Genomic DNA, 86,820 nt, shown 5'->3' with positions numbered 1-86,820 from the left:
CCCCCCCCCCCGCCCCGCGCCACCCCCCCCCGCCCGCCCCCCCCCCCCCCCCCCCCCCCCCCCCCCCCCCGCCCCCCCCCCGCCCCGGTCCCCGCGCCCCCCCCCCCCCCCCCCACCGGCCCCGCCCCCCCCCCGCCGCCCGTCGGTGTTCGTCCGTCTCCCGCACTACTGATCCGGGGTGTTCCAGCCCACCCGGTCGACCTGCGACTGCGACAGGCGCGTTCCGCCGTCCGGCTCGACGTAGGTCTGATCGCCGCGCACCGTCAGTTCCCCGCCGACGGGCAGGGGGAGCGACGCGTCGATCGTCATCGACCCCTCACCGGCCATCGTGTACTGCTCGATGTCGAGACGGCCCTGCCCGTTCGGCAGCACCCAGGTGGACTCGCGCGGTGTCTGTTCAACCTTCACGTCGACCGTGATGCGGTCGTCCTCCCGCTCGACGAGCGTCGCCGTCCCGACCTGGTCGAGGGTGATGCCCGCGCTCATCACCTGCTGGTGGATCTCCCACACCGCGCCCACCCCGACGGCTTCCTCCGGGAACGAGACGATGCGATAGACGGCCTGGTAGAAGGCCTGCTCGATCGCCGACCGTGCGATATTCGCCGCATCGGGAGTGGGCTCGAGGCGCAGCGCACTGATCGCGCCGGTGGGGCCGATCGTCAGTCCGGCTCCGGAACCCTCGGCATCGGACAGTGCCGATCCGAGCGTCTCGTCCGGCGACGTCGCCGATCCGACGGTGATGTCGACCACGGTGCTCGGGTCCTCGTCGGAGACCGCCCGCTCGACCGTCGCCGAGAGCGGAAGGGTCAGCTCGGGAGTGGAGAAGTCCTGCTGCGGGTCGTCGCCGACGCGCTGGAAGACCTCGGACCGGGTGGTGAGGACGACGCCCTGCTGCACCCCGGCCTCCGGTACGAGCCGCACCACCGATCGGGGTTCGGCACCGGGGTCGAGCACTGTCGTGGTCACCGCCGACACCGGCACCGTCACCTCCGTCGATGTCGCTGCCGTGACGGCGGGCGCGCCATCCGAAGGACCACCGCAACCGGCGACGAGAGCGGAGAGGGACAGCACAGCCGCGAGGGCACACGGCCCCGAGCGGGGGAATCTGGACAGCGCAGGCACGCCACCCAGGGTAGCCACGACGGGAGGGGGAACCGCCGCGGTCGTCCGGTAGGGGATGATGGAGCGGTGACGAACGAAGCTTCCCGACCCGACCGCGACGCGGAGACGCCGGTTCCCGGTCGTGCCGACGAGCCGTCCCCCTCCGTCGGCCGCCGCATGCTGCGGCCGCTGCTGCTCGTGGCGCTCGTCGTCTACGTCGCGGATCTGGTGACGAAGGTGCTCGCCGTCCACTACATCGACCCAGTCGATCCGATCTCGATCGTCGGCGACACGGTCACCCTGACACTCGTCCGCAATCCCGGTGCCGCGTTCTCCATGGCCACGGGCATGACCTGGTTGCTCACGCTGGTCGCGATCGCCGTCGTCGTCGGCGTCGTGAAGATCGGCCGGACCCTGAGATCGAGGTGGTGGGCGCTCGGCCTCGCCCTCGTCCTCGGGGGAGCGCTCGGCAATCTCACCGACCGTCTGTTCCGCTCGCCCGGACCGCTGCAGGGCCACGTCGTCGACTTCGTGTCGGTCGGATGGTGGCCGGTGTTCAACGTCGCCGACTCGGCCATCGTGTGCGGAGCAATCCTGCTCGTGGCCCTGACCGTCTTCGGCGTCGAACCCGACGGCGGTGCCTCGAAGGGCCGGGACGCAGCGCCGGGTGCGGACGAAACGAGAAAGGAATCACACCAGTGAGGGAAACCCGCGCGATGCCCGTACCCGACGGGCTCGACGGGATGCGTGTCGATGCAGGCCTCGCGCGCCTGCTCGGTCTGTCCCGGACCGTGGTCGCCACGCTCACCGAGGAGGGCGCCGTCGTGGTCGACGGCGCTGCGGTGGGCAAGTCCGACCGACTGTCCGCAGGCTCCTGGCTCGAGGTGGAACTGCCCGAGCCGCCCCGCCCCCTGACCATCGAGGCCCAGCCCGTCGAGGGCATGGAGATCCTCTACGCCGACGACGACATCGTCGCGGTCGACAAGCCCGTGGGTGTCGCCGCCCACGCGAGCGTCGGCTGGACCGGACCGACTGTGATCGGCGGCCTCGCCGCCGCCGGCTACCGGATCTCCACGTCCGGCGCCCACGAACGCCAGGGCATCGTGCACCGGCTCGACGTGGGCACCTCCGGCGTCATGGTGGTCGCGACGTCCGAACGCGCCTACACCGTCCTCAAGCGCGCCTTCAAGGAACGCACGGTCGACAAGCGGTACCACGCGCTCGTCCAGGGGCATCCCGACCCGAGCAGCGGCACCATCGACGCACCGATCGGCCGCCACCGCAGCAGCGACTGGAAGTTCACGGTCACCGCCGACGGCAAACCCAGCGTGACGCACTACGACACGATCGAGGCGTTCCAGGCCGCGAGCCTGCTCGACATCCACCTCGAGACCGGTCGGACCCATCAGATCCGGGTGCACTTCTCGGCACTGCGTCACCCCTGCTGCGGCGACCTCACCTACGGAGCCGACCCACGTCTCGCGGCGCGTCTCGGTCTCGAACGGCAGTGGCTGCACGCGTGCACCCTCGGGTTCTCGCACCCGACGCGCGGGCACTGGGTCGAGATCACCAGCAAGTACCCTCCGGATCTCGAACACGCGCTCGCCGTGTTGCGCAACGCCTGACCGATGGGACGTGTCCTGCCCTGGGCGTCGGTCGTCGTTCTCGTCGTCGCGGTGCTCGTCGCCGGGTGGACCTCACCGCCGCGGACGGCCCCCGTGGGGAGCGACACCCTCGGCCCCGACAACGGGGAAGCGGTCGCCGACTATCTGGCACGGGCCGCGGACAGCCTGAGCGAGGCGGCAACGGACGGAGACCTCGAGCACTGGGGACTGGTGTCCTTCACCGACGCCGTCGGCATCGACCGGGTAGTCGAACGCACCGACGAGGTGCGCGTGGCGCAGGTGCTGTTCCGCGTCCCGATCGACCGCGTCCAGACACCACTGGTGCCGGTCGCGGTGCCGGAGAACCCGGAGGCGGTGCGTCGTGCCCCCTCGGTCGCCGCGGGCCGGCTGAGCCTGGTGGAGTTCGGGACCGAACGCGCCGCGCGGGTCGGGGCGGTCTCCGCGCAGCGGCTCGCCGACGGCTGCGACTGCGTCGTCGCGGCGGTGCTCCGGGGTACTCCCTCACAGTTCCGGGCCGTCGCCGACGCCCCGGACGTGCGGGCCGTGGAGGTCCTGCCCGCAGACGCGATCGCGGGACGCTTCGCGGTGACCCCGCTGCTGCCCACCCACGTCGAGACGGTCGTGCCCGGCCCGGACGACGGGGAAGTGTGACGGTGCGGTGGATCCCGTCTCGGAACGACAGTGTCTCGGAAAGACAGTGTCTCGGAAAGACAGTGTCTCGGAACGACAGCGCACCGGCGGAGCCGTAGGGTGAGCCGGTGAGCGACTCGGAGGATCGGAACGACTCGGGGCAGCGGAACATCGTGCGCACCGGGGTGCTGTGCGGTCTGGGTGCCTACGGTTTGTCGGGACTGTTCCCCGCCTACTTCGGTCTGCTCGAACCCGCCGGCGCCGTCGAGATCCTCGCGCACCGCGTGCTGTGGACCCTCGTGCTCATGCTGATCGTACTGGGCGTCATGGGACGCCTCCGCACCCTGCGCGGCCTGTCGGCCCGCACCTGGGGCCTGGTCGCCGCGGCGTCCACCGCGATCGCGGTCAACTGGGGCGTCTACATCTACGGCGTCGTCTCGGGCCGGGTCGTGGAGACCGCACTCGGCTACTTCATCAACCCGCTCGTCAGCGTGGTGTTCGGTGTCCTGTTCTTCCGGGAACGATTGCGGCCGGCGCAGATCGCGGCGCTGGTGCTCGCGGTGTGCGCGGTGGTGGTCATCACCGTCGACTACGGCAGACCGCCGATCATCGCCCTGACCCTGGCGCTGTCCTTCGCGTCCTACGGGGTGATCAAGAAGATCGTGCCGCTCGATCCGCGCACGTCCCTGACAGGGGAGGGGATCGTCGCGGCCCCGTTTGCGCTCGGGTACGTGATCTTCCTCGCGGTGACCGGCACCGGCACCTTCCTCGGGCACGGCGTGGATCACACGGCCCTGCTCGTATCGGCGGGGCTGGTGACCGCAGTGCCGCTGCTGCTCTTCGGCGCGGCCGCACAACGGGTCCCGCTCGCGACACTCGGCATGCTGCAGTACCTCACGCCGAGCCTGCAGATGATGTGGGGTGTGGTGGTGCTCGGGGAGGACATGCCCGCCTCGCGGTGGATCGGTTTCGTCCTGATCTGGATCGCCCTGGCGGTGTACAGCACGGACGCGCTCGTGCGGGCCCGTCGTCAGCGTGCCGTGGTCACTGCGGAGCCTCGCGCGGCTTAGACTCGTCTCTGCCCACAGACATCCCGGGAGAGGCACGCGTGGCTGACTCGTTCGTTCATCTGCACACCCACACCGAGTACTCGATGCTCGACGGTGCCGCGAAGGTCGGACCGTTGTTCAAGGAGGCCGAACGGCTGGGGATGCCGGCCGTGGGCATGACCGACCACGGAAACATGTACGGCGCCAGCGAGTTCTACAACGTCGCCAAGAAGTTCGGCATCAAGCCGATCATCGGCATCGAGGCGTACGTCGCGCCGGAGTCGCGCTTTTCCACCAAGCGTGTGCAGTGGGGTGATCCCGGCCAGAAGTCCGACGACGTCTCCGGCTCGGGTGCCTACACCCACATGACGATGGTCGCCGAGAACTCGACGGGCCTGCGGAACCTGTTCAAGCTGTCCTCCCTCGCATCGATCGAGGGTCAGCTCGGCAAGTGGGCCCGTATGGACGAAGAGCTCATCGCCCACCATCACGAGGGCATCATCGCCACGACCGGCTGCCCGTCGGGCGAGATCCAGACGCGCCTGCGCCTCGGCCACGAGCGCGAAGCGCTCGAAGCCGCCGCGAAGTGGCAGGAGATCTGGGGCAAGGACAACTTCTTCCTCGAGCTGATGGACCACGGCCTGTCCATCGAGCGTCGTGTGCGCGAGGGTCTGATCGAGATCGGCCGCAAGCTCGACATCCCGCCGCTGGTGACCAACGACTGCCACTACGTCACCAAGGATGCGGCCGCGAACCACGAGGCGCTGCTGTGCATCCAGACCGGTAAGACCCTCTCCGATCCCACCCGGTTCAAGTTCGACGGCGACGGCTATTACCTCAAGTCGGCGCAGGAGATGCGCGAGCAGTGGGACCGCGAGGTGCCGGGTGCGTGCGACAACACGCTGCTCATCGCCGAGCGCGTGCAGTCCTACGAGGACGTGTGGACCCACCGCGACCGGATGCCGATCTTCCCGGTGCCGGAAGGGGAGACGCAGGCGAGCTGGTTGCACAAGGAGGTCATGCGCGGCCTCGACCGTCGCTTCCCCGCCGGCCCGCCCCGCGAGTACGTCGAGCGCGCCGAGTACGAGATCAGCGTCATCAACCAGATGGGCTTCCCCGCCTACTTCCTCGTCGTCGGCGACCTCATCAACCACGCCCGCGAGGTCGGCATCCGCGTCGGCCCCGGCCGTGGTTCGGCCGCCGGTTCGCTCGTCGCCTACGCGATGGGCATCACCAACATCGACCCGATCCCGCACGGTCTGCTGTTCGAGCGGTTTCTCAACCCCGAGCGCGTGTCGATGCCCGATATCGATATCGACTTCGACGATCGTCGCCGCGGTGAGATGGTGCGCTACGCCACCGAGCGGTGGGGAAACGACAAGGTCGCCCAGGTCATCACGTTCGGCACCATCAAGACGAAGGCCGCGATCAAGGACTCCGCGCGAGTGCAGTTCGGCCAGCCCGGATTCGCGATCGCCGACCAGATCACCAAGGCACTTCCGCCGCCGATCATGGCGAAGGACATCCCGGTCTCGGGTATCACCGATCCGAGTCACGAGCGGTACAAGGAAGCCGCCGAGGTTCGTCAGCTGATCGAGTCCAACCCGGACATCAAGAAGATCTACGACACTGCGCTCGGGCTCGAGGGCCTGATCCGCAACGCCGGCGTCCACGCCTGCGCGGTGATCATGTCGTCCGAGCCGCTCATGGACGCGATCCCGCTGTGGAAGCGCGCGCAGGACGGCGCGATCATCACCGGCTGGGATTATCCGTCCTGCGAGGCCATCGGCCTGCTGAAGATGGACTTCCTCGGTCTGCGCAACCTCACCGTCATCGGCGACGCGATCGAGAACATCAAGGTCAACCGCGGGATCGATCTCGACCTCGACACCCTCCCGCTGGAGGATCCGGCGACCTACGAACTGCTCGCGCGTGGCGACACGCTCGGCGTGTTCCAGCTCGACGGCAGCGCCATGCGCGACCTGCTGCGCCGCATGCAGCCCACCGGCTTCGAGGACATCGTCGCGGTGCTCGCACTGTACCGCCCCGGCCCGATGGGCATGAACGCGCACAACGACTACGCCGACCGCAAGAACGGGCGGCAAGAGGTCAAGCCGATCCACCCCGAGCTCGAGGAACCGCTGAAGGAGATCCTCGCCGACACCTACGGCCTGATCGTCTACCAGGAGCAGATCATGCAGATCGCTCAGAAGGTGGCCGGTTACTCGCTCGGACAGGCAGACCTGCTGCGTCGCGCGATGGGTAAGAAAAAGAAGGAGATCCTCGACGAGGCCTACGACGGCTTCGCGCAGGGCATGAAGGACAACGGCTTCTCGCAGGCGGCGATCACCGCGCTGTGGGACACCGTTCTGCCCTTCGCCGGTTACGCGTTCAACAAGTCGCACGCCGCCGGCTACGGCCTGGTCTCGTTCTGGACCGCCTACCTCAAGGCGAACTACCCGGCCGAGTACATGGCCGGTCTGCTCACCTCCGTCGGCGACGACAAGGACAAGGCCGCGGTCTATCTGTCCGACTGCCGCAAGATGGGCATCACGGTGCTGCCGCCGGACGTCAACGAGTCGCACACCAACTTCATGTCGGTGGGTGAGGACATCCGGTTCGGCCTCGGCGCCGTCCGCAACGTCGGCACGAACGTGGTCGCCTCGATCATCAAGGGGCGGGAGGAGAAGGGCCGCTACACCGACTTCTCCGACTATCTCAACAAGATCGACACCGTCGCGTGTTCGAAGAAGGTCACCGAATCCCTCATCAAGGCAGGTGCATTCGACTCGCTCGGACACCCGCGCAAGGGATTGATGCTCGTCCACGCCGACGCGATCGACGCGGTGATGAGCACGAAGAAGGCCGAGGCCATCGGCCAGTTCGACCTGTTCGGCGGCGACGACGCCGACGAGTCCGTCGCCGCGGTGTTCAACGTCCGCATCCCCGAGGAGGAATGGGACACCAAGCACCGCCTCGCCCTCGAACGGGAGATGCTCGGCCTGTACGTCTCCGGGCACCCGCTCAACGGCGTCGAGCACGTCCTCGCGTCCCAGGCCGACACCCAGATCCCCGCGATCCTCGAAGGCGCGCTCAAGGACGGCAGCCAGGTCACCGTCGGCGGCATCCTCGCCTCGGTGAACCGACGCATCAACAAGAACGGTCTCGCCTGGGCGTCCGCGCAGCTCGAGGACCTCACCGGTGGCATCGAGGTGCTGTTCTTCCCGCAGTCCTACGCCGTCTACGGCATGGACGTCGTGGAGGACTCGGTGGTGCTGGTCAAGGCCCGGGTGTCGATCCGTGACGACCGGATCTCCCTGATCGCCAACGATCTCGCTGTCCCCGACCTGTCGCAGATCGGGGTCGCGAAGCCGGTCTCGGTGTCGATGCCCACCCGGTTGTGCACCCCCGACAAGGTCGGTGCCCTCAAGAATGTGCTCACGCGCCATCCCGGTTCGTCCGACGTGCACGTGCGGCTCATCACCGGCAGCAAGGTCACCGTCCTCAAGCTCGACGACAGCCTGCGGGTCGAAGCGTCGTCGGCGCTCATGGGCGACCTCAAGGCCCTGCTCGGGCCGGGCTGCCTGGCCACCTAGCGGTCCGCCGCGCGGCGCGAGCCCTTCGGTGAGCGCCGCGCGGGAAGCCGGGGTCGGCCGGTGCGTCTAGGAACGGAGTGCGTGCTGCTGGATCCTGCGGACCCACCACACGACGACGGTGACCGCAGCGGCACCGATGACGGCGCTCTGGGCGCTGGTGGTGACGACGAGGACCACGAGCAGGGTCAGGAGACCGGCCGCGAGTGCTTCGAGCTTGTACAGGGGCCAGATCGTGCCGGCGATGTCCACACCGTCGGTGCGCTCACGGTGTATCCGGGGGTCGAGCACGGACATCGCGGTGCACCTCCTGTAGGCCGAGCGACTGTAGGCCGGGCGGAATTCTTTCTTCAGGATAGGCGCAGGGAAGAGTTCGGGCCACCGAACTCGACGATCGGGCGGCGACTGCTACAACGATTGTGTTGACTGGTCCGTATGCCACTGCACGGACAATACGAACCGAGTCCCGTCGAATGGAGCGCCAAGCAGGTCGAGGAGTACGAGTCGTCGGGCGGAACCCGCGGCACCACCCTCCAGGGTCGACCGGTCATCATCCTGACCACGGTCGGCGCCAAGTCCGGCAAGCTCCGCAAGATCCCTCTCATGCGGGTCGAGCACGAGGGTAGGTACGCCGCTGTCGCCTCGCTCGGCGGTGCACCGAAGCATCCCGTTTGGTACCACAACATCGTCGCGAACCCGCACGTCGAGGTCAGGGACCGCACCGAGGTGTGGGACATGACCGCCCGCGAGGTCCACGGCGAGGAGAAGGCGCAGTGGTGGGAACGTGCCGTCGAGGCGTTCCCGCCCTACGCGGAGTACCAGGAGAAGACCGACCGCGAGATCCCCGTCTTCGTTCTCGAACCGGTCGAAGGCCCGTAGACCGAGCACGCTCGGACGGACTGTGCTGCTACCCCCTCGATGCGGATCCCGCCGTGGTGGTCGAATCGGGGGAGTGGCAGCATTGACGGGTGACCTCCACTTCGCGAACAGCAGAACCGATGACTCTGACCGCCGTGCCCTGCGCGGCCGACATCGATGCGGCTGCCGAGCGAATTTCGGAGGCGGTCGACCCAACGCCGCTCGAGCGCAGCCCTCGACTCTCGGCGCTCGTAGGCGCCAACGTCTACCTCAAGCGGGAGGACCTCACCCGGGTGCGGTCCTTCAAGCTCCGTGGGGCGTACAACGCCATGGCGCAGCTCGACGCGGCCGAGCGCGCCGCGGGCGTCGTCACGGCCAGCGCCGGTAATCACGCGCAGGGTGTCGCCTACGCGTGCCGGGTGATGGGAATCCAGGGCCGGATCTACGTGCCCACCCGCACTCCCAAGCAGAAGCGCGATCGGATCCGTGTCCACGGCGGCGACAGCGTCGAACTCATCGGTGTCGGCGACACCTTCGACGCCGCGGCCGCAGCGGCAGCCGACGATGCGATCCGCACCGGTGCGACGATGATCCCGCCCTTCGACGACGCCCGCACCGCTGCCGGGCAGGGCACCATCGCGCGCGAGGTCCTCGAACAGCTCGACGGCGATCTCGACGTCGTGCTCGTCCCCGTGGGCGGGGGCGGCCTCATCGCCGGTGTCGCCGCCTATCTGCGCGAGCGGTCCCCACGCACGTCGATCGTCGGCGTCGAGCCGGCGGGTGCAGCGTCGATGACCGCCGCGCTGGTCGCGAGCGGTCCCGTCACGCTGCCGGAGGTCGAGCCGTTCGTCGACGGCGCTGCGGTCAAGCGGATCGGCGACGTCCCCTACGCCGTGGTCTCCGAACTCGGTGCCGAGGTCGTGTCCCATTCGAGCCTGCCGCTCGTGGCTACGCTGCGCCGGGAGGGGCTCGGCCGGGCCCCGTTCGGGATGACCCAGATCGACGAGGGTGCGCTGTGCACCACGATGCTCGATCTGTACCAGAACGAGGGCATCATCGCCGAGCCCGCCGGCGCCCTGTCGGTCGCTGCCCTCGAGTCGATCTCGGTGCAGCCCGGAGCGAACGTGGTGTGCCTGGTGTCGGGCGGCAACAATGACGTCTCACGCTACGGCGAGATCATCGAGCGGTCGCTCGTCCACCGCGGGCTCAAACACTATTTCCTCGTGGACTTCCCCCAGGAGCCCGGCGCACTGCGGCGGTTCCTGGACGAAGTCCTCGGACCGGACGACGACATCACCCTGTTCGAGTACGTCAAGCGCAACAACCGGGAGACCGGCGCTGCCCTCGTCGGTATCGAACTGGGTGCCGCGGAAGACCTTTCGGCTCTGCTCAATCGCATGGACGCGTCGCCGATCGACGCGCAGCGACTCGAGCCGGGGTCGCCGGCCTACCGTTATCTGACGTAACCGGGTGGCCCGGTCACGTCACGGTTGGTGTGCGGTCACCAGCGATTGCACACCAGCCATGGGCCCCACCAATAGCAGTCGGGCCGCCAGTAGTGGTTCCGGTGATGGTCGCGGTCGTACTTCTTGTCGTGATGGTTGTAGTTCTTGTCGTGATCGTGGTGGTCGTACTTTCCGTGGTCGTCGTGTCCTCCGCTGACATTCACGATCCCGGGTGCTGTGTCGACGGTGGGGGTCGCCGATGCGACTCCGGCGGGAGCGAGGACGAGGGCGGTGCTGAGGAATACACTCGCCAGAATCTTCTTGGGTTGCATGGTGATTCACCTCGAGAATTCGACGGTACTTGAGACGGTACTCGCCCACTCGTGGCATAATCAACGACTTTTTTCGCCTGACGAACGTTATCGGCGGGGCATCTCGGGAGCCTCCAGGATCGCGAAGGACCAGCCCGGGATCAACACTGCGGACTCGGTACGGTTGACCACCGGTTCGTCCCACCAGAGCAGTGGTTTCCCGCCGACCGGCACGGTGACGGGGTCGGGTCCGAGATTGCACGCCACGCGCAGCGCCCCGCGGTGCACGACGAGCCATTTCTCGTCCTCGTCGTACGTCACGTGCACGTGCTCGAGCCAGGGATCGGTGAGCTCGGCACGGTCCCGCCGGAGCGCGATGAGCGCGCGGTAGCACTCCAGCAACCGGGCGTGCCCGCCCTCGTCGCGTTCGTCCCAGCGCAGCTTCGAGCCGATGAAGGTCTCCGGAGCCTGCGGGTCGGGTACGTCGGCGGCGTCCCAGCCGTGTTCGGCGAACTCGCGCCGGCGACCCTCGACCACGGCCGCGGCGAGTTCCGGTTCGGGATGCGACGTGAAGTACCGGAAGGGTGTGCTCGCACCCCACTCCTCGCCCATGAACAACATCGGCGTGAACGGGGACGTGAGCACGAGCGCCGCCTTGAGGGCGAGCTGACCGGGCTCGAGATAGGCACCCGGCCGGTCGCCGAGCGCCCGGTTGCCGACCTGATCGTGCGTGCAGGTGTAGGCGACCAGACCGCTCGCCGGCGTGCGCCGGGTGTCGAGCGGGCGCCCGTGGACCCGGCCGCGGAAGCTCGAATACGTCCCGGCGTGGAAGAAGCCGTGCCCGAGCGTGTACGCGAGGCAGTCCAGCGAACCGAAGTCGCCGTAGTAGCCCTGCCGTTCACCGGACACCGCCGCGTGGATCGCGTGGTGGACGTCGTCGGCCCACTGCGCGTGCAGTCCGTATCCACCGCCGGGCCGGGGAGTGATCAGCTTCGGATCGTTGAGGTCCGATTCGGCGATCAACGACAGGGGGCGGCCGAGATGGGCGGACAGGCGGAACGTCTCGACCGACAGTTCCTCGAGGAGGTGTGTGGCGGTGTGGTCGATCAGCGCGTGCACGGCGTCGAGCCGGAGGGCGTCGATGTGGAAGTCGCGGAACCAGCGCAGCGCATTGTCGAGGATGTACCGGCGCACCTCCCCGGATCCGGGACCGTCGAGGTTGATGTTGTCGCCCCAGATTCCCGGGGCCGCGGAGAGATAGGGACCGAAGCGGCCCAGATAGTTCCCCGACGGACCGAGATGGTTGTAGACGACGTCGAGTGCCACCGCCAGTCCGCGCGCGTGGGCGGCGTCGACGAAACGCTGCAGGGCATCGGGGCCACCGTAGGGTTCGTGCACCGCGTACCAGAGCACGCCGTCGTAGCCCCATCCGTGGGTGCCGTTGAACGCGTTGAGCGGCATGAGTTCGACGAACTCGACACCGAGGTCCACGAGTTCGTCGAGACGGTCGATCGCCGAGTCGAGTGTGCCCTCGGGGGTGAAGGTCCCCACGTGCATCTCGTAGACGATGCTTCCTGTCAGTTGCCGGCCGGTCCAGCCGTGGTCGGTCCACTTCGTCTCGTCGAGCACGTGGAGCTGCGACGGCTCGTGCACGCCCTCCGGCTGCCGCGGAGATCGCGGGTCGGGAAGGACCGTCCCGGTGTCGTCGTCGAGCACGAAACCGTATCGGGTGTCGGGAGCGACGCCGACGGTGGTGCGCCACCAGCCGTCGTCGCCGCGTTGCATGTCGTGGAACCGTCCGTCGGCGAACAGTCGGACGGACGACGGGATCGGAGCCCAGACCTCGAAGGTGTGCACTCGACCAGCATGCCGTGTCGGAGGCGTCGGTGCAGGGGATGGCGCCACCGGCGTACCACCCTACCGCGCGTCAATTTTGTTGCAGCTGCAATGCACTCGATACTGGGGGAGTGAACCCGAATCCCGAGCGAGCCCGCCGACGGTACACCTCGCCGTTGCGGGAGGAAGCGGCCCGCCGAACCCGCGAGACGATCCGCGACGCCGCGGCGCGGCTGTTCGTTCGCGACGGCTACGTCAGCACCACCGTCAAGAACATCGCGGACGAAGCGGGTGTGGCGGTGCGGACGGTGTTCACCGCCTTCCCCGGCGGCAAGGCGGAGATCTTCCGCGAGGCGCTCGATCACGCGGTGGCCGGCGACGGCGATCCGCGCGCGAGCGAGGCGACAGATCCGGAACCGTCCCATGCCGGCGGCGTGGTCTCGCACGTCGACCTCGTGGTCGAGCAGGTGGTCCGCTACGGCACCGCGATGCTCGAACGCGCGGGCGGGCTGCTCATGACCTCCGTGGAATCATCGGGGGCGGACCCCGACATGCGTCGTTTCGCCGCGGACGACGCGAAGGCGACGGCCGAGAACGCCCGCACCCTCGCGGAAGGACTCGAACATGCCGGCTGGCTGCGCGAGGACGTCACCGTCGAGCACGCGGCCGATGTCCTGTTCACCCTGAGTTCCCCACAGGTGCACGCGCTGCTGAGGCGAGACCGCGGATGGGACGTCGACCAGTACCGTCAGTGGCTCTCGGGAACGCTGCGCGCGACGCTGTTGCGACGAACGGCGCCGTGACGGAGTCGGTTCAGTCGTCGCCGCAGTCGTCGAGGTAGAGCCACTCGCCGTCCTCCCGCACGAACCGGCTGTGCTCGCGCATCGAGTCGGGCACCCCGTCCGCCGTCCAGTGCGCGCGGAAGTCCACCGTGCCGGTCGTATGCAGGAATCCGCCTCCGGTGATGTGCAGGACCTCGAGCCCCGTCCAGCGCTGACCGGGGTCGAACTCGATCGAGCGCGGACGGGTGGACGGGTGCCAGGTGCGCAGCAGGTGCGCCGCATCGCGCGTCGCGAATGCCGTGTACCGCGCACGCATCAGCCGTTCGGCGGTGGGCGCGCTCGCACCTGCCAGCAGCGGCCCGCAGCATTCGGACAGGGGAACGCCGCGACCGCACGGGCACGGGGAATCCGGGCGGGTGTCGGTGCTGCGGTCGGCTCTGCTCATGGCCACAGTCTCCCCCGATGGGCTCGATCGCCCGGCCTCGGGGCGGTCAGAGCGGGAGCGGACGATGCCGGGCGTGAATGATGTTCTCGGACCGCGCGCTCCGGAGCGCTCCGTGATGCAGAATGCCGGACATGAATGCGCAGCGCTATGTCGGGGTCGTGGGGCCGGGTGAAGCCACGCCCGAACAGCGACGCCTCGCCCGCCAGGTCGGGGGACTCCTCGCCGGACGCCGGGCCGTCGTGGTCACCGGCGGTCTCGGTGGGGTGATGGCGGCAGCCTGCCGTGGCGCTGTGGAAGCCGGTGGGACGACCCTCGGCCTGCTGCCCGGAGACGACCGTGCCGAGGGCAATCCCTATCTGACGGTGGCCGTTCCCACGGGCCTCGGAGAGATGCGCAACGCGCTGCTCGTGCGCAGCAGCGACGCGTTGATCGCGGTGGGTGGAAGCTGGGGCACCATGAGCGAGATCGCGCTCGCGGTCCGCATCGGTGTCCCGGTGATCGCGATCGGCGGTTGGCGGATGCCCGCCGCCGGAGTGCTCGACGTCGAATCGCCCGCCGAGGCCGTCGAGTGCCTGCACGCACTGTTGTGGCGCAAGGACCCGATGTGAGCCGACCGTGACGACGCAGTAAGCACGACGCAGTAGGCACGACACCGTAGACGCGACGATGCCCGCCGATCCGGATCGGCGGGCATCGTCTGTTGTGGGCTCCTGTGGAGCAGGAATCTACGAGCCGGAGTTGGTGAGCTCGTAACGGCGGCGGTACTCCTCCTGGGACGTCTCGCTGATGTCGACGTCGGTGGCGCGGGCGCGCAGGGCGTCGACGGTGGCCTCCTCACACGGGATGTGCTCGAAGGGATCCCAGTCGAAGAACTTCGCGGTGTTGGCGAAGGTGATCTTGTCGATCTCCTCGTCGGTGCATTCGCATGCGTCGAGTTCCTCCTCGAGCATCTCGGGGGAGTTCGGCCACGTCGAGTCGGAGTGCGGGTAGTCGCATTCCCACGCGATGGTGTCGACGCCGAGCCGGTGACGGTTGTTCAGTCCGCTCGGTTCGGTGATGTAGCAGGCGAGGAAGTTCTTGCGCCACACGTCCGTCGGGCTCATGCCGGCCGGCAGGAAGCTGGTGCCGGTCCGGGACTGGTTGACGACGTGGTCGTCGATGCTGATCATCACCATGTCTTCGGCCTTCATCGAAACCTCTCCCTGACTGCGCAAAGTCCTGCCGGCGACGGCGCTCGCGATGAGGACTAGATTTTCCGTGCTCGAGAACGTAAACCAAGGACCTTCGACCGTGAGAATGTAATTCTCTACTTCGTGATCGACTACGCCGAGGGGTGATTGCATGTCCGGCCCGACGGGTGTGCCGGGGTGGTTCGGGAATCGAAAATGACAAGAATGCTTGACATTGAATGACAAGCAGAGTTTACTTTTGGTGTGACCGACACACCGAGGAGCAACCGGGTCCGCGAATTCCGCAAGAAAGCGGGACTCACCCAGGCCGCGCTCGGCGACGCGGTCGGCGTCAGCAGACAGAGCATCGTCTCGACGGAGAAGGGTGACTACGCGCCCAGCGTGTACCTCGCCCTGCGTCTCGCCCTCACACTCGACAGCACGGTCGAGGAACTGTTCCCGCTCACCACCTAGGAGCCCTCATGACGGTCTTCGTGAAAACCGCGCGCTTCATCGGCGATCTGGACGACGAATTCTACCGCGACGAACGTCAGCGAGACGTCTGGAACGAAGCATCGGCGGTGGGATTCCAGTTGTCCCTGTGGATCGCGCTGGTGGCGGCGGCGCTGCTCCCGTGGCTCGCCGGCCGGCCCGGGGCGTGGACGGCACTGGGCATCCTCGTGGCCTGGTTCGTCGTGTCAATCGTGACCCAGTTGTACGCGCGGCAACGCGACGTCGACCTGTACGCCACCGCGAAACTGTGGCGACCCCGCAGTGCCGCCGCCGCCGCGCTCTATCTCGTCGGCGTCGCCGGCATCTTCCTCCGCCTGCGTTACGAGAGCCATCCTTTCGAGAACGACGCCGCGACCTGGGCGGGACGGGTCGTCGGCGCGGCGGTCGTCATCGTCCTCGCAGGACTGGTTCTCGCCTGGAGTCGGCGACGCACCCAGCGCCGGCTCGACGCGGAGGAAGCGCTCGACGCGCTCGAGGACTAACGCGCGCGGACGAGTGCTGCGACCGGCTGGGAGTCGAGCAGATCGGCGACCCGCACCCGACCGGTGAAGGAGCGTCCGGTCAGGGCATCCGACCAGTCGCCGTCCGGCAGGTCGACGGTCGTGTCCTTCCACCCCGAACGCGACAGCGCCACGGTGCGGCGGGAGGCCACCGCGAGGACATCGAGGTCGTCCGGCGCCGGACCGCGGCCGAACGCGAGCAGGTGCTCGGCGGCCGGGCCGGTGGCGAGGACCGGAACGTACGCCCCGCCGACGAAGCTCGCCGGTCGTTCGCGGCGCAACCGGAGCGCGGTGCGCACGATCGTGAACTTCGCCGGCGCCGAATCAGGGGCATCGAGCAGCCGCCGTCGGACGTCGAACTCCACCGCCCGCCGGTTGTCCGGATCGACGAGCGAGTCGTCCCACAGTTCGGTGCCCTGATAGACGTCGGGGACGCCGGGGCCGAGCAGTTGCAACAGTTTCTGGCCGCACGAGACGGCCGCGACGTGCGGTTCGACCTCGGTCACGAAAGCGGTGAGCTCACCCGCGACCGGTCCGTCGATCACCGCGTCCAGCCAGCTGCCCACCGCGGTCTCGAATTCCTCGTCGACCTCGGTCCACGTGGTGCGGGTTCCGTTCTCGCGCAGCGCCTTCTGCGCGTAGGCATGTACCCGTTCGCGCAGTTCGTCGGTCACCACTCCGTCGAGCGGCCAGACTCCGAACAGGGTCTGCCACAGGAACAGTCCGATCGCCGGATCCGGTGCGGGCGCCGACTCGTTCCACTGCCCGAGCCGACGGGACCACACGTCGGCGACCTGCGAGAGCACACCGATCCGCGCCCGGACGTCCTCGCTGCGTTTGGTGTCGTGGGTCGACAGGGTGGTCATCGCCCGCGGCCAGTGCCGTGCCCGCTGGGTCCACGCGAGGTGGAACTCGGCCGGGGTGGCCGAGAAACGGCCGGGTTGCCCGCCCACCTCCTGCAGCGAGATCAGCCGCGCCGCCCGATAGAACAGGCAGTCCTCGACCGCCTTGGCCGTCGCGGCACCGCACACCTGGCCGAAGCGGGACGCGGCCTCACCGCCGAGGGCCATCGCCCGGGCGAACACCGCGAGCGCAGGATCGAGCGCGGGTTGCGTCCGCGCGAGGTCGCCGACGATGCGCGGCACCAGGGTCGCGAGCGGCGCGTAGTCGGCGCGGTAGACGGGAAGCTGTGCGGCGACTGCCATCACGGCCTCGCGCAGCGCCGCGTCGTCGCAGCCGGTGTCGCCGGTCTCGCGTCGGATCGCCCGCACGAGGCGGCGCACCTCCGGCGCGAGCCCGCTGCCGAGCACCGATCGTTTGAGGTCGTGTTCGCGGGCGTGCAGCCACGGCGCGTCGCCTTCGGCGCCGGTGAACCTGCGCGACAGGGCGTTCAGCTCCGACTCGCCGGCCGGATCGACGAACACCGTCGACAGTTCGCCGAGTGCGTCGTAGCCGGTGGTGCCGTCCACCGGCAGCGTCGCATCCAGCGGTTCGGCATCGCCGAGGATCTTCTCGATCACGAGCCACCGCTCGGGGCCGATCACCTCGCGCAGGCGCGCGAGATAACCGGCCGGATCGGCGAGACCGTCCGGATGGTCGACGCGGATCCCGTCGACCAGATCGTCGGCGATCCACGACGCGACCTGCTCGTGCGTCGCGTCGAACACCGCGGGATCCTCCACCCGCACCGCGGCGAGATCGTCGACGGTGAAGAAGCGGCGGTATCCGATCAACCCCGAGTTCCACGCCACGAGCCGGTAGGCCTGCCGCGCGTGGACCTCCTCACCGGTGCCCTCGTCGGTCCCGGGAGCGATCGGGAATCGCTTGCCGTAGTAGGCGAGCATCGGCTCGTCGCCGGAGCGGTCGACGGTCAGCTCCTGCACCGCGTCGTCCGATCCGAGCACCGGCAGAGCGATCCGACCGTCCACACCGTTGTCACCAGCGAGGTCGAGATCGAAGAACGACGCGTAGCGCGATCCGGAGCCGTGCTTCAGGACGTCCCACCACCACGCGTTCTGACGTGGGTCGGCCACCCCGACATGGTTGGGGACGATGTCGACGACCAGCCCCATGCCCCGTGCGCGTGCCTCCCGCGACAACCGTTCCAGACCCTCGCGTCCCCCGAGCGACTCGGAGACCGTGCCGGGATCGACCACGTCGTATCCGTGGGTGGATCCGATCGTCGCGCTGAGGACGGGGGAGAGGTAGACGTGCGAGACACCCAGGGCGTCGAGGTAGTCGAGCAGGGCGACGGCGTCGGCGAAGGTGCACTCGTCGCCGCGCATCTGGAGTCGGTAGGTGGACAACACCGGCGCAGTATTCCCCGCGCCGGCGCCGTTCACACCTGCCGACTCCGTACCGCCGGTGGTCACCGGGTCTTCCGGAGCACCAGAACCGAGCGTGCCTGCACCCGGACCGGCTTACCGGCGACGACCGTCTCCTCGCGCAGACCGTCGGGAACGTCGGTGTCGAGCGCGACCGTCCATTCCTCGGCGTGCGGGCCGTCGGGGGTGACGAACTCGATCGGTTCGTGATGGGCGTTGAAGCACATCAGGAACGAGTCGTCGACGACGCGCTGCCCCCGCTGATCGGGTTCGGGGATGCCCTCGCCGTTGAGGAAGACCGCGAGCGACTTGCCGAAACCGCTGTCCCAGTCCTCGGGCATCATCTCGTCGCCGGCCGGCGTGAGCCACGCGATGTCGCGGGACTGATCACCGCTGCGGATGGGTCGGCCCTCGAAGAACCTGCGACGCCGGAAGACAGGGTGGTCGGTGCGCAGCGCGATCACGTTGCGGGTGAACGCGACCAGGTCGGCGTTGGACTCGGCGAGCGACCAGTCCACCCACGAGAGTTCGTTGTCCTGGCAGTACACGTTGTTGTTGCCCTGCTGGGTGCGACCGAACTCGTCGCCGTGGGCGAGCATCGGCGTGCCCTGCGACAGGATCAGCGTCGCGAGCATGTTGCGCTGCTGGCGCCCGCGCAGCGCGAGGACCTCGGGATCGTCCGTGGGGCCTTCCACACCGCAGTTCCACGACCGGTTGTGCGACTCACCGTCGCGATTGCCCTCGCCGTTGGCATCATTGTGTTTCTCGTTGTACGACACCAGATCCGCAAGGGTGAACCCGTCGTGGGCGGTGACGAAGTTGACCGACGCGCCGGGACGGCGGCCGGTGTCCTCGTACAGATCCGACGAGCCGGTCAGGCGCGACGCGAACTCGCCGAGGGTGGCCGGTTCGCCGCGCCAGTAGTCGCGGACCGTGTCGCGGTACTTGCCGTTCCACTCCGTCCACTGACCTGGGAAGTTGCCCACCTGGTAACCGCCCTCACCGATATCCCACGGCTCGGCGATGAGCTTGACCTGCGAGACCACCGGATCCTGCTGGACGAGATCGAAGAAGGCCGACAGCCGGTCGACGTCGTGCAGCTCGCGCGCCAGGGTCGACGCGAGATCGAACCGGAAGCCGTCGACGTGCATCTCGGTCACCCAGTAGCGCAGCGAGTCCATGATCAGCTGCAGGGTGTGCGGGTGACGGGCGTTGAGGCTGTTGCCCGTTCCCGTGTAGTCCATGTAGTAGGCCTTGTCGTCGTCGACGAGGCGGTAGTAGGCGGCGTTGTCGATGCCGCGGAAGCAGATGGTGGGACCGAGATGGTTCCCCTCGGCGGTGTGGTTGTAGACCACGTCGAGGATCACCTCGATGCCCGCCTCGTGGAAGGCCCGCACCATCGCCTTGAACTCGGCGACCACGGCGCTCGGCTTGGTCGACGACGAGTACTCGGCGTGCGGCGCGAAGAACCCGAAGGTGTTGTACCCCCAGTAGTTCCGCAGCCCCTGGTCGAGCAGCACCTGGTCGTGCATGAACTGGTGCACGGGCATCAGTTCGATCGCGGTGACGCCGAGATCGAGGAGATGGTCGATGAGCGCCGGGTGCGCGAGACCGGCGTAGGTGCCCCGCATGTGTTCGGGGACGTCCGGATGCGTGGCCGTCATGCCTTTGACGTGGGCCTCGTAGATGACCGTCTCGTTGTAGGGGCGGCGGGGATGACGATCCGTCGCCCAATCGAAGAACGGGTTGATCACCACGGTCGTCATGGTGTGGCCCAGCGAATCCAGGCCGGGAAGCTCTGCGGCGGCGTCGGAGGTCTGCCCCGTCGCGATCGCCTCGGGCTCGGCGTCGTCGGTGGACACGGCGTCGCCGGTGTCGGTGTCCTCGGTGTCCTCGGTGTCGGTGTCCTCGGTGTCGTCCGTGCTCTCGTCCGAGGCGCTGTCGGCCACGGGCTCGGAACCGGGCAGCGGGTACGAGAACAGCGACGGGTCGCCGTCGAACGACCCGTCGAACGCCTTCCCGTACGGGTCGAGGAGCAGCTTGCTCGGATCGCACCGGTGACCGTTCTCCGGATCGAACGGACCGTGCACGCGGTAGCCGTAACGCTGGCCGGGGGAGACCGTCGGAAGGTAGGCGTGCCAGACGTAACCGTCCACCTCCTCGAGCGGGATGCGGGTCTCGGTCCCGTCACGGGAGATCAGGCACAGCTCGACCTTCTCGGCGATCTCGGAGAACAGTGCAAAGTTCGTGCCCGCCCCGTCGTAGGTCGCGCCGAGGGGATAAGGGGATCCCGGCCACACTTCCAGGGGCTCGGGCATCTCGTCGCTGGCGCTCGCTTCGGTGGTCTCCATGCCCGCCAACAGTAGTCTTCCGGCGGTCCCGGCACCGGGTGAGCGCGTCACCACCAGCCGGTGGCGGGACCGAGTTGTCGGCCGAGCTCGGGCGTCAGCGTCCGGACGTAGGTCGTGGTGAGGTGGTTCTCGTCACGATAGATGAGGATGTTTCCCTCCACCGCCCGGCACAGATCCTGCCGGCAGAACTTGTCGGACAGGTCGAGCAGCGACACGGTGGGCAGGTGCGCGGATGCGGCGACGGCCGGGTCGATCGGGTCCAGCGCCTCCTCGCGCGGCACCCCGCACGTCTCCGCGGTGCCGCCTCCCGCAAGGCAGTCGGCGGCCCGATAGGCGAGATCGCCGCGGAACAGCCACGGGTTGTCGCGGATCGCCACCACCGGGATGCCGTAGTCGGCGAGCGTCTCCCACAGATCGACGTACCAGAACGGAACGAAGTCGCCCGGCCCTTCGCCCTGGTCCTTGGTGCGCGTCGACGTGGTGAACACGTAGTCGGGCGGATCCGCGCGCAGTTCGGCGAGCACGGCGGTCGACCATGTGTCGCACTCGACCGTCGGGGACTCCTCGACGAGCGGGGCGAGGGGATCGGAGAGCGGGCACCCGACCTTGAGATAGGTGTCGAGGCGGAAACCGTGTTCGATGCCGAGCGCGTCGAGCGCAGCGAGCCAGTGCTCCGAGTGCGACCCCCCGACGATCACCATGCGGCGGGTCGCGAGCGGGTCGCCGTAGGTACAGGTCAACGGTGCGCGATTGGTGTGCTGGGCGATGCAGTTGTCGAGCGTCGCGGGAGGCAGGTCGCGATGGGCGACGAGCAGCGGCGGTTGCACCGGTTGCGGCTCGGTGGAGACGGCGGGATCGAACACCGCAGCGCCGGGGTACAGCTCCGTCGGCAGGGCGGCGACGCCCTCGAGGGCCTCCGTCGAACGGTCGACGTGGGTGTGCCAGAGGTTCGCGGCCCCGACGAGGGTGACGGCCAGGACCGTCACGAGACCCACGAGCGCGGTGCGGGACGGCCGAGGGGGTTCGACGCGGCGGATGGGGTCCTCGAACCACCGGGTCGACGCCTCGGCGAGCAGCAGCGACAGGGCGATCACGATGAGCCCGCCCACCAGGCCGACCGACGGGTGCCCGAGCACGATCAGGTAACCGATGAGGATCGGCCAGTGCCACAGGTACAGCGCGTAGGCGATCGCCCCGAGGCGCACCATGGGCGCGGATGCCAGCAGTCGCGCCGACGGCGTGTCGTGCTCGGAGTCGGAGTCGGAGTCGGAGTCGGAGCCGGAGCCGGAGCGGATACCCGCGACGACGAGCGCCATGGCCGCACCGACGGGGACGAGCGCCCACGGCCCGGGGAAGAGGGAGTTGCCGTCGAGGACGAAGCCGCACGCGAGCAGCACCGCGAGTCCGAGCGCACCGAGCACGATCCGCAGCGCGCGCGGAACCCGCAGCCACGGCGACAGGCACATCAGCAGTCCGCCGAGAGTCAGCTCCCAGGCACGGGCGGCGCTGTCGTAGTACATCCACGACTGCGGCCGGTCGGCGAGCACCGCGTACGCCAGCGACGCCGCGGTGAGGGCGGCCAGCAGCACCGTCAGGGGCAGGCGGACAGGCACCGACATCCGCCGCAACAGCCACGCGAAGCCGAACACCACCACGAGCGCCGCGATGTAGAACTGGCCCTGCACGGCGATCGACCACAGGTGCTGGAGCGGGCTGACCATCGGATCCGCGGCCAGATAGTCGCTCGCCGTGCGGGCGAGATACCAGTTCTGGAAGAACAGCAGCGACGCCCCGGTCTGGTCGGCCACCTCGAGCCACTGCGTGAACGGCCGCAGCACCACCGTGGCGGCCGCGACAGCGGTGAGCACAACGACGAGCGGAGGCAGCAGACGCCGGCCGATCCGCCGCAGGACGGGACGCGGATCGAGCGGGGCCGAGGAGTCGGCGGTCCTCAGGAGCGTGCCCACGAAGAAGAAGCCGGAGAGCGCCAGGAAGACGTCGACACCACCGGAGACGCGACCGAACCAGACGTGGAAGATCACCACGAGCGCGATCGCGAGACCGCGCAATCCGTCGATGTCGGCACGACGCGCGGGGCGCCTGCCTGCTGTCCGCGCGCCACTCTCGAGTTCCGGTCCCGAGGTGTGGACGGACATGTGACGGATACCCCCGGTGTCTTACGTGTTCGGCTGTGCTGCGAACCGGGCGACGAACGCACCGGCCGATTGCCGTGAGCGTCGTTCACGGCAACTCGGGCAGACTACGCGGCTGCGGGCGGCGACCTCCAACCGCCTACAGTTTGGGCGTGGGCAACTCTCCTCTCCCGGTCGAGCGGATCCGCACCCTCGACGCTCGGCACCTCTGGCACCCCTACGGCGCGTTTCCGGCGACCACCGAATCGTTGGTGGTCGACCGTGCCCACGGTACCCGGATCGTCCTCGCCGACGGTCGTGAGCTGGTCGACGGCATGAGTTCGTGGTGGGCCGCGGTGCACGGATACGGGCATCCCGTGCTCGACGCGGCCGTCCGCGATCAGCTCGACCGGATGAGCCACGTGATGTTCGGCGGCCTCACCCACGAACCCGCCGCGCGGCTCGCGGAACTGCTCGTCGACATCACCCCCGCCGGTCTCGACACCGTCTTCCTCGCCGACTCGGGCTCGGTGTCGGTGGAGGTGGCCGTGAAGATGGCGGTGCAGTACCAGCGTGCCGTCGGCAGGCCGGGACGGCGTCGCCTGCTCACCTGGCGCGGCGGCTACCACGGCGACACCTTCGCCCCGATGAGCGTGTGCGATCCGGAGGGCGGCATGCACGCACTGTGGACCGACATGCTCGCGCGGCAGGTCTTCGCCCCCGCCCCACCGGCCCGTTTCGATCCCGACTACGTCGCGCACTTCGAGGCGATCCTGCTCGAGCACGTCGACGAGCTCGCCGCGATCGTGGTCGAGCCGGTCGTCCAGGGCGCCGGCGGCATGCGCTTCCACGACCCGCGGTATCTGCGCGAGCTGCGCAGGATGTGCGACGAGCACGGACTGGTACTGATCTTCGACGAGATCGCGACCGGTTTCGGGCGCACAGGCGAACTCTTCGCCGCCGACCACGCGCAAGTGAGCCCGGACGTGATGTGCGTGGGTAAGGCACTCACCGGCGGATACATGACCCTCGCGGCGACATTGTGCACGCGGGCCGTCGCCGAAGCGATCAGCGCGGGGGAGGGTGGCGGTGTGATGCACGGCCCGACCTTCATGGGCAACCCGCTCGCGTGCGCCGTCGCCGTCGCGGCGGTCGAACTGCTGCTCTCCCGCGACTGGCGGGCCGAGGTGGCGGCGGTGAACGCGGGACTGACGGAGGGACTCGCGCCGGCACGCGAGTTGCCGGGGGTCGCGGACGTCCGCGTCCTCGGAGGCATCGGCGTGATCGAACTCACCGATCCGGTGGACATGCGCGCGACGACCGACGCCGCCGTGGCGGCCGGGGTGTGGCTGCGGCCGTTCCGCAATCTCGTCTACACGATGCCGCCCTACATCTGCTCAGCCGACGATCTCGCGGCGATCACCTCGGGGATGATCGCCGCCGTCGGCGCGAATGCTCGGTGACCGAAGGGGTCAGCGGACGGCGGTGAGGAACCCCGCGATCGCGCCGGTCCACGAGATGGACGGTGAAGCGGTCCGCCAGGGCGGATGCCATACGCGACCATTCGTCCCCGGTCGCGATGCTGCTGTGCACGACGACGAGACCCGGACCCTGCCCGAGCTTGCGGAATCCGATCGTCGTTCCGTCCCGGGATTTGATGTGGACGACCACCTCCCATGCCGTTCGTCGGGGTCTGCCGAACCGTCCGAGCCTACGACCCGAGCCGACCGACGTGACGACTTGAACGGTGTTCAAGTATGGTCACCGCTCATGACCGCACATCCCGCCCTGGCGTGGCTCGACGACACCGCAGCGGCGCGACGCGCAGCGGGCCTGCACCGCGACCCCGTCGTCCGAACCCCCGGCACGACCGTCGTCGACCTCGCCTCCAACGACTATCTCGGCCTGACCCGCCATCCCGAGGTCCTCGCGGGAGCGACCGCTGCCCTGCGGCGATGGGGAGCCGGCGCCACCGGATCGCGGCTGGTCACCGGCACCACCGCCGAACACGAACTCCTCGAACGCGAACTCGCCGACTTCGTCGGGGCCGACAGCGGCCTGGTGTTCTCGAGCGGATACGCCGCGAACCTCGGTGCCGTCGCCGCCCTCGGTGGCAAGGACGCACTGATCGTCTCCGACGCCGGTGGTCACGCCTCGCTCGTCGATGCGTGCCGGCTGTCCCGCTCGAGGATCGTCGTCACCCCGCACAACGACGTCGACGCGGTCGCGCACGCCCTCGCGACCCGCACCGAGGCCCGCGCGCTCGTCCTGACCGACTCGGTGTTCAGCACCGACGGCGACCTCGCGCCGCTGCGGGAACTGCATCGCGTCTGCCGAGCGCACGGCGCGTTGCTCCTCGTCGACGAGGCCCACGGGGTAGGAGTCCGCGGCGCGGGGGGCCGCGGACTCGTCCACGAAGTGGGCCTCGCCGGCGAGCCCGATGTGGTCGTCACCGCGACGCTGTCGAAATCCCTTGCCTCCCAGGGCGGAGCCGTCCTCGCCGACGGGCGTGTGCGGGAACATCTCGTGGACACCGCGCGCACCTTCATCTTCGACACCGGACTCGCCCCGGCCGCCGTCGGTGCCGCCCGGGGTGCGCTGAAGGTGCTGCGCGCCGAACCCGCACGTGCCGCTGCCGTGCTCGAGCAGGCCGGGTGCTTGGCTCGTCTCACGGGCGTCGAGGCGCCGCCGTCCGCCGTGGTGTCGGTGATCCTCGGCGACCCGCGCGTCGCCGCCGACGCCGCGGCGCGGTGCCGCGACCGCGGCGTGCACGTCGGCTGCTTCCGGCCGCCCTCGGTTCCGGCCGGTACCTCGCGGCTGCGCCTGACGGCACGCGCGAACCTCACCGACGACGAACGCGCCCTCGTCGACGAGGTGCTCACCGACGTCCTCGCGGGAGCCCGGGCGTGAGCATCCTCGTCGTCACCGGCACGTCGACCGATGTGGGCAAGACCGTCGCGACCGCGGCACTCGCCGCGAACGCCGTGGCCGCGGGACTGCGGGTCGCGGTGTGCAAACCCGCCCAGACGGGCGTGACGGACGACGGGCCGGGCGACCTGCAGGAGATCCGGCGACTGGCCGGGGACCGTGTCCGGCTCGTCGAACTCGCGCGGTATCCCGATCCGCTCGCACCGGATACCGCCGCGCGGCGCAGCGGACGCCCGATGCTCACCCTCGAGGAGATCGTCGACACCGTCCGGATTCTCGACACCGAGTACGACCTCACCCTGGTCGAGGGGGCGGGAGGTCTGCTCGTCCGGCTCGGCGCGGGCGGTTTCACCCTCGCCGACGTCGCGGCCGCGCTCGGAGCGCCGGCGGTGATCGTCGCCGCCGCGGGACTGGGCACGCTCAACCACACCGCGCTCACCGTGGCCGCGCTCCGCTCGGCGGGGATCGAATGTCCGGGGGTCATCGTCGGATCCTGGCCTGCTGCACCGGATCTGGCGGAGCAGTGCAATCTCGACGACCTCCCCGACGTCACCGGCGTCCCCATCGTGGGCAGGATCCCGGCCGGCAGCGGCGCTCTCGACGCCCGCGTCTTCGCCACCCGTGCCTCTCGGTGGTCGGATCTGCCGCTCCCGACGAAACGGCGTGCGGGCGGATCTTCCGCTGTACTGTGATGGATGCCACATTGCAACTGGCCTGTTCCCATCGTGTCGGCCGGCGCGACATGCCGATACCCGCTACGGAAGGGACATGTCGACCGCTCGGCCCGGAGGTACGGATGTCCATCAGCGAATTGCAGGAACTTCAGCGCACCGCCGCCCACCTGCGCCAATGCCTCGGATCCCTACGATCGCGCTACGGGGACGCAGCCCCGGTGAAGAGGCTGTCGAACGACGTCGAACGTCTCGACATCGACATACGCGACTTCGCCGAACATCCTCCGCGCGAGGTCGTCAACGGCCTCGGTCAACGCATCCCGATTCCCGATACGCCGTACGACGACTCGTTGTTCCGCGGAACGGATACGGACGACGAAGGTCTCGGCGGGCTGCACGGCTCGCGGTGAGCACCTCCGAGGCGACGCCGGCGGCGCGCGGTGAGCCGGCCACCGGCGTCCGATCCGAGGGCCGCGCACGGATCACCGCGCGGACGCTGCGGACCGACCGCTGGTGGCAGACACCCGCACTCACCGTCCTCGGTCTCGGTGTGTTCGTGGTGTACGCGACGATCCGTTCGTTCGTGCGCAGCGCCTACTACGTCGAGGACTACCACTACCTCACGCCGTTCTATTCGCCGTGCGTGAGCGCGTCCTGCGTGGACGGCGCCCGCCATTTCGGCACGTGGGTCGGCGAACTCCCGATGTGGATCCCGCTCGCCTTCCTGTCGTTGCCGTTCCTCCTCGGCTTCCGGCTGACCTGCTACTACTACCGCAAGGCCTACTACCGATCGTTCTGGTTGTCGCCGCCCGCGTGTGCGGTCGCCGAACCGCACCGGCACTACACCGGGGAGACGCGGTTCCCGCTGATCCTGCAGAACTCGCACCGCTACTTCTTCTACGCCGGCTTCGTGGTGTCGCTGATCAACACCTACGACGTCGTCCTGTCCTTCCGCGGTCCGAGCGGGTTCGGCATCGGACTCGGCAACCTGATCCTGCTGATCAACGTCGTGCTGCTCTGGGGCTACACGTTGTCATGCCACTCTTGCCGGCACGTCACCGGAGGCAGGCTGCGGCACTTCTCGAAACACCCCGTGCGCTACCGGATCTGGACGTTCGTCTCGAAACTCAACACCAGGCACATGCAGTTCGCGTGGATCACGCTGGGAACCCTGATCCTCACGGACTTCTACATCATGCTCGTGGCGAGCGACACCATCGCCGATCTGCGGTTCATCGGCTGACGCGCACGGCACGACACCGGCCGCACCGGAGGAGGGGGAACACGGATGGTGGATGTCGAACGGCACAAGGTCGACGTCGTCGTGATCGGAGCAGGCGGCGCCGGGCTACGCGCGGTGATCGAGGCGCGGCAACGCGGCTTCTCCGTCGCCGTGGTGTGCAAGTCGCTGTTCGGCAAGGCCCACACCGTGATGGCCGAGGGCGGATGTGCCGCCGCGATGGGCAATGCCAACCCCCGCGACTCCTGGCAGGTGCACTTCCAGGACACGATGCGCGGCGGCAAGTTCCTCAACAACTGGCGGATGGCCGAACTGCACGCCCGCGAGGCCCCCGACCGCGTGTGGGAGCTGGAGACCTACGGAGCGCTGTTCGACCGCACCCCCGACGGACGGATCAGCCAGCGCAACTTCGGCGGCCACACCTATCCGCGACTCGCCCACGTCGGCGACCGCACCGGACTCGAACTCATCCGCACGATGCAGCAGAAGATCGTGTCGCTGCAGCAGGAGGACCACGCCGAGCACGGCGACTACGAGGCCCGGGTGCGGGTCTTCGCCGAATGCACCATCACCGAACTGCTGAAGGACGACGAGGGACGCATCGCCGGTGCGTTCGGATACTGGCGCGAGACCGGGCGTTTCGTGTTGTTCGAGGCGCCCGCGGTCGTCATCGCCACCGGTGGTATCGGCAAGTCGTGGAAGGTCACGTCGAACTCGTGGGAGTACACGGGCGACGGTCACGCCCTCGCCCTGCGTGCCGGCGCCACCCTGATCAACATGGAGTTCGTCCAGTTCCACCCGACAGGGATGATCTGGCCGCCGAGCGTGAAGGGCATCCTCGTCACCGAGGGTGTGCGAGGCGACGGCGGAGTGCTGAAGAACTCCGAGGGGGAGCGGTTCATGTTCTCCTATATCCCGCCGGTGTTCAAAGGCCAGTACGCGGAGACAGAGGAGGAGGCCGACCGCTGGTACGAGGACCAGGAGAACAATCGCCGCACGCCCGACCTGCTCCCGCGCGACGAGGTCGCCCGCGCCATCAACTCCGAGGTCAAGGACGGCCGGGGGACTCCGCACGGCGGAGTCTTCCTCGACATCGCCTCGCGGATGCCGGCCGACGAGATCATGCGCCGCCTGCCGTCGATGCATCACCAGTTCAAGGAACTCGCCGACGTCGACATCACCGCCGAGGCCATGGAGGTCGGCCCGACCTGCCACTACGTGATGGGCGGCATCGAGGTCGACCCCGACACCGCCGCTGCGGCAGTCCCGGGGCTGTTCGCCGCCGGGGAATGTTCCGGTGGCATGCACGGATCGAACCGGCTGGGCGGGAATTCGCTGTCCGATCTGCTGGTCTTCGGTCGCCGGGCAGGTCTCGGCGCCGCAGACTACGTGCAGAGCCTCACCTCGCGGCCGATCGTCGGCGACGCCGACATCGACGCCGCCGCCCGTGCGGCGCTCTCGCCCTTCGATCCGGCCGACACCGATCGCGCCGAGAACCCGTACACCCTGCACACCGACCTGCAGCAGGTCATGCAGGATCTCGTGGGCATCATCCGGCGCGCGGACGAGATCGAACGTGCCCTGCGCGAACTCGACACCCTGCGCACACGGATCCGCAACGTCGCGGTGGAGGGCCACCGCCAGTTCAACCCGGGCTGGCATCTCGCCCTGGACCTGCGGAACATGCTCCTCGTGTGCGAGTGCGTCGCGCGGGCCGCGTTGCAGCGCACCGAGAGCCGCGGGGGACATACCCGCGACGACCACCCGTCGATGGACTCCGAATGGCGTCGCACTCTGCTCGCCTGTCGCCTGGACGGCGGCGACCCGTTCGTCCCCGACGTGACGGTCACCGCCGAACGGCAGCAACCGATGCGTCCCGACCTGCTGGAGCTGTTCGACATCGACGAACTCGGGAAGTACTACACCGACGAGGAACTCGCGGATCATCCCGGACGGAGGGGTTGAGATGGGATACCAGGCGGCGTTCAGGATCTGGCGGGGCGACGCCGACGGCGGGGAACTGCGGGACTACACCGTCGAGGTCAACGAAGGGGAGGTCGTCCTCGACATCCTGCACCGTCTGCAGGCCACCCAGGCACCGGATCTCGCCGTGCGCTGGAACTGCAAGGCGGGCAAGTGCGGATCGTGTTCGGCGGAAGTCGACGGTCGCCCGCGCCTGACGTGCATGACCCGCATGTCGCTGTTCGATCCCGACGCGACGATCACCGTGACCCCGATGCGCACCTTCCCGATCATCCGAGATCTCGTCACCGATGTCTCGTTCAACTACCGCAAGGCACGCGAGATACCGGCTTTCGCGCCGCCTCCTGATCTGGCGCCGGGGGAGTACCGGATGCAGCAGGTCGACGTGCAGCGCTCCCAGGAGTTCCGCAAGTGCATCGAATGCTATCTGTGCCAGAACGTCTGCCATGTGGTGCGCGACCACGAGGAGAACAAGGAGGTCTTCGCCGGTCCTCGCTATCTCATGCGCATCGCGGAACTCGAGATGCACCCGCTCGACGTCGCCGACCGGCGCGACGTCGCGCAGGACGAGCACGGCCTGGGTATGTGCAACATCACCAAGTGCTGCACCGAGGTGTGCCCGGAGAACATTCACATCACCGACAACGCGCTGATCCCGATGAAGGAACGCGTCGCCGGCCGCCGCTACGACCCGATCGTGTGGCTCGGCAACAAGCTGTTCCGGCGCTGAGCAGGGAGCAGGGACCGGGGGCCGGACGCAGGGACCGGCTCAGTTCACGCGTTCGGCGACCATCGGAACCAGTTCGTCGAGCGCGAACGGCACCGACAGCACCGAGTTCGTCGAGAACGCCGCGGAGATGTCGGAATCGCTGTCGAGCACGAGGAACCGGCCGTCGCGCACCGCCGGGATCTGCTGGAAGACCGGATTGTCGGTCACCTCGGCGGCCGGCACGTAGATCGGCAGCACGATCAGCAGGTCGGAGTCGAGCATGCCCAGGTTCTCGTCGGAGACGGTGATGAAGAAATCGTCCGTCGCCGCGGCCTGCACCTGCGGATTGTTCACGAAGCCGAGCTCGGTCATGAAGTCGACGCGCGAGTCGCCGACGACGTAGGCGCCCCACCCCTCCGACGTGTAGGAGGCGACGGTGACGGTCTTGCCCGCGAACTCGGGATTGTCGGCGGCGGCCTGCGCGAAATCCGCGTCGATCTGCGACAGCAGTTCGGCACCCTTGTCCGGGACACCGAGCGCCGCTGCCACGGTGGCCACCTGGTCGTCGAGCGACGTGAGGTAGGCGTCGCTGCCTTCCGGGCCGCCGACGGTCGGGGCGATCCCCGACAGCGTCTCGTAGCGGGCCGGCTCACCGGAACTCTTGGTATCGAGGATCAGATCGGGCTCCTGCGCCGCGAGCATCTCGAAGGACGGCTCGATCGTGCCGATGAGCTCCGGCGGCGAGTCGTACAGCCCCTGCGCCCACGGCCCCACGCCGTCGCCGCCGAAGGCGAGCCAGTCACTCGCCGCCACCGGCTGAACGCCGAGTGCCAGTGCAGTTTCGGCGTCGCCCCAGCCCAGAGCCGCGACGCGTTCGGGGGCGGACTCGATGGTGACCTCCCCGAACTTCGTGTCGACCGTGACGGGGAAGGCGCCGTCGGCCGGTGCCGAACCGGAGTCGGACTCCGTGTCGGACGATCCGCACGCGGTCAGCGCGATCGCGGTGGCCGTGAACAGAGCGGCGGAACGGAGCAACGCAGCGGATCGGCGTGTCATGAGGGGCCTCGAGTCTGTCGAACAACAAGTGAGGCGATCCTAACCCGGCGGGGTGACCGAAGGTGAAAACCCGCCGGAAACCGCGCAGGACAGCCCCTCGAGCGCGCACTATGTGTCAGTGACCCCACCTGACGACGGTCGGCCGGCACGGGCGAAACCGGTGCTGGCCTCCTTGATCCTCGTCGCCGCCGTGGCGAACCTGAACCTCGCCGTCGCGAACGTGGCACTGCCCGAGATCGGGAAGGCGTTCGACGCGAGCCAGACCCAGCTCAACCTCGTCGCAGTCGGCTATTCCGTCGGTCTCGCCGCGTCCGTGCTCTACCTCGGTGCCGTCGGCGACCGTTACGGACGCAAGACGATGCTGCTGCTCGGCATGGCGTTGTCGGTTCCCGCCTCGGCGGTCGCCGGGTTCGCGCCGAGCACCGAGGTGCTGTTCGCGGCGCGGGTGCTCGGCGGTCTCTCCGCCGGTCTGGCGTTCCCCACCACCTTGGCCCTGATCACTGCACTGTGGTCGGGCGCAGCCCGCACGCGCGCGATCGCGTTGTGGTCGTCGATCGGTGGTGGCCTGACCGCACTCGGCCCGCTCGTCGCCGGCACCCTGCTCGAACAGTTCTTCTGGGGTTCGGTTTTCCTGGTGACGATTCCGCTCGCGCTGATCGCTTTCGCCCTGACCTGGATGTTCGTGCCCAGCCACGTCAACGAGTCGACCGATCCGGTCGATCATCTCGGCGGTGTGGTCTCGATCGTGTTGGTCGGCTCGCTCGTCCTCGGCATCAACTTCGTGCCCGTCGACGGGATGGAGACCATCGCGGTGTCCGCTCTCGTGATCGCTCTCGTCGCGGTGATCCTCTTCGTCATGCGCCAGCTGCGAGCGGCGAACCCCCTGTTCGACCTGCGGGTCGCCCGGCGTCGCGTGTTCTGGGTCGCGGCCGTCGCGGGCATCATCGTGTTCGGCACCCTGATGGGCACGATGTACATCAGTCAGCAGTACCTGCAGAACGTGCTCGGCTACTCGACTCTCGCAGCTGGATCGGCGGCGCTGCCCGCCGCTTTCGTGATGGTGCTGGTGGCGCCGCAGTCGGCGAAACTCGTCGGGTCGCGCGGCTCCCGTTTCACGCTGCTGTCCGGTTACGTGGCGATCGTGGCCGGACTCGTCGTCGCACTGATGCTCTGGGACGAGGACGCGCATTACTGGGTGATCGCCCTCGGATACATGTGTCTCGGAGCCGGTGTCGGTCTCGCCGGTACCCCGGCCTCGCATTCGCTCACCGGCTCGGTGCCGGTCGCCCGTGCCGGGATGGCCTCCGGCACGGCCGATCTGCAACGCGATCTCGGTGGCGCGATCGTCCAGTCGATCCTCGGCGCCCTGCTCACCGCCGGATACTCGGCCTCCCTCGCCGCGACGATCGCGGCGAGTCCTCAGGCCACGGCCGTCGACGAGCAGACCGAGACCGCGCTGGAGAAGTCGTTCGCGGGTGCCGTCGGGATCGCCGAGCACTATCCGCAGTACGCGCAGCAGATCATCGAGGCCGCGCGGTCGGCCTTCCTCGACGGCGACACCCGCGCCTACACGGCCGCGATCGCGATCGTGCTGGTCGGAGCGGCGCTGGTGGCCCTTGCGTTCCCCTCACGCTCGGCCGAGATCGCGCTGCTCGAACGGTACGCCGAGGAGGACGGTGACGCGGCGGTCGACTCGTCGGAAAAACCGGCCCACTGAACCCGGATCCTCACGCAGTTCGGGTCGGTCAGGCGGTCAGAACGACTGCGACCAGCGTCCGACGTCACCCCGCTCGAGCGCGACGGCGAGCAGTTCCGGGAAACGGTCGGGCGTGCACGCGAAGGCAGGAACTCCGAGTTCGGCGAGTGCCGCCGCGTTGTCGCGGTCGAAGGACGGCGCCCCGTCGTCGGACAGAGCCAGCAACACCACGACCTGCACACCCGCGGCGAGCATCTCCCGGATGCGCGAGAGCATCTCGGCGCGGATGCCGCCCTCGTACAGATCCGAGATGAGCACGAACAGCGAATCGGCCGGGCGCGTGATCAGCGACCTGCTGTAGGCGATCGCCCGATTGATGTCGGTGCCGCCGCCGAGCTGGGTGCCGAACAGCACGTCCACCGGGTCGGCGAGCTTATCGGTCAGGTCCACCACCGCGGTGTCGAAGACGACCAACGAGGTGCGCAGTGCCCGCATCGACGCCAGGACCGCCGCGAACACCGACGCGTACACCACGCTCGACGCCATCGACCCGGACTGGTCCACCGCGAGCACCACGTCGCGTTTCACCGCCTGGGAGCGGCGCCCGTAGCCCACCAGCTTCTCGGGCACCACCGTGCGATGCTCCGGCAGGTAGTGGGCCAGGTTCGCGCGGATCGTGCGATCCCAGTCGATGTCGCGGAGTTTCGGGTTCGACGTCCGCGACGACCGGTCGAGCGCACCCGTGACGGCGGCACGGGTGTGCTGCGCGATGCGAGCCTCGATCTCGCGCACGACCTTCTCGACGACCGTCCGTGCCGTCGCCTTGGTGGTCTCCGGCATCACGCGGTTCAGGCTCAGCAACGTGCCCACGAGATGCACGTCCGGTTCGACGGCTTCGAGCATCTCGGGTTCGAGGAGCAGCCGGGTCAACCCGAGCCGATCCACCGCGTCGCGCTGCATCACCTGGACGACGGATGTCGGGAAGTAGGTGCGGATGTCGCCGAGCCAGCGCGCCACCCGGGGCGCGGACGCGCCGAGACCTGCGGTGCGCGGTGCGGTGCCGTCGCCGGGCGCGGTGTCGTACAGCGCGGCGAGCGCGGCGTCCATGGCGCTGTCGTCGGCCGAGGACAGGGAGCCCGTCGAGTCCTCGGCGGCCTCGCCGAGTGCGAGCCGCCAGCGGCGCAAACGTTCGGTGTCTCCGGATTCGGTTGTCATGCCGACACTCCCAGGATCGACGCGGTGGCGGTCAGGGCGATCCGGCCGCGATCCACGGCGGGCGGTGCCTCCGTGCGGCGGGTGCGTTCGCCCCGCACCGTCTGCCCGAGCAGGCGTCGCTCACCGAAGGCGAACGACCCGAAGGTGCGCCGGAGGACGGGCAGGACGTCGACGAAATCGTCGTCGGTGAGACCGCTGATCCACTCGTCGACGAGATCGAACAGTGCGCTGTCGTGGACGAGCAGGAGTCCGCCCCCGCCGAGGAACCCGTCGATCCAGCGCGCCTTCGCGGGTGCCGATGACCCCACCGACAACGCTCGCGCGACCCGCACGGACGCCTCGTACTCGCCGAGTCGGCCGGTGTCGCGCAGCATCCGGGTGGTGCGGCCGACGAGCAGACCGTCGATGTCGTCACGCTCGCTCACCGACGTCAGTGTGTCGAGCCATCGGACGGTCGCGGTCGGGTCCTCACGCAGCGCGAGAGCGAGATGCACGTCGTCGATCGCGGTGCGCAGTGCATCGGCGGCGTCGTGGTCGAGACCGGTGACCGCCGCCGGGAGACCGGCGCACACACGCGCGAGCAGGGCGTCGCAGACATGTTCCAGGGAGGACAGATCGGTGCCCCGCACATCGCCGTAACGGACGGTGCGCACGAGGGTCGGCAGGGCGCTCATCAGGTGCAGCACATCGTGATCGAGTGCAGCCGCCGCGTCGATCGCCGTCACCAGCGACGGGATCGTGGTCCGCAGGTCGGCGAGCAACGCCCGTTCGAGCAGTTCGGTGAGGTCGGCGAGCGCGATCCCGGAACGAGTGGCACGGTCGGCCACTGTGGCGCCCGCTGCGGATTCCACCGTCGTGCCCCACCGCGACGCCTCGACGATCGCCACCGACAACTCCGGTTCCCACCGCAGCGTCCAGGTCTCGCGGAAGGTGCCGGTCGAGCGCACCTCGCTCTCCGCCGGTCTACCCCAGTCGATACCGAGCAGCGCCAGGCGGTGCAGCAGTCGCGACCGGGCGACGTCGATCTCCCGGCGCAGGTCCAGATCGAGATGCCTGGCTTCGGCGGACCGCTTGAGACGCAACGACTTCGCATTCCGCTGCAGGTCGGTGTCGAGCGGGACGGTGGGGGTGTCCTCGGAGACGGAACCGAGTGCCTCACCGACGACGAGCCGGCGGGAGACGAGACCGAGCAGGACGTCGTCGCCGTCGCACAGCACCGACCGCGTCGCCTCGACGACCTCGTCGAGTCCGGCCACCGCGCGACCGCGCAACGCCGCGAGCGTGTCGGCGAGACGTGTCGCCTCGATGATGTGGGCGCTCGAGACGGGTAGATCCTCCTCGCGCAGGACACGGGCCACGCGGGTGAACCAGCGCGCGGTCGTGTCCGCGGGCTGGGTGAACAGGTGGTGGTACCAGCCGGGTGAGGTGATGCCGGCGCCGTAGCCCGACGACAGCGACAACCGGGAGTGGCTCCACGGCACCCACGTGAGGGTGGTCTTGACCTTGGGCATGCCCTTGAGCAGGCGCGCGTCGGGCGCTGCCGGTCCGAGCCGGCCGGTCAGTGCGGGTGCGTGCATCGCTCCGCACACCACGGCGATCGCGCGGGCCCCGGCCTTGACCGTCGCGCGCAGCACCTGCCGCATGTGCGCCTCGCGTCGCGCGGTGTGGTCGTCGATCCCGACGTCCTCGCGCAGCGCGCGCATCGCGTCCGTGATCTCGTCGAAGGCCTGTGCGGTGCCGTGCTCTACCACCGCGTCCCACCACTGCTCGAAGTCGGAGTATCCGCCGGCGCGGGCGAGTATGCCGAGCAGGTTGTCGGTCGCGCGGTCGCCGACCTCGCGCTCCGCGCCGAGCGACATCGACGCTGGAAGGTCGCAGAACCGCACGTCGGCATCGTGCAGGTACGCCCAGCGCAGGGCCTGCCATTCGGGGGAGAAGGCCGCGAACGGCCAGAACGCCGCCCGCGCCGGTTCGTCGCGTGCGTAGGCCAGCAATGCCACCGGCGGCACCATGTCGTCGGCCACGGTGAGCGGGAGCACCGGATCGGCGTCCGACGGACCCTCGATGAGGACGGTGTCGGGTTCGAACTCCGCGAGTGCCTGCAGGACCGCACGCGCCGAACCCGGCCCGTGGTGCCGGATCCCGAAGACCCGGATCTCCGCGGGCGCATCCGCGCGGTCGAAGAGAGCGTCGGTCACCCGGTGATCTCCCGGCACGCCCGGTAGAAGTCGGTCCAGTCGCCGCGTTCTCGGACGACGGCCTCGAGATATTCGTTCCAGACCACCCGATCGGAGACAGGGTCCTTGACCACCGACCCCAGGATTCCGGCCGCAACGTCGGAGGGCCGAAGCACCCCGTCACCGAAGTGCGCCGACAACGCCAGGCCGCCCGTGACCACCGAGATCGCCTCGGCGGTGGACAGCGTGCCCGACGGGGACTTCAGCTTGGTCCGGCCGTCGGTGGTGACGCCGCTGCGCAACTCCCGGAACACCGTGACGACGCGGCGGATCTCCTCCGCGGCCGCAGGCACGGTGGGAAGTTCGAGTGCGGTGCCGAGCTGTTCGACGCGGCGGGTGACGATCGAGACCTCGTCCTCCTCGCTCGCCGGCAACGGCAACACGACGGTGTTGAACCGTCGACGCAGCGCGGACGACAGGTCGTTGACCCCGCGGTCGCGGTCGTTGGCGGTGGCGATGACGTTGAACCCCTTCGTCGCCTGCACCTCGATGCCGAGTTCGGGGACGGGAAGCGTCTTCTCCGACAGGACGGTGATCAGCGCATCCTGCACGTCGGCGGGGATGCGGGTGAGTTCCTCGATCCGTGCCACGGCGCCGTCGCGCATCGCGGTCATGACCGGGGAGGCGACCAGCGCGTCGGCGCTCGGCCCTTCGGCGAGCAACCGCGCGTAGTTCCAGCCGTACCGCACCGACTCCTCGGTCGTACCCGCCGTTCCCTGCACGAGCCGGGTCGACGAACCGCTGATCGCGGCGGCGAGATGCTCCGACACCCAGGTCTTCGCGGTACCCGGCACACCGAGCAGCAACAGTGCCCGGTCGGTCGCCAGGGTCGCCACGGCAACCTCGATCAACCGGCGCGGACCGACGTACTTCGGGGTGATCACGGTGCCGTCGGGCAGTTCGCCGCCGAGCAGATAGGTCACCACCGCCCACGGGGACAGTTGCCACGACGGCGGGCGCAGCCGGTCGTCGAGTCGCGCGAGCGCCGCGAGTTCGTGCGCGTACTGCTGCTCGGCGTGTGGGCGCAGCAGGTCGGTGCCGGACCCGGCGGTCTCGGACGTGCCCGTCTCGGGCATCGCGGCCTCGTCGGTGCCGACAACTGCAGGGGTCGACTCGAAGTCGGTCAACTCAGCTCCTCGTGGATCGTCTTGCGGAGGGTCAGGGTGTCGGCTGCGCTCGCGAACAGGTGCAGGCGACCGAGATCGTCGGTGCGGTTCGCGGCGTCGGCCAGCAGATCGGCCAGCTCGAACGGTGCCCGGTGGGCGAGCAGCGTCAGGACGTCGCGCACCAGACGGGTGGTCGTCAGCTTCGTGTACAGCGCGGTGAGCACCTTCTCGGCGACATCGCGCGGCCACGGCGCCGGGAGCGCGGCGAGCAACGCGTCGTCGAGAACCGCGGGCGGCGACGCCTCGCGCAGGTGCGTGAGCAGGATGTCGCGAGGTACGACCCGGGCGACCGATGTGTCGCCGGTGCCGTCGCGTCGCAGCAACGCCGCGGCCCATCCGCTGTCGCGTTGCCGGACCGCCGCGCGGCCCCACGCGTCCGTCAGTGCCGTGCGGAGGGCGTCGTCGACGTCGAACTCCGGCAGCACCCCGTCTCCGATGTGCTCGCGCCACACCGACAGCGGAGCGGCCGCGACTGCCGCCACCAGCAGATCGCGGGCCGGACCGTCGGAGAGACCGTCGCGGAGTGCGCTCTCGTCCGGCCGTTCGGGGACGGCGAGGGTGACGGTCGAGCCGTCGACGAGCAGCCATTGCCGCACTCGTTCGGCCATGCGTCGCGCGAACGCGGAGTCGGGGAGGCGGGGAAGAAGGTCGAGCGCGACGGCGCGAACCTTGCGGCTACGGTCGTCGAGGGCGCGCTCGAGCAGGTCTTCGTCGTGCGGGCCGAGACCGACCGCGAGCAGGGCGACGAGCTCGGCCCGCTGGGCGGCGGTCTGCGCACCCCATGACGCCGCGAGCGTGGCTGTCGCCGCGGCCGGATCGTGTGCGCGGAGCACCTCGAACCATCGGCGTCGCCGGGCGGGCGGACCGACGTGCCAGGGCGTGTCGTCGAGCGGGTCGGGTGGCAGCAGATCGGCCCATTCCGGGTGGCGCGCGGCCACCCAGCGCCCGCGGGCGCCGGTGAGAGCGATCAGCCGGTCGCGGTGCACCGCGTCGGTGGTCGCGACGATCAACAGGTCGACCACGATGTCGTGCGACGCGCGGAGCCGGGCCGCCACCTCGAACCATTCGTCGAGTAGCGGGGAGCGGACGGCGAGCAGCGCGCGCAGGCGTTCGGCAGCCGCGCCGGGCAGGACGGGACGGTCGTCGTCCGGGGCCGGCGACGGCAGCTCGCGGATCACCGGCACGGTCGCGGCGGTGAGGAAGGTCGCCTCCAGGGCGGCAGCGGCGAGCAGTGTCGCGGCGGGGTCTCCGGCGAGTTCGCCCGCGGCACCGGCCGTGTGCAGCGCGCCGAACTCCGGGGCGGAGCGTGCCGTTCCGAGAAGTGCTGCGGCCGTCAGCGATTCGGGCAAGGCGGTCACCAGGTCATCACCTGTCCTCCGGTGAACAGTGAGACGGGAGTGAGAGCGGTTCCGTCCCAGTCGCCGCAGACCGTCACGGGACGGCCTCCCGCGACGGCGTGCAGCCGCCAGCGGCTGTCGTCGTCACCGGCCAGCGGCAGTGCCCGTCCGGACGGGTCGACGACGTACCAGCCGTCCTCGCTGTCGGTGGGAGTGACCGCGTCGAGCAGGACGGGCCAGGTGCGCAACCACGGATCTGCTCCGCGCATGCGGGCGTATTCGTCCAGCGCGGCGTCGAGTCCGGTGGCGGGCAGGGTCGTGAACGGCTCCGTCTCCCCGTGCTGCCGGCCGAGTACGGCTCGCAGTGGGGCCGCGCCGGGGTAGAAGTGCAGATCGGCGTCGACCAGCGAACCGGGGAAGGGGAGGGGCGTGGCGAAACGCGCTGTGCCATGAGCGAAGTCGAGCAGGATCGCCCAGCGTCCGCTCGACCTCCCCCGAAGCCACGTCTTGCGGGCGAACATCCGGCTCTCCTCGGTGACGCGCACGGCGAGGACCTGCCAGCGGTCGCGCACAGCCGGTTCGGCGCGGACCTCCTCGCTGCGGGTGCCGAAACCGAGATGGGTCTGCAGCGCACGCAGGAGCGGCCTCGGCAGCTCGTCGCGCTGCCGGTACGCCACGGCCATGAGGTGCAGGCGCGCATACTCTTCGAGCAGCCTGGCGGGCCAATCGGTTTCGTCGTTCACGACGGCGGCCAGAGCGCGCAGTGCCGACGCCGCGCCGGGAGCCTGGGCATCCACCATGCGGGCAGCGATCGCCTCGTAGATGTCGTAGCCGTGATCCACCGCCCCGAGGCCGTGCCGGATGCGGTCGGTGAGCCAGCGGTCGAGGTCGTCGAGTCCTGCCGCGACCCGCTCGGCGCGACGCCGGGCGGTCGCAGGGTCGGGCGCCTTGACCGGCTCGTCCGCCGGTGCGGGAAGTGTGGTGGACGCGATGCGGGCGGCGAGCCATCCGGTCACGAAGTCGGGCGCCTGCGCGGCCGGCACGGCACCCTCGGACCAGCGCACGAGCAGTGACAGGGCGTGCTTGCAGGGCAGCTTCCGGCTCGGGCACGTGCACGCGTAGGCGGGAGCGCTCGGGTCGATCGCCGTACGGTACGGCGTGGTGCCGCGTCCGCGGCACAGTCCCCACAGGGCGGTGGTGTCGTGACCGGTCTCGAGCCATGCGGAGGCGACGCCGCGCGCAGCCGTCATCGAGGACGGATCGGGCGCGACGGCGTTGATCTGCTGGAGGGTCCAGGGGGCGGTCACGAGCGTCGAAGGTAGGAGACGGGTCCGACAGGAACGGCGGGATCAGGATGTCGCACGGGTCTCCAGACGTGCGCGGATGCCGTCGACGAACAACCGCAGACCGAATTCGAACCGGACGGCGGGGTCGCCGTCGAGCAGGTCGTCGTCGGCCTCGGCCGGCTGTTCGGTCGCGACATCGGGGGAGAGAGGTGCGCGCGTGAGCGCACCGAGTTGCTCGAGTTGCGCGCGGGACTGCTCGTCGACGGTGTGGCCGAGCACGTAGTGCAGCAGCGCGTAGCCGGTCAGTTCGGCGTACGCCCGGGACAGACCCGCACGTTCGGCGGTGGCCACGAAGGCGTCGCGGGCCCGGGAAGTGGTCAGCCGGGAGGCGTAGCTCGAGGCGACGAGTTCGGCGCCGTCGCGATGGGCGAGCAGCGCGGCGCGGAAACGGTGCGCCAGCTCGGAGAGGGCGTCGTCCCAGGCATCGCTCGCGGGCGGCTCGTCGACACCATCGAGGATGCGGTCCGCCATGGCGCCGAGCAGGGTCTGCTTGTTCGGGAAGTGCCAGTACAACGCGCCGGGCTGGACGCCGAGCGACGACGCGAGCTTGCGCATCGTCAGGTCGCCGAGCCCGTACTCGTCGAGGATCGCCATGGCGCCGTCGAGGACGTCGCCGCGTCGCAACTGCACTGCTCTTCTGCTCCCGCTTCTCCTGCTGCCCGCGGCGGTACCGCGCCACCGGGGATCCGAACCGAAGGATTCGTGCCTTTGACACTATCGGACGCTTCGCCCTAACCTGAACGCTGTTCAATTGAACGATGTTCAAGTTCTCGCCACCCCAGGAGACGGCAGTGACCCAGGCGCCCGCCCGCACCGACATCCTCGACATCGCTCGCGACCAGGTGCTCCGTCGCGGCATCGGTTTCGACCGCGACCAGACCCTCGAGGTCCTGCAGCTGCCGGACGATCGCATCGACGACCTGCTGGCGGTCGCCCACGACGTGCGCATGGCGTGGTGCGGACCGGAGGTGGAGGTCGAGGGGATCATCAGCCTCAAGACCGGTGGCTGCCCAGAGGACTGCCACTTCTGCTCGCAGTCCGGCCTGTTCGCCTCCCCGGTGCGGGCCGCCCGGCTCGACATCCCGTCGCTCGTCGAGGCCGCGAAGCAGACCGCCAAGACCGGGGCGACCGAGTTCTGCATCGTCGCGGCCGTACGCGGACCCGACGAACGCCTCCTCGCGCAGGTCGCGGCCGGTATCGAGGCGATCCGCAACGAGGTCGACATCCAGATCGCGTGCTCGCTCGGCATGCTCACCCAGGAACAGGTCGACCGACTCGTCGCGATGGGTGTGCACCGCTACAACCACAACCTCGAGACCGCCCGCTCGCACTTCCCGAATGTCGTCACCACCCACACCTGGGAGGAGCGCTTCGAGACGCTGCGCATGGTCCGCGAGGCGGGTATGGAGGTGTGCTGCGGAGGCATCCTCGGAATGGGTGAAACCGTCGAGCAGCGAGCCGAATTCGCAGCCGACCTCGCGGCGCTCGAACCCGACGAGGTACCGCTGAACTTCCTCAATCCGCGCCCCGGCACCCCTTTCGGCGATCTCGAGGTGCTGCCCGCCACCGAGGCGCTCAAGGCGGTGGCGGCCTTCCGATTGGCGTTGCCGCGCACCATCCTCCGGTTCGCCGGTGGCCGCGAGATCACGCTCGGCGACCTCGGCGCGCAGAAGGGGATCCTCGGCGGGATCAACGCCGTCATCGTCGGCAACTACCTCACCACGCTCGGCCGACCGGCAGAGACCGACCTCGATCTGCTCGGCGAACTCAAGATGCCGATCAAGGCCCTCGGCGAGACGATCTGATGTTCGATCCGTTCACCGGCGAAGCGATCGTCGACGGGACGATCCGAACCCGTTCCACAGCAGTGCAACTCGGGCTCGAACCGCCGCGCTTCTGCGCGCAGTGCGGTCGCCGGATGATCGTCCAGATCGCGCCGGACGGGTGGTGGGCACGGTGCTCGCGCCACGGGACCGTCGACTCGGTGATGAGCGAACAACGCTGACCTACCGTGGCGCGTCTCGGATCGTGCCGGGCCGACTGTGCGACCGATTCGCGAAAGTTACGGCGACCGAACGATGTAACTTCGTGTGCATGCTGAATACTCGACTGCTGCCGTTACGCAACGACCGAGCACAGCTGCGGGCGATGATCGGCGACGACGCGGCCGCCTACGCCGCCGGGACGGCAGATCCACTCGTGCGCCGGTACGCGCACCTGCCCGAACCGGCGTATACGGAAGCGTCCGTCGCAGCGTTGATAGACGGCGAGATTCGGCACGGGCTGGAGCGCGGAGATCTGGCCGTACTGACGATCGCCGATCCGGAGACCGATCGCTTTGCCGGCAGCCTGGTGTTGTTCGACATCGCCGACGAGGAGGCAGAAGTCGGATTCTGGTTGCATCCGCACGGTCGTGGGAAAGGGCTCGCTGCCGATGCACTCGAACTTGCGGCCGAGCTCGCGCGGCGCAGCGGTTTACTTCGCCTGACCGCGCGCACCCTCCCCGAGAACGAAGCATCACAGCGCGTCCTCGAGCGGTGTGGTTACATCCGCGGTGACCGAACCCGGACCGTCACTCCGTCGGGGGCGGAAGCCCTCGCCGTGCACTACTCACGGGATCTCGGATGATGCGTGTTGTCGCTGTCTCCCGGGCGGGGCGAGCACGCGGGCCTCTGCGAGGCTCGGAACGCTACGGGAGCTCACGTTCTTCGGCAGGATAGGTCACGATCCCGTCGGAACCCACCGACGGCGTCGCGCCCCACTGCCCCAGTTCGTGCTGTCGCGGCTTCGCGTTGTTGACGAGATGCACGACGGTCCATCCCCGTGCGGCGAGGGTGTTCGCGATCAACAGTCGGTGACAGCGCCACGGCATCGGCTCGCCGCACATGATCGCGACGTGCCGATGCTCGGCCAGTTCGGTAAGGCGCTCCAATCCGGCCTCGAAGTCGTCGGTGAGGGTGTAATCGGCGTAGTTCTTGAAACTCGCGTTCTTCCAGCCCGCGTTGACGGCCGGATCGATGCCCTTCTGCTTCGGCCGCCTGCCACCGAGTTCGGTGAGGTGCAGATAGCCGATCCCGGCGCTGTCGAGCCAGGAGGGCATCTCGTCGGCGTCGAACTGCGGGCTGCGGCGCGAACCGGGCATCTTCCGCACGTCGACGACGAGTTCGATGTCGGCCGAGGTCAGCGTGTCGAGCAGGACGGACTGCGAACACGTCCAGTGGCCGATGGTCCACAGGACGCGGGTGTCGGCACTCATGCCTCCATCGTGCCATCACGCGTGCGCCAGCCGGCGGCGCAGTTCCCCGGCGCCGTCGCCCTCCAATCGGGACAACCCCGCGCGACGGCCCGAGAGCAGCAGCAGGATCGCGGAGATCGGTCCCCGCACCTCGGGTCCGGAACCGGAGGACCACTCGGCATCGGTTGCGGTGAGACGGAATCCGTCGAGCGGGAGGTCGGCGAAGACACGGGCCTTCCCGGTGCCGCGGGTGGACCACAACCGAGTGGCGCCCGCTGTTGCGGCGTCCGGCGGCATCGGCAGGTCGCGATGCAGGGGTATCGCGATGTCCTGGCCGTGGACGAGCAGATCGACCATCGTCTCGAGCGGGGTGATGCCCACATTGTGCCGGCGGGAGCCGATCATTCCCCGGAGATCGGCGATCAACTCGGCCGTCGGCTGTCGGGCGCGGTGCCGGGAGGACTCACGGATGATCGTGTTCACGCCACCGGGATGACGCAGCGCCATCCGAACGAGGTCGACCACGGTGAGCTGCTGTAGCGTGAGGTGGGCCGCGACGTCGCGCACGGTCCAGCCCTCGCACAGCGACGGCCGGCTCCACTCGTCGTCGGTCAGTTGCTCCAGCAGATCGGCGGTGCGTACGCGCTGCTCGTCGATCGCGTTCCAGATGTCGTCGACGTTCATGGGATCACCCGACCTGTGCTCCGCCCGACACACGATCCACCCATTCTAGATCGCGGATCGTGCCCCACCCGAGGATTCCGGTGCCGGTACGGCGTCCTCCGCGGCACGGCTCACCGACTCCCACTCGAGCCAGGTGGCAATCTTCTCCCGGGTGGCGGCCACGGCCGCATCCAGGACGGCGCTGCCCAGGACGATGCGTCGCGGCGGTCGGTCGGCATCGACGACCTCGAGCAGTGCCCGCGCGGCCAGGGCGGGGTGGCTGTCGATGCTCGTGGACGCGCTCTGCTTTTCGATCTCGGCTCGCAGCGAGTCGTAGTCCGATCGCGGAGCGCTCACCGTCATGGTGGTATAGAGGTCGGTCCAGTAGCCGCCCGGCTCGACGATCGTGACGTCGATGCCGAAATGCGCGGCCTCGAGAGCCAGGGCTTCACTGAGTCCTTCGAGGGCGAACTTGCTCGCGCTGTACAGCCCTGTGCCGGGCCCGCTCAGTACGCCCCCGATGCTCGAGATCTGCACGAGATGCCCGCGCCCTCGGCTCCGGAAGGCCGCCATGGCGGCCTGGCTGACCCACATCGCTCCGAAGAAGTTCGTCTCGAACTGTGCACGCGCCTGCTCCTCGGTGAACTCCTCGACGAATCCGTAGGCCATGGTGCCCGCGTTGTCGACGACGATGTCGAGGCCTCCGAAATGCTCGCGGGCGGTGTCGAAAGCGGCGAACACCGCCGTGCGGTCGGTGACGTCGGCCGGGAGTCGGAGGAGACGTTCCGGATCCCGGGGGAGATCGGCCGATTCGATCGATCGGGAGACGGCCACGACGTTGTCGCCTCTCGACAGCGCCGCACGGGCGAACTCCCTGCCCAGGCCGCGGCTCGCGCCGGTGATCAACCAGGTGCGGGGACGGACGCCGGGGGTGGTGGGGGACGCGGTCGTCGGTTGGGCCTTCAATGCATATCTCCTGAGTGAGACGAGACGGTCCGTCTCGTTCATTCGAGGATGACCCTCCGGAGGGCGCCTGTCAAGACGCAACGTCTCGTCTCGATGAGATATCGTCGTCCCATGCCCCCACGCCCCGAAACCGGACACTCCCGGCGGAACCCCGCCTCGCGGAAAGCGATCCTCGATGCCGCTTTCGGCCTGGTCGCCGAGGTCGGCTACTCGAAACTCGGTATCGAGGCGATCGCCGCCCGGGCCGGCGTGGGAAAGCAGACGATCTATCGCTGGTGGCCGTCGAAGGGAGCCGTGCTCCTCGACGCGTATCTGGCACACACGCAGGGCGATGCCGGAGACGAGGCCGCGCTGCCCGACACCGGCGACCTCCGCGCGGACCTCGTCGCGGTGCTGCAGGCCACCGTGGCGGAGCTGCGTGATCCGACGTTCGCCGTCCCCCTGCGAGCGTTGACCGTGGCGGTACTCGAAGACCCCGAACTCGCAGCGGAATACGAACACCGCCTCGACGCGCCGATGCGGGAGATGAAGAAGGCCAGGCTCCGGGCCGCGCAGAGTGCGGGGCAACTGCCGGACGACCTCGATCTCGATGTCGCCGTGGACATGTTGTTCGCGCCTGTCGCTCAGAAGTGGTCGACCGCCGGCGAGCCCCCGTCGGACGGCTATGTCCGCACTCTGGTCGAGACCGTTCTCTCCGGCCTGACGCGTCCGTCCGAGGGCGACCGGTCCGCCGATCTGTAACGTACGACTCCTCTTGTCCGACACACACGTCGGAATCACATGACGATCAGGGGAGGGGCAGCATGGGTTCGGTCGATGTTCTGGAATGGATCCGCGAAGGTTATCTGGCGGGCGACCCGCTGCGCTCGGCGCTGTTCGTCGGGTCGGCCTTCCTGACGATGCCGCTGCAGTTGCTCGAGGTCATCATGGGACGGCCTTTCTGATCTCCTCCGGGAGGTTCACACCGGCGGTCGCAGGGCGGCGAATTCGTCCGTCACGCGCAGCCTGGAATCGGTGAAGCGGTAGAGCGCCGGGGGGCGACCTCCCGCTTTGCCGGACGGTGCGGTGTTGCCGGTGCGGGTGAGCACGTTCCGGCGCGCCAGCACCCGTTGGAGATTGGTGGCATCCACCTCGTAACCCAATGCAGCGCAATAGATGTCGCGCAGCGTGGACATCGAGAACTCCGCCGGTGCGAGGCCGAATGCGATGTTCGTGTACGACAGCTTCGCGGCAAGGCGCGCATGGGCGTTCGCCACCATCACCCCGTGGTCGAAGGACATCGCGGGAAGGTCCGAGACCGGATGCCAGGCCGTATCGGACGGCAGCTGGGGATCCGAGGTGAGGGGGATCAGACCGAGATAGGTCGACGCGATCGTGCGCGGTCCCGGCACCCGATCCGGGTCGGAGAAGACCGACAGCTGTTCGAGGTGCGCGACCTTGCGGACGTCGACCTTCTCCGCCAGTTGCCGCCTCGCCGACGTCGTGAGGTCCTCGTCGTTGCGTAGTTGGCCGCCGGGGAGCGACCACGTGCCGGCCTGCGGATCGAGGGCCCGCTGCCACAGCAGCACCCCGAGTTCGGGCTCCTCGCGGAGGGCTCCCGAGGCGTCCGGGAAGCGGCGAACCTGGAACACGGCGATGAGCACTTCGTGGCGGGTGTTACCATGTGTCATGTTTTCGATCCTAAGTCGAAAACCTCGAATACGGCAATTCCGGTAGAACCCGCCGGGATGACACCCTCGAAGGAGCTAGGCCATGACCACGACCGAGTGGGCGGGAGCCGCCACCATCGTCGACGGCCCCGGCGGATACACGGGCGTCGAGGCGACGCCGGAGTGGGCCGAGGAGGTCCGCCGGTTGGCCCGTGAGCGCAACGCCACGCTGCTCGCGCACAACTACCAGCTTCCCGCGATCCAGGACGTCGCCGACCACGTCGGCGACTCGCTCGCGCTCTCGCGTATCGCCGCCGAGGCCGAGGAGGACACCATCGTCTTCTGCGGCGTGCACTTCATGGCCGAGACCGCGAAGATCCTCAGCCCGAACAAGACGGTGCTCATCCCCGACGAGCGCGCCGGCTGCTCGCTCGCCGACTCGATCACCGCCGACCAGCTGCGCGAGTGGAAGGCCGACCACCCCGACGCCGTGGTGGTCTCGTACGTCAACACCACCGCCGAGGTCAAAGGCCTGACCGACATCTGCTGCACGTCCTCGAACGCCGTCGACGTCGTCGCGTCCATCGACCCCGACCGCGAGGTGCTGTTCCTGCCCGACCAGTTCCTCGGCGCCCATGTCAAGCGCGTCACCGGTCGCGAGAACATGCACATCTGGGCCGGGGAGTGCCACGTGCACGCCGGCATCAACGGCGACGAGCTCGCCGCGCAGGCCAAGGCGCACCCCGACGCCGACCTGTTCGTCCACCCCGAGTGCGGTTGCGCCACCTCGGCGCTGTATCTCGCCGGGGAGGGCTTCGTGCCCGACGACAAGGTCAGAATCCTGTCCACCGGCGGGATGATCGACGCCGCCCGGGAGACCGGCGCGAAGCAGGTCCTCGTCGCCACCGAGGTCGGCATGCTGCACCAGCTCCGCAAGGCCGCGCCCGGCATCGACTTCCAGGCGGTCAACGACCGGGCGTCGTGCCCCTACATGAAGATGATCACGCCCGCCGCGCTGCTGCGCTGCCTGCAGGAGGGACGCGACGAGGTCCACGTCGCAGCCGACGTCGCCGAGCGGGCCCGCCTGTCGGTGCAGCGCATGATCGCCATCGGCAACCCGGGCAGCGGCGAGTGACCACCGCCATCACGGTCGCGTGGGAGGACCACGCCGACCTGGTGGTCGTCGGGGGTGGCGTCGCCGGTCTCACGGCCGCGCGCGCCGCCTCCCGGCGCGGCGCGCGGGTGCTCACGGTGAGCAAAGGGGGCCCCACCGACACGGCCACCCAGTACGCCCAGGGCGGTATCGCCGTGGTGGCGCCGGTGGGCGACAGCGTCGACGCCCACGTCGCCGACACCCTCGCGGCGGGCGGGGGACTGTGCGACGAGGACGCGGTGCGCTCGATCGTCACCGCCGGCCCCGATGCCGTCACCGCTCTGCGCGATCTCGGCGCGGTGTTCGACACCGCCGGAGACGGCGACATCGCCCGCACCCGCGAGGGTGGGCACAGCACCCGCCGCATCATTCACGCCGGTGGCGACGCGACCGGCGCCGAAGTTCAGCGCGCCCTCGGCGAGGCGGGCTTGCCCGTCCTGTTCGGCGCCGCTGCCGCCCGGGTCCTCACCGACGCGCGGGGTGTCACCGGACTGCTCGTCCTCGACGAGCGCGGGTACGGCGTCGTCCACGCCCCGGCCGTGTTGCTCGCGACCGGTGGCCTCGGGCAGCTGTACGCGTGCAGCACGAATCCGCCCGGCGCCACGGCCGACGGCATCGCGCTGGCCCTGGCCGCCGGCGCCGGTGTCGCCGACCTCGAATTCGTCCAGTTCCACCCGACCGTGCTGTTCGCGGAAGGCGGCACCGGACGTCGGCCGCTCATCAGCGAAGCAGTGCGCGGGGAGGGAGCACGATTGGTCGACTCCCGCGGCCGATCGATCACCGAGGGTGTGCATCCGCTCGGCGACCTCGCACCCCGCGACGTCGTCTCGCGGGCCATCGCCGAGCGACTCACTGCACTCGGTGAGGATCACGTGTACCTCGACGCCCGTCACCTCGACGGCTTTGCCACGCGTTTTCCGACCATCACGGCGATGTGTGCCGACGCCGGTCTCGATCCGGCCCGTGATCTGCTGCCGGTCGCTCCCGCCGCGCACTATTCGTGCGGCGGTGTCGTCACCGATGTGCACGGCCGCACCCGCATTCCCGGTCTGTACGCGGCCGGTGAGGTGGCACGTACCGGCCTGCACGGCGCGAACCGGCTCGCCTCCAACAGCCTTCTCGAAGGGCTCGTCCTCGGCGAGCGCGCGGGGATGGCCGCGGCGATCGAACGGGCCGGAACGCGTGTCGAGACCGACGGCATTCCCGCCGTCGCCCCGCCCGTCTGTGATCGGACGGTGCTGCAGCAGCTCATGACCCGGCACGCGCTGGTCGTGCGCGACGCGAACGGACTGGCCGCTGCCGCAGTCGAACTCGACAGGATGAGCGTCGCTGCAAGCTGTACCGACGCCGATCGGCTCGAGGACTCGGCCCTCACCGTCACCGCGCGGGCCCTGCTGCTCGCGGCGCAGCGCCGCACCGAATCGCGGGGATGCCACACCCGCAGCGACCGTCCGGACACCGACCCGACGCAGGCACGCAGCCTCGAACTGCGCATCGACGATGACGGCGAGTTGTCCTTCACCACACCGGAACTGACAGGAGTCAACTGAGATGACCACCGCCCTGCCCGACGGACTCGACCTCGCCGAGACCCGCGAGCTGGTCCGGAAGGCGCTCGACGAGGACCTGCGCTACGGACCGGACGTCACCACCGACGCCACCGTGCCCGCCGACGCTGTCGCCACCGCCTCGGTGGTCGCGCGGCAGGCCGGCACCCTCGCCGGTCTGGACGTCGGTCTGCTCGTCCTCGACGAGGTCATCGGTGCCGATCATTACGGCGTGCTCGATCGCAGGTCCGACGGGGAGCGGGTGCTGCCCGGCGATTCGGTCCTGACCGTCGAGGCGCCGACCCGCGGCCTGCTCACCGCCGAGCGCACGATGCTCAATCTCCTGTGTCACCTGTCGGGCATCGCGACGGCGACCTCGCACTGGGTCGATGCGGTGACGGGCACCGAGGCGAAGATCCGCGACAGCCGCAAGACACTGCCGGGAATGCGCGCGCTGCAGAAGTACGCCGTGCGGAGGGGTGGCGGCGTCAACCACCGCATGGGGCTCGGCGACGAGGCGCTGATCAAGGACAACCATGTCGCGGCGGCCGGTTCGGTGGTCGCGGCGCTGCGAGCCGTCCGCGAGCATGCCCCCGACATCGCGTGCGAGGTGGAGGTCGACACCCTCGAACAGTTCGACGAGGTGCTCGCCGAGAACGTCGAGTTGATCCTGCTCGACAACTTCCCGCTGTGGCAGACGCAGATCGCGGTGCAGCGGCGCAACACCCACGCGCCGCAGACACGACTCGAATCCTCCGGCGGCCTGTCCCTCGACGTCGCCGCGGACTACGCGCGCACGGGCGTCGACTTCCTCGCGGTGGGTGCGCTCACCCACTCTGTGACCGTCCTGGACTTCGGCCTCGACATGTGAGCGTGCAGGTCGCAGGTCGCGGCACGGATGAATCGGATGCGCCACCGGAACATCCGTCGGTGAGACGGTCCCCGCACGTGCGCTTTCTGGGGTAGAACTGACAGCACATCGACGTGCCGGTACCGGTCACGTAGGGGCGGTGCTCCGGTTGTCGCCGGTGCCGGGTGGGGGAGGAAGACAGAACACGATGCGGTTACCGATGTCACCGACCGACTCGATGTTCCTGCTCGGCGAGTCGCGCGACCACCCGATGCATGTCGGCGGTCTCCTGCTGTTCCAGCCGCCGGAGGGCAAGGACGCGAGTGACCTGAAGTCGATGTTCGCCGAGGCGCTCGCCCGGGAGGAACCCGCCGGGCCGCTGTGGCGCAAGCGGCCCACCCGCTCGCTGTTCACCCTCGGGCAATGGGCCTGGGAGGACGATCCGCGTTTCTCGATCGACTACCACGTCCGGTTCAACGCGCTGCCGTCCCCGGGCACGATGGACGATCTGTGGGAACTCGTCTCCCGTCTGCACGCCTCGCTGCTCGACCGCACGCGCCCACTGTGGGAGATGCATCTGATCGAAGGGCTGGCAGACGGTCGCTACGCCCTGTACGTGAAGATCCACCACGCGCTCGCCGACGGGGTGGGGGCCATGCGTCTGATGCGCCGCGCGCTCAGCACCGACCCGGAACGCACCGACATGCCGGCGCCGTGGGCGGTCGACGACGCCCGGTCGCCGAGCCGCTCGGCGATGGGCACCGCGATCGGGTTCCCCGGTGCGGTCGTCCGTGCGGCGACCGGCGTGGTGAACGACGCGGTGAACGTCGTGTCCGAGGCGGTCGCTCTGGTTCCGGCGCTCGTCGGCACCGTCGACCGGGCACTGCACAATCGCGGGGGTTCGTTGTCGCTGGGCGCTCCGAACACCATCCTCAACCGTCAGATCTCCGGATCGCGCAGGTTCGCGGCCCGGTCGTGGCCGATCGAACGCCTGCGCATGGTGGCCAAGGCGGCCGACGCGACACTCAACGACGTCGTCCTGGAACTGTCGGGTGGGGCTCTACGGGCGTTCCTCACCGAACACGATGCGCTGCCGGACGATTCGCTGGTTGCCATGGTTCCGGTGTCGTTGCGCCAGAGCACGAACTCGTCGGGCAACGAGATCGGCATCCTCATGTGCACGCTCGGCACGCAGTGCGCCGACCCGGTGGAACGGCTTGCGCGCGTGCGGGGTTCGATGATCGAGGGCAAGCATGCGATGAATTCGATGTCGAAGCTCGGTCGTCTCGCGACGAGCGCGGTGGGCGTGGCACCCCTTGCGGTGGGGGTGCTCACCGGTAACCGGGCGCTCCCACGGCCGCCGTTCAACGTGATCGTCTCGAACGTGCCGGGACCCGATTCGCCGCTGTACTGGAACGGTGCGCGCGTCGACGCGTTGTATCCGCTGTCGGTGCCCGTCGACGGACAGGCGCTGAACATCACGTGCACGAGTACCGACGACGAGATCGCCTTCGGGCTGACGGCGTGCGGCCGCACGGTGCCGGACCTTGCCCGGCTGCTCGATCACCTCGACGACGAACTCGGCGCCCTGGAATCCGCTCTCGGAGTCCGGGTGGAGGTCGACGACGAGGGGAGCGGGGAGGGAGACGCCGGGAACGACTGACCGTGCCGTTTCGAGAATCGGCGCGCCGCATCGCCGAACGGCCCGGGATGAGTCAGGACGTCGCCGCCACACGGCGGGCGTGCGGCGTCCACACTTCGGTGAGGGTGCGGCGGCCGATGAACAGCCCGATGTGACCGGCGTCGGCGACGGTGCTGGTGATCCTCTGCGGCGGGGTCGATACGTACTCCGCGAGCGTGGTGACCTGCCGGGGAGTCGCGATCGGGTCGGCGGAGCCGGCGATCAGATGGACCGGGCAGTCGACGGCCGCGAGATCGACGACGCGTCCTTCGGCCTTCAGGCTGCCGGCGACGAGTTCGTTGCCCACGAACAGGTGGCGCATTATCCACGCGCGGAAGGCCGAAGGGATCTCCTGCTTCCACGTGAACCAGTGCCGTTCGGCCTCCCAGCGCGCCACTTCGTCGGGATCGTGGAGCAGGGCGAGCAGCGTCATCGCTCGTTCGATCTCACCGATCGGATCGGTGGTCGGCACTCCGACGGTCCGAGCCGCCCCGTACCAGAAGTCGATCGTTGTGGCCGCGGCACCGTGGGGCGCGCGGGCCAGCACCGACAACGCCGGCTGGTCGACGTGGAAGTCGATGGGTGCTCCCGCCACGGTCAGCGAGTGCACGCGCTCGGGATGCAATGCCGCGTAGACCGTGCCGAGCCACCCGCCCTGACTGTCGCCGATCAGGTTCACCCGGTCACCGAGATGGTCGACGGCCTCGGCGACGACCGCCAGGTGCTCGTCGATCGAGCAGCCGTCCGTCGCGAGGGTCGCGGGCGCCCAGTCGAGACAGTGCAGGCGGGTCAGGCCACCGGCTCGGAGGGCTTCGACCTGACTGCGGTCGGCGGAATGGTCGACGATGCACGAATGGGTGCCCGCCTGCGGCGGCAACAGCAGCGTCGGGATCTCGTCGCGTGCGGGGTCGGAGGTGCTGCAATCACGCAGGCCTCCGAGGGGCCACCGGCGCACGACCGGCCAGTCCGTGGTCCAGCGCGGCGGCGTGGCCGATGTCAGGGCGCGGCTGTACCGGTTCGCGTCGGAGATCAGCGTGCACGGCGTGGCGCCGCGTCGTACGAGGCCGGCGAGATAGCCGCTCCAGCCGGCGATCGCCGCGGTCCCGAGACGAAACGGGGCCGCGGCGATCCGGGCTGGTGTCAGGGTCAGCATGCACTGCACCGGAGAACGTCCGCTGATGCGGTGTTCGGTATCGACTGCATCGAGTGAGTCGACGATTACTTCAGCAGGTCGCGAGCAGTGCTCGTGACGGTGGTGGTGAGCTCGCGAGCGAAGGAGACCTGCGCCTTGGCGAGATCGGCGACCCACTCGACGGGGGTGGCGTCGGCGACCTTCTCCTGCAGATCCAGGAGGCTCGAGACGGCCTTCTCGTAGGTGTCGACACCGAGGTTTCCGCTCTGCTTCGCGGCGTCGACGAACTTCGCGTTGAACTCCTGGAAGCGCTCGGTGGCCTCGTCGACGGTCTTGGTGAACTCGGTCGCGGCCTTGTCGGCAACCGCAGCGGCCGTCGAGGTCAGCTTCTCGGCCGACTGCTGGGCCGTTGCGGTGGCCTCGGCGGCGGCCTTCGTGGCGGCTTCGGTCGCCTTGGCCGTGGCATCGGTGGCCTTGGCGGCGGTGGTCTTGGTCGGTGCGGTCATGGTGTGTACCTTCCGTGGGCGCTCGTGACAGGAGCGGGGCTTCCCCTGTGGGGGTGCGCTCGGATCAGCGCTGTTAGCAGGTTAGCAATATGATAGCTAACGCGCAACGTCACTCGAAGACATAGGTTCCCGGGGCATCGCACCGCGGCGGATGCTGCGCGCTGCCCATCGCCGGGGGAGCGACCAGCTCACCGGCGCGCTTCGTCGACCATGCGGTCCAGTCCTCCCACCACGACCCGGCGGTGCGAGTGGCCTTCTCCGACCACGCCTTCGGGTCCTCGGGCAGCGTCGGCAGCTTCTCGCCGTCGGGCGCGCCGACGGCCTCGAACCAGGCCTTCGGGTTGGGGGGATTGACCGCGCCGGCCACATGGCCGCCGCTGGTCAGGACGTACCGGACCGACCCGCCGAGCAGGCCCGTGGCCTTATACGATGACGTCCACGGCACGATGTGGTCGTTGATCGCGCCCACCACATAGGTGTCGCACGTGATGTCCGACAGGTCGAGGACCTCGCCGTCGAGCTCGTACACGCCGCGCGCGAGCTCGTTGCGGCCGTACAGCGACCGCAGGTAGTGCGAGTGCATCTTCGCCGGCATGCGGGTGCTGTCCTCGTTCCACGCGAGGATGTCGAAGGCGGCGGGCTTCTCGCCCTTCATCCACCGCGACACCCAGTAGTTGAAGATCAGATCGCGCGCGCGGATCATGTCGAAGCTGCCGGCCATCTCGTTGCCGGAGAGGAAGCCCTGCTTGCTCATCCGGAACTCGACGCGGTCGAGTGTGGCCGGGTCGGTCAGCAGTGCCAGCTCGCCGACCTCGCTGTAGTCCAGGAGTGTGTTGAGCATCGTGAACGCGCTGATCCGCTTGTCGCCCAGCCTGCCCATGCGGGCCGCGGCCATCGCCGCCATCGCGCCGCCCAGGCAGATCGACAGCACCTCGATACGCGAGGATCCGGTGATCTCCTCGACGGCGTCGAGAGCCGCCGCGACACCCTGCCGGTAGTAGTCGTCCATCGTGATCTCGTGCATCGACTCGTCCGGGTTGCGGTACGAGATCGCGAACACGGTGCGGTTGTGCTGCACGGCCCACTCGATGAGGCTGCGCTGCGGCGCGAGATCGAGGATGTAGTACTTGTTGATCCACGGTGGCGCCGCCAGGATCGGGATCTCGTGCACCTCACCGGTCTGGGGGGCGTACTGGATGACCTCGATGAGGTCGTTGCGGAAGACGACCTTGCCGGGGGTCGCGGCCATGTTCTCGCCGAGGGTGAACGCCTCGCGGTCGACCTTGAGCGGCAGGCCCTTCCGGTGCACGACATCCTCGATGGCGTACTTCGCGCCGCGGAACAGGCTTGCGCCACCGGTGTCGAGCGCGCGCACGAGCACACCCGGGTTGATGAGGAAGTTCGAGGGGGCGAGTGCGTCGAACATCAAGTTCGCGAACTGGCGGGCCTTGCCGTCCTGCACGGGATCGCCCGAGCCGGCGTCGGCGAGATCCTCGACGTACTCGCGGGTGGCGAGATAGCTCTGCAGCAGCGAGAAGTAGGCCGGGTTCTCCTTCCAGGCGGCATCGGAGAACCGGCGGTCCTTCGAATCCAGCGGCATCGGGGGCTGCGGATCGGCGGCGTTCCACACGCGTGTCGCCGCTGCCGGGATGTTCGCCAGGCGGGTGGCGTACTCCGTGGTCGCGCCGGCCACGGCCCGCGGATTCTTCACTGCACGGCCGGCGACGGATGCGACGGCCGGTCCCCACCCGATCGGGTCGAGGGAGGAGGTGAGCTTCTTCTGCAGATGGTTGAGCACCGAGCAACTCCAGAACTGGGTGAATGGTCCGGAGCCGATGGTGACGTCGCCGAGAAAGGTGCGCATCTTACCCCCAGGTACGTGCTACCTGCATGTTCGTCGATGAGGCGACGAAATCGGGCTGACCTCGGACGCTGGGTGGCGCACGAACGCACTCGGTACCGATTGTGAGAATGCTCACTTCTCGTCGGGTTCGCGTCCTCCACCACGCCGACGGCGCGCGACGGTGACCTCGCGGAACGCCTCGTACATCTCCTCGAGCGAACGCCGTTGGGGATTGGTCAGGTCGGGATCCTCGCGGATCGCCCGCAGGACCGCGGACTCCGCTCCGTCGTCGGCCTGCGCGTGGGTCGCGAGGGTGTCCGCTGACAGGTGCAACTGTTCGGCGATCGCTTGCAGCACACGCTCGCTCGGCGCCCGCAGGTTCCGCTCGATCTGCGACAGGTACGGATTCGAAATGCCCACCATCGCCGCGAGTTGACGCATGGGCAGTTCTGCGAGCTCACGCTGGCGGCGGATCAATTCGCCCAACGTGCTCGGGCGCGACTCGTCCTCGTCCATGCCGTCAGCATAAGCACGGTGATCTGTGTCGAGAGCATCCTCACGCGGGCGCGACTTCGAACGTCACCACTCGATGCGAGATAGTAGAAGGTGACCCCTGTTCGACGAGAGAGGACACCTCATGCTTGCCCGCACCGACCTGCGCGGTCGTACTCCCACCACTGCGGAGCTCAGGGGCGCACTGCCCCGCGGCGGAGTGGATGTGGACGCGGTGCTCCATCAGGTCCGTCCCGTCGTCGACGACATACGCGATCGCGGCGCCGAGGCCGCGCTCGACTACTGCGAGAAGTTCGACGGGGTCCGCCCCGCCTCGGTACGTGTTCCCGCCGCGGAACTCGGCCGCGCGCTGGCCGAACTCGCCCCCGCCGTCCGTGCCGCTCTCGAGGAGGCCATCGCGCGCACGCGCGTCGTGCACGCGGCCCAGCGCCGCACCGACGTCACCACCGAGGTCGTCCCCGGCGGTACCGTCACCGAACGCTGGGTGCCGGTCGAACGCGTCGGCCTCTACGTGCCGGGTGGCAACGCGGTCTACCCGTCGTCGGTCGTGATGAACGTCGTGCCGGCGCAGGCCGCCGGCGTCGAATCGCTCGTCATCGCCTCGCCGCCGCAGAAGAACTTCGGCGGACTGCCGCACCCGACGATCCTCGCCGCCGCGGCCCTGCTCGGCGTCGAGGAGGTGTGGGCCGTCGGCGGCGCACAGGGTGTCGCACTACTGTCCTACGGCGGCACCGACACCGACGGCGCCGAACTCGCCCCGGTCGACATGATCACCGGCCCCGGCAACATCTACGTCACCGCCGCCAAGCGGCTGTGCCGCGCGGTCGTCGGCATCGACGCCGAGGCCGGTCCCACCGAGATCGCGATCCTCGCCGACCACACCGCCGACGCGGTGCACGTCGCCGCCGACCTGATCAGTCAGGCCGAGCACGACGTCATGGCCGCCTCGGTGCTCGTCACCACCAGGACCGACCTCGCCGACGCCGTCGATACCGCGCTCGCCGCGCAGCTCGAGCTCACCGAGCACCGTGAGCGCGTCACCACCGCGCTGTCCGGCAGCCAGTCCGGCATCGTCCTCGTCGACGACATCGAGCAGGGCCTGAAGGTCGTCAACGCCTACGCCGCCGAGCACCTCGAGATCCAGACCGAGAACGCCTCCGAGGTCGCCGCGCGTGTCCGGTCGGCGGGCGCGATCTTCGTCGGGCCGTGGGCGCCGGTCTCCCTCGGCGACTACTGCGCCGGATCGAACCACGTGCTGCCCACCGCCGGCTGCGCCCGGCACTCGTCGGGCCTGAGCGTGCAGACCTTCCTGCGCGGCATCCACGTCGTCGAGTACACCGAGGCGGCCCTGAAGGACGTCTCCGGTCACGTCATCACCCTCGCGAACGCCGAGGACCTGCCCGCCCACGGTGAAGCCGTCCGTCTGCGATTCGAGGCGCTGAAGTGACCCAGATCCCCGGCTCCCGCATCACCCTCGCCGACCTGCCGTTGCGCGAGAATCTGCGCGGCAAGTCGCCCTACGGTGCACCGCAGCTGACGGTGCCCGTCCAGCTCAACACCAACGAGAACCCGCACCCGCCCACGCAGGCGCTCGTCGACGACGTCGCCGAGGCCGTGCGTGAGGCGGCGACGCAGCTGCACCGCTATCCCGACCGCGACGCGGTCGCGCTGCGCACCGACCTCGCCGCTTATCTGACGAAGGCGTCCGGTGTTCCCCTCGGCGTCGAGAACGTCTGGGCCGCGAACGGTTCCAACGAGATCCTGCAGCAGCTCCTGCAGGCCTTCGGTGGCCCCGGGCGCACGTCGATGGGCTTCGTGCCGTCGTACTCGATGCACCCGATCATCGCCGACGGCACCCAGACCGAGTGGCTGGCCACCTACCGGCGCGACGACTTCACCCTCGACGTCGACGCATCCGCCGCCGCCGTGCGCGAGCGGCGGCCCGACGTCGTCTTCGTCACCAGCCCCAACAACCCGACGGGACACAGCATCCCGCTCGACCAGTTGCGGGTGATCCTCGACGCCGCCCCCGGCATCGTGATCGTCGACGAGGCGTACGTCGAGTTCTCCTCGCAGCCGAGCGCTCTGTCGCTGATCGACGAGTACCCGACGAAGATCGTCGTCTCGCGGACGATGAGCAAGGCGTTCGCCTTCGCCGGTGGACGGCTCGGCTATCTCGCCGCAGCCCCCGCGATGATCGACGCGCTGCTGCTCGTGCGCCTGCCCTACCACCTGTCGGTCATCACCCAGGCCGCCGCGCGTGCGGCCCTGCGGCACGCCGCCGAAACTCTCGCGTCGGTTGCGGAACTGGCCGCCCAGCGCGACCGCGTCGCCGCCGAACTCGCCCGGTTCGGCTACGACGTGATCCCCTCCGACGCCAACTTCATCCTGTTCGGCCGCTTCGCGGACGCCCCTGCCACCTGGCAGCGGTATCTCGACGAGGGTGTACTCATCCGCGACGTCGGGATCCCCGGCTACCTGCGCACCACGATCGGCCTGACCCACGAGAACGACGAGTTGCTGCGAGTGAGCGAGAAGCTCGCGGCCACGGAAATCGAGGAAACCCGATGAGCGACCGCATCGCGCGCGTCGAACGCACCACCAAGGAATCGAGCATCACCGTCGAGATCGACCTCGACGGGACCGGCCGCACCGAGATCTCCACGGGGATCCCGTTCTACGACCACATGCTCACCGCGCTCGGCCAGCACGGTTCGTTCGATCTCACCGTGCAGGCGCAGGGCGACATCGAGATCGAGGCCCACCACACCGTCGAGGACACCGCCATCGTCCTCGGCCAGGCCTTCGGTCAGTCCCTCGGCGACAAGCGCGGCATCCGGCGCTTCGGCGACTGCTTCATCCCGATGGACGAGACCCTCGCGCACGCGTCGGTCGACGTCTCCGGCCGTCCCTACTGCGTGTTCACCGGTGAACCCGACTACATGGTGCACTCGGTGATCGGGGGATATCCCGGCGTGCCCTACTCGACGGTGATCAACCGGCACGTGTTCGAGTCGTTCGCCTTCCACGCCCGCATCGCCCTGCACGTGCGGGTGCTCTACGGCCGCGACCCGCACCACATCACCGAGGCCGAGTTCAAAGCGGTCGCCCGCGCGCTGCGCGAGGCCGTCGAACCCGACCCGCGTGTGACCGGCATCCCGTCGACGAAGGGCAGTCTCTGACATATGGATGTCGTCCTCACCTACCTGTGCTTCATCGTGGCCGGATTCGCGGCAGGCGGAACGTGGTCGATGTGGAAGGCGCGCAACACGTTGTTCGCGGGTGTGCTGCTGGCTCTGACCGTGCTGGCCGCCGCCGCGGGCGTCTTCCGGCTGCTCTGACGTGGCGGAACAACAAGGACTGTTCACCGTTCGTGGTCTGATCCCGGCGTGGTCGACGTCCGCTGCGGCCTTCGGCGGCTTCTCGCTGCTGCTGCCGGTCGTGCCGTGGGCGATCGCCGAGGCCGGCGGCGGCGACATGCTCGCCGGGTCGGTGACGGCGGTGTTCATGTTCACCACCGTCTTCACCCAGCTCGCGATGCCGCGACTGTTGCGCGCGTTCGGTCACCGCGCGACGCTCGTGGCCGGCTGCCTGTTCCTAGGGCCGCCGTCGCTGTTGTTCCTCGTGTCGATGGCCCCGGCGGCCGTGCTCGGGATCTCCGCGCTGCGCGGTATCGGCTTCGGCATGATCACCGTGGCGGCGGCCGCCCTCGTCGGCGAACTCGCGCCGCCGCGATTGCTCGGCCGGGCCACCGGCATGCTCGGCATCGCCATCGCCGCGTCCCAGACGATCGGCCTGCCCGCCGGGCTGGCGATCGCCGAGCGGTTCTCCACCACGCCGGTGTTCGTGCTCGGCGCGATCATCTCGTCCGCCGGTCTGCTCGCCGCGATCCGTCTGCCACGGCTGACCGCGAAACAATCCCGGACGGCGCGACGAGTGCCTCCGGTCGTGCTGTTGTTCCCGCTGGTCGCGGTCGGCGCGGGTGCGATCGCCTACGGCGGTCTCACCTCGCTGTTGCGCATCGCGGTCGCTGGCCTGCCCGTCGCGGCAGCGTTGGCCGTACTCAGCGCGTCCTCGCTGATCGGGCGGTACGCGGCAGGTTCCGTCGCGGACCGGGTCGGCGCCGGCAAGTTGCTGCCCGTCGGTCTCGGCCTGGCGGGCCTGGCGATGATTCCCTTCGCGCTCGTCGCCGACGACCGCGGGGGAGCGGTGCTGCTGATCGTCGCCGCGATCGCCTTCGGATTCGGCTTCGGTGTCGTGCAGAACGAGGCGCTGCTCGTCGCGTTCCGTCGCGCCGGGGCCGGTAACACCGGCTCGGCGAGCGCCGCCTGGAACATCGGCTTCGACGCCGGCACCGGCGCCGGTTCGTTCGCCCTCGGCGCGGTGGCAGCCGCGGCCGGATATCCCGCGGCGTTCGCCGCGGCCGCGGTCCTGGTCCCGGCCCTGCCGCTGCTGGCCCGACTGGCCGGGCCGTCGGAACGTCCCCGTCCCACCACCTAGAATCGACATCATGAGCGCAACCACGGTCGCCGTCCTCGACTACGGCTCGGGCAATCTCCACTCCGCCACGCGGGCAGTCGCCCGTACCGGCGTGCATGTGGAGGTCACCGCCGACCCGAAGATCGCGCTCGCCGCCGACGGCCTCGTCGTCCCCGGCGTCGGTGCCTTCGACGCGTGCATGAAGGGCCTGCGCAGCGTCGGTGGAGACAAGATCATCGGCACCCGCCTCGCCGGCGGACGCCCCGTGCTCGGCATCTGCGTCGGCATGCAGATCCTGTTCGAACGCGGCGTCGAGCACGGCATCGAGACCGAGGGCTGCGGCGAGTGGCCCGGTACGGTCGAGCGCTTGGACGCACCGGTGCTGCCGCACATGGGCTGGAACACCGTCGAGGCGCCCGCCGACTCGGTGCTCTTCGCCGGCATGGACGCCGACACCCGCTTCTACTTCGTCCACACCTACGCCGCCCGCAAGTGGGAACTCGACACTCCCGAGCGTCTCGCCCCGCCGAAGGTGACCTGGGCCGAGCACGGCAGCCGGTTCGTCGCCGCCGTCGAGAACGGTCCGCTCTCGGCCACCCAGTTCCACCCGGAGAAGTCCGGCGACGCCGGCGCACAGTTGCTGCAGAACTGGGTCAGCTCGTTGTGACCGGGCCGCGGCGCGGTCGGCCGGGCGGAGAGTTCTCCTTCGGCCGTCACGCGCTGATGTCTGTCGGCACAGCGACCGTCGTCCTGCTCGTCACCGCGATCGTCGTGGTGGCGGTCCGGCCCACGCCGGTCGTCGGTCTCGTCATCGCACTCGTCGGCATCGTGGCGGCCGTCGTTGCGATGGGTGTCGTGTCGACGCGGTCGGCCCGCCGCGCCTTCGGTCCCGCCGAGGACGACCGTCCCGGAACCTGACGCGCCGAACCGGATTTCGCCCGGCGTGTTGCGGTAGCGAAGCCCGGTTGGGCGCGCGAGGGGCTTCGTAACGCAGCTGTGCGGACTCGAAATCGATCTGCCGCGCCCTGATTCACCTCGCGCGCTCCTCGGAGGGGACGACGGCGCCCTGCGTCGCCGCGCGCAGACGATCGGCGAACACCGCGCAGGACCGCACGATCTCCGGGTCCGCGCGCATCCGGACGTCGGCGTCGAGGGTGGCGAGCGCGAGGACGAGCCACTGCCACGACTCGACGGCGAGGTGCACCTCGGTCCGGTCGTCACCCGTCGGCCGGATCTCGGCGTCCTGGTACTTCAGCGCGTCGGCGACGTGCGTGGCCGAGGCCGCCACGTCCAGGTGCACTGGTGTCCGCCCCTGCCGGAGTCCTTGCCGCAGGTATTCCGTGGCGGACCCGGCGGGAAGCGGGCGGGGTGCGAACCGGCGGCCGGTTCGGAGCAGGTCGCGCACACGATCGAGGCGGAAGACCCGCCAGTCCTCGCGGTCGACGTCCCATCCGAGGAGGTACCACCGCAGCAGGTGGTGGACCTGCCGGTACGGCTCGACCCGGCGCGAGGTCGGCGAGCCCTGCGCGTCGACGTAGTCGAAGGTGAGCGTGTCGCACCGCGCGACCGCCTCCGCCACGGTGCCGAGCAGCTCCGCCGACACGCTGGGCGCCTGCAGCGCACTCGTCTCCACCGTGCTGCGGACGGCCGCGACCCGCGGGCGCAACCGCGCGGGCAGGAACTGGTCGAGCTTGCCGTAGGCGCGGGTGGCAGCGTCGTCCAGTCCACCTTCGGCCGGCCCGGTCGCGGCGAGAGCGCCGAGCCCCAGCAGCACCGCGACGGCCTCGTCGTCGTCGAGTACCAGCGGCGGCATCGAGCGTCCCGACGCAAGACGGTAGAAACCGCCGGGCCCGGAACGGGTTTCGACGGGATATCCGTAGCCGCGCAGCCGGTCGACGTCGCGGCGGAGCGTCCGGCGGCTCACCTGCAGCCGCCGGGCCAGCTCGTCCCCGCCGATCGCGCGTCCGGTCTGCAGGATCGACAACAACGCGAGCATCCGCTCGGTGACGTCCGCCATGCCGTCATCCTCCCACCGGTTGCGGTCAGGATCCGGCCGCAACCGGTCGTAGCGTCGAATCCATGACCACCACCGTCACGACCACCGAGGCGGCAGTGCGAGGCCGCGCCATCACGATCCGTCGCGTCCGCACCCACAACCTGGCCGACGTCGATCTGACCGTTCCGCGCAACCGGCTCGTGGTGATCGTCGGGGTGTCCGGCTCCGGGAAGTCGTCGCTCGTCTTCGACACGATCGCCGCGGAGGCCGGCTACCAGCTCAACGAGACGTACCCGCCGTTCACGCGCAATCGGTTGCCGAAGTGGACACGACCCGACGTCGACCACATCGACGGTCTGACGCCGGTGATCGTCGTCGACCAGCGCCGCCTCGGCGGCAACGCCCGCTCGACGGTCGGCACCATCACCGACACCTGGACCTATCTGCGGCTGCTGTATTCCCGTGTGGGCACACCCGTCCTCGGGGAGTCGAACCGCTTCTCGTTCAACGACCCCACCGGGATGTGCCCGACCTGCTCCGGGCTCGGCGAGATCGTCGTCAGTGCCGTCGAGCGGTTCCTCGATCTCGACAGGTCCCTCGCCGAGGGCGCGATCCTGGTGCCCGGCTTCGGCAACGGTGGGTACTGGTACTCCCAGTACGCCGACATCGGTTCCTTCGACGCGGACACACCCCTGCGCGAGTGGAAGCCCGCCGAGCGGGAGGCACTGCTCTACGGCGGCGAGGCCGCAGCGGCGCTGGGCCACAAACCGCCGGACGGATACGAGGGCGTCGTCGAGAGGTTCGAGCGCATCCACCTGCACACCTCCGACAACCTCTCCGAACGCAAACAGGACGTCATCCGACGTTTCACCCGCGCCGAGACGTGCCCGGACTGCGCCGGAGAACGGCTGAACGCGGCCGCGCGGGCGGTCACCCTTCGCGGCCGCACGATCGGGGAGCTGTCCCGCCTCGAGATCATCGAGCTGCTCGAATTCGTGCGCACGATCGACGACTCGCGCGCCGCACCTGTGGTGTCCGCACTGGTGGGCCGTCTCGAGGCGATGGTGACGATCGGCCTCGGCTATCTCGCGCTCGCCCGGGCGACCACCACGCTCTCGGGCGGCGAATCGCAACGGATCAAGTTGGTCCGGCACCTCGGGTCGAGCCTGACGGAGATGACCTATGTCGTCGACGAACCAACGGTCGGTCTGCATCCCGCCGACGTGGAGACGATGATCGACCTCCTCGAACGGCTCCGCGACAGCGGCAACACCGTCCTCGTCGTCGAACACGACCCGAGCGTGATGGCCCGGGCCGACCAGGTGATCGAGATCGGTCCCGGTGCGGGCTCGTCCGGTGGTCGCCTCGTCTTCCAGGGCACTTTCGACCGGCTCCGAACGGCCGACACTCCCACCGGCCGATCGCTGCGGCGCGACATCGGCCGCGGTCACCCCGCCCGCGAGGCGACCGGTCGTCTCACGATCGCCGATGCGTGTCGCAACAACCTCCGCGACCTGACGGTGCGGATCCCCACCGGCGTGCTCACCGTGTTCACCGGGGTCGCTGGTTCGGGAAAGTCCAGTCTCGCAGCCGAACTCGTCGATCAGTACGACGCCACGGTGGTCGACCAGCGGCCGGTGAGCACCAATCGCCGCTCCACCCCGATCACCTACGCCGGCATCGCACCCACCCTGCGGCGGATGTTCGCCGAACACAACGGTGTGCCGGCGAGCCTGTTCAGCGCGAACTCGGCGGGTGCGTGCCCGACCTGCACGGGGGCCGGTGTCGTGTACATCGACCTCGCCTTCATGGACGGACGCGAGGTCGTCTGCGACACCTGCCACGGCCGCCGGTTCACCGCCGAGGTGCTCGGGCACACCGTGAACGGCCTGTCGATCGCCGATGTCGACGACCTCACCGTCGGTCGCGCCATCGAGGAACTGCCGCACGCGGAGATCGCGCACCGACTGAGTGCGCTCGCCGGGGTGGGCCTCGACTACCTCCGCCTCGGACAGTCGCTCGACACGCTCTCCGGTGGCGAGTGTCAACGGGTGAAGATCGCCAAGGAACTCGGACGAGCGAAGACGCCGACCCTCTACGTCCTCGACGAGCCGACCACCGGCCTGCACGCCGAGGACGTCGGCACCCTCCTGTGCGTCTTCGACGACCTCGTCGACCGAGGGCACACCGTCGTCGTCATCGAACACCACCTCGACGTGATCCGGCACGCCGACCACATCGTCGACCTCGGGCCGGGACCTGGACGGCACGGCGGAACCGTGCTGTACGAGGGGTCCGTCGACGAGTACACCGGCCGTCCGACCCCGACCTGCCGGGCCCTCGACGCAGCACGGTCGGCATGACGCACGGCGCTTTCCCGGCGCCCCGGCCACGCGTTTGGCGATGTCACAGGTACAGGCACTAATGTGTACGCAGTGAGCCTGGTCCTTTTGCCCGCAGTCGACGTCGTCAACGGTGAAGCAGTTCGCCTCGTTCAGGGAGAGGCGGGCAGCGAGACCGGCTACGGTTCGCCCCGCGACGCCGCCCTCGAATGGCAGAACGCCGGCGCCGAATGGGTGCACATGGTCGACCTCGACGCGGCGTTCGGTCGCGGCGACAACCGCGCCCTCCTCGCCGAGGTCATCGGCGAACTCGACGTGAAGGTCGAGCTGTCGGGCGGCATCCGCGACGACGAGACCCTCGCCGCCGCCCTCGCGACCGGCTGCGCCCGCGTCAACCTCGGCACCGCCGCGATCGAGAATCCCGAGTGGTGCTCGCGCGTCATCGGCGAGTTCGGCGACCGCATCGCCGTGGGCCTCGACGTCAAGCTCCTCGACGGCCAGTGGCGGCTGCGCGGCCGCGGCTGGGTCTCCGACGGCGGCGACCTGTGGGAGGTGCTCGAGCGCCTCGAACGCGACGGCTGCTCGCGCTACGTCGTCACCGACGTCACCAAGGACGGCACCCTCTCCGGCCCCAATCTCGACCTGCTCCGCGAGGTGTGCGCGGCCACCGAATCGCCGGTCGTCGCCTCCGGTGGCGTCTCGACCGTCGACGACCTGCGTGCCATCGCGACGCTCGTCGACGAGGGTGTCGAAGGTGCCATCATCGGAAAGGCGCTGTACGCGGGCCGATTCACGCTGACCGAGGCGCTCGACGCCGTCTCGCGCTGACCCATGGCCGATCCCGCAGACCTGAACCGGCTGCTCGCCGTCGCGAGCGGTGTACTCGACGAGGTCGCGGAACGATTCGTCGCCGGGCACGGTGCGCCGCGTTCCGTCGACAAGGGGCCGAACGACTTCGCGACCGACCTCGATCTCGAACTCGAGCGGCGGATCTCCGGTGCCCTCGCCGAGCGCACCGGTATCCCCGTGCACGGTGAGGAGTTCGGCGGCCCGTCCGCGGGGGAGGGCACCGTCTGGTTGCTCGACCCGATCGACGGCACCATCAACTACTCCGCCGGGCTGCCGATGGCCGGGATCCTCCTCGCTCTCGTCGAGGACGGCGAACCGGTCCTCGGCCTCACGTGGCTGCCGCTGACGAATCAGCGCTTCGCGGGAATCGCCGACGGGCCGCTGCTCGTGAACGGCGAGCCCACCGAACCGCTGCAACCGGCGCGGCTCGAGGACGTGATGATCGCGGTCGGCAGTTTCGACATCGACAGTCGCGGTCGGGTGCCCGGCACCCGGCGTCTCGCCGTCATCACCGAGCTGAGCCGGCGCGTCGCCCGGCTGCGGATGCACGGCTCCACCGGTGCCGACCTCGCGTTCACCGCGGGAGGCGCGATCGGCGGTGCCGTCGTGTTCGGCCACCACCCCTGGGACAACGCCGCTGGTGTCGCACTCGTGCGGGCCGCCGGTGGCATCGCCACCGACTTCGCGGGCCGGCCCTGGCGGATCGGGTCCGGATCGGTGGTCGCTGCAGCGCCCGGAGTGCACGGCGAGATACTGAAGATTGTGCAGTCGGCGACGGAACGGTCCGTGGCCGAGCAGTCGGGTTCCGAAGGAGATCGAACATGACACTGGCCGTGCGGGTCATCCCGTGCCTCGACGTGGACGCGGGGCGGGTGGTCAAGGGTGTCAACTTCGAGAACCTGCGCGATGCGGGTGACCCGGTCGAACTCGCCGCGCTCTACAACGAGCAGGGTGCCGACGAACTGACCTTCCTCGACGTCACCGCGTCGAGCGGCGACCGCGGCACCATGCTCGACGTCGTCACGCGCACCGCCGAGCAGGTGTTCATCCCGCTCACGGTCGGAGGCGGCGTCCGCACCGTCGAGGACGTCGACCGGCTGCTGCGTGCCGGCGCCGACAAGGTCTCGGTCAACACCGCGGCCATCGCCCGGCCCGAGGTGCTGCGCGAGATGTCCGAGCGCTTCGGCTCGCAGTGCATCGTGCTGTCGGTCGACGCGCGCACCGTGCCCGCCGGTCAGGAACCGACGCCGAGCGGCTGGGAGGTCACCACGCACGGCGGCCGCCGCGGTACGGGGATCGACGCGGTCGAGTGGGCCCGGCGCGGCGAGGAACTCGGCGTCGGCGAGATCCTGCTCAACTCGATGGACGCCGACGGCACGAAGAACGGATTCGACCTGAAGATGATCGAGGCCGTGCGCGGGGCCGTGCACGTGCCCGTCATAGCCTCCGGGGGCGCCGGAGCCGTCGAGCATTTCGCGCCCGCCGTGCAGGCCGGTGCCGACGCGGTGCTCGCCGCGAGCGTCTTCCACTTCCGGGAGCTGACGATCGGCGAGGTCAAGGACGCGATGCGTGCGGAAGGGATCACGGTTCGATGAGCAGCGACATCCTGAATCCGGCGATCGCCGCCCGGCTGAAGCGCAACGACGACGGTCTGTTCGCCGCCGTCGTGCAGGAGCGGGCCACCGGCGCCGTGCTGATGATGGCGTGGATGGACGACGAGGCGCTCGCCCGCACCCTCGCGACCCGCAAGGCCACCTACTACTCGCGGTCGCGGCAGCAGTACTGGGTCAAGGGCGAGACGTCCGGGCACACCCAGTACGTGCACGAGGTGCGTCTCGACTGCGACGGCGACACGGTGCTGCTCGTCGTCGACCAGGTCGGCGCCGCCTGCCACACCGGCACGCACACCTGCTTCGATACCGACGTCCTACTCGAGGCACCGCAGATCGCCGAGTAGCCGGTTGCCGAACTCCACCGGCAGGTCGTGCGGGCGCAGACGGAGTGCCCTGAGGCCGCGGTGCGCATCGTCGGTTTCTCGCAGGGCGCCGCTGTGGCCGGTGACGTCCTCGCGCACGCCTCCGACCGACCGGCCGATCTCTCCGGTCTGCTCATCGCCGATCCGCGGACGTCCGGGACCGGCGCGGAGGTCGTGGTGCCCGCCGCCCTGCCCGGTATCTCGCCGAGCGGGGCGCGAGCGGGCTTCGGGGACGTTCCGGTGGTCACCGTGTGCGCCGCCGGCGACGCCGTGTGCGACATGGTCGATCCGCTGTCGGATCCCACGGGCGCCGCGGGCCGCATCGAGGGCTATTGCGCTCTGCGCCAGCACTATTCGACGCCGGTGGTCGACGGTGTCCCGTTCGTCGATGCGATGGTTGCGCTCGTCGAGCATCCGCGGACGACGGAGGTCCGGATCGTACCGTGACGGACACGGCGCAGGACCGATCAGCGGGTCGTGCGACGGGCTGCAACAATGCCCGCATGCCTCTCATCCAGATCAGCCAGACGCCGGGCCTGTCCGACGAGCAGAAGGCCGAGGTGATCTCCGCAGTGACCCGCGCGTACGCCGAGGCCTCGGGCAAGAATCCGTCGTCGGTGTGGGTGACGATCACCGAGGTGCCCCGCGAGAACTGGGGCGTGGGCGGAACTCCGCTCGGCTGAACCGACTCGGTCCACCCGAGTCCGTCCTCGCGTACCCGTTTCTTATCCGATGAGACTAGTGTTCTCTGTATTGAGAGTGCTGTCTTCTGACGACGGGGTGAAGGGGCGTGCGGTCGCGACATCGAGCCCCGATGCGGACGAACTCTTCTGTGCCGCAAAGGCCTACATCGGGCAGTACGGCAGCGAGTTGGTGCAGGACTGCATCCGGATCCACGACGGGATCGGCGTGACCTACGAACACGCGCGGGAGGGTCGTCGAGCGGCGGCTCAGGCCTTGCCGATACCGCCGGCGATACCTTCGTCGATCTGCTCGACCAGGGCGGAGCCCAGGCGCGCGAGCGCGCGGACCTGGTTGTCGTCGAGGCCGTCGAACACGAGCCTGCGCACCGCCTTCACGTGGCTCGGTGCCGCTTCGACTACTGTGTCGTAGCCGGCATCGGTGAGCACTGCGTACGAACCGCGACTGCCCGGAACCGGTTCGCGTCGCACCCAGCCGCGCTTCTCGAGGCGGGTGACGACGTGCGAGAGCCGCGACAGCGACGCGTTGGCCTCGGCGGCGAGGGCGTTGAGACGGAGCCTGCGCTCGGGGTGCTCGGAGAGCAGCGCGAGGACGAAGTACTCGAAGTGCGTCATGTCGGAGTCGCGCTGCATCTGGGTGTCGAGCGCGGCCGGCAGTCGCGTGACGACGGAGACGAGCGCCCGCCAGGCGTTCTGCTGCGCCGGATCGAGCCACTGCGGGTCCTCGTTGCTCATGCCTGCTCCTCGCTCGTTCGGTTTCGCTGTCGCACCCGGTCGGGGAATGGGAATGGCCGCGCGACGGGTTCTCCTCTATGATACTTGAAGCTTCAACTTGAGGGGATGTCATGACCATCGATTCCGCGACCACGCCCGCCCTGTTCCTCAGTCACGGCGCCCCGCCGCTCGTCGACAGCGAACTGTGGGTCTCGCAGCTGCAGCGTTGGGCGGCCGACCTGCCGCGACCCACAGCGATCCTCGTGGTCTCGGCGCACTGGGAATCCGCTCCGCTGACCATCGGGTCGACGATCACCGGCACCCCGCTCGTGTACGACTTCGGCGGCTTCCCGCGCCGCTTCTACGAGGTGACCTACACCAGCCCCGGCGCGCCCGAACTGGCCCGGCAGGTCGCGGCACTGATGCCCGACGACGAACCGGTGGTGCAGCAGCCGAACCGAGGACTCGACCACGGTGCCTACGTACCGCTGACCGTCATGTACCCGGACGCCGACATCCCGGTGCTGCAGATCTCCCTGCCCACCCTCGACCCGGAACGGCTGTTGCACCTCGGCGCCCGGCTGCGTCCGCTGCGTGAGCAGGGCGTACTCATCATCGGGTCCGGGTTCACCACGCACGGTCTGCCCTTCCTGCGCGACCCGCGGCCCGAGGCCGCCGCGCCGGGCTGGTCGTCGGAGTTCGACCACTGGACCGCCGAGCAACTCGCGCGCGGCGACGTCGACGCTCTGCTGGACTTCCGGCACCGCGCACCGGGCATGCCCTACGCGCATCCGTCGGTCGAGCACTTCGCTCCGCTGTTCGTCACCCTCGGTGCCTCCGACGCCCCCGGCCACGGCATCGACCAGGTCGTCGACGGCTTCTGGATGGGCCTGGCCAAGCGCTCGTTCCAGGTCGCCTGACGGCGGCTGCAGAGCCGGACGAGGTCCCTGGGATGATGGGGCGCATGTCCGGCGAGCCCACCACCATTCCCGCAGCCACCACCGACTCCTCGGGTGGCGGCCGTTCCGATTCGACGACCACCCGCGAGCAGTTCCGCCAGCTGGCCGCCGAGCACCGCGTGGTCCCGGTGACCCGCAAGGTGCTCGCGGACGCGGAGACCCCGCTGTCGGCCTACCGCAAGCTCGCGGCCGACCGCCCCGGAACCTTCCTGCTCGAGTCGGCGGAGAACGGCCGGTCGTGGTCGCGGTGGTCGTTCATCGGCGCCGGGAGCCCGGCCGCGCTGACCGTCGTCGATGGCGACGCTGCCTGGTACGGCAACGTCCCGGCCGGCGCGCCCACGGGTGGCAACCCCGTCGACGTCCTCGGCGAGACCCTCCAGTTGCTCCACACCGACCGCATCCACGGACTGCCGCCCCTGACCAGCGGTATGGTCGGTTATCTCGGCTACGACGTCGTCCGCCATCTCGAGAAGCTGCCGACGCTCGCCGAGGACGATCTGCAGATCCCCGAAATGGTGATGCTGCTGGCCACCGACCTCGCGGCCGTCGACCACCACGAGGGCATGATCTGGCTCATCGCCAACGCCGTGAACTGGGACGGCTCCGACGAGCGCGTCGACGAAGCCTACGACGACGCCGTCGCCCGCCTCGACCGGATGACCGCGGCCCTCGCCGCGCCCGCACCGGCCACCGTCGCGACCTACTCGCGGCCCGAACCCGACTACCGCCGCCAGCGCACCACCGAGTCGTTCTGCACGGACGTCCGCAAACTGATCGGCGACATCGAGGCCGGTGAGGCCTTCCAGGTGGTGCTCTCGCAGCGCTTCGAGATCGACTGCGACGCAGAGCCGATCGACGTCTACCGGATGCTCCGCGCGTCCAACCCCAGCCCGTACATGTTTCTGCTCCACATCCCCGGCCCGGACGGTGAGACGGCCTTCTCGATCGTCGGATCGAGCCCGGAGGCGCTCGTGACGGTTTCGGACGGGGTGGCCACCACCCATCCCATCGCAGGGACCCGGTGGCGCGGCGCGAACGAGGAGGAGGACATCCTGCTCGAGAAGGACCTCGTCCACGACGAGAAGGAGAACGCCGAGCACCTCATGCTCGTCGATCTCGGCCGCAACGACCTCGGCCGGGTGTGCACGCCGGGCACCGTCGAGGTGCACGACTACCGCCACATCGAGCGGTACAGCCACGTGATGCACCTCGTCTCCACGGTCACCGGGCGACTCGCGGAGGGCAAACACGCCCTCGACGCCGTCACGGCGTGTTTCCCCGCCGGGACCCTGTCGGGGGCGCCGAAGGTGCGCGCGATGGAACTGATCGAGGAACTCGAACCCACCCGCCGCGGCATCTACGGCGGCATCGTCGGCTATCTCGATTTCGCGGGCGACGCCGACACCGCCATCGCGATCCGCTCCGCGCTCGTCAAGGACGGCGTCGCCTACGTGCAGGCGGGTGCCGGCATCGTCGCCGACTCCGATCCGGAGGCCGAGGACACCGAGGCCCGCAACAAGGCCATGTCCGCCCTCGCCGCAGTGGCCGCCGCGTCCACCCTCACCACCTACGGCGGTGACGCACGGTGACCGCGGAGACGCCGGACGCCGGCCCCACCACCGGACGCCGGCGCCGGCCGACCGTCATCGCCGCCCTGCTGCTCGGGGTCGGTGCGGCCCTGCTCTGGGCGTCGAGCCGGATGACGTGGGTCACCGCGGTCTCGTCCGACGGACTCGGGATCGACCGCGTCGACGACCTCGAGGGTGGCCGCTGGGCGGCGGCACTGACCCCGCTCGCTCTCGTGCTGCTCGCGGCGGTCGCCGCCGTCTTCGCGGTGCGCGGACTCGCGCTGCGTCTCGTCTCGCTCGTGGTCGCGGCCGTCGCCGTCGCCGCCGCGATCCCCGCCGTCCGGTTGCTCACCGGCGACGCAGACCCCGAGACCGCGGCCGGTGTGGCCGCGCTGCCCGACCGCGCGACCGTGACCGCCGTCGAGACCTATCCGTTGCCGGCCGTCCTTGCGATCGTCGGCGCCGTCGCGGCCCTCGCCGCGGCGGTGACGCTGTGGCGCACCCCGCGCGAGGCGGCCGGACTGTCGTCGAAGTACGACGCCCCGGCAGCACGTCGCGAGGCGGCCGCCCGGCGCGCCGAGAACGATGAACCCCTGTCCGAACGCGGTCTGTGGGACGCACTGGACGCAGGTGAGGATCCCACCGACGACGGTGGCGAGGGTGATACGGGCACCCGCCGGTGACCGCTGTAAACCACTTCACTACTCTTCTAGACAGATCCGATGAGCTTGATCACATCGGGATTGAGCAGGGTGGGAAAGGACTCGAGCCACGATGACAGTTCTCGATTCGATTCTCGAAGGAGTGCGAGCAGACGTCGCCGCCCGTGAGGCGGCCCTCGATCTCGCGTCCGTCAAGGCTGCCGCCGCAGCCGCGCCCCCACCGATCGACGCCAAGGCCGCGCTGCGCGAACCGGGCATCGCGGTCATCGCCGAAGTGAAGCGTGCCAGCCCCTCGAAGGGTGCTCTCGCCGACATCGCCGATCCCGCCGAACTCGCAGCAGCGTACGAGTCCGGAGGCGCTCGCGCCATCAGCGTTCTCACCGAGGAACGCCGATTCCACGGCAGCCTCGCCGACCTCGACGCCGTCCGTCGCGCTGTCCGTATTCCCGTACTGCGCAAGGATTTCGTGGTCGGTCCCTACCAGATCCACGAGGCGCGGGCACACGGCGCCGACATCGTGCTCCTCATCGTCGCGGCCCTCGAGCAGACCGTCCTGACGGCGCTGATCGACCGCGTCGAGTCGCTCGGCATGACCGCGCTGGTCGAGGCGCACACCGAGGAGGAGGCCGACCGTGCCCTCGAGGCCGGCGCCACCGTCATCGGCATCAACGCCCGCAACCTCAAGACCCTCGAGGTCGACAAGACGACCTTCTCGCGCATCGCGCCGGGCCTGCCCAGCAACGTGCTCAAGATCGCCGAATCCGGTGTCCGCGGCCCGGCCGATCTGCTCGCGTACGCGGGTGCCGGCGCCGACGCGGTGCTCGTCGGAGAGGGACTGGTGACCAGTGGGGATCCGCGCCAGGCAGTCGCCGAACTGGTGACGGTGGGCACGCATCCGTCGTGCCCCAAGCCCGCACGCTGACCGTCCCGGCCGGTCCGGACCCCCACGTGATCCGCATCGCGTGGTGGGGCAGACTGGACGCGTGACTGCAGACGATTCCGCACTTTCCGCCAAAGGCCGAGGGCTTCCCTCGATGAGCGAAGCCCTCGCCACTCCGACCGCGCACGAACCCGACGTCCGCGGCCATTTCGGAGTCTTCGGTGGCCGCTATGTGCCCGAGGCGCTCATGGCGGTGATCGAGGAGGTCACCGCTGCCTACGAGAAGGAACGCGTCGATCCGGGCTTCCTCGCGGAACTCGACCGCCTGCAGCGCGACTACACCGGCCGCCCGTCCCCGGTCTACGAGGCCACCCGCCTGAGCGAACACGCCGGCGGAGCGCGCATCTTCCTCAAGCGCGAGGATCTCAACCACACCGGCTCGCACAAGATCAACAACGTGCTCGGGCAGGTGCTGCTCGCCAAGCGCATGGGCAAGACCCGCGTGATCGCCGAGACCGGCGCCGGCCAGCACGGCGTCGCCACCGCCACCGCATGCGCGCTGCTCGGTCTCGAATGCCGCGTCTACATGGGCGAGGTCGACACCGAACGGCAGGCCCTCAACGTCGCGCGCATGCGTCTGCTCGGCTCCGAGGTCATCGCCGCCAAGACCGGCTCGCGCACCCTCAAGGACGCGATCAACGAGGCGATGCGCGACTGGGTCACCAACGCCGACAACACCTACTACTGCTTCGGCACCGCCGCCGGCCCGCACCCCTTCCCGGCGATGGTCCGCGACTTCCAGCGCATCATCGGCCTCGAGGCCCGCGCACAGATCCGCGAACTCACCGGTCGCCTGCCCGACGCCGTCGTCGCCTGCGTCGGCGGCGGATCGAACGCGATCGGCATCTTCCACCCGTTCATCGACGACCCGTCCGTCAAGCTCGTCGGCTGCGAGGCCGGGGGGGACGGGGTGGAGACCGGACGGCACGCCGCCACCATCGGCGGCGGCACTCACGGTGCCCTGCACGGCGCGTTCTCGTACCTGTTGCAGAACGAGGACGGCCAGACCATCGAATCGCATTCGATCTCCGCCGGTCTCGACTATCCCGGCGTCGGCCCCGAACACGCCTGGCTCGCCGACACCGGCCGGGCCGAGTACCGCGCCGTCACCGACAGTGAGGCCATGGAGGCCTTCGCGTTGCTGTGCCGCACCGAGGGCATCATCCCCGCTATCGAGTCGGCCCACGCCGTCGCCGGTGCCGTCGAGCTCGGCCCCGAACTCGGCAAGGGCGCCATCGTCCTGGTCAACCTCTCCGGCCGCGGGGACAAGGACGTCGACACCGCCGCCAAGTGGTTCGGTTACCTGCCGACCGACGAGTCCGCCGACCGGACCGGCCCCGAAGGAGCAGCCCAGTGAGCGCCCCGCACGAACGCCTGACCGAGATCTTCGCGACCTGCCGCGCCGAGAACCGCGCCGCACTGGTCGGTTACCTGCCGGTCGGCTATCCCACCGTCGAGCGCTCCGTCGAGGCGATGAAGACGCTCGTCGAGGGCGGCTGCGATCTCATCGAGGTCGGCATCCCCTACAGCGACCCGGTCATGGACGGCACCACCATCCAGAACGCGGCGTTCGAAGCGATCGCCAACGGCGTCCGGGTCCGCGACGTCTTCCCGGCCGTCGAGGCGATCACCGCCGCCGGCGGCGCCGCGGTCGTGATGACCTACTGGAACCTCGTGCTCAAGTACGGCGTCGAGAACTTCGCGCGCGACCTCGCGGCCGCGGGTGGACTCGGCATCATCACGCCCGACCTCGTCCCGGACGAGGCGGAAGAATGGATCGCCGCGGCCGACAAGTACGGACTCGGCAGGATCTTCCTGGTCGCACCGTCGTCGACCAACGAGCGCCTCGCGACCACCCTCGACAAGTGCCGCGGCTTCGTCTACGCCACCTCGACCATGGGTGTCACCGGCGCCCGCGACAGCGTCGACAACCGCGCGCCGGAGATCGTCGCCCGGGTGCGCACGCACTCCGACATCCCGGTCGGTGTCGGTCTCGGTGTGCGCAACGGTGCCCAGGCCGCGGAGATCGCGGGCTACGCCGACGGCGTGATCGTCGGTTCGGCGCTGGTCTCCGCCGTCGCCGAAGGGCCCGACGCGTTGCTCGCACTGACTCGGGATCTCGCGAAGGGCGTTCGCTCCGCTAACGTGCACTCGTGACATCCACTGCGTCTGTTCTGGCCTATCTGCCGAGTCCGCCGCAGGGCGTCTGGTATCTCGGACCGTTCGCCCTCCGCGCCTACGCCCTGTGCATCATCGTCGGGATCGTCGTGGCGATCTGGTGGGGCGACCGCCGCTGGGTCGCACGCGGCGGACAGGCCGGCACCGTCCTCGACATCGCCGTGTGGGCGGTGCCCTTCGGTCTGATCGGTGGGCGGCTCTACCACGTGGCCACCGACTGGCAGAAGTACTTCGGAGACGGCAACGACCCGGTCGACGCCCTGAAGATCTGGGAGGGCGGCCTCGGCATCTGGGGTGCGGTCGCTTTCGGTGCGCTCGGTGCGTGGATCGGGTGCCGTCGGCGGGGGATCCCGCTGCCGGCCTTCGGGGACGCCCTCGCCCCGGCGATCCTGCTGGCGCAGGCCATCGGACGCCTCGGCAACTGGTTCAACCAGGAACTCTACGGTCGCGAGACCACGGTGGCGTGGGGACTCGAGATCTACGAACGGCGCAACGACGCAGGGCAGGTCGCGCCCGGGCTGGTCGACGGCGTGTCCACCGGCGAGGTGGCCTTCGTCGTGCACCCGACCTTCCTCTACGAGCTGCTGTGGAACCTCGCCGTCGTGCTGCTGTTGGTGTTCGTCGACCGAAAGTTCACGATCGGTCACGGACGCCTGTTCGCCCTCTACGTCGCCGGGTACTGCGCGGGCCGGTTCTGGATCGAGCTGATGCGCACCGATGCGGCGACCCAGATCGCCGGTATCCGGATCAACTCGTTCACCTCGGGCATCGTATTCGTGCTCGCGGTCGCCTACTTCGTCCTCGCACGTAAGGGCCGCGAGGACCCTGCGACGCTGAATCCGGTCGCCGGGAACGCGGACGCAGAGCCGGCCGCACAGGACGAGGGCGGGGCGGCCGCAGACGAGGCCGCGCCCACTTCGGAGTCGGCGGATGCGGAGTCGGACAGCTCGTCGTCCGCCGCCGGTAGAGTCGACGAAGCGACGTCCGGAGACAGCAAAGGGGATCACTCGTGACCAGACAGGACCCGGAAGCTTCGGGAGCATCCGATTCGGAGCCTGCCAAGCCGGAGCCCGACAAGACGGAGCCTGCCCAGCCCGACCTGACGAAGCGGAGCGAGTCCGCCTCCGGCGCCGACACGCCGGAGCGGTCCTCGGAGAGCGAGCACACCCCGCCGCCCGATCTCGGACGCGCGTTCGACTACGACGCCACCGCGCAGGCCTCGTTGTCCGCTCAACCGCCCACACTCGACTCCCTCGGTGGCGCCACCGGCACTCCGGGACCGGGATGGGACACCTACTCGGGTGTCGGCAACGGACCGGGCTGGGGGACCACGCCCAGCTACCCGCCGCCGGCCGAGCACGAGTCCGACTATCCGTCCCCGGGCGACTACCCCTACGGCGAGCATCAGGGCCGGCCCGAGACCGGCACCGGACCGGTCTACGGGACACCCGACCCGCACTACCCGATCGGGTCCCCGCAGCAGGACCCGTCGCAGGGCCGGTACACCGGTCCGCAGGGAACGCAGCAGCCGGGTTACGGTCCGCCTCCGCAGGGCGGGCAGGGTTACGGTCCGCCTCCGCAGGGCGGGCAGGGTTACGGTCCGCCTCCGCAGAGCGGACAGGGATACGGTCCGCCGCCCGGCTACGGGGTGATGCCCGCCTACGGCTACCCCGACCCGTCGAACCCGTACGGTCACGACGCCGCAGCGCCCTTCGGACGCGATCCCTACACCGGCGAGCCGTACTCCGACAAGAGCAAGGTCACCGCAGGTGTGCTGGGGATCCTGCTCGGCGCCTTCGGTGCCGGACGCTTCTACCTCGACCAGCCGGGCACGGCGGTCGCGCAGATCGCCGTCACCTGGCTCACCTGCGGTATCGGGGGCATCTGGCCGCTGATCGACGGCATCCTCATGCTCACCGGCAAGGTCCGCGACAAGAACGGACGCCAGCTCCGTCCGTGACATCCCGACGACTCCGTCGCCTGTGACATCCCGACGACTCCGTCGCCTGTGACATCCCGACGACTCCGTCGCCTGTGACATCCCGACGTCTCCGTCCCATCGGCACCCCGGCGACACGCACCGGGGTGCTGGGATGGAGGGTCGCAGGCTCGGAGGCTAGGCTCGAAGCGTGACCCGACGCACCAAGATCGTTTGCACTATGGGGCCGGCCACCGCCGACCCCGATGTCCTGCGGAATCTCGTCGACGCCGGAATGGACGTCGCCCGCCTGAATTTCAGCCACGGTGAACACGCCGACCACGAGGGCCACTACAACCGGGTCCGCGCTGCGTCGGAGGCCTCCGGGCACGCCGTCGGTATCCTCGCCGATCTCCAGGGGCCGAAGATCCGGCTCGGACGATTCGCCGAGGACCGCACCGTGTGGGAACACGGTGAAGTGGTCCGCATCACCGTCGACGACGTGGTCGGAGACCACGACCGCGTCTCGACCACCTACAAGGAACTCGCTCAGGACGCCGTCGCCGGCGACCGGTTGCTCGTCGACGACGGCAAGGTCGGTCTCGTCGTCGAGGCGGTCGAGGGCAACGACGTCGTCTGCCGCGTCATCGAGGGCGGACCCGTCAGCAACAACAAGGGTGTCTCCCTGCCGGGGATGAACGTCTCCGTTCCGGCCATGTCGGAGAAGGACATCGAGGATCTCGAGTTCGCACTGCGCCTCGGTGTCGACTTCATCGCCCTGTCGTTCGTGCGGTCGCCGGCCGACGTCGAACTCGTTCACGAGGTCATGGACCGCGTCGGGCGGCACGTGCCGGTGATCGCCAAGCTCGAGAAGCCCGAGGCCGTCGAGAATCTCGAGGCCGTGGTCCTCGCCTTCGACGCGGTCATGGTGGCGCGCGGCGACCTCGGCGTCGAACTTCCGCTCGAGCAAGTACCGCTCGTGCAGAAGCGCGCGATCCAGATAGCACGTGAGAACGCCAAGCCCGTCATCGTCGCGACGCAGATGCTCGAATCGATGATCGAGAACTCGCGTCCCACTCGCGCCGAGGCCTCCGACGTGGCCAACGCCGTGCTCGACGGCACCGACGCCGTGATGCTCTCGGGTGAGACCTCCGTCGGCAAGTTCCCCGTCGAAACGGTCCGCACGATGGCGCGCATTATTGCCGCCGTCGAGTCGGATTCGACGGAAGTGCCTGCGCTGACGCACGTTCCGCGCACCAAGCGCGGTGTCATCTCGTACGCCGCCCGCGACATCGGCGAGCGTCTCGACGCCAAGGCGCTCGTCGCGTTCACCCAGTCGGGCGACACCGTGCGACGACTCGCGCGGTTGCACACCCCGCTACCGCTGCTCGCGTTCACGCCCGTCCCGCACATCCGCAACCAGCTGGCGCTGACGTGGGGCACCGAGACCTTCTCGGTCGAGCCGGTCGACACCACCGACCAGATGGTCGAACAGGTCGACGCGGCGTTGCTGTCGCTGGGCCGGTACCAGCGCGGCGACCTCGTGGTGATCGTCGCCGGAGCGCCTCCGGGACGCTCGGGTTCGACCAACCTCATCCACGTGCACCGGTTGGGTGAGAAAGACACCCGGTGACACTGTCGGACACAACGGATCTCGACGTTCTCCTCGGCCTCCTCGATCTGGAGCAGGTCGAGGAGAACGTCTTCCGTGGTGGTCATCCCGAGCAGGTCGGCAGCCGCACCTTCGGCGGTCAGCTCGTCGCGCAGGCGCTCATTGCGGCCGGACGCACCGTGGGTGATCGTCCTGTGCACGCGATCAACGCCCATTTCATCCGGGGCGGCGACGTCAAGCGGCCCATCGACTACCACGTCGTCACCCACCGGGACGGCCGCGACTTCGCGAACCGGATGGTCACCGCCTACCAGGACGACCAGGAACTGTTCGTCATGCTCGCCGCCTTCCAGCGGTGGGGCAAAGGCCTCGAACACTCGGTGACCGTTCCCGATGTTCCCCTGCCCGAAGCGCTTCCGCCGATCGGCGAACGCCTGCGCGGCTTCGAGGAGCAGTTGCCGCATTTCGTCGGCGCGCTCAAGCCGATCGACATGCGGTACGCCAACGACCCCGCCTGGGTGTTGCGGGGAACGGGGGAGAAGCTCGGCCACAACCGCGTGTGGATGCGCGCCGACGGGCAACTGCCCGACGATCCGCTGCTCCACGTCGCCACGCTGGCCTACGCGTCCGACACGACCGTCCTCGATTCGATCCTCACCACGCACGGCCTGTCGTGGGGACTCGACCGGATCGTGGCGGCGACGGTCAACCATTCGATCTGGTTCCACCGTCCGCTCCGCTTCGACGAATGGCACCTGTACGCCACGGAATCCCCGGTAGCGGCCGGTTCCCGTGGTATGGCGACGGGACGCTACTTCACCATCGAGGGCGAACTCGTCGCGACCGTCGTGCAGGAAGGGCTCATCCGTCACTTCCCGCCGCGTCGTCCGTCGGGGAGCTGATCGGCCGATCGGTCGAGGGCGGCCGACAGCGCGCGCATGCCCTCCACGATCCGCGCCAGGTTCTCGGATCCGGTCTCCTCGCACAGTGCCCGCGCGGCGTCGGCGTGAGCGGGGCCGATGGCACGGATCGCGTCGTGACCGGCCGGTGTCATCGCGACGAGCTTGGCGCGACGGTGCGCCGGATTGGGCCGGTACTCCGCCAGGCCCTTGTCGACGAGGAGATCGGCGATGCGCTGCACGCTCTGCCGGGTGATGCCCATCTCGCGGGCGATCGCGGACACCGGCAGCGGAGCGGAGGAGACCGCGCCGAGGACCTGCCACCAGGCCGCGGTCAGGCCCACCGGACGCGCCAGGGTCTCGGCCAGCGCGAAAAACTGGCCGTTGAGCCGGAAGGCCGTCAGTGCGGCCGCGCTGAGCAGTTCGGCCTCCGCCGGGTGCTGCTCGGCCGCGTTCTGCTCCGTCACGAGCCGGAGGACATGAGCTCGTAGTAGCCGCGCGGGTCGCGCTCGCCGTAGAGGGCGTACCAAGCGTCGAGGACGCGCGGTTCGTACATGTCGAGCCGGGTGAAGATCGCGCGGGCGAAGTCGACCGGGGCGATGCCGCTCGCGGTGATGAGATCGCCGTCCGTGACCGCGGGTTCGTCCCGGTACAGATCGGCGCCACCGTATCCGACGCTCTGCAGGAATTCTGGAGCGTTGCTCGTGTGCGGCCGCTCGTCGAGCAGGCCGGCAGCCGCGAGCGCTCCGGTCGCGCCACAGATCGCGGCCACCGGAACGCCGGCGTCGAGGAATTGCCGGGTCTTGTCGACGAACGGGGCGTAGGCGTCGGTCGGCCAGATGTCGTTGCCCGCGAGGATCAGCATCGCGCTGTCCTCCGGCGTGATGTCTGCGAGCACGGCGTCGGGAAGGATGCGGAGTCCGCCCTTGGTCGTGACCGGTTCCGTCGTGGCTCCGACGGTACGGACGCGGTACCGGCCGGGGCTGCGCTGCCATTCGGGATCTGCGATATGTGGCGTGACGTATCCGATCTCCCAGTCAGCCAGGGTGTCGTACACGGCGACGTGAACTGTTTCGGTCATGACAGTATGCTGACAAAACGACAGCCTACTGTCAATGGTGTCCCACTGCCGGTCGAGGATGATTTGCCGGGTGGTCCAGGCGGCGATTAGCCTTGATCAGGACCACGTCGTGGCGCCACTGTCGTCGAAGGTCGCACGCGACCTCATCGGAGGAGAACATGGGCAACACTCACGCGCAGACTGTGAGCACACGCGCTCGAAGCGCCGTGGCTCCTGCGTGTTGTCGTTGCCGCTGATCACCCCTGTCGGGGCTGCTCGCACTGCTCTCACGATTCCCTTAGGTCCGCTGTGACCGACGATCCGGCGGTGACCGGGAATTCCTCGCATCCGATGCGGTTCGAAAGGCACATCATGTCCGATTCGACAGTATTGCCCGTCATCGATCTGTCCGATCTCGACGGCGACGACACCACACGCAACGCCCTGCTCGATCGCCTCCGGGAGGCCACCCACGAGATCGGGTTCTTCCATCTCGCCGGTCACGGGATAGAGCCCGCGCTCGCCGACGGGCTCGTTGCGGCAGCACGCGAATTCTTCGCCCTCCCCGAGGCGGGCAAGCTCGCGATCGAGAACATCCGCTCGCCCCACTTCCGCGGCTACACCCGTGTCGGTGGCGAACGCACCCAGGGCTATGTCGACTGGCGCGAACAACTCGACATCGGCCCGGAACGCGATGCCGTCGCCGAGGTCGACCCCGACCGCCCCTGGGAGGTGCTGCACGGCCCCAATCTGTGGCCCGAGCAGGTCCCCCGACTACGCGAACTGGCCCTGCGGTGGATCGACGAGGCCGGCAACGTCGGACGCCGACTGCTCGGTGCATGGGCCGAATCCCTCGGTGCCCCCGCCGATCACTTCGAGGACGCCTTCGCCGATCCCGACCCGCTGCTGAAGATCGCGCGGTATCCCGGGCACGACCGCTCGGTCACCGATCAAGGGGTCGGCAGCCACAAGGACGTCGGCGCGCTGACGTTGCTGTATCCCGAACCCGGCAGCACCGGCTTCCAGGTCGAACGCGACGGACGTTGGGTCGACATCGACCCTCTCCCAGGGCATTTCATCGTCAACATCGGAGAACTTCTCGAGGTCGCCACCGGCGGTTACCTCCAGGCGACCGTCCATCGTGTGCTGCCGCCCCCGGCGGGCACCGACCGCGTGTCGCTGCCCTTCTTCCTCAATCCCGGTCTCGACCGCGAACTCCCGGCGGTGGAGTTGCCCGCAGATCTGGCCGCGGCCGCCCGCGGCGTCGGCCCCGACGCACACGGCGGCACGCTGCACGCCGTCTACGGCCTCAACGCACTCAAGTCCCGCCTGCGGGCACATCCGAACGTGGCGGAGCGTTTTCACGCGGATCTCCTCGCCCGCTTCGCCGCACCCCGATAATCGATCTGTCCGTCCCCGTATTTCCAACGTCCCCGTATTTCCAACGTCCCCGCATTCCCAACGGAAGGTATCCACCCGATGTCACTGCGTCGTATCGTCGTCGCGTCCGCCGCGCTCACCCTCGCTGCGGGTCTCGCGGCCTGCTCGTCGTCCGAAGGTGACGACACCACCCTCCGGATCTCGGCGTCGTCCACCCCGCACGTCGAGATCCTCGACCAGATCGTGAGCACCGGGGCGCTGGGCGACTACAAGCTCGACATCGTCGAGATCACCGGGGAGGTCGATCCCAACGAACTGCTCGAGGCCGGTGACGTCGACGCGAACTTCTTCCAGCACGAGCCCTACCTGACGGACTGGCAGAAGCAGAAGGGTATCGACGACCTCGTCGCCGTCGCCGACGTGCACCTCGAGCCCATCGGCCTCTACTCGAACAAGATCGCCTCGCTCGACGAGCTGAAGGACGGCGACACTGTCGCCGTGCCGCGCGACACCACCAACTACGCCCGCGCGCTGTACCTGCTCGAATCGGCCGGTCTGCTCGAGATGGACGTGCCCTTCGAGGAGGCCGACCTGTCGGTGGTCACCGAATCGAACATCACCGCCAACCCGAAGAACCTGAACCTCGTCGGCATCGAGCGTCCGCAGCTCGCCCGTCAGCTCGACGACGCGCAGATCACCGCCGCCGTGATCAACTCCAATTACGCGCTCGAAGCCGGCCTGAACCCGGCCGAGGACGCCATCGTCACCGAAGAGGTCGAGAACAACCCCTTCTCCAACCTGCTCGTCGTGCGGGCCGAGAACGAGAACGACCCAGCAGTGACCGCGCTGGCCGAGGCCCTCGAGTCGCCCGAGACGGCTGCCTGGATCGAGGAGACCTACTCCGGCGCCGTGCTGCCGGTCCACTCGACGAACTGATGATCGTCGTCGAGAACCTCGTCAAGACCTTCCCCGGAGCCGGGCGCTCCGGGGAGGTCGCGGCGTTGCGAGGGGTGTCGCTCGAGATCCCCGACGGCGAGATCTACGGCATCGTCGGCCCGTCCGGATCCGGCAAGTCCACCCTTCTGCGCTGTCTGAACCTGCTCGAGCGGCCTACCTCGGGACGGATCCTGCTCGGCGGGGACGACCTGTCGACCCTGTCCGGCGCGGAACTGCGAGCGGCGCGTCGCCGGATCGGGACGGTCTTCCAGCAGTTCAACCTACTGCACTCGCGCACCGTGATCCGGAACGTCGAATTCCCGCTCGAAGTGGCGGGGATCGACAAGGAACAGCGCCGCAAGCGGGCGCTCGAGCTGCTCGATCTCGTCGGCCTGGCCGGCAAGGGGGAGAGCTATCCCTCGCAGCTGTCCGGTGGACAGCAGCAGCGCGTGGGCATCGCCCGCGCACTCGCCGTCGAACCCGAGGTACTGCTGTGCGACGAGGCCACGAGCGCCCTGGACCCGGACACCACCGATCAGGTCCTCGATCTCGTCGCCGAGGTGAACAGACGACTGGGCGTCACGGTCGTGGTGATCACCCACGAACTCGGGGTGCTGCGCCGGATCTGCAGCTCGGCAGCTCGGCTCGCCGCCGGACAGGTGGTCGAGACGGGCCGGATCGTCGATCTCGTCGCCGATCCCGAGTCGGCGCTCGGGCATGCGCTCGTCCCGGTCGGCACCGACCCGTCGACGGGTTCGGGTGCCGACACGGCTCTGGTCACCGCGATCGGTGATGCCGCGCACGGACCGTGGCTCGCGGAGATGATCCGCGCGATCGACGCCGACATCGCTGTGGTCGGCGGCCGGGTCGAACAGGTCGGCAGCGTCACCGTGGGCCGGATGCGCCTTCGGTTCACGGCGGGTACCGATCGGGCACTCATCGAGGGGTTCGTGGCCGAACGCCCGTATCTGAGCCTGGCGTGGGGGACGGAAGCCGAATTGGAGGGACTCACGGAATGACGGTGCAGGCGCGATGAACAAACTGCAGTGGTACGACGCCTTCCCGGAGGTGTGGGAAGCCACCCTCGAGACGCTCTACATGGTTGCGGTGTCCTTCGTGCTCACCGTCGTCGGTGGTGTGCTGGTCGGAATCGTGTTGCAGTTGACGTCCCCGTCCGGACTGTGGCCGCGCAGGACGCTCAACACCGTCCTCGGCGTGATCGTCAACCTCTTCCGGTCGCTGCCCTTCCTCATCCTGCTGATCGCGCTGATCGGGTTCACCCGCTTCATCGTGGGTACCGCGATCGGGCCGACCGCGGCGATCGTGCCGTTGACCATCGGTGCCATCCCGTTCTTCGGCCGGATCGTCGAATCCGCTCTGCGGGAGGTGCCCCGGGGCCGGGTCGAGGCGGCCCAGGCGATGGGGGCCACCAACGGGCAGATCGTGCGCAAGGTGCTGCTGCCCGAAGCACTGTCCCCGCTGATCGCCGGTGCCACCCTCACCCTCGTGCTGCTGGTGGGATATTCGGCCATGGCCGGTGTCATCGGTGGTGGCGGTCTCGGCGACTTCGCGATCGTCTACGGCTACCAGCGGTTCAACACGCCGGTGCTGTTGCTCGCGGTGGTCGTCCTCATCGTGATGGTGCAGATCATGCAGTCGATCGGTGATCTCATGGTCCGCAGGCTCGCGCACCGGCGGTGACGCCCGAGAGCCGGGCGCACCACCGGTGCGTCCGGCTCAGCGGTCGAGCTTCGCGATCGCCTCGTCGACGAGCGGGACGTAGCGGTCGATCGACCACGGCACGGTGAGCGGATTGATCATCGACGATCCCGTGACGAACGGCTGTTCCTCCGGCGCGACGAGCGAGCCGCGCGCGATCGCCGGAATTTGCTGGTAGACGGCCTGCGATTCGATCTCCGCGCGGTTCGCCGGGTCGGAATAGAACGTGAAGATCAGATCCGAGTCCTTCAGCAGTCCGGCGTTCTCGAGCCCGATGACCGCCGAGTCGGTGCCCTCGGTCTCCTCGAGCGTCTCCGCGACCGGGTCGACCGTCAGCCCGAGTCCGCGGACCATCGCCACGCGCTGCTCGTCGGGCATGAACACGCCCAGCGTGCTGGGGCCGGTGTTGTAGATATACGAGAACGTCACCCCGGCGTATTCGGGATGCTCCGCCGCGGTGCGTTCGAAGGTGTCATCGATCCCCGTGATCAGATCCAGCGACTCGTCGTGCCTGCCGAGTGCGGTGCCGATGGTCTCGATCTGGTCCTGCCAGGTGATCGTCCAGGGCAGTTCGGGGTAGGCGACGGTCGGGGCGATCGCCGACAGCAGGTCGTACTGCTCCTGCGTGATGCCCGACCACGGCGCGAGGATGACGTCCGGGGCGAGTCGGGCGATCGCCTCGACGTCCACCTCGGCGCCACCGGTGAACTGCTCGGGCAGCGGCTCGCCGCGTTCGGTCAGTTCCTCGTGGATCCAGGGCAGATATCCGGTTTCGTCGCTGCCCCAGGGATATTCCTCCATCCCCACTGGGGTGACACCCAGTGCGATCGCCGTCTCGGCCGAACCCATCCCGAGCGTGACGACCCTTTCGGGCTGCGCGTCGATCTCGGCGGTGCCCAGTGCGTGCTCGATCGCGACGGGTTCGAAGTCGCCCGTCGGAGAACCGTTCGAGTTGTCGCCACTGCCGGACGAGCAGGCGGTGAGTGCGACGGCGGCGGCGAGCGCGACTACCGCGCGTGACCCGAGGCGGCGCGGGGACAGAAATTTCATGGATACCTCTCACTGATCGGACCGGTTCGAGAGGTGAGCCTAACCTTCTGAAGGGGATGACGGTTATCGGCAGATTTCCGGGCCGTCCGCAACTTCGTGATGTCCCACAAACAGATCACGAGACGGATGTCACATTTGATAGTATTCTGTTATCGAAACCGCTCACGTCCCGGGCGGGAAAGGGGACGGCCGCACTCGGCCACCGCGGGGGTTCGCTCATCACCGACGATTCGTCGACCGGGAACGATGAGTGGATGCGGGGGTACCGGATGCGTCGTTCCGGGGAGGAACGGAGATGCTCATGGTTGCATCCACGGATAAGAGGTCCGATTCGATGCCACGCTCGAACCGGCGGATTCTCGCGATCATCGCGCTCACGGGAATGCTCACGATCGGATTCCTGGCTGCGGTGTTCACCGCGTCGTATCTGATCGGTGCCGCATTCGCCATGCTCACCGGCGCATGCATCGTGCTGGCGCACCTGATGATCGCGCCCGCCTCGATCATCCACGACGACGAGACGGAGACGGCCATCCGTCCCGAGATCCGCGAGCGGTGGCATCCGCTCGGTAGCGAATCCTGAGCTCGTCCCGGCCCGCCGACGTCGCGGCGCCGCCGCGACACGCGGGTTCCCCGGACGGGCCGGTGTGCTCGGTTAGCATCTTGCCCGTGACCGACTCTCTGCGCATCCTCGTCTACAGCGACGATGCGACCGTGCGGCAACAGGTTCGTGATGCCCTCGGTGCCCGGCTGCACCCGGATCTGCCTCCACTCGACTACGTCGAGGTCGCGACACCGCCGGTCGTCGTCGAACGCATGCACGCCGGCGACATCGCCCTCGCCGTGCTCGACGGTGAGGCCGCCCCCGCGGGCGGCATGGGCCTCGCGAAACAA

General features: G+C 69.1%; 86 protein-coding genes and 1 pseudogene (1 of these 87 cut by a window edge). 58 read left to right on the top strand and 29 right to left on the bottom strand.

From position 1 onward, the window contains the following. Positions 1-165: 165 nt before the first annotated feature. Positions 166-1,122 carry a hypothetical protein gene (locus A5767_RS12000; RefSeq protein ID WP_037216823.1) on the bottom strand — a complete coding sequence of 319 codons (957 nt, stop codon included), beginning with the start codon at positions 1,120-1,122 and terminating at the stop codon, positions 166-168. 66 nt (positions 1,123-1,188) lie between these two features. Between A5767_RS12000 and lspA the strand changes: the two genes are divergently transcribed. The 5 genes from lspA to dnaE all read left to right on the top strand — a co-directional run bounded on the left by lspA (position 1,189) and on the right by dnaE (position 8,001). Further along, positions 1,189-1,803 carry a signal peptidase II gene (lspA, locus tag A5767_RS11995; RefSeq protein ID WP_064852386.1) on the top strand — a complete coding sequence of 205 codons (615 nt, stop codon included), beginning with the start codon at positions 1,189-1,191 and terminating at the stop codon, positions 1,801-1,803. Positions 1,804-1,817: 14 nt separating this feature from the next. Beyond that, positions 1,818-2,726 (top strand): RluA family pseudouridine synthase, encoded by a 909-nt coding sequence (locus tag A5767_RS11990; RefSeq protein ID WP_174247134.1) that lies wholly within the window; start codon positions 1,818-1,820, stop codon positions 2,724-2,726. A gap of 3 nt (positions 2,727-2,729) precedes the next feature. Further along, the gene (locus tag A5767_RS11985) at positions 2,730-3,377 is read left to right on the top strand and encodes a hypothetical protein (RefSeq protein WP_006554123.1); all 648 of its coding nucleotides are present in this window, start codon (positions 2,730-2,732) and stop codon (positions 3,375-3,377) included. 107 nt (positions 3,378-3,484) lie between these two features. Beyond that, complete coding sequence (gene rarD, locus A5767_RS11980) at positions 3,485-4,426, top strand: EamA family transporter RarD (RefSeq protein WP_442978756.1); 942 nt, start codon at positions 3,485-3,487, stop codon at positions 4,424-4,426. A 38-nt stretch (positions 4,427-4,464) separates the two neighbouring features. Continuing rightward, positions 4,465-8,001: a DNA polymerase III subunit alpha gene (gene dnaE, locus A5767_RS11975; protein ID WP_019289741.1), complete on the top strand. Its 3,537-nt coding sequence runs from the start codon at positions 4,465-4,467 to the stop codon at positions 7,999-8,001. Positions 8,002-8,067: 66 nt separating this feature from the next. Here the strand turns inward: dnaE and A5767_RS11970 are convergent, their stop codons facing one another. Next, positions 8,068-8,295 (bottom strand): hypothetical protein, encoded by a 228-nt coding sequence (locus tag A5767_RS11970; protein WP_006554120.1) that lies wholly within the window; start codon positions 8,293-8,295, stop codon positions 8,068-8,070. A gap of 138 nt (positions 8,296-8,433) precedes the next feature. On the opposite strand from A5767_RS11970, the gene A5767_RS11965 reads away from it, so the two are divergent. Together A5767_RS11965 and ilvA are read left to right on the top strand one after the other, a co-directional pair. Beyond that, positions 8,434-8,877, top strand: a complete 444-nt coding sequence (locus A5767_RS11965) for a nitroreductase family deazaflavin-dependent oxidoreductase (protein ID WP_064852385.1) — start codon at positions 8,434-8,436, stop codon at positions 8,875-8,877. 119 nt (positions 8,878-8,996) lie between these two features. Continuing rightward, entirely contained in the window at positions 8,997-10,322 is a 1,326-nt protein-coding gene (gene ilvA, locus A5767_RS11960; RefSeq protein ID WP_019289740.1) for a threonine ammonia-lyase IlvA, read from the top strand. Positions 10,323-10,357: 35 nt separating this feature from the next. Here ilvA and A5767_RS11955 read toward each other — a convergent pair whose 3' ends face one another. Together A5767_RS11955 and treZ are read right to left on the bottom strand one after the other, a co-directional pair. After that, on the bottom strand, positions 10,358-10,633 hold the full coding sequence (locus A5767_RS11955; RefSeq protein ID WP_019289739.1) for a hypothetical protein: 276 nt from the start codon (positions 10,631-10,633) through the stop codon (positions 10,358-10,360). An 87-nt stretch (positions 10,634-10,720) separates the two neighbouring features. Then, positions 10,721-12,469 (bottom strand): malto-oligosyltrehalose trehalohydrolase, encoded by a 1,749-nt coding sequence (gene treZ / locus A5767_RS11950; protein ID WP_039585198.1) that lies wholly within the window; start codon positions 12,467-12,469, stop codon positions 10,721-10,723. Positions 12,470-12,579: 110 nt separating this feature from the next. Here treZ and A5767_RS11945 point away from each other — a divergent pair, with 110 nt between their 5' ends. Next, positions 12,580-13,251, top strand: a complete 672-nt coding sequence (locus A5767_RS11945) for a TetR/AcrR family transcriptional regulator (protein ID WP_006554115.1) — start codon at positions 12,580-12,582, stop codon at positions 13,249-13,251. 10 nt (positions 13,252-13,261) lie between these two features. Here A5767_RS11945 and A5767_RS11940 read toward each other — a convergent pair whose 3' ends face one another. Next, positions 13,262-13,675 carry a YchJ family protein gene (locus A5767_RS11940; RefSeq protein WP_064852384.1) on the bottom strand — a complete coding sequence of 138 codons (414 nt, stop codon included), beginning with the start codon at positions 13,673-13,675 and terminating at the stop codon, positions 13,262-13,264. A gap of 122 nt (positions 13,676-13,797) precedes the next feature. On the opposite strand from A5767_RS11940, the gene A5767_RS11935 reads away from it, so the two are divergent. Beyond that, positions 13,798-14,283 carry a TIGR00725 family protein gene (locus A5767_RS11935; RefSeq protein ID WP_006554113.1) on the top strand — a complete coding sequence of 162 codons (486 nt, stop codon included), beginning with the start codon at positions 13,798-13,800 and terminating at the stop codon, positions 14,281-14,283. A gap of 117 nt (positions 14,284-14,400) precedes the next feature. Here the strand turns inward: A5767_RS11935 and A5767_RS11930 are convergent, their stop codons facing one another. Beyond that, positions 14,401-14,865 carry a hypothetical protein gene (locus A5767_RS11930; RefSeq protein ID WP_231913176.1) on the bottom strand — a complete coding sequence of 155 codons (465 nt, stop codon included), beginning with the start codon at positions 14,863-14,865 and terminating at the stop codon, positions 14,401-14,403. 243 nt (positions 14,866-15,108) lie between these two features. Here A5767_RS11930 and A5767_RS11925 point away from each other — a divergent pair, with 243 nt between their 5' ends. After that, positions 15,109-15,318: a helix-turn-helix transcriptional regulator gene (locus A5767_RS11925; RefSeq protein ID WP_006554111.1), complete on the top strand. Its 210-nt coding sequence runs from the start codon at positions 15,109-15,111 to the stop codon at positions 15,316-15,318. Between the two features lie 8 nt (positions 15,319-15,326). Then, on the top strand, positions 15,327-15,839 hold the full coding sequence (locus A5767_RS11920) for a DUF2029 domain-containing protein (RefSeq protein WP_006554110.1): 513 nt from the start codon (positions 15,327-15,329) through the stop codon (positions 15,837-15,839). Here A5767_RS11920 and treY read toward each other — a convergent pair. Genes treY through A5767_RS11905 form a run of 3 tightly spaced genes read right to left on the bottom strand, consistent with a single transcriptional unit; the run spans position 15,836 to position 22,688 of the window. Continuing rightward, entirely contained in the window at positions 15,836-18,229 is a 2,394-nt protein-coding gene (gene treY, locus A5767_RS11915; protein ID WP_082937678.1) for a malto-oligosyltrehalose synthase, read from the bottom strand. The two genes, A5767_RS11920 and treY, sit on opposite strands and share 4 nt — an antisense overlap. Then, positions 18,226-20,532 carry a glycogen debranching protein GlgX gene (glgX, locus tag A5767_RS11910; protein WP_064852382.1) on the bottom strand — a complete coding sequence of 769 codons (2,307 nt, stop codon included), beginning with the start codon at positions 20,530-20,532 and terminating at the stop codon, positions 18,226-18,228. The genes treY and glgX overlap by 4 nt, the downstream gene beginning before the upstream one ends. A 47-nt stretch (positions 20,533-20,579) precedes the next feature. Next, positions 20,580-22,688 carry an acyltransferase family protein gene (locus tag A5767_RS11905; RefSeq protein ID WP_064852381.1) on the bottom strand — a complete coding sequence of 703 codons (2,109 nt, stop codon included), beginning with the start codon at positions 22,686-22,688 and terminating at the stop codon, positions 20,580-20,582. A gap of 149 nt (positions 22,689-22,837) precedes the next feature. On the opposite strand from A5767_RS11905, the gene A5767_RS11900 reads away from it, so the two are divergent. The 7 genes from A5767_RS11900 (at position 22,838) to A5767_RS11865 (ending at position 30,219) form a co-directional block, all read left to right on the top strand. Next, positions 22,838-24,127, top strand: coding sequence for an adenosylmethionine--8-amino-7-oxononanoate transaminase (locus A5767_RS11900; protein ID WP_064852380.1), 1,290 nt, complete (start codon positions 22,838-22,840; stop codon positions 24,125-24,127). A gap of 307 nt (positions 24,128-24,434) precedes the next feature. After that, the gene (locus A5767_RS11890) at positions 24,435-25,574 is read left to right on the top strand and encodes an 8-amino-7-oxononanoate synthase (RefSeq protein ID WP_006554106.1); all 1,140 of its coding nucleotides are present in this window, start codon (positions 24,435-24,437) and stop codon (positions 25,572-25,574) included. Further along, complete coding sequence (bioD, locus tag A5767_RS11885; protein WP_006554105.1) at positions 25,571-26,284, top strand: dethiobiotin synthase; 714 nt, start codon at positions 25,571-25,573, stop codon at positions 26,282-26,284. Before A5767_RS11890 ends, bioD begins: the two co-directional genes overlap by 4 nt. 104 nt (positions 26,285-26,388) lie before the next feature. Next, positions 26,389-26,676 carry a hypothetical protein gene (locus A5767_RS11880; protein ID WP_006554104.1) on the top strand — a complete coding sequence of 96 codons (288 nt, stop codon included), beginning with the start codon at positions 26,389-26,391 and terminating at the stop codon, positions 26,674-26,676. Then, entirely contained in the window at positions 26,673-27,509 is an 837-nt protein-coding gene (locus A5767_RS11875; protein WP_006554103.1) for a hypothetical protein, read from the top strand. Before A5767_RS11880 ends, A5767_RS11875 begins: the two co-directional genes overlap by 4 nt. Positions 27,510-27,554: 45 nt before the next feature. Beyond that, the gene (locus A5767_RS11870) at positions 27,555-29,471 is read left to right on the top strand and encodes a fumarate reductase/succinate dehydrogenase flavoprotein subunit (protein WP_064255542.1); all 1,917 of its coding nucleotides are present in this window, start codon (positions 27,555-27,557) and stop codon (positions 29,469-29,471) included. Between the two features lies 1 nt (position 29,472). Beyond that, complete coding sequence (locus A5767_RS11865; protein ID WP_006554101.1) at positions 29,473-30,219, top strand: succinate dehydrogenase/fumarate reductase iron-sulfur subunit; 747 nt, start codon at positions 29,473-29,475, stop codon at positions 30,217-30,219. Positions 30,220-30,258: 39 nt separating this feature from the next. Here the strand turns inward: A5767_RS11865 and A5767_RS11860 are convergent, their stop codons facing one another. After that, on the bottom strand, positions 30,259-31,254 hold the full coding sequence (locus tag A5767_RS11860) for an iron-siderophore ABC transporter substrate-binding protein (protein ID WP_064852379.1): 996 nt from the start codon (positions 31,252-31,254) through the stop codon (positions 30,259-30,261). 112 nt (positions 31,255-31,366) lie between these two features. On the opposite strand from A5767_RS11860, the gene A5767_RS11855 reads away from it, so the two are divergent. Further along, positions 31,367-32,971 carry an MFS transporter gene (locus A5767_RS11855; protein ID WP_231913177.1) on the top strand — a complete coding sequence of 535 codons (1,605 nt, stop codon included), beginning with the start codon at positions 31,367-31,369 and terminating at the stop codon, positions 32,969-32,971. A gap of 36 nt (positions 32,972-33,007) precedes the next feature. Here the strand turns inward: A5767_RS11855 and A5767_RS11850 are convergent, their stop codons facing one another. From A5767_RS11850 to A5767_RS11825, 6 genes are read right to left on the bottom strand one after another with little or no spacing between them, the layout of a single operon-like run. Next, a complete protein-coding gene (locus A5767_RS11850; RefSeq protein ID WP_033097627.1) occupies positions 33,008-34,165 on the bottom strand; it encodes a VWA domain-containing protein in 1,158 nt (385 codons plus the stop codon). Further along, positions 34,162-36,363, bottom strand: coding sequence for a DUF5682 family protein (locus tag A5767_RS11845; protein WP_033097628.1), 2,202 nt, complete (start codon positions 36,361-36,363; stop codon positions 34,162-34,164). Before A5767_RS11845 ends, A5767_RS11850 begins: the two co-directional genes overlap by 4 nt. Next, the gene (locus A5767_RS11840; RefSeq protein ID WP_033097689.1) at positions 36,360-37,478 is read right to left on the bottom strand and encodes an ATP-binding protein; all 1,119 of its coding nucleotides are present in this window, start codon (positions 37,476-37,478) and stop codon (positions 36,360-36,362) included. The genes A5767_RS11845 and A5767_RS11840 overlap by 4 nt, the downstream gene beginning before the upstream one ends. Before the next feature lie 47 nt (positions 37,479-37,525). Further along, a complete protein-coding gene (locus tag A5767_RS11835) occupies positions 37,526-38,926 on the bottom strand; it encodes a DUF5691 domain-containing protein (protein ID WP_064852377.1) in 1,401 nt (466 codons plus the stop codon). Beyond that, positions 38,923-40,212, bottom strand: coding sequence for an SWIM zinc finger family protein (locus A5767_RS11830; RefSeq protein WP_064852376.1), 1,290 nt, complete (start codon positions 40,210-40,212; stop codon positions 38,923-38,925). Before A5767_RS11830 ends, A5767_RS11835 begins: the two co-directional genes overlap by 4 nt. A 42-nt stretch (positions 40,213-40,254) precedes the next feature. Beyond that, the gene (locus A5767_RS11825; protein WP_006554093.1) at positions 40,255-40,881 is read right to left on the bottom strand and encodes a TetR/AcrR family transcriptional regulator C-terminal domain-containing protein; all 627 of its coding nucleotides are present in this window, start codon (positions 40,879-40,881) and stop codon (positions 40,255-40,257) included. Positions 40,882-41,042: 161 nt separating this feature from the next. On the opposite strand from A5767_RS11825, the gene bioB reads away from it, so the two are divergent. From bioB to A5767_RS11810, 3 genes are all read left to right on the top strand, one after another. After that, positions 41,043-42,056: a biotin synthase BioB gene (bioB, locus tag A5767_RS11820; protein WP_019289721.1), complete on the top strand. Its 1,014-nt coding sequence runs from the start codon at positions 41,043-41,045 to the stop codon at positions 42,054-42,056. After that, entirely contained in the window at positions 42,056-42,256 is a 201-nt protein-coding gene (gene bsaP / locus A5767_RS11815; RefSeq protein WP_006554091.1) for a biotin synthase auxiliary protein BsaP, read from the top strand. The genes bioB and bsaP overlap by 1 nt, the downstream gene beginning before the upstream one ends. 89 nt (positions 42,257-42,345) lie before the next feature. Next, positions 42,346-42,879 (top strand): GNAT family N-acetyltransferase, encoded by a 534-nt coding sequence (locus tag A5767_RS11810; RefSeq protein WP_006554090.1) that lies wholly within the window; start codon positions 42,346-42,348, stop codon positions 42,877-42,879. A gap of 61 nt (positions 42,880-42,940) precedes the next feature. Here the strand turns inward: A5767_RS11810 and A5767_RS11805 are convergent, their stop codons facing one another. From A5767_RS11805 to A5767_RS11795, 3 genes are read right to left on the bottom strand one after another with little or no spacing between them, the layout of a single operon-like run. Beyond that, on the bottom strand, positions 42,941-43,507 hold the full coding sequence (locus A5767_RS11805; RefSeq protein WP_064852375.1) for a DUF488 domain-containing protein: 567 nt from the start codon (positions 43,505-43,507) through the stop codon (positions 42,941-42,943). 15 nt (positions 43,508-43,522) lie between these two features. Further along, on the bottom strand, positions 43,523-44,170 hold the full coding sequence (locus A5767_RS11800; RefSeq protein WP_064852374.1) for a maleylpyruvate isomerase family mycothiol-dependent enzyme: 648 nt from the start codon (positions 44,168-44,170) through the stop codon (positions 43,523-43,525). Positions 44,171-44,215: 45 nt separating this feature from the next. Further along, on the bottom strand, positions 44,216-45,115 hold the full coding sequence (locus A5767_RS11795) for an SDR family NAD(P)-dependent oxidoreductase (RefSeq protein WP_033097691.1): 900 nt from the start codon (positions 45,113-45,115) through the stop codon (positions 44,216-44,218). A gap of 111 nt (positions 45,116-45,226) precedes the next feature. Between A5767_RS11795 and A5767_RS11790 the strand changes: the two genes are divergently transcribed. Beyond that, complete coding sequence (locus A5767_RS11790; RefSeq protein ID WP_039585206.1) at positions 45,227-45,856, top strand: TetR/AcrR family transcriptional regulator; 630 nt, start codon at positions 45,227-45,229, stop codon at positions 45,854-45,856. Between the two features lie 62 nt (positions 45,857-45,918). Next, positions 45,919-46,059 (top strand): hypothetical protein, encoded by a 141-nt coding sequence (locus A5767_RS23355; RefSeq protein ID WP_006554085.1) that lies wholly within the window; start codon positions 45,919-45,921, stop codon positions 46,057-46,059. Positions 46,060-46,074: 15 nt separating this feature from the next. Here A5767_RS23355 and A5767_RS11785 read toward each other — a convergent pair whose 3' ends face one another. Continuing rightward, positions 46,075-46,785, bottom strand: coding sequence for an NUDIX hydrolase (locus A5767_RS11785; protein ID WP_064852373.1), 711 nt, complete (start codon positions 46,783-46,785; stop codon positions 46,075-46,077). Between the two features lie 82 nt (positions 46,786-46,867). Between A5767_RS11785 and nadA the strand changes: the two genes are divergently transcribed. The 4 genes from nadA (at position 46,868) to A5767_RS11765 (ending at position 51,977) form a co-directional block, all read left to right on the top strand. After that, a complete protein-coding gene (nadA, locus tag A5767_RS11780) occupies positions 46,868-47,899 on the top strand; it encodes a quinolinate synthase NadA (protein ID WP_019289717.1) in 1,032 nt (343 codons plus the stop codon). Further along, on the top strand, positions 47,896-49,467 hold the full coding sequence (locus tag A5767_RS11775; protein ID WP_039585209.1) for an L-aspartate oxidase: 1,572 nt from the start codon (positions 47,896-47,898) through the stop codon (positions 49,465-49,467). The genes nadA and A5767_RS11775 overlap by 4 nt, the downstream gene beginning before the upstream one ends. A gap of 1 nt (position 49,468) precedes the next feature. Next, on the top strand, positions 49,469-50,335 hold the full coding sequence (nadC, locus tag A5767_RS11770) for a carboxylating nicotinate-nucleotide diphosphorylase (protein ID WP_033097634.1): 867 nt from the start codon (positions 49,469-49,471) through the stop codon (positions 50,333-50,335). Positions 50,336-50,534: 199 nt separating this feature from the next. Beyond that, positions 50,535-51,977: a WS/DGAT/MGAT family O-acyltransferase gene (locus A5767_RS11765; RefSeq protein WP_039585210.1), complete on the top strand. Its 1,443-nt coding sequence runs from the start codon at positions 50,535-50,537 to the stop codon at positions 51,975-51,977. A 52-nt stretch (positions 51,978-52,029) separates the two neighbouring features. Here the strand turns inward: A5767_RS11765 and A5767_RS11760 are convergent, their stop codons facing one another. From A5767_RS11760 to A5767_RS11745, 4 genes are all read right to left on the bottom strand, one after another. Then, positions 52,030-53,148 carry an alpha/beta fold hydrolase gene (locus A5767_RS11760; protein WP_039585211.1) on the bottom strand — a complete coding sequence of 373 codons (1,119 nt, stop codon included), beginning with the start codon at positions 53,146-53,148 and terminating at the stop codon, positions 52,030-52,032. A 65-nt stretch (positions 53,149-53,213) separates the two neighbouring features. After that, positions 53,214-53,633 carry a hypothetical protein gene (locus A5767_RS11755; RefSeq protein WP_006554079.1) on the bottom strand — a complete coding sequence of 140 codons (420 nt, stop codon included), beginning with the start codon at positions 53,631-53,633 and terminating at the stop codon, positions 53,214-53,216. Between the two features lie 109 nt (positions 53,634-53,742). After that, entirely contained in the window at positions 53,743-55,497 is a 1,755-nt protein-coding gene (locus A5767_RS11750; RefSeq protein WP_230826261.1) for a PHA/PHB synthase family protein, read from the bottom strand. Between the two features lie 111 nt (positions 55,498-55,608). After that, entirely contained in the window at positions 55,609-55,992 is a 384-nt protein-coding gene (locus A5767_RS11745) for a helix-turn-helix domain-containing protein (RefSeq protein ID WP_006554077.1), read from the bottom strand. 121 nt (positions 55,993-56,113) lie between these two features. Here A5767_RS11745 and hisD point away from each other — a divergent pair, with 121 nt between their 5' ends. Genes hisD through A5767_RS11715 form a run of 7 tightly spaced genes read left to right on the top strand, consistent with a single transcriptional unit; the run spans position 56,114 to position 61,386 of the window. After that, positions 56,114-57,436 (top strand): histidinol dehydrogenase, encoded by a 1,323-nt coding sequence (gene hisD / locus A5767_RS11740; RefSeq protein WP_037216817.1) that lies wholly within the window; start codon positions 56,114-56,116, stop codon positions 57,434-57,436. Then, positions 57,433-58,560, top strand: coding sequence for a histidinol-phosphate transaminase (locus A5767_RS11735; protein WP_006554075.1), 1,128 nt, complete (start codon positions 57,433-57,435; stop codon positions 58,558-58,560). The genes hisD and A5767_RS11735 overlap by 4 nt, the downstream gene beginning before the upstream one ends. Continuing rightward, on the top strand, positions 58,557-59,171 hold the full coding sequence (hisB, locus tag A5767_RS11730) for an imidazoleglycerol-phosphate dehydratase HisB (RefSeq protein WP_064852372.1): 615 nt from the start codon (positions 58,557-58,559) through the stop codon (positions 59,169-59,171). The genes A5767_RS11735 and hisB overlap by 4 nt, the downstream gene beginning before the upstream one ends. 3 nt (positions 59,172-59,174) lie before the next feature. Beyond that, positions 59,175-59,330 carry a hypothetical protein gene (locus A5767_RS23350; RefSeq protein WP_016696019.1) on the top strand — a complete coding sequence of 52 codons (156 nt, stop codon included), beginning with the start codon at positions 59,175-59,177 and terminating at the stop codon, positions 59,328-59,330. Between the two features lies 1 nt (position 59,331). Then, positions 59,332-60,489: an MFS transporter gene (locus A5767_RS11725; RefSeq protein ID WP_064852371.1), complete on the top strand. Its 1,158-nt coding sequence runs from the start codon at positions 59,332-59,334 to the stop codon at positions 60,487-60,489. 10 nt (positions 60,490-60,499) lie between these two features. Beyond that, entirely contained in the window at positions 60,500-61,135 is a 636-nt protein-coding gene (hisH, locus tag A5767_RS11720) for an imidazole glycerol phosphate synthase subunit HisH (protein WP_006554072.1), read from the top strand. A 56-nt stretch (positions 61,136-61,191) separates the two neighbouring features. Next, a complete protein-coding gene (locus tag A5767_RS11715; RefSeq protein WP_064852389.1) occupies positions 61,192-61,386 on the top strand; it encodes a hypothetical protein in 195 nt (64 codons plus the stop codon). 112 nt (positions 61,387-61,498) lie between these two features. Here the strand turns inward: A5767_RS11715 and A5767_RS11710 are convergent, their stop codons facing one another. Beyond that, positions 61,499-62,485 carry a helix-turn-helix transcriptional regulator gene (locus A5767_RS11710; protein WP_064852370.1) on the bottom strand — a complete coding sequence of 329 codons (987 nt, stop codon included), beginning with the start codon at positions 62,483-62,485 and terminating at the stop codon, positions 61,499-61,501. A gap of 62 nt (positions 62,486-62,547) precedes the next feature. Between A5767_RS11710 and A5767_RS11705 the strand changes: the two genes are divergently transcribed. The 7 genes and pseudogenes from A5767_RS11705 (at position 62,548) to A5767_RS11675 (ending at position 68,313) form a co-directional block, all read left to right on the top strand. Continuing rightward, positions 62,548-64,827 carry an ATP-binding cassette domain-containing protein gene (locus tag A5767_RS11705; protein WP_019289705.1) on the top strand — a complete coding sequence of 760 codons (2,280 nt, stop codon included), beginning with the start codon at positions 62,548-62,550 and terminating at the stop codon, positions 64,825-64,827. Between the two features lie 72 nt (positions 64,828-64,899). Beyond that, the gene (priA, locus tag A5767_RS11700; RefSeq protein ID WP_006554069.1) at positions 64,900-65,634 is read left to right on the top strand and encodes a bifunctional 1-(5-phosphoribosyl)-5-((5-phosphoribosylamino)methylideneamino)imidazole-4-carboxamide isomerase/phosphoribosylanthranilate isomerase PriA; all 735 of its coding nucleotides are present in this window, start codon (positions 64,900-64,902) and stop codon (positions 65,632-65,634) included. A gap of 3 nt (positions 65,635-65,637) precedes the next feature. Continuing rightward, entirely contained in the window at positions 65,638-66,480 is an 843-nt protein-coding gene (locus A5767_RS11695; RefSeq protein WP_033097643.1) for an inositol monophosphatase family protein, read from the top strand. Then, positions 66,477-67,250, top strand: coding sequence for an imidazole glycerol phosphate synthase subunit HisF (gene hisF / locus A5767_RS11690; protein WP_006554068.1), 774 nt, complete (start codon positions 66,477-66,479; stop codon positions 67,248-67,250). Before A5767_RS11695 ends, hisF begins: the two co-directional genes overlap by 4 nt. After that, complete coding sequence (gene hisI / locus A5767_RS11685; protein WP_006554067.1) at positions 67,247-67,612, top strand: phosphoribosyl-AMP cyclohydrolase; 366 nt, start codon at positions 67,247-67,249, stop codon at positions 67,610-67,612. The genes hisF and hisI overlap by 4 nt, the downstream gene beginning before the upstream one ends. A gap of 21 nt (positions 67,613-67,633) precedes the next feature. Next, a pseudogene (locus A5767_RS11680) lies at positions 67,634-68,077 on the top strand (cutinase family protein); the annotation flags it as partial. Between the two features lie 56 nt (positions 68,078-68,133). Further along, positions 68,134-68,313 (top strand): tautomerase family protein, encoded by a 180-nt coding sequence (locus A5767_RS11675; protein ID WP_016935788.1) that lies wholly within the window; start codon positions 68,134-68,136, stop codon positions 68,311-68,313. A gap of 267 nt (positions 68,314-68,580) precedes the next feature. Here A5767_RS11675 and A5767_RS11670 read toward each other — a convergent pair whose 3' ends face one another. Then, positions 68,581-69,066 (bottom strand): MarR family winged helix-turn-helix transcriptional regulator, encoded by a 486-nt coding sequence (locus tag A5767_RS11670; RefSeq protein WP_006554065.1) that lies wholly within the window; start codon positions 69,064-69,066, stop codon positions 68,581-68,583. Between the two features lie 110 nt (positions 69,067-69,176). On the opposite strand from A5767_RS11670, the gene A5767_RS11665 reads away from it, so the two are divergent. The 10 genes from A5767_RS11665 (at position 69,177) to A5767_RS11620 (ending at position 79,784) form a co-directional block, all read left to right on the top strand. Continuing rightward, positions 69,177-69,965, top strand: coding sequence for a dioxygenase family protein (locus tag A5767_RS11665; protein WP_006554064.1), 789 nt, complete (start codon positions 69,177-69,179; stop codon positions 69,963-69,965). A gap of 44 nt (positions 69,966-70,009) precedes the next feature. Next, the gene (locus A5767_RS11660; RefSeq protein ID WP_024101208.1) at positions 70,010-71,593 is read left to right on the top strand and encodes an anthranilate synthase component I; all 1,584 of its coding nucleotides are present in this window, start codon (positions 70,010-70,012) and stop codon (positions 71,591-71,593) included. Beyond that, the gene (locus tag A5767_RS11655) at positions 71,590-72,255 is read left to right on the top strand and encodes a TIGR02234 family membrane protein (protein ID WP_006554062.1); all 666 of its coding nucleotides are present in this window, start codon (positions 71,590-71,592) and stop codon (positions 72,253-72,255) included. Before A5767_RS11660 ends, A5767_RS11655 begins: the two co-directional genes overlap by 4 nt. 91 nt (positions 72,256-72,346) lie before the next feature. Then, positions 72,347-73,156: an indole-3-glycerol phosphate synthase TrpC gene (trpC, locus tag A5767_RS11650; RefSeq protein WP_016696041.1), complete on the top strand. Its 810-nt coding sequence runs from the start codon at positions 72,347-72,349 to the stop codon at positions 73,154-73,156. Positions 73,157-73,268: 112 nt separating this feature from the next. After that, positions 73,269-74,531 carry a tryptophan synthase subunit beta gene (trpB, locus tag A5767_RS11645; protein ID WP_006554060.1) on the top strand — a complete coding sequence of 421 codons (1,263 nt, stop codon included), beginning with the start codon at positions 73,269-73,271 and terminating at the stop codon, positions 74,529-74,531. Next, positions 74,528-75,331, top strand: a complete 804-nt coding sequence (gene trpA, locus A5767_RS11640; protein ID WP_006554059.1) for a tryptophan synthase subunit alpha — start codon at positions 74,528-74,530, stop codon at positions 75,329-75,331. The genes trpB and trpA overlap by 4 nt, the downstream gene beginning before the upstream one ends. Beyond that, positions 75,328-76,365: a prolipoprotein diacylglyceryl transferase gene (gene lgt, locus A5767_RS11635; protein WP_039585217.1), complete on the top strand. Its 1,038-nt coding sequence runs from the start codon at positions 75,328-75,330 to the stop codon at positions 76,363-76,365. Before trpA ends, lgt begins: the two co-directional genes overlap by 4 nt. Beyond that, complete coding sequence (locus tag A5767_RS11630; protein ID WP_039585218.1) at positions 76,362-77,312, top strand: TM2 domain-containing protein; 951 nt, start codon at positions 76,362-76,364, stop codon at positions 77,310-77,312. Before lgt ends, A5767_RS11630 begins: the two co-directional genes overlap by 4 nt. 169 nt (positions 77,313-77,481) lie before the next feature. Then, positions 77,482-78,903, top strand: a complete 1,422-nt coding sequence (gene pyk, locus A5767_RS11625) for a pyruvate kinase (RefSeq protein ID WP_006554056.1) — start codon at positions 77,482-77,484, stop codon at positions 78,901-78,903. Further along, positions 78,900-79,784 carry an acyl-CoA thioesterase II gene (locus A5767_RS11620; RefSeq protein ID WP_006554055.1) on the top strand — a complete coding sequence of 295 codons (885 nt, stop codon included), beginning with the start codon at positions 78,900-78,902 and terminating at the stop codon, positions 79,782-79,784. The genes pyk and A5767_RS11620 overlap by 4 nt, the downstream gene beginning before the upstream one ends. Here the strand turns inward: A5767_RS11620 and A5767_RS11615 are convergent. Together A5767_RS11615 and A5767_RS11610 are read right to left on the bottom strand one after the other, a co-directional pair. Next, entirely contained in the window at positions 79,751-80,248 is a 498-nt protein-coding gene (locus A5767_RS11615; RefSeq protein WP_006554054.1) for a MarR family winged helix-turn-helix transcriptional regulator, read from the bottom strand. The two genes, A5767_RS11620 and A5767_RS11615, sit on opposite strands and share 34 nt — an antisense overlap. Next, positions 80,245-80,862 carry a DJ-1/PfpI family protein gene (locus A5767_RS11610; RefSeq protein ID WP_019289699.1) on the bottom strand — a complete coding sequence of 206 codons (618 nt, stop codon included), beginning with the start codon at positions 80,860-80,862 and terminating at the stop codon, positions 80,245-80,247. Before A5767_RS11610 ends, A5767_RS11615 begins: the two co-directional genes overlap by 4 nt. Positions 80,863-81,213: 351 nt before the next feature. Between A5767_RS11610 and A5767_RS11605 the strand changes: the two genes are divergently transcribed. The 4 genes from A5767_RS11605 to A5767_RS11590 all read left to right on the top strand — a co-directional run bounded on the left by A5767_RS11605 (position 81,214) and on the right by A5767_RS11590 (position 84,858). Then, positions 81,214-82,242 carry an isopenicillin N synthase family dioxygenase gene (locus A5767_RS11605; RefSeq protein ID WP_033097695.1) on the top strand — a complete coding sequence of 343 codons (1,029 nt, stop codon included), beginning with the start codon at positions 81,214-81,216 and terminating at the stop codon, positions 82,240-82,242. A gap of 78 nt (positions 82,243-82,320) precedes the next feature. Next, a complete protein-coding gene (locus A5767_RS11600) occupies positions 82,321-83,157 on the top strand; it encodes a MetQ/NlpA family ABC transporter substrate-binding protein (protein WP_064852368.1) in 837 nt (278 codons plus the stop codon). Then, positions 83,157-84,176: a methionine ABC transporter ATP-binding protein gene (locus A5767_RS11595; protein ID WP_006554050.1), complete on the top strand. Its 1,020-nt coding sequence runs from the start codon at positions 83,157-83,159 to the stop codon at positions 84,174-84,176. Before A5767_RS11600 ends, A5767_RS11595 begins: the two co-directional genes overlap by 1 nt. Positions 84,177-84,189: 13 nt before the next feature. After that, on the top strand, positions 84,190-84,858 hold the full coding sequence (locus A5767_RS11590) for a methionine ABC transporter permease (RefSeq protein WP_006554049.1): 669 nt from the start codon (positions 84,190-84,192) through the stop codon (positions 84,856-84,858). Between the two features lie 36 nt (positions 84,859-84,894). On the opposite strand, the gene A5767_RS11585 is transcribed toward A5767_RS11590, so the two are convergent. Then, entirely contained in the window at positions 84,895-85,926 is a 1,032-nt protein-coding gene (locus tag A5767_RS11585; RefSeq protein WP_006554048.1) for an iron-siderophore ABC transporter substrate-binding protein, read from the bottom strand. 334 nt (positions 85,927-86,260) lie between these two features. On the opposite strand from A5767_RS11585, the gene A5767_RS11580 reads away from it, so the two are divergent. Then, the gene (locus A5767_RS11580; RefSeq protein ID WP_230810512.1) at positions 86,261-86,509 is read left to right on the top strand and encodes a hypothetical protein; all 249 of its coding nucleotides are present in this window, start codon (positions 86,261-86,263) and stop codon (positions 86,507-86,509) included. 80 nt (positions 86,510-86,589) lie between these two features. Next, positions 86,590-86,820 carry the 5' portion of a response regulator transcription factor gene (locus A5767_RS11575; RefSeq protein ID WP_082937676.1) on the top strand. Its footprint extends 174 nt past the window's final position, so the window shows 231 of its 405 coding nt (coding positions 1-231); the start codon lies at positions 86,590-86,592; its stop codon lies beyond the right edge, outside the window.

The sequence above is a fragment of the Rhodococcus sp. 852002-51564_SCH6189132-a genome (assembly GCF_001665495.1).
Taxonomy (GTDB): Bacteria; Actinomycetota; Actinomycetes; order Mycobacteriales; family Mycobacteriaceae; genus Rhodococcus; species Rhodococcus pyridinivorans.
Note: the sequence above shows the minus strand (reverse complement) of the source record. Positions and strands in the feature narration are given on the sequence as shown.

What these genes read in the sequence shown, in the direction of transcription:
- A5767_RS11990 (WP_174247134.1), top strand. Translation starts at nt 1,818, where the DNA reads ATGCCCGTACCCGACGGGCTCGACGGGATGCGTGTCGATGCAGGCCTC.
- A5767_RS11985 (WP_006554123.1), top strand. Translation starts at nt 2,730, where the DNA reads ATGGGACGTGTCCTGCCCTGGGCGTCGGTCGTCGTTCTCGTCGTCGCG.
- A5767_RS11970 (WP_006554120.1), bottom strand. Translation starts at nt 8,295, where the DNA reads ATGTCCGTGCTCGACCCCCGGATACACCGTGAGCGCACCGACGGTGTG.
- A5767_RS11965 (WP_064852385.1), top strand. Translation starts at nt 8,434, where the DNA reads ATGCCACTGCACGGACAATACGAACCGAGTCCCGTCGAATGGAGCGCC.
- ilvA (WP_019289740.1), top strand. Translation starts at nt 8,997, where the DNA reads ATGACTCTGACCGCCGTGCCCTGCGCGGCCGACATCGATGCGGCTGCC.
- A5767_RS11955 (WP_019289739.1), bottom strand. Translation starts at nt 10,633, where the DNA reads ATGCAACCCAAGAAGATTCTGGCGAGTGTATTCCTCAGCACCGCCCTC.
- A5767_RS11940 (WP_064852384.1), bottom strand. Translation starts at nt 13,675, where the DNA reads ATGAGCAGAGCCGACCGCAGCACCGACACCCGCCCGGATTCCCCGTGC.
- A5767_RS11935 (WP_006554113.1), top strand. Translation starts at nt 13,798, where the DNA reads ATGCCGGACATGAATGCGCAGCGCTATGTCGGGGTCGTGGGGCCGGGT.
- A5767_RS11930 (WP_231913176.1), bottom strand. Translation starts at nt 14,865, where the DNA reads ATGAAGGCCGAAGACATGGTGATGATCAGCATCGACGACCACGTCGTC.
- A5767_RS11920 (WP_006554110.1), top strand. Translation starts at nt 15,327, where the DNA reads ATGACGGTCTTCGTGAAAACCGCGCGCTTCATCGGCGATCTGGACGAC.
- glgX (WP_064852382.1), bottom strand. Translation starts at nt 20,532, where the DNA reads ATGGAGACCACCGAAGCGAGCGCCAGCGACGAGATGCCCGAGCCCCTG.
- A5767_RS11905 (WP_064852381.1), bottom strand. Translation starts at nt 22,688, where the DNA reads ATGTCCGTCCACACCTCGGGACCGGAACTCGAGAGTGGCGCGCGGACA.
- A5767_RS11890 (WP_006554106.1), top strand. Translation starts at nt 24,435, where the DNA reads ATGACCGCACATCCCGCCCTGGCGTGGCTCGACGACACCGCAGCGGCG.
- A5767_RS11880 (WP_006554104.1), top strand. Translation starts at nt 26,389, where the DNA reads ATGTCCATCAGCGAATTGCAGGAACTTCAGCGCACCGCCGCCCACCTG.
- A5767_RS11870 (WP_064255542.1), top strand. Translation starts at nt 27,555, where the DNA reads ATGGTGGATGTCGAACGGCACAAGGTCGACGTCGTCGTGATCGGAGCA.
- A5767_RS11865 (WP_006554101.1), top strand. Translation starts at nt 29,473, where the DNA reads ATGGGATACCAGGCGGCGTTCAGGATCTGGCGGGGCGACGCCGACGGC.
- A5767_RS11860 (WP_064852379.1), bottom strand. Translation starts at nt 31,254, where the DNA reads ATGACACGCCGATCCGCTGCGTTGCTCCGTTCCGCCGCTCTGTTCACG.
- A5767_RS11850 (WP_033097627.1), bottom strand. Translation starts at nt 34,165, where the DNA reads ATGACAACCGAATCCGGAGACACCGAACGTTTGCGCCGCTGGCGGCTC.
- A5767_RS11840 (WP_033097689.1), bottom strand. Translation starts at nt 37,478, where the DNA reads ATGCCCGAGACGGGCACGTCCGAGACCGCCGGGTCCGGCACCGACCTG.
- bsaP (WP_006554091.1), top strand. Translation starts at nt 42,056, where the DNA reads ATGTTCGATCCGTTCACCGGCGAAGCGATCGTCGACGGGACGATCCGA.
- A5767_RS11810 (WP_006554090.1), top strand. Translation starts at nt 42,346, where the DNA reads ATGCTGAATACTCGACTGCTGCCGTTACGCAACGACCGAGCACAGCTG.
- A5767_RS11805 (WP_064852375.1), bottom strand. Translation starts at nt 43,507, where the DNA reads ATGAGTGCCGACACCCGCGTCCTGTGGACCATCGGCCACTGGACGTGT.
- A5767_RS11800 (WP_064852374.1), bottom strand. Translation starts at nt 44,170, where the DNA reads ATGAACGTCGACGACATCTGGAACGCGATCGACGAGCAGCGCGTACGC.
- A5767_RS11790 (WP_039585206.1), top strand. Translation starts at nt 45,227, where the DNA reads ATGCCCCCACGCCCCGAAACCGGACACTCCCGGCGGAACCCCGCCTCG.
- A5767_RS23355 (WP_006554085.1), top strand. Translation starts at nt 45,919, where the DNA reads ATGGGTTCGGTCGATGTTCTGGAATGGATCCGCGAAGGTTATCTGGCG.
- A5767_RS11785 (WP_064852373.1), bottom strand. Translation starts at nt 46,785, where the DNA reads ATGACACATGGTAACACCCGCCACGAAGTGCTCATCGCCGTGTTCCAG.
- nadA (WP_019289717.1), top strand. Translation starts at nt 46,868, where the DNA reads ATGACCACGACCGAGTGGGCGGGAGCCGCCACCATCGTCGACGGCCCC.
- nadC (WP_033097634.1), top strand. Translation starts at nt 49,469, where the DNA reads ATGACCACCGCCCTGCCCGACGGACTCGACCTCGCCGAGACCCGCGAG.
- A5767_RS11765 (WP_039585210.1), top strand. Translation starts at nt 50,535, where the DNA reads ATGTCACCGACCGACTCGATGTTCCTGCTCGGCGAGTCGCGCGACCAC.
- A5767_RS11760 (WP_039585211.1), bottom strand. Translation starts at nt 53,148, where the DNA reads ATGCTGACCCTGACACCAGCCCGGATCGCCGCGGCCCCGTTTCGTCTC.
- A5767_RS11755 (WP_006554079.1), bottom strand. Translation starts at nt 53,633, where the DNA reads ATGACCGCACCGACCAAGACCACCGCCGCCAAGGCCACCGATGCCACG.
- A5767_RS11750 (WP_230826261.1), bottom strand. Translation starts at nt 55,497, where the DNA reads ATGCGCACCTTTCTCGGCGACGTCACCATCGGCTCCGGACCATTCACC.
- A5767_RS11745 (WP_006554077.1), bottom strand. Translation starts at nt 55,992, where the DNA reads ATGGACGAGGACGAGTCGCGCCCGAGCACGTTGGGCGAATTGATCCGC.
- hisD (WP_037216817.1), top strand. Translation starts at nt 56,114, where the DNA reads ATGCTTGCCCGCACCGACCTGCGCGGTCGTACTCCCACCACTGCGGAG.
- hisB (WP_064852372.1), top strand. Translation starts at nt 58,557, where the DNA reads ATGAGCGACCGCATCGCGCGCGTCGAACGCACCACCAAGGAATCGAGC.
- A5767_RS23350 (WP_016696019.1), top strand. Translation starts at nt 59,175, where the DNA reads ATGGATGTCGTCCTCACCTACCTGTGCTTCATCGTGGCCGGATTCGCG.
- hisH (WP_006554072.1), top strand. Translation starts at nt 60,500, where the DNA reads ATGAGCGCAACCACGGTCGCCGTCCTCGACTACGGCTCGGGCAATCTC.
- A5767_RS11715 (WP_064852389.1), top strand. Translation starts at nt 61,192, where the DNA reads ATGTCTGTCGGCACAGCGACCGTCGTCCTGCTCGTCACCGCGATCGTC.
- A5767_RS11710 (WP_064852370.1), bottom strand. Translation starts at nt 62,485, where the DNA reads ATGGCGGACGTCACCGAGCGGATGCTCGCGTTGTTGTCGATCCTGCAG.
- A5767_RS11705 (WP_019289705.1), top strand. Translation starts at nt 62,548, where the DNA reads ATGACCACCACCGTCACGACCACCGAGGCGGCAGTGCGAGGCCGCGCC.
- A5767_RS11695 (WP_033097643.1), top strand. Translation starts at nt 65,638, where the DNA reads ATGGCCGATCCCGCAGACCTGAACCGGCTGCTCGCCGTCGCGAGCGGT.
- hisF (WP_006554068.1), top strand. Translation starts at nt 66,477, where the DNA reads ATGACACTGGCCGTGCGGGTCATCCCGTGCCTCGACGTGGACGCGGGG.
- hisI (WP_006554067.1), top strand. Translation starts at nt 67,247, where the DNA reads ATGAGCAGCGACATCCTGAATCCGGCGATCGCCGCCCGGCTGAAGCGC.
- A5767_RS11675 (WP_016935788.1), top strand. Translation starts at nt 68,134, where the DNA reads ATGCCTCTCATCCAGATCAGCCAGACGCCGGGCCTGTCCGACGAGCAG.
- A5767_RS11670 (WP_006554065.1), bottom strand. Translation starts at nt 69,066, where the DNA reads ATGAGCAACGAGGACCCGCAGTGGCTCGATCCGGCGCAGCAGAACGCC.
- A5767_RS11665 (WP_006554064.1), top strand. Translation starts at nt 69,177, where the DNA reads ATGACCATCGATTCCGCGACCACGCCCGCCCTGTTCCTCAGTCACGGC.
- A5767_RS11660 (WP_024101208.1), top strand. Translation starts at nt 70,010, where the DNA reads ATGTCCGGCGAGCCCACCACCATTCCCGCAGCCACCACCGACTCCTCG.
- trpC (WP_016696041.1), top strand. Translation starts at nt 72,347, where the DNA reads ATGACAGTTCTCGATTCGATTCTCGAAGGAGTGCGAGCAGACGTCGCC.
- trpB (WP_006554060.1), top strand. Translation starts at nt 73,269, where the DNA reads ATGAGCGAAGCCCTCGCCACTCCGACCGCGCACGAACCCGACGTCCGC.
- A5767_RS11610 (WP_019289699.1), bottom strand. Translation starts at nt 80,862, where the DNA reads ATGACCGAAACAGTTCACGTCGCCGTGTACGACACCCTGGCTGACTGG.
- A5767_RS11605 (WP_033097695.1), top strand. Translation starts at nt 81,214, where the DNA reads ATGTCCGATTCGACAGTATTGCCCGTCATCGATCTGTCCGATCTCGAC.
- A5767_RS11600 (WP_064852368.1), top strand. Translation starts at nt 82,321, where the DNA reads ATGTCACTGCGTCGTATCGTCGTCGCGTCCGCCGCGCTCACCCTCGCT.
- A5767_RS11595 (WP_006554050.1), top strand. Translation starts at nt 83,157, where the DNA reads ATGATCGTCGTCGAGAACCTCGTCAAGACCTTCCCCGGAGCCGGGCGC.
- A5767_RS11590 (WP_006554049.1), top strand. Translation starts at nt 84,190, where the DNA reads ATGAACAAACTGCAGTGGTACGACGCCTTCCCGGAGGTGTGGGAAGCC.
- A5767_RS11585 (WP_006554048.1), bottom strand. Translation starts at nt 85,926, where the DNA reads ATGAAATTTCTGTCCCCGCGCCGCCTCGGGTCACGCGCGGTAGTCGCG.
- A5767_RS11580 (WP_230810512.1), top strand. Translation starts at nt 86,261, where the DNA reads ATGCCACGCTCGAACCGGCGGATTCTCGCGATCATCGCGCTCACGGGA.